The organism is Leptospira harrisiae, from assembly GCF_002811945.1.
Classification (GTDB): Bacteria; Spirochaetota; Leptospiria; order Leptospirales; family Leptospiraceae; genus Leptospira_A; species Leptospira_A harrisiae.
In genome coordinates this window covers 1,867,004-1,982,346 of sequence record NZ_NPDX01000001.1, presented here as the reverse complement: position 1 = coordinate 1,982,346, position 115,343 = coordinate 1,867,004, and the positions used below count along the sequence as shown (strand labels likewise).

The following is a 115,343-nucleotide window of genomic DNA, read 5'->3' as shown; positions in this document are numbered from 1 at the left end:
TTCCCTCTATGAAATCTTTCATAAAATGATTGAGAGTCCTGACTATTTGCCCGAAATAAAAGCTAAGGTCAGACAGGAAATCTACCAGTTCGTAGAGATGGTAGATGCTTTTAAGAAGAAATTTGCGATGTCACCGAAATTGGCACCAGTGCTTCGGGAAATGATCACCCAAATTGGATTCGAGAGGGAAATCTCCATGGAAGAAACCGAGGAGAAGGTAGTCAAAGCCCGGATCTACAATTTGAGTGAACTTGTAAACATGTTGTCCTTTTTTGAAGAGGAAGAGGGCAGAGAAGGAAAAGCCACTATTTTCGACTTCTTACAGAGACTTGTCCTCCTGATGGAAGACGAACCCAAAGAGGACGAGGAAGACCGCAGGGTGCAACTTCTGACGATGCACCAGTCCAAAGGTCTGGAATACGATTTAGTTTTTTTAGTGGGCCTAGAAGAGGGAATTTTACCGAACTCACGTGTTATAGAAGAAGAAGGGGAAGTTGTTGATGAAGAAAGACGCCTTCTCTACGTGGGTATGACTCGCCCAAGGCGAAAATTGTACTTGACTTCGGCTCGTACAAGACGCAAATTTGGGGAGCAAATCGAGAGTGCCCCCTCTCGGTTTTTAAATGAGCTGTCTCAGGACGCTGTTCTTTTTTTCCCTATGGAAACGAAGGATAGAGACACAGAAACTAAGAATTTCTTAGAGGAATTAGACAAACTAAAGGTAGGCTAATGAAATCGATTCTCCCACTAACCCTCATTTTGGCGTTGGTTGTGGTATTTGAAAATTGTGCATCAAATCAAGGAAACCAGAAAACAGGAGTTTCCAAAGTAAATACCGGGTCCCATATGGCCCAAATCGAATCCATCGATGCTGATCTCAAATCCTCTACTCTTTCTGACGAATCCCGAGACAAACTAGTCATCCGCAAAGGAAAACTACTACTCGATCTTGGCAAATATGATGAAACAATTTCTACCCTCAACCAAGTAAACCAGGCCAAGTCCAACCCGGTCCAACTTTCTGAGTGGAATCTCACAATGGGAAAAGCCTATGTGGGGAAAAACGAATATTCCAAAGCCATTCAATTCTTAAACCAATCCGAACGATTGGACAAAAATACGAACCTGATGGAACGTAAAAAACTCGTAGTGCAATCACTTGTTGCTGAACGGGAATACTATCCGGCCCTGGCAACCCTTACGAAAACATACACCAAAGGGAATCAGAAAAAAGACGAATTTTATTTTGAAACTGCTGCCAAAACGTATTTAAAAATGGGTTTTGAGTATAAGAATACAGGTTTTTACCAAAAAGGTTTGCAAGTTGCCAATTTAGGATTGGAAGAATTCCCGAACAACGAAACTCTGAAGTCCATTCAGAAGGAATGTTTGGAAGTGTTGCAGCCGGAGGGCAAACTCTAAGTTCTTTTGGAACGGATCTTTTCTTTCCAGCGCCTATTTGCTTATAGGCAATCATTGGTTTACCTACTCAATAGAATCCGCGAAAACAAGCGGGTTCTATTTTCGTTTTTAGCACTTGGGTTTATCTTTTTTTGTTTTATTCTCTGTTATTACGGTCTTGAATTTTACCTCCGCAATTACCGCATTCCCTTAGTGCAACTCAGGAAGGTTGTCTCTTATACCATCAACAAAGAACTTGGCAAAGCGGTAGACATTGGAGTTCTCGATTTTTCTCTCAGAGAAGGCCTTATCATTGAAGACCTTGTGGTTTCTAATGAAGAGGACTTTTCATTCAACGATCATATGTTGAAGGTTAAAAAAGTAACCTTTAAGCTTTCTAGTTATTTTAAAGAATCTCCCACTGTAGAACAAATTGATTTTTATAGTCCTCATTTGGTTTTAAATGAAAACATTAGTTTAAGAAACCAACTGATTGAATATGCACAAAAGAGTAAACTGAAAGACATTCGGTTTCATGATGCACGACTTACTGTCAAACAAAATGATTCCACTTTAGTTGATTGGAAAGAAGGTTGGGATATTGTTTTAAAAAGGAAAAACAAAAAACTTTTTCTTTCTTACAACAATGGTTGGTTTTGGATTCCTAACACAACCCGGATCAAAGGTGAGGGGGAATTTAGCGAATCTAGTTTGGATGAATTTCAATTCGAATTTAAATGGAAAAACTATCCTTCGGAAGAAGCCATTATCCTAACTAATTATTTATTTGGATCCAGTGTACATTCGGCTGTTCTTTCTGGTGAAGGCAAAGTCAGTCGGGATTCCGTTTCTGGATTTGTTGCGAGAGGGGACGTTGAATTTGAAAATTCTTTTATCCCTCTACCTTTCTTTGAAAATTATATTTTGGATGGCTTCCGTTTTCGTGAAGTTTTTTTATTCACGCCAAACAAAGAAGAAAGAGAATTTTTTGGAACTGATTTTCGAATTAAAACTTCCGTCAAGTCAGAGACTGTAAAGGAAACACTGCTAGAAAGAAATTTTGAATTTCAAATTGAATCTTTGGAAGACATTGCAGAAAGGATTTCTGATCTTTCTGGGAATTTTACATTACCCTTATCTGGATCTTTAAAGGGTAATGTTGACCTTACGGAAACGGGTGATAAAAATAAATGGTTTTTACTTCGAGGAGAACTTATTGGATCTGACCTTCAGTGGGACTCTCAGTTATTGCAGTTAGAAAAAGGAAACTTGTCTTTGAAACTAACGGAAGGAAATGAATGGGCTTTGAATTTTGATTCTCTATTTTTTGGTAAACCAACCCATCTTTCTGGTGGAGGAAATTCCTCTTGGGGACGGTCTAAAAAAACAGATGGTACTTTTTATTATCCACTCCAGTCCAAAACAAAACTCAATTTTCAAACTCCAGACCTAACCGCCAACGATTGGAAACCATTGTATGAAGATTGGAAACAGGAAACCTTAGAGGAAATCAGAGAGAGACAAGAGAAATTAATTCCTGAAGAATACTTTTACCAAACAAAGATTTATAAATATTTTTTAGAAATGATGAATTTGGATCTTACCATTCAAATTGCTAATTATTATCCTTATAGTGGGTCCAAATCATTGGGAGAATCAAAGGGAAATTTCCAAGTGAAAGAAGGAAGGATGAATTTAGTGATGAATCTAGGAAATTCGAATTCAAAACTTACCTCTATTTCCTATTTCGCAAGTAAAACGCCTAACTTCGGTTTGAATTTAGTGTTAAATGAATACCCATGGTCAGATCCTTGGATGAATGTCTGTGGTGCCGAACTAAAACCTACTCATGTCAGTTTGGATTATAGTTTCAATAGCATTGGAAGTGATTATTATAGCCTTCATAAAGATGCTCGAACATCATATTCACTTAAACTATTTGGTGTGGATTTTAAAGAAGCTGATTTGGTTTCGAAATTAGATATGGATCTCAGTCCTTTTAAAAAACCCTTTCAAATTGAATTTGATTTGAGTCGATATTCAGATATGGATTATATTTCTAATTTAGTGGTCTCTAGTGAAATTATAGATTTGAAAGGTTATGGAAATAACAAAAACGGGAACTATGCCTTTACTGCTTACGGTCTTGTCGGGGAGTCGAGAGGAACCTTTAGTTTTACTGAAGAGGAAAATAAATGCGTCATCAAATAGTTACTTTTGGATTCATATTCTTTATTATACTTTCTTTCTCTTGCAAGGAAACCAAAAATCCTGCAGACATTGCCCCAGACGTTTCCAAGTTACCTGCGTTTGGTGGGGAATGGATTCTGGAATGGGAAAACGGAACCCATTTATTACAAATTTTGCCTGAGGAAAATAAAGTAATCTGGAATGGCTCCGAAACTTTTAATTTGGAGTTAGATTCTGTTGGAATTCGTTTAAGACCAAATGACGAAGAAACCATCAAAGGATACTTTTTGTATTCTGATTTAAAACCCAAGTCTTGGATTGGCACTTGGGAAAACCGAGTAGTTCGTCTAATTCGAAAAAGATCGAAGGAGTGACTGGACTTCCTTTGCTGCCTTTTTGGAAGCATTGGTGGTTCCTAATTCTCTCTCTTTGGCATCTCTCAAAATTCCTTTGATTTTGTTTCGAAGTTTTGTGTTAGAAAGAATTTTCCATGCTTCCTCAAAGATATATTTTGGTTGGCATTCGTTTTGAGTGATTTCTCGACAAACTTCTTCCCCCGAAAGTATATTTGCAAGACCTATGAATTTGGACCGCATGAGTAGTGAACCCAAAAGATATGTAAACAAACTTACTTTATAAAGAATTACCATCGGTGTTTCAAAATAAAGTCCTTCTAATGTAGCAGTCCCTGAAGCGATGAGGAGGAGGTCACTAGTTTCCATCACTCTAAGCGAAGCATTCCACAAATAATGTATTTGAATGTCCGGGTGAATTTGTTTTAAGGATTCAATTTTTTCTAAGATAAAGGTTTCTTCTTTTGCATTGATATTCGGAAGAAGGAATACAATTTTCTTTTTTTCTAGTTTGCAGTGTTCGTGGAGGAGGGCAGCGGTACCAAGGATGGGATCAATTAACCTTCGGATTTCACCTTTTCTGGAGCCAGGCAATAGTCCCACTGTATACCCATGGTGGGAATCCGGAAGTTTTTCTGTGATCACTGGTTCCTTTTTTAATTTTTCAGGAATTCGTTTGGTAATGGGATGGCCCACAAATTTGGCATTCACACCATATTCTGTATAAATCTCTTCCTCAAATCGAAATAGAGTCAACATCAGTGCAATCTGTTCTTTGATAAAATAGATTCGATTGAATTTCCAAGCCCATATTTGCGGAGAAACATAAAATACTGTTGGGATTCCTCGCAGTTTCAGCTCTTTGGCCAAACGTAAGTTAAATCCAGGATAGTCGATTAAAATGGCAAGTTTGGTTGGCCTATGAGTGGTCTCTTCTAAAACACGATAAAATATCTTTTTTAAAAAACTATATTTTTTTATAGCTTCGGAAAATCCGATGACACTGAGTTGTTCTAACTCTTCCATGGAGTCAAGGCCATGAGAAATCATTCCTTCTCCTCCAATTCCATAGAACTTATACTCAGGTTCTAGGATAGACAATTCTTGCAACAAATCTGCCCCAAGTAGATCACCAGAATGTTCGCCGGCAATCACTAAGATGTTTTTATCCGAATGGGGATTATGGGATTTTTTTTTGGTTACCATTGAGAACCTTACTTCCACTTTTTCCTATGACACAAAAATTTAATTTGTGTTTGGTGGCAAATTCAATTGCATTTTTCGGATCCACAACCAATGTTTCACCTTCTCGAATGCAGAGCGTTTTACAACCACTTTCGAGCATCATTTGGAAGGTATGAATGCCAATGGTGGGTAAGTCAAACCGGTCGTCTTGTTTGGCTTTCGGACTTTTACAAACAACCGCATCACCTTTCTTTTTGGTATACAAACCACCTCGTTTGATGGTTTCATCGGTTCCTTCCACAGCTTCCACTGCAATCACCGATTCATCGCAAACCACTACCATTTGCCCAATGTCTAAATCGGCCATCTTTTCGGCGTAAAACATGCCAAAGTCGATGTCTTTTAATTCTTGGGTTTTGAACTTTTTTGGGGTGTACCTACCTTCGCGTAGGAGTAGGGATTGCAAATAGATCTTTTGGGAGATGACTTTGACTCCCATCGCTTCAAATTCATCTGCGATGGCAAGAAAGATAGGATAGTCATTGCGGTTGATGGTTTTGGCAAGGATGGCCAAAGCTTTTAAATCAAATTTAAGATTTTGAAAGAGCAGATCTTTTCTGACCTTTCCCAACATCAAAATTCTCGTGATTTTTTCTTTTTGGATGGTTTTGAGAATTTTCCCAACCTGGGTGATATGCACTGGAATCGTACGTGCACTGTGTTCGCGTGGGGAAAAATCAGATTCAATTAGCCCAAGAAATAAGGGGTCTTCACCTGCAGCCAGGGCTTCTGACATTCCGATATGGGGTAGTTCTCCACCACCAGCGATAATGGCTAATCTGCCTTTGGGTGCCAAAGCGGATCCTTACGTGGTTCCTGAACCTGTGCTGCCAGAGGTAGGAGTGGAATTGTCTTTTTTATAATCGGTGACGTAAAACCCAGTACCTTTGAAGATAATTCCAGCACTGGCTGAAATTCGACGTTCCACTGATCCTTTTTTCTCACAGAGACATTCCGTAAGTGCATCATCTTTCATCGACTGCACGTGTTCAAAGTCCTTTCCACATGTATTACAATGGTAATCGTAGGTAGCCATAATCTCCTCCTTTAATGGATTCCTGTTCGGATATCAAAAAGTAACACTCGTTCTCGGTTTGGTTCTTTTGCCAGTGGTAGACAAATTTCCCAAGAGTATCGACCTGATTGCAGGACGGATTCATCTAGAGGTAGGGAACGTATTGACTGGATGAGTCCAGTGTTTCGCCTCCAAAGGCTTGCGTTCCATTTGTCCCCTTCACGAGATCCAATGTGTAAGGACAGGTTTTCTCTCCTTTTTTCTCCGTCGAGGACATATCGATTTTTATTTACCCAAATCGATTCTTGGTCCAGGGAAATTGAATAAGCAAGGTGCTCCCGGTTGTCGTAGTTTAAATGGAGTTCTAAAAAAGGGATGGGAACTTCGGAATCTGTAGGATGGAAAGAAAACTCAAAGTAGTTTTTATCCCCTGAGAGTTTTTTACAAATTCTCTGCCATTGTTTTCCACCTTTGGATTGGCCAAAAATCGGAAAACCTGTTTCACCTGAAATACGCACAGAATCTCTTGGAATGTAATCTCCGAAAAAAGTTGTTGGGATTTGGTTTCCATTCCAACCTTCAAAATCAATACGAATCTCGTTTTCTACTGACTTAAACCGTTTTTCAAATTCGGCGATGAAACTTGGATTGGGAGGAACTTCAGTTAAAAATCCTGAAAAGATCCAAGCCGATCTTTGAAGATTTGGAAAATAACAACGTTTCCAGTGCCCATTGGTACCTGCAATGGATTCTGTCGCTGGATCTTCTTCTAAACAAAATGTGAATTCAGGTTCGCTTATTTTTCCCAATTCTGTATTTTCCCGACCAGGGCCACTGCGGAGGTTTACATTTTTTCCTCGTACGGTTGCTGTTTGGTGGAAGAGACTCGTGTTTGAAGTATTCGCTAAAAAATGGAGCGTTTGTAATAAAAACTCCGATTCTATTTCTCCTATGGGTTCTATTGGAAAACTAAGGAGGTTTGTCATTGCACGACTAAAACTTTCTTCCATACCTCGGGGGTCTTCCAGAATGAGTTGGAGGAGAAGTTGGGAAACTTCTTGTTTGGGGATTGGTTTGGATAAACTACTTATTTTTGTAAGGAGAGCTCTTTTGTATCCATCTCCATGTTTTTTTAAATGAGAAAGGTAAGGATCCTCGATATGATAATAGGTTCCTCGTATCGTTTCCCATTCTATAAGTTTTGTTCCTTTTCTAATTTGAAACAACGAGAGTAGGTCTTTAGAGGGTTCCTTACCATTTAATTTTTTTTCTAATTGGGATATGGTTTGGGAAAGAATGGTAAGTTCTAATTCACTTGTTGGGATTTCAGTTTCAGAATAAAGGCTTAGAACTTTGAGATAGGATTCTGATTGATAAAGATCATAAGCCTTGTCCTCCCTATCACGGAAGTCAACGAAAGCATATGTAACAAGAATCAGAAATAGAAAAATAGAACCAAGAACAAGAAATACACGGGAGCGTATCAAAAGGATCCTCCCGTTTGTGAACTAAAGATTTTCAGGTAGGAGTTTGGATCTATCCACTCCGTATTCTTCGAACAAAGCATTTTTTGCAACATAGTATCTATGTAAATTGATGTTATAATCTACTTTTGCACGAACTAGTGACAATTGGTCTTGCACCAAAGTATCTAAAGCATTTTTAACAGCTAAGGCATTGAATCTACCTTGTTGAAAAGAACGTAAAACACCGTTGTAGTATTTTTTGGATTCTTCTTCTGTTCGTTTTGCATTTTCCATTACTTGAAATGAAGCTTTTAAAATATCAATTCTTGTTTTGACATCGTCAGAAACTGCTTTGACTAGATCTGCTTCTTCCAATGAAACTTGGCGTTTTTGAATTTCTGCATCACGAATTCCCGCTTTCACTCCCTTGTCCATAATTGGATAAGAAAGATCAAGGGAACCTTGCATCACAGGATATTGGTAAGAAAAAACACCAGAACGACTGTCTGTATAGTTGTTTTGGGGACTAATCAAATTCTGCGCTTGGTATCCATAGGTTCCAGAAGCTTTTAACGCAGGAAGAGCTTCATTTTTAGCAGTTTTCATGGAAAGTTCTGCATTTTCTTTTTTACGAAGAATGGCTCTAAAATCAGCTCTATGTTTGTAAGCATAATCAATGTCTGCTTGGTAATCCAATTTTGAAGGAAGAGTTTCCGAAAGAGGAGTTGTTTTTTGGAACACTGTTTCTTCAGGAAGATTTAAGGAACGAATGAGTTTTCGCCTTGCTTCTTCTTTTTCTGCAGCGGCCTGTGCCATCTGTCCTTCCACTTGAGAGAGGAGGGCATTCCATTGGTTTACTTCAAAACTCTCTGAAAGTCCAAGGCCTTGTTTTCGAATGGTTAAGTCTCTGACATTCTTAGTATTTTTTAATAGTTGTTCGAAAGTTTGGTATCCTGAATCTTTCACAGAAAAATTCCAATAGTCAACGAGAGTGGCGACGACTTTGCTTGCCACTTGGTCTTCCATTTGTTCTCGCATAATCTCCGTTTGGTTTTCGAGGATTTTTTCCGAATTCCTCTCATTGGCACCAAAGGCATTTTTTAACAAATCTTGAGCAATGGTAACCGACAGGGTATCTGTATATAATGGAGGAAGGCCAAGAGCGCCAAATCCAGATGGAGTTTTATTCGGATCTTCAAATGCGTTCGAGTCAAATCGTTGCGATTTAGCTTCTATTTTAAAATAAGTTCCCGTAGTGAAGAGTTTTTCTAAACCAGCACTATAAGTATTGGTTTGGGTTTTTGTTCCCGTAAAGATATTGTTTTGGTTAAACGGAAATTGTTTTTGATCCAATTCTGCTTTGGAAAGTGCACGCCAAGAATACTTTCCTTCAAACTTCATTAGGTTTGAATCAGCTTTGGCTAATTCCAAACGGGCCTGCATGACCTCGCGGTTGTTTTCAATGGCATACTTGACTGCGTCTTGTAAACTAAGTGTAAATCCCTTATCTCCAGATTCCGCAGCCAATAGGCTTACGGAAACGAGGAGAATCAATGTACTTGAAACCCATGAACGTTGTTCCATACTGTTAATTCAGACTCCTCATTCCCCTTGAATAGCTGTTTTTTTTATCCAAAAGCCCTTATTTTTTAAGGGCTGCCTTCATTTTATCGCCAACTTCGCCAATGTGCGCACAGATGCTGACACCAGCGTCTTGCATCGCAGCTATTTTAGAAGTGGCAGTTCCCATTCCACCAGAAATGATCGCACCGGCATGGCCCATACGTTTTCCTGGAGGTGCCGTTTGGCCTGCAATAAAACCAACCACTGGTTTTTTCACATGCGCTTTGATGTAAGCGGCAGCTTCTTCTTCCGAAGTTCCACCAATCTCACCGATCATTACGATTCCTTCAGTATCTGGATCTTCGTTTAAGAGGCGAACCGCTTCTACGTGGTTCATCCCAGGAACTGGGTCTCCCCCGATACCGATACAAGTGGATTGGCCAAGGCCTGCCGCTGTTAAGGAAGCAACGGATTCATAAGTCAAAGTTCCAGAACGAGAAACAATCCCGATCTTCCCTGGAGTGTGGATGAAACCTGGCATAATTCCCATTTTTACTTTGTGGAAAGGATTGATGACCCCAGGACAGTTTGGTCCTACCAGTTTGGTTTTGGAATTACGAAGAACACTATATACTTTGAGCATATCGTGAGTAGGGATTCCTTCTGTGATACACACTACGAGTGGGATCTCAGCAAAGATTCCTTCCAAAATCGCATCTGCTGCGAATGGAGGTGGAACGAAGATAATCGCAGCATTCGCACCGTCTTGGATCATTGCTTCTTTGATGGTATTACGAACAGGAGCAGTTTTTCCAGTTTCAGAAGTCCAAGTTTGTCCACCTTTACCAGGAGTTACACCAGCAACTACTTTTGTACCATATTCTAACATTTGAGTCGCATGAAAGGATCCTTCCTTACCGGTGATCCCTTGGACGACTACTCTTGTGTTTGCGTCAACTAATACAGTCATGTTTTATAGTTCCTATTTTTTGATTAGGGAGACGATTTTGTCTGCCGCGTCACGGAGTCCTTCCACTCCCACAATGTTCATACCGGATTCGTTCAGGATTTTTTTTCCTTCTTCCGCATTGGTTCCTTTCAATCGAACCACTACTGGAACCGATACGTTTACCTTTTTCGTAGCTTCGATAATTCCGACAGCCACACGGTCACAACGAACGATACCACCGAATACGTTTACAAAGATTCCTTTTACGTTTGGATCAGAAAGGATGAGTCTAAAACCGTTTTCTACCGTAGTAGGGTTTGCTCCGCCTCCGACGTCCAAAAAGTTTGCAGGTTCTGCACCAGCTAACTTCACGATATCCATAGTTGCCATCGCAAGACCGGCACCATTCACCATACAACCAATGTTACCATCTAACTTTACGTAGTTGAGGTTGTATTCTTTTGCTTTTACTTCATACGGATCTTCTTCAGAGATATCTCGAAGAGCTTCGTTTTCAGGGTGGCGATAGAGTGCGTTTTCATCCAAGTCCATCTTGCAGTCACCTGCAACGATTTCATTTTGTTTTGTTAGGATGAGAGGGTTGATTTCCAATAGTGCTGCATCTTCTTTGATGTATGCGTTGTAAACAGAGTTTACAAGTGCAGTGAAGGACTTTTGCGCCTCCGCTGGGATTCCTAGAGCAAATGCGAGTTCCCGAATTTGCGAACCTTGGATTCCAATACCTGGATCAATTTGGATTTTGATGATTTTTTCTGGATGAGTTTCTGCAACTTCTTCGATTTCCATTCCACCTTCGGTAGAAGCCATAATGATGGTTTTGCGGAAAGCACGATCAAGTAGGATGGAAAGGTAGTATTCCTTTGCGATTTCAAGACCTTGTTCCAAATAGATTTTTAGAACTTTTTTTCCTTCTTCACCGGTTTGAGGGGTGATGAGTTGCATCCCGAGAATTCTCTCAGCAGCAGCTTTGGCGTCTTCTTTGGTTTTGGCAACCTTGACACCGCCACCTTTTCCTCGTCCACCAGCGTGGATTTGGGCTTTCACCACCACTACGGGTGATTTTTGGACAACTTCGCTGTATGCCTTTTCGAAATCACCGACTGTGTCGATGACCTTTCCGAAGGGAACGTTGGCATTGTGTCTACGTAGGATTTCTTTGGCCTGGTATTCGTGGACTTTCATGGATTTCCTTATGTCATTGGTACGTCCGAGGGTCTTGCCGACGGATCACTAGGGTAAGGCTCGTGTGTCGGGTGAGATTGTCAAGACAGAATGCTAGGTTCTATTGATACAAACTTTAGTTTGAAGGAAGTTTCCTAGTTGTTTAGAGATTCAGCAGTTCCAATTAAATATGGATGGCTTTGTTTGGATTCTCTGGGATTGACACGGTGAACGTAGACCCTTTTCCTTCCTCACTCTCTACGGATATGGTTCCTCCAAGAACTTCTACTTGGGATTTGGTGATAAAAAGTCCTATTCCACGAGCATCTTCATTTTTATGGAAGGTCTTAAACATACCAAAAATCTTATTTCCGTGTTTTTCTAAATTGATTCCAAGCCCATTGTCTTCCACTCGCAGATGTACCTGTCCATCTATCTTTTTTGCATAAATGCGAATGAAAGCACCGTCTTTTAATCTTACATACTTAATTGCATTGGAGACCAAATTGAGGAGAATACTTTCTAAATACGCAGGAATGATCGTTAGTTCTAAATTTTCTTCGATTTCCACAGATATTTGAATGTTTCTAGATTCGATTGAACCCTTGAGTATATTCAATGTTTTTTGAACTTCCTCTTCAATCGTACATGTTTCCATGGGTTTATTTAACATCTGATTGATGGATATGATATCATTTAAATGTGTAATTGTTTCGTTTAGTTTTTCTGAAGATGCGTGCAACATGTTCACAATGTTTTTTCTTTCTTCTTCGCTTGGGTTTTCTTCGAGGAGATCAATTAGGGATGTAAAGTTAGAAGAGTGTTGTCGGATATTATGGGAAACTATATATGCAAAATTTTGGAGACGACTGTTTTGGATTCCAGTAAAATGAAGCATCCTGTTGGTGTTTTCTAAGGCTTCCACTTCTTCAGTGATATCAAATCGAATGGATAAAAAGGATTCTATTTTTTCATTGGAATCATAAAGCGGATGGATGTACGTTTGTAACCAGAAAAAATTTCCGTGTTTAGATTGGTTTCGAATGATTCCTTCCCAAGGTTGGCCTGACAGAATGTCCTTCCACATTTTTTCCCAAAAATCTTTTGGATGAAATTTTGAATTGAGTTTCCTGTGGTCAGAACCTAACAATTCTTTTTCGGAGTATCCGGAAATTTTGATAAACTTTTGGTTTGCCCTAAGGATGACACCTTTGGTATCAGCAATACTCACTATAGCGGATCGCTCGATGGCATCGAGAATCGCTTTTAATTTTTTGTTTTTTAATTCAATTGTGTTTTGGGTGTTTTTTAGCTCAGTAATGTCAAGAAAACTTGCAGTCGCACCTTCTAGTTTACCTTCTGCATCATAAATTGGAGTTGCATTGATGTTTAACCATTTGATGGTTTCTCCTTCGGCAATAATCCCATGTTCTTGATGATAAACGGTTTTTTGTCTTTTTAAGGCAATGGATAATGGTAGTTCCTCTTCTGGAAAGGGAGTTCCATCTGCACGGATTTGTTTCCATTCTTTTGAGGCAAAGTATTTGTTTTGAATTTGGTCAATTTCTAAAGAGAGAATTTTGGCAGCACTATCGTTTGCATAAATAATTTGCCCTTGCACGTTTACCACAACGACACCATTGATCATTGTTTTGATTACGTGTTTTAGTTGAGATTCCTTTTGATGAATCGATATACCATTTATCTTTTGTTTTGTGGTGTCTTCTAAAAGAATATAAAACATATGGTTCGAAATTTGTTGTGCTCGCAAGGAGTATATCTTTTGAGATTTTGAAGTTTCGTTTTTCGGATTCTCTGCATCCAAATAAATAGAATTGGATTTCTCCTGTTGTAAGGATAAAAGAGTTTCTGCCAAAAAAATATCGTTCCCGAATGGAAAAAAAATTTCCTTTAGGTTAGGCGGTCCGCTTGCCTCTGTTTCCCAATGTAAAAGAGTTTTTGCCTGCGGATTTGCATAAAGCAATTTACTTTCTAATGATAATAGTTCTGTCGGAGATTCGAATAGAAATACTCCCAAAGGTAAACTGTCAGCAAACAGAACAAAGGAGGTGGGATCAGTTTGGTTGAATGGTTCCATCGTTTGTTCTTATGGCTTCGATACAGAAGACCGTAGAACATCAGACGAAAAGAAGACGGAAATCCTTGGTTCTTAGCTTCTTATAATTTGTTCCAGTATGGGGAAAGCCTTAGGGAATTGCAGAACTTTCCTATGGAATTGGTAAAGATCACATCAAAACGATTGGCTCCATGAGGTGCTAAATAAATTTCTCCATTGGGCCCAATAGCTCCCCCGCGGTAGGATGATCCAGGTTTTGGAAAGAGTGTAGAGATTGTATGGTCCAGGGTGTTGATGGAGATAAAGTTTGAATAATTGTCACTAGGGACAGGGTAGATTTTTCCGTTGGGAGCAAGCACTGCTCCATTAAACAAATTGGATCCTGACGCTCCAGGAATATTGGAAACAGTGACAATTTTCCCAGAGTCTGTTTCCAAATATATGAGGGGGATTGTATTATAGGGAATCATATAAATTCTTCCATTGGGAGTTAAGACGCCAGAAATATAAGCATTACTTCCCGGAAACACATAAGGGTGGGGGGTTACAGAATCATTCTGAATATCTAAAATGTACATGGTGGTTGAGGTAAAAGGGATAAAATAAATTTTTCCTTCGGGCGTAAGAACCGCAGAAGAAAATCCTCCCGAGGTTGGTGTTGCCACCGATCCAATTTTGCCAGTATTTGTATCGTAATAACGAATGATTGTTTCTGAACTCGGAACATAGTAGATCTTTCCATTCGGCGCATAGATAGCTCCGTTATATGCAGCACTAACCATGGTTTGGTTACCAATCGTCATCTTTAGGTTGTTATTTGTCGTATCTAATGAAAGAAAAGAACTGGAAACATGGGGAGCTAAATAAATTTTTCCGGATGGTCCGAGAGATCCCCCTATAAACTCCACACCACCGGCTGATGTTCCCGCATTCGTATAAGTTTTAGAAAACGGATTGATTGATAAAAACATATTAGAATCATATGGGAGAAAGTAAACCTCTCCATTGGGAGCATTGAGTGCACCTTGAAACGCAGTCGTACCATTTCCAGTAACAAACGCTACTGTTTCTGGTCTATATTGGAATAGGGTTTCTGGGCCAAAGGAACCAAGGGAAAATTGAGTTTCCATCTCCGCTTTGACTTGAGGCCAATTTTCTGCTAGATGGGTTTCTTCGTATTCCAATTGGCATGCAGGTAGTTTGGGAAACACTCTATAACCACACTGGTTACTTTTGTCTTTTACGATCAGCCTGTAGAGAATATTCGGTAGAAAAAAGTTATCGTCTGCATCGCAAAGATTGTCTGCCTTTGGTTCGGCACATGCGAAAAGAAAGGAAAGGGCAAGAAACGGCAGAAAGGAACGGTTCATAAATTGTTTCTCAGAACATACTATTGTAACTCTGCTTTATCGAGCAAGTCAGAAAGGTCTAACTGCATTAAGGAGGAATCCCAAGGTAAGCTAGATGAATCCAAGATCAGTCCATTTTTGATTGGGTTAAAATCTGTTTGCGAGAGAGGATTTTTTTTCCGGTAGAAGTTAGGTTCGGAAAAAAATTGGGGTCTCGGTTGGGGTCAGTAAGCAGTAGTTTTACATCACGAATTTTTTCGTAACATTCTTTCATAAAAAGTTGATGGCCACAACCGAGTAAATGGTATCCTTCATGGATGAGAGTGGATTTGGGACTAGTAAATAACAACTGTATGGTGGAAATGTATTTTGCTTTGATATAACCTCTCGTATTGGATTGGCCTTCCACTGCACCTTGAACTTCTAATTTCAATCCTACTCCTACAAAAATTCCCAAAGTCAAAACTTCAAAAGTAATGTCACCCCAAGTCCTTCCTTTTAAATAGAGGAGCCTGTCACAATCGTTTGTTAGTTGGCGTTCCATTAAATAACCCAGAATGTCTGTGCCCCAAAAGCCTGGTCTCTCCATCACTTCTAATTCCACAGGTAAGGCTTTGAGTTGATACAATGAAAGTTCTTCATTCCAAGCTGTAAATAAATTGGAGATTTCTTCTTTGGTGATGTCTGGTTCTGTAATGAGGCAAACTCTGAACTGGCTTTCTTCGCCAAAGTTCATACCTTCCCTGATTTTTTTTTCATGAAAACCAATGGTGGTACATTCTAAGAGAAAAACTAAAAGGAGGATAGAATAGGGAAATCGAAGCAACATTTGTAATTATAAATTCTACTTTTCAATTTTGGATTTATTTCGCCAAACCTTAAAAATCCGAAACACAACGAGTGCGATTGGTGGTATTGTTTGATTTGGCACCTGGACCACCGCTGGAAGTTCCAAATTCGACAACATATGCATTTGTTTTTGGTGATGAAGGTAGCGGACCGGTAGTTGATGTCCAGTAGCTTGAGGAAGCAGTATTTGGAAAGTAGGTCAAATCAAAACCAGGTACACCATTATTTGTATAAAAATCGAGAAGACTTCTTAGCTCCGTTACATTGGGAAGGCGCCAAATTTTTCCGGCTAGATTTAGGCTTTGGCAATAATTAATGGAACCTATCCAATCAGTGATTAGGTCTGTTCCTCCGGTACAAGTGGTTAGGTTTGTTTGTCCCGCTGTACACTTTTGCCATACAAGTGATGTGTCGAGGTCAAGAACTGTTCCATCATTGTTGTTTTGAAGTCGTTTGTTCTTGGGTGGAATGTAATTGGAAACACAACGTAAATGATGTGCATCTGTATAATTCCCCGCACCGATGGATGACTCAATAAATGTTGGGTAAAATGCGCTTGAGCCACTGGAATAGTTTGTATTGGTTTTGAAGTTAAAACTATCAGTTGCAGGAAAATAAACCTGGTCAATGGAAGGATTTGCTAATGTGTAATCAAAGGTACTAAGGTATTCATCTATTTCGGGAACTCTCCAATCTGTTCGATTCGCATAGCCAGAACCTATATTGAGATTAGCGCATTCTGTTTGGGCTGATGTAAGATCAAAGGTAGTTGCACTAACGCTAGGACAGCCTGCACCCGCTTTTCCGATTTGGCAACTGGTCCATACAAGGCCTGTGCTAAAGTCGATTGTGATTTGATCCGTCGCGATAAAACTTGGGCCTACAAAGTTTTTAACTAAACCTTTTTGGAATTGCCCATCTTGACCTGGAATGGCAGTGCAGGTGGGATCGATATTACCGGAACCGTCATAACAGGTTGTAACGTTGGTTTTTGATGGGAGTTTTCCCATCCAAGCTGGGTTGTATGTACAACTTGCACTCCCTTTGGGATTGGTTGCAGTGATGGTGAAGGATTGTCTATTTGCTTTCCATCCTGAATAAATTCCTTGGAGAGAATTTGAAAATAAGGAAAAAGAAATTCCATTGGGCAAGGCGGGGTTTGATGAAAAACTCAAACGATTTCCATCAGTTTCAAAGCTTTCTAAAAAGAAACTGCCATTTGGTTTGGGGATGAGTGCTGGACAAACCAAATAGGTGGGTGGAAGGACTTTTAAAACGACCCCACAATGGGGAGTTTCATCAAAATTGATAAAACGAATGACAAGACTATCCAAATAACCTTTGGATTTTGGATCGCAGACATTTTCGAAGTCTGTATTCTGGCACGAAAATGACATAGAAATAGAAATGAAAAAACATAAATTTCGTAACTGGTTATGATACATGAATTCGTTTTACGAATGAGATGACTGACCCTCTAACATCGATTTAATTTAATCAACAATTTTCTGCCGAAAACCCTCAATTTCCATTCTCAAACTTTCTACTCTTTTGGAGTCAGCAGTAAGGAATGTAGTGAGGCCTAATGTTTTTTCGGCCTTGGGCAAGTTGCCTACCAAAAGGTAAAGTTGGACGAGCCGTAAAAGATTCGATAGATGGCCAGGGTTACGTAATCGAATCCTTTCTCCCATATCAATAGCCTTACCATATTCTTTCGTTTGTTTGTAAGTAAACGATGCTAAATATATTAGATCAGTGTCTCCTGGATATTCCTCGATATAGGAATTACATTTTTCTGCAGCTAGTTTGTATTCTTTCATTCGAACCAAAAGGCGAATGAGTGCTCTTGTGATTTCTTGGTTTTCTGGATTGATTTTGTTTGCTTCTATTAAATTTTCTTTTGCTTGGTCCAATTGGTTTTCTTTGATATGGGCCCTTGCTTTGCGCATCAGATCATAAGATTCTTTCCTAATAGATCTTGGGGGAAGGGTTTGGTGTTCTTTAAAAGATATTCGCATTAAACTTAAGTCATCAGTCAGTTCCCCCATTTCTAAAATGGATTGGTAAATCGGTTTTAAGTTTCCATTTCCTTTTTCTACGTGATGCAAAAAAAGTTCTTCGTCATGGTTGATTTTTCTAAATTCTGCCTGGGTATCAAATTCGATATCATCCCGACCGTCAGAACCTAGAATCATAACATCACCAGGTTGCAGTTGTAAGGTGGATATTTCTAATGAGTTTTCTTTGACCGGAGTTCCCAGTTTTCTAAGTTCTGAGTTGTTTTTTATAAATTCCGCCTTTTGATTACGAAATAACACTGACCAAGGATGTTCAGCGTTCAGATAATAAACTAGTCCTGTTTCATCGTCTATTAGACCCATCACCATAGAAACTAACATCGAACAATCGAAACTTTCAAATATATGGTGGAGTTCTTGGTAAGCATTTTTAATCCATCGCTCTGCATAAAGTGTTTTGACTGATTGGACGGCCAAGGACCTTTCTAAAATGGATTGGACTGCAGCACCGAGAACAAGGACTCCGCCGGCTCCCTGCAAAGATTTTCCCATGGCATCCGCATTCAGAAAAAATGTATAATCTTTCCCTCGTAAGGGAACGGTTCTTGTGATACAAATGTCACCACCGATTTCGTTTTCTCGCCCATGGAAAGTGAAGGTTTTCTTTTGTTTGATTAAAAAATCAGTTTTGACATTGGAACCAAGAGTTTTGTTTAAACTGAGTGGTTTGATAAGTAGGGAAGTAAGGAAATAATCTCCATCTTGTTGTTTTTTTAAAGTTTCAACAGTTTCTAAACTGTTGCGAAGTTCAGATGTTTTTGCTTCGACTAATTCCGTTAAGTTTTCTCGTATCCTTCCTACTTCTCTAGTGGCTTTTTCAAAGTTCTCCGCAAATCGGATGAATTCTTTGTCTATGGAAAGGATGGGTAGTGCCCCCCTTCCACCACTTGCCAAACTATTTGCCGATTCGTTGATTTGTTCCAAAGTTAAGTTGATGGATTGGAAAAACATAAAGATAAGAATCACAGCTTCAAAAAAAGTCATGGTAATGAAGGCTGAAATTTTGATTAAACTTGCATTTTCAAAAGATATAAAAACCGCAAGTATAGTTAACGAAAGTAAAATAAGGATGAGTAAAAAAATAAACTTTCCTTTTAAACTCATGATCCCATGATTTTTGTGAATAGTGATATCTCGATAAGAAAGTATTTTTTTAATCTCCACTCGTTTTGCACCGGTAAAATAATCGGAGATGATATAAGAAAATCCACCGTAAACAAAAACGGCAGCAAGCCAACCAATCAAAATCAGAGCCAATTCATAGAGTGGATAATGGTAGAGAACATATGTGATGGATACAGAGATAAAAACAAAAGATGCATAACGCAAAGCCGCATACATATTTTCTTTTGGAAAATCTATAATAGAATTTAAAAGATTCTCCAATTCTAAAATATCTTTATGCCGAATGGTTTCGTTAGGTTTTAGATTTGCATTGAGTTTTTTAGTATCCGAACGAAGACCCAAATAACCTATAGGGGACAAGATTCCAAACTCGATACTATGTCCTACAGCAGCGAGAGCAGTGGTGACGAGAAATACCAAAACGACCTCAGGATGATTTTCGGCAGTGAATTCGGGGATAAGGGCTGATCCAAAAAAATAGGCGTAAAAGGCTCCGAAAAAGGCACCTTGGAGAGAAAAAAAGACAATGGCAAAGCTATAGGAAATATATTTATAGAAGAATTTGAAAATACGATCAAAAATGCTGCTCATATGGATTCCTCAGGGAAACAAAGACTAAGGTTCAAAAAAACACAGTAAAGATATTTTATGGAATGGTTCCAAAAAAAGTTAGATGTCTTATTAAAAAGAACTTTATTCAAAATCTCTTTGATTTAGGTTTCGCACATGGAACTAAAAAACAAAAGAATTGTGATTACCGGCGCAGGTTCCGGAATCGGAAAAGAGACCATGTTGCAAGTGTTAAAGTATGAAGGGGTTAAGGTTCTTGCCTGCGACTTAAATGAAAAGAACATTCTCATCCATCCAAACGTAATTCCTTATAAATGCGACGTATCCAAAAAAGAAAATTTGGATAAATTAGTGAAAGACGCAGATAAAAAACTTGGTGGGATCGATATTTTTTATGCAAATGCTGGTTTTGCTTACTACGAAGTGATCCCTAATCCTGATTGGGATCGAATTGACAGGATCTATTCTACAAATGTGTTTTCGCCTTTGTATTGTTTAATCACACTTAATCATACAAGAAAAGAACCATTTTTGTTCATTGTCACTGCATCGGCTATGAGCCATTTGGCATTGCCAGGTTATGCTCTTTATTCCTCCACAAAAGCTGCGGTTCGTTCGTTTATCGATGCGTTCCGATTTGAATTGAAACCAGGAAACCGAGTGATGGTGGTGTATCCGATTGCAACAAGAACGCAGTTCTTTGATGCAGCGGGGAAAAAAGTACCAGTTCCTTTCCCAAGCCAGTCACCTGAGACTGTTGCAAAGAAAGTAGTGAGAGGGATTGAATCCAATGCAAAAGAGGTTTATCCATCTCTTCTTTTTCGATTCATCCAGGTTTTGGACCGGTTTTTGTTTTTCATTCTGCCAATTTACCAAAAAATCGAAGCCTCTAAATTGGATTCTTTAAAAAAATAAGTCTATTGGGAAGTGGATTCTACGATTGGAAAGGGAGACGCAAAGGAAATAGGGAAACCGGTAGAACGTAGTCTTTCTGCTGATGAAAAGTTTGTCGAAGCTGAACTTTTGACAACCATAATGAATGTCAGTTCCACAGCGATGATGGTACTCAATCCATTGGGACAGATTCGGTATGCAAACCCTGCATCCGAGTCTGTTCTTGGAATCAAACTCAATGATATTTTAGCCAGAACCTATGATGCCCCCGAATGGAAAAATTCTTCTTTGGATGGTGGACCTTGGCGAGAAGAAGACCAACCTTTCACCATTCTTTTAAATACTAAAAAACCAGTCACAGACATTCGACATTCAATTGAGGATACTTTTGGAAACAAAAAATATCTTTCGATCAATGGTTCTCCCGTTTTCGATAAAAATGGGGAACTTACTTTCCTAGTATTTCTCATTACAGACATCACAGAAAATGTTCTAAAACAAAAAGCTTTAGAATACAATGAAATCAAATATCGAACTATCACCGAACTTTCGTTAAGTATGGTTTATGATTTGGATATCAAAACAGGAGAAAATCATTGGGGAGGCGCGATTCAAGAAATCACTGGTTATTCAACAGAAGAATACCAAAAAGTAGGTTATGAAGAATGGGCAGATGCGATCCATCCGGATGATCGAGAAGAGACTCTCCAAGCATTTGAGGATTCGTTGACGAACCGTCAAAAATTTACAATAGAATACAGATACCGAGTCAAATCTGGCGTTTATATTTACATTGAAGATAATGGTATTTTCCTTTATAATCGAGAAGGAGAAGCCTATCGAATGTTTGGTGCAATGATTAACAGAACCAAACAAAAGGAAGCAAACATTGCTCTTAAGGAATCGGAATCTCGGTTGGTGATGGCTCTTGATGCAGCAAAAATGGGAATCTGGAGTTGGGATATTGAGGCAAGGACGATTTATTGGTCTCCGCAAACCTACAGTATTTATGGATTTCCTGGTGAAAACTTTGACGTAACTGTTGAAAAATTTTTAGAACTTACATTCAAGGATGACTTAGAGTTATTATCAAAAGAAACAACACTCTTAATGGAAGACCAAAATCGTTCTGCATACCGAATCCGGAACCGAATCAATCATCCTGATGGAAAAATTCATTGGATTGAAGCGATAGGCAAACTAACTCGAAATAAAGAAGGTAAAGCTACCATTTTACAAGGAACAGTTTTAGATATTACGGAGATTAAACTCAGTGAAGAAGCCCTTCGTAAATCGGATGAAAGGTTTGAAACGTTTTATCAATTTTCAACAGAAGCATTTTTGATTTTTGATGAAAATGGATTGAATGTAAAAGATTCTAATTCTGCATTTCAACGTTTGTTTGGGTTTGACCTAGCGGAAGTTCCCTATTTGAAGGTGCGAAACCTTTTAACAACTGAATCACTTAGAAAAATTCGAAATACAATTTCCACCAACAAATCAGACCCTTTAGAAATTATATGCAAAAAAAGTAATGGAGATTTATTTCCTGCATTAGTTTCGGTAAAACGTTTTTCATATAAAGAAACAAACTCAATAGCTTATAGTATTTTTGATTTAAGTCCGTTGAAAGAAGTAGAAGAATTACGCCTTATCAATTCTGAGATAAGAGATAAAAACAAACTGATCGAAAAACAGAAGTTAGAGTTGGAATTGGCCCTTGAAAATCTAAAACGGACACAGGACCAATTGATCCAATCAGAAAAGTTAGCAGCCCTCGGCCAATTAATTGCAGGGATAGCTCACGAAATCAATAATCCCATTGGAGCTGTCAAAGCTTCGAACCAGAATATGTTGGATTGGCAAAAACGGTATGGATTGGCTTCACAACTATTTCGTGAAGCTATACTTTCTGTACCGATACCGGAGCAAAAAATAGTTAAAACAATCTTAGCAAACTTAGACCAACCAATCGAATTTTATACTGGGAAAGAAGAACGACTAAGAAAAAAGAAAAACAAAGAAGTGTTTTTGGCTTATGGATTTGATTTAGGTTGTGCAGAAGAATTTGCCGAAGTTTGGGTGGAATTAGGTATTGGTGAAATTGATCCAAGTTATTTGCCTTTATTCAAATCTCATTATATCAAAGTTTTTATAGATTATTTATCATTAGAAATCCAATTCCGAAGGAACACTCGTTCCATCCAATTGGCTGTTGACAGAATTTCTAAAATTATGTATGCCCTTAAGAATTTTTCTAGGTTTGATGTGAATGGTAAAAAAAATAAAGCATCCATCCCTGAAACGATAGAAACTGTTCTTACGATTTACCAAAATCAATTAAAACGTGGGATCAACTTAAAAAAAGATTATGAGTCAGTGGCACCAATCGAGTGTTATCCTGATGATTTATTGCATGTTTGGACAAATTTAATTTATAACTCACTACAAGCTATGTCTTTTGTTGGAAATTTGGAGATCTCAGTCAAAGATCATGGAGAAGATATTTTGGTTTCCTTAAAGGATTCGGGTCCGGGTATTCCAAAGGAGATCCAAGGAAAAATTTTTGAACCATTTTTTACTACCAAAGCACCGGGAGAAGGGAGTGGACTTGGGCTTGATATAGTCAATAAAATTGTCAACAGGCATGGAGGACGAATCGATCTTTCATCTGTTCCCGGCGAAACAATATTTAATATTTATCTTCCAAAACAAAGTCAGTCATGAATGGCTTGTGAGATTGTGGAGATGAGTTCTTCTTCATCCCAAGGTTTTTTCAAACAAGCAATGGGTCCAATTTCCGAATTTAAATTATCAACAGATTTTTGATCAGCAAATCCAGTAATGATAACTTTTTCTATATTGGGATAGGATTTATGTACTTTTCTTAAAAATTCATCTCCATTCATTCCTGGCATGGACCAATCAGTAATGATTACAGAAACAGACTTTCCTTCTTCTTCTAATTCTTGAAGCAAATCCCAAGCTTCTATTGCACTGTCGGCAGTTAGGTATTTAAATTGTTCACCAAAATGTTGTTTCACTTGTGATTTCATACTCATTAATATTATAGATTCATCATCTACAAAAAGAATGGCACTTTTTGTATTTTTATTCTCAGTCACAATTTCCACAGGTGATTGTTATACCTGTTCTTAATTGAATTGCAAGTAAATCTTGCCAAAATCTCTCATTTTCTATTTTTGTAGCTTATGACATCTTATCCCAATCTTTTGTCCCCCTTGTCTCTTGGATTCACCACATTACGAAATAGAACCATTATGGGTTCCATGCACACCGGTCTTGAGGAAGCGCCGAATGGATATGAACGGATGGCCGCATTTTACGGTGAACGTGCGAAGGGTGGAGTGGCCCTGATCGTCACAGGAGGAATTGCTCCCAACGAAGCAGGACGTGTATCCCGTGGTGGCGGTGTGATGGACACAGAAGAAGAAGCCAAACACCATCGTGTGGTGACCGAAGCAGTGCACAAAGAAGGTGGAAAAATTGCCATGCAAATCCTTCATACCGGTCGTTATGGATACCATGACAAAATTGTAGGTGCTTCCAACCTTAGAGCTCCAATCAATATGTTCAAACCTCATCCTCTAACAGAAGAGGAAATTTATCAGACCATTGAGGACTTTGCACGTTGTTCGGAACTCGCGAAGTTAGCAGGTTATGATGGAGTCGAAATTATGGGTAGTGAAGGTTATCTCATTAACCAGTTCATTGCCAAACGTACAAACAACAGAACCGATGCCTGGGGTGGAAGTTTTGAAAACCGAATTAAATTTCCAATAGAAATCATTAAGGCAGTACGCAAACGAGTGGGAGCTGATTTTATTATCATCTATCGTTTGTCTATGTTGGATCTTGTAGAAGATGGCGGAAATATTGATGAAGTATTGATTCTTGCAAAAGAAATTGAAAAGGCTGGGGCCACTATCATTAACACAGGGATTGGTTGGCACGAAGCAAGAATTCCAACGATTGCTATGATGGTTCCAAGAGCAGCATTCACTTGGGTCACAGCAAAGGTCAAAGGGCATGTAAACATTCCTCTTGTGACATCGAACCGAATTAATACTCCTGACATTGCTGAGTCTGTTCTTGCAGCTGGAGATGCTGATTTGGTTTCTATGGCGCGGCCTTTCCTTGCGGATTCTTTTTTTGTAAACAAAGCAGCTGCGGGAAAAGCTGCGGAAATCAATACTTGTATTGCTTGTAACCAGGCATGTCTTGATCATATCTTTCAGGGAAAAATATGCAGTTGTTTGGTGAACCCAAGAGCTTGCCATGAAACAGAACTAATCATTGAAAAAACATCCAAACCAAAAAAGGTAGCAGTGGTGGGAGCAGGTCCCGGTGGGATGGCTTGTTCAACAGCGCTTGCCGAAAGAGGACATTCTGTTACTTTGTTTGATGCTCACGGAGAACTAGGTGGACAATTAAACATTGCTCGTCGGATCCCTGGAAAAGAAGAGTTTAAAGAAACCATTCGTTATTTTGGTGAAATGGTGAAAAAACATGGTGTTAATTTAAAGTTAAATACATTTGTTTCTGCTGATGATCTCATTAAACAAGGGTTTGATGAAGTTGTGCTTGCAACTGGAGTCACTCCAAGAATACCGGAAATTCCAGGCATTCATGGACCAAATGTTCTTAGTTATGTGGATGTGGTTCTTAAGGGAAAACCTGTTGGAAAACGTGCTGTTGTCATGGGGGCAGGTGGAATTGGATTTGATGTAAGTTTGATGTTAACTGATGCAGGGCATGAATTTTCTCGGGAAAACTATCTAAAAGAATGGGGAATCAATCAAAACATCACAAAGGATGGTGGTTTGAGCACAAAAGACACACCTCATTCTGGTCGAGAAGTTACGATGTTAAAACGTTCCAATAGCAAATTTGGAGCCACACTTGGTAAAACTACTGGTTGGATTCATAAAACATCTTTAGAAGATAGAAAGGTAACACAAATTTCTGGGGTAACTTATAAATCTATTGAACCCGATGGAGTTGTCATCGAGGTAAAAGGGGAAACAAAAAAGATTCCTTGTGATACTGTTGTTGTTTGTGCGGGACAGGATTCCAATCGTTCTTTACTTGAACCTTTACAAAATGCAAAGATTTCTGTTCACTTGATTGGTGGAGCCGATTTAGCATCGGAGCTTGACGCCAAACGTGCGATTGACCAAGGAACAAGGCTTGCCGTAACCATTTAGGTTTTATGCAAAATGGTAGGCCTCTCAAAATTTCTGTTAGGAATGCAGAATTTCAAATTCTTTTGGCTCTTAGGACCAATCGTTCCAAAAGGAGCCAAGAGAAAGAAGTTTTTGTTGAGGGAACCGAGTGCATCAAACAACTAATTGGTGCTCATTGGGAAATCACTCGAATTCTATTTAGGGAAGGAGTGAAATTGTCCCAGTGGGCAGATTCTGTTTTAGAAAATTACCCGAAGGCGAAACAATTTGCGGTCACAGCCGATCTTTATTCAGAACTTTCTGAAAAAGAAAATCCATCAGAGCTCATTGTCACAGCCAAAATTCGTAGCACTAATCTCCAAAACTTAACCGTGGTCAATCATCCTTTTTATCTTCTATTTGATCGGCCAAGTGACTTGGGAAATTTTGGATCAATCCTTCGCTCTGCCGATGCATTCTCTGTGGATGTTGTTTTTGTTTTAGGACACTCGATTGATGTATATGATCCCAAAGTCATCAGAGCAAGTCTTGGTAGTATCTTTTATACCAAGTTGGTATTTTTAGAATCCGTTGTTTCGTTGGAAAAGTTTTTAGAAAAAGAGAAAAATCGAACTGGAGGAATTCTTCAAGTCATTGGTTCCGATTCTCTTGGAACCGAACCATTGGAAAAAGCCAATTTAAATAGCCCTGTGTTTTTAATTTTAGGAAATGAAGCCAAAGGGATGAGTGTTCATTTACAATCCCTTTGTGATTTGATTGTGAGTATACCAATGAGTGGGGTTGTCAATTCACTGAATGTAGCCTGCGCCGGTTCTATTTTACTTTGGGAAGTGACCAAAAATAGAACCAAACACAAAACTTAGATTTTTAGTTTAACGGCAAGTGGCAATGGTTCCATTTGGGTTGTATTTTACACTCGCTCCAGAAGTAAACTGAATGTATTTTACTCCATCTACACAGACTTCATCATATCCAAAATACTTCGCACAGCCGCGTGAGATGGTTCCACAACCTACAAAAAGGAAACTAAATAACAATACGATTCGAATTGGTTTAAGTGATTTCATTTGTGACTCCTTGGTTCGTAAAAATCCCATTCCACAGATCTTCGATATGGTTTAGGTGGGCAGTGAGTTGGTTTCTGTGATACATTACGATATTTGATTTTTTTAAATTGTGAATCGATTTGGGAATATGATAAAGAATTTCTCTTGTGTGGATAGTTTCTTCTTCCCAGTCAATAAATTTAAATGTTTTTAATTTTGTAAAAATTGATTCCAGTTGGTTCTGAATTGTTTCCTTTTTTAGTTCGGATGCAATTGTGATTTCAGGGAATTTATCTTCTATTTGTTTTTTAAGTTTTAGAATTAGTTCTAACAACTGGTGTTTTTTGATATTGGTTTCTTTGCCGAATTTCAGAAGGATGAATGACGTTAGGTTTCCTATTGTCACTGTATAGTTTTTTCCGAGTTTTTCTGCGACTAGTTTCACAACTTGGTCTGCAGATAGATCTTTCTGGATTTCAAATGGTTTTCCGTATTTTATATACAATTTAGTTTTTTGATAAGAAAGGTGGTCATAGGTAAGTGTGAAACTGTTAAAATGAAGTTTATCAATTTTAGATTTGATGTAGTATGCGCCGCGTTTGACTTGATTTAAAAAACCATCATGACTATAGGTTCCTTCTGGAAACATAAAAAGGTTTCTTCCCTTTTTGATATGAGCCACTAGGTCTGTCCATTCACTGTCAACTTTGTCTCGAAGTTCCCCAGACTTTATCAGTGCCCGCGCATTGTCACGGAACGGACGTTTGATGGGAGCAGCTCCAATATACCGTAACAAAATGGGGATGATTTGGATTGCATCTATGAATTGAAAAATCCATTTTAAGATTCCCTTCGAACGAAATTCTTTTTGTAAAAACCCAGGTTGTAAGATATCCTCCCTTGCCGGAATGATCATTTTGATTTTGGGTTTTAGTCTTGGATAAACCATGGAAAGTGAAACAACGTCGGCTTCAGAAACATGATTGCATAATAACGCTGTGGGATAAGGTGATTCTAAATGTTCTTCTGCGCCTGAAAAGTTTTCTTCTATGGAATGGAAAACTGTGCCTTTTGCCAAACTCACTAATTTGATTAGGAAATCATATACAAGGGTGCGTTTTTTGGGTTTCATTCAGATAGGTATCGTGAGCAAATCAATAAAAGTCAATTGGAATCTGGATGGTTTTGGAAACTGATTCTGTTGGTTTATACGGATCATAAAGTTGCTTTCAAACAAATTGGTTGGTTGGGCCTTGCAGAACAAATAAAATTGTTCCTTTTTTAAATTCCGTAGCATTTGGTTTTGTTTTTTCTTGGTCCAGGTTTGTAATTTTTGTTCAGTTCCCGTTTGGTAACACTTTGTCTTTTTAATGATATTTACTTTCACACTCGAATGAGAAAATTCGTCTCTGTATCAAAACTATCCCTGTTTGTTTACGAATCGACATTCGGATTCTGGACAAAAAACATCCATTAAATCTAAAATATAGAAGTATGCGGTTCTATTTTGTGGCTCAAAGCCATCTACCGGATTTTCGCAGAAATCCGATGATTCCCGTTCATAGAATGAACATTTTTACTTGACCTTGTTCAAAAGCTGAACACATTTTGTTAAAATATGGGACTCAGGGGGCGAAGCTATGCCTGTAGTTCGCTAAAATTCCATTCACTGGTCCTAAATTCTTTAGGATCAATTATAGCTTAGGGAATGAAATCAATGAAAGACGAGTCACAATACAGCGATTATCATTTAAAATTATTGCAATTGTTAGCTGAGAATCCTCATCTTTCGCAGAGAGATGCCTCTGATGTGTTGGGACTTAGCTTGGGTAAGGTTAATTATATTCTGAAAGCATTTCTTGATAAAGGCCTTATTAAAATGAATAATTTTAGAAACAATAAAAACAAGATGGCCTACACATATTTACTTACTCCAAGTGGAATCGAAGAAAAAGCAAAACTTACGTTACATTTTTATGAAATAAAGAAAAGAGAATATGAAGCCTTAAAAGCAGAAATAGAAAAGTTAGGTTATTCTCATGCTACCAATGGAATTTATTAAGTTTTATATAATTAAAAATTTAAATGGAGTATTCACTTGAAGAAAGATGCAAAAATCTACATTGCAGGCCATAAAGGATTAGTTGGTTCTGCTTTAGTTAAAGTTTTGAAAGAGGCTGGATTTACGAATGTAATCGGAAAGTCACATGCCGAACTTGACCTAACAAACCAAGATGCAGTCATAGATTATTTTGAAGCAGAAAAACCGGAGTATGTTTTTTTAGCTGCTGCTAAAGTCGGTGGAATTCATGCTAACAATACCTATCCGGCAGAATTTATATTCTCAAATTTGCAAATTCAAAATAACATAATTGATGCAGCATATCGATTTGGAGCCAAAAAGATGTGTTTTCTTGGTTCCTCTTGTATTTATCCTAAGTTTGCTAAACAACCAATGGATGAAGGTCAGTTACTCGACGGTAAGTTGGAACCTACAAATGAGCCGTATTCGGTGGCAAAAATTGCAGGAATTGTAATGTGCCAAAGTTATAACCGTCAATATGGCACAAACTTCATCTCAGTAATGCCAACCAATCTGTATGGACCTGGTGACAATTATCATCCTGAAAATTCTCATGTTTTGCCTGCACTCATTAGAAGAATACATGAAGCAAAAGTTCAGAATTCTCCCGAAGTTGTTATCTGGGGAACAGGAAAACCTCTTCGTGAATTTTTGTACTCAGAGGACATGGCAAGAGCCTGTTTGTTTTTGATGGAAAATTATGATGTTTCGAGTGATCCAAAAGGTGGGGAACATGTAAATATTGGATCTGGAATCGAAGTGAGCATTCGTGAATTGGCAGAAACAATCCAAGAAGTGATTGGTTATGCTGGAAAATTAAACTTTGATTTAACGAAACCTGATGGCACACCTAGAAAATTGTTAGATGTTTCTAAACTACATCGGATGGGCTGGAAACATGAGGTTGAACTCAAAGAAGGAATCAAACGTGCTTATGAAGATTTCGTAAAGCAACATAGAGGATAAGTATCAAGTGGCTAATGTTTTTGTCTCTACGTATCCCTTTTGTCGTTCCGATAAACAAGCAATTGAGCACCTACTTTCTAATGGGCATCATGTAGTGATCAATCCTTTGGAAAGAAAAATGAAACCAAGTGAGGTTTTAGAAAATGCTGAAAACTTTGATGCTCTCATTGCTGGCACAGAAGACCTAACACCTCTTGTAGAAAAAACTTCCAAATTACAATTGATTTCTCGTGTTGGTGTTGGGCTCGATAGTGTTCCCTTGGATTTATGCAGGAAAAAATCTATATCAGTGGCATACACTCCGGACGCAGTATCACCAGCTGTTTCTGAACTAACAATTGGCCTGATGGTCGATTTAATGAGGCAAGTTTCTTTTGCCGATCGTGAAATTCGAAGAGGCTTATGGACAAGGCCTTATGGAAATCGCCTTGGTGGCTCTAGTATTGGTATTTTGGGATTTGGTCGAATCGGGAAACGTGTCGCTTCTCATTTAATTGGATTTCTTCCCAAGGAAATCCTTGTTTGCGATTTAGTTGATAAAAGCAAAGATATTGAAGAATTACAAAAATTGGCTGATGAATTATATAAGCTAAATTCCAAACTTGGCAAAAACTGGGGCAAGGTAACCTTTAAACAAGTAGAGCTTTCCGATCTTGTTCAAAGTTCAGATATTCTTACAATCCATGTTCCTCTTTTAGAAAGTACAAAGAATATGTTTCAATTAGAGGTCCTAAACCGAATGAAATCTTCTGCATTTTTAATTAACACAGCTAGGGGAGGAATTGTTAATGAAGGGGATTTATACCAAGTTTTAAAATCAAAGCGATTAGCTGGAGCTTCGTTAGATGTTTTTGATGAAGAGCCATATTTTGGTGCTTTGAAAGAATTTGAAAATGTTATTTTAACACAACACATGGGTTCATGTTCTAATGATTGTAGGGCAGATATGGAAAGAGAAGCAGCAGAAGAGGTGGTTCGTTTTTTTAATGGAGAGCCTTTGGTTTCAAGGGTAATATAAAGCGATTGATGAAAGAAATAGAAATAACAAACGAATCGAAGTGGTATAAAATCGATATAGTCGGTATATATGAATACCGAGATCTTTTATGGCTTTTGGTAAAAAGGGATTTCGTTGCTTTTTATAAGCAGACAATTCTTGGGCCACTCTGGTATATCATTCAACCTATTTTTACTTCTTTAACAATGACTGTAATTTTTAGCAATATTGCTAATATTTCAACAGATGGGATTCACCCATTTTTATTTTATTTGTCTGCGTCTACTTTGTGGAGTTTTTTTTCCGAAGCGCTGAATAAAACTTCAAATACTTTCTTAAATAATTCTGGTTTATTTGGGAAAGTATTTTTTCCAAGAATGATCGTTCCCATTTCAACCGTATTGATTACTTACTTAAAACTCTTTTTACAAGTGGCACTACTCGGAGTCTTTTATTTCGCGTTAGGTGGATATACTTATCTAAGTTGGAATTCTATTTTTAACTTTTTTGTTCTTATTCCACTCGTTTTTTTACAGGTCGGTTTATTTGCCCTTGGATTTGGAATTTTTTTGTCCTCTTACACAACAAAATATCGAGATTTAGTTTTTGCATTGAGTTTTGGAATTTCGCTAATGATGTATGCGTCTCCGGTAATTTATCCCGTATCAATGGTTCCGATAAAATATTTGGATTTGTATATGTTGAATCCAATTAGTTCCAATATTGAAGTGTTTCGATATTCTTTATTCGGTGTTTTATCCATCCAGTGGTACCACTGGGGTACAGGCTGGTTGGTTACATTCCTATTTTTATTTCTAGGAATGATAACTTTCAATAAAGTCGAAAAGAATTTTATGGATACGATATGAGCCAGTTTGCTATTTCAGTTGAAGGTTTAAGTAAAACTTACCAACTTGGGTCTATAAATCATGGCACTCTCTTTCAGGATATACAGTCGGCATGGGCAAGGTGGAGAGGATACGATGATCCAAATGCAAAGGTTGGTCAAAAAAACGATCGTCTGGTTGGAAATAATTTTCATGCTCTCTCTGATATTAATCTGGAATTTCAAAAAGGAGAACGAGTCGGAATCATCGGACGCAATGGTGCAGGTAAATCGACACTCTTAAAGATATTATCTAGAATCACAAGTCCAAGTGAAGGACGAATTCGGATCAACGGTCGAATTGCTAGTTTACTTGAAGTTGGTACAGGTTTCCATCCTGAATTGACAGGTAGAGAAAATGTATTTCTAAACGGTGCCATTCTAGGAATGCGAAAGGATGAGATTTTAAGGAAATTTGATGAAATCGTAGATTTTTCTGGTGTTGAAGAGTTTATTGATACACCAGTGAAACGTTATTCTAGTGGAATGTATGTTCGTTTGGCATTTGCTGTCGCGGCTCATTTGGAACCAGATATCATGGTTGTTGATGAAGTGCTTGCTGTTGGAGATGCCGTTTTTCAGAAAAAATGTTTAGGTAAGATGGATAGTGTCAGTAAAGACCAGGGTCGTCTTGTTATATTTGTGAGTCATAGTATGGACGCAATTAGTACACTTTGTACTCGTTCTATTTTGTTAGATGATGGTAGAGTCAAATTTGACGGCGATACTTCCTCTGCTATTTCTTTGTATCTAGAAGATCTAAAATCAGAAATGATGCAAAATGCGACTAGAGAATCAAACATCACTTTTCCAATTGAAAAAGACATCAATCATCAAATATTAACTTTTGGAATTGTTACCTTAGACAAAGAAAATTTTCAGCCCTTTGATAAACCTTTTCAATTTAATATAACCTATAAAGTTACCGGGCGGATTTCAAATTTAGTTGTTGATTTAAGGATTTTAAAAGATGGGGAGACTGTTTTGTTTAGTTGCATTGGTGATCGCAATGAAGATTTCCGAGACCAACACGAACCTGGAGTGTATTCCGCAAGTGTTACAATTCCCGGAATCTTCTTGCCTGTAGGTAGTTACATTGCTCAGGTTACAATGCATGTTCCGCAAATGCATCCACACGGTATTTATAATCCAGGAAAGGGAATTCATTTTCAAATTCATCAAGAAGGGATGAATCTGGTGAGTTCTTCTTATATTCCTGGTTGGTCAGGACGAGTGTTGTTGTCAGAACCTTGGAAAGTAAATAGGATCAATTCATGAAAAAAATTCTTATCACTGGGGCCGATGGTTTTATCGGTTCTCATTTAACCGAAGCACTTGTAAGAGCTGGTTATGAAACAAAAGCCTTTGTTCTTTACAATTCTTTTAACTCATGGGGTTGGTTGGATTCCTGCGCAAGTGATGTAAAAGGAAAATTTGAAGTTTTTTCTGGAGACATTCGTGATCCATACGGAGTGAGAACGGCCATGAAAGACTGCGATGCAGTGTTACATTTGGCTGCTCTTATTGCAATTCCATATTCATATCATTCGCCAGATACCTATGTAGACACAAATATTAAAGGCACTTTGAATGTCGTACAAGCAGCAAAAGATTTAGGAATTAAAAAAGTGATCCATACATCCACTTCGGAAGTTTATGGGACAGCACGTTTTGTCCCCATTACCGAAGATCATCCATTACAAGGCCAATCTCCTTACTCAGCGAGCAAAATTGGCGCAGATCAAATTGCAATGTCATTTTATAATTCATTTGATACTCCTGTTGCAACCATTCGTCCGTTCAATACCTACGGCCCTAGGCAATCTGCTCGCGCAGTCATTCCTACGATTATTACACAAATTGCAAAAGGAAATCATAAAATAAAGTTAGGTGCGATTCATCCTACTAGAGATTTTAATTTTGTAAAAGATACGGTATCTGGATTTTTAGCGGCCCTAAAATCAGATAAAGGTATTGGACAGGTAATTAATTTAGGCAGTAATTATGAAATTTCAGTCGGTGATACAGTAAAGACCATCGCTGAATTGATGAAGGTTGAAGTTGAAATTGAATCAGAAGACCAGCGTCTTCGGCCAGAAAAAAGTGAAGTAGAGAGGCTGTGGGCATCGAATGAGAAAGCGAAAGAACTTCTCAATTGGAAACCGGAATATGCGGGAATTGAAGGTTTAAGAAAAGGTTTGTTGGAAACAATACATTGGTTTCTGGACGAAAATAATTTAAATTCCTATAAAGTTGGAATCTATAATATTTAATCTATGTTAAGTGATTTTGAAGTAGCTAATTCTGTTACAGATGCAATCAAAGCCGTTGTCGGAAATTTTCCGGTAATTTTGCATGAACCAAAGTTTTCTGGCAATGAGTGGAATTACCTGAAGGAATGTTTGGACACGGGTTTTGTGTCTTCAGTTGGAAAGTTTGTTGATCGCTTTGAGTCTGAATTGGCAACCTATACCAATTCAAAATATGCCGTTGCTGTCGTTAATGGAACAGCTGCTCTTCACATTGCATTAAAGCTTTCCGGTGTAAAGCCTGGAGACGAAGTTCTAATCCCAACTTTGTCATTTGTTGCCACTGCAAATGCTGTTACTTATTGTGGAGCCATTCCACATTTTGTCGAGAGTGAGCCAAACCATTTGGGATTAGATCCATATGCGATTCGCGATTATTTAAACATAATTTCAGAAGAGCGCAATGGGCAATTGATGAATCGATCTACGGGAAGGGTGATTCGTGCCATAGTTCCAATGCACACATTTGGTCACCCTGTTCTTCTCGACGAGATTTTGAAATTGGCCAAAGATTTTCGAATGGCCTTAGTGGAAGATGCTGCAGAATCTTTGGGTAGTTATTATTTCGGAAAACACACTGGAACTTTCGGAAAGTTTGGTGTTTTGAGTTTTAACGGAAATAAAACAATTACCACCGGAGGTGGTGGGGCAATTCTCACGCAGGATGAAACACTCGCAAAACATGCGAAACATATCACTACAACAGCAAAATTGCCACATCGTTGGGAATACATTCATGATGAGATTGGTTTTAATTATAGAATGCCAAATATTAATGCAGCTTTAGGTTGCGCACAGTTAGAACAGTTACAGAGTTTTTTAGATTCAAAAAGAACTTTATTTTCTAATTATAAGGATTCACTGAAATCAGTGTCTCAGGTGTCGCTAATAGAAGAGCCAGAACATTGTAAAAGTAATTATTGGCTGCAAACATTACGTTTGTCTGAAGAATACAAGTCAGCCAGAGATTCTGTCTTACAAGTTACAAATGATAACGGCATTATGACAAGACCTTGTTGGCGTTTGTTGCATACGTTAGCTCCCTTTAAAGATTCTCCAAAGATGGAAATGCCAGTTGCGGTATCATTAGAACAAAGATTAATCAATATACCAAGTAGTCCTTCATTAGTTGGTAAATCAATTTGATTCAAGAACCTTTATTATTAGTAGGTGCAGGTGGACATACCAAGTCTTGTATCGAAGTAATTGAAACAGAGAATCGTTATGAAATCATTGGATTAATCGGCTCAGAGTCTGAAATGGGTAAAGATATTCTCGGATATAAAGTCATCGGTTCTGACAACGATCTGAAAGAACTAAAATCGATTACAAAAAATGTATTAATTACAGTTGGGCAAATAAAAACTTACGAACCTAGGAAACGTATATTCCATTTGCTAAAGGAGCTTGGTTTTCATTTTGTTTCTGTCGTATCGCCATTTGCACGGGTTGCTAAATCTGCCAAAATTGGGGCAGGGACGGTTGTTTTTCATAATGTTGTGTTGAATAGCGATGTAATCGTTGGAGAAAATTGTATTATCAATACGGGTGCCATTTTGGAACATGAAGTAACAATCGGCGATCATTCACACGTGTCTACAGGGTGCATTTTAAACGGTGGAGTACGTGTAGGTGATTGCAGTTTTATTGGTAGCGGAACAGTTGTTAAAGAAAATCTTTTGATCGGTTCGAAAGTGATTGTTGGGATGTCCGCAAAAGTATTAAAGAACGTTCCCGATTCTATTGTATTTGTATGAATGAAAAATTTGGAAATAAAACTCTGGTCATCGCTGAAGCAGGCGTAAACCACAATGGTGATTTGAAACTTGCCCACAAACTAATTGATATTGCCTCCGAGGCTGGAGTAGATGTGGTTAAGTTTCAAACATTTACTGCAGCATCTCTTGTTACGGAATCAGCAGTAAAAGCGGATTACCAATCTGCATCAACTGATCCAAACGAATCGCAGTTTTCTATGTTAAAAAAACTGGAAATCTCTCCTTCCTCGCATTGGGAACTAATTGAACATTGTCGTGCGAAGGATATTGAATTTTTATCAACTGCTTTTGATTTAGAAAGTTTAGATTTTTTGTCTCAGTTAGATTTAAAACGTTATAAAATTCCGTCAGGAGAAATTACGAATTTACCTTATTTAGAGGCAATTGGTCGATTGGGTAAACCAATTATTCTTTCGACTGGAATGTCTACTTTAGGTGAAATAGAGGATGCAATTCGAACTATTGAGCGAAGTGGTTTGAGTAGAAATCTTTTGACAGTCTTACATTGTAATACGGAATACCCAACTCCTGTGACGGATGTGAATTTATTAGCAATGTCATCATTAAAGGCAGCTTTCGGGGTTTCTGTTGGTTATTCTGATCATACATCGGGCATTGAGATTGCTTTGGCGGCTGTTGCATTGGGTGCCACTGTCATAGAAAAACATTTTACGATTGATAAGAATCTTCCAGGACCAGACCACAAAGCGAGCCTTGATCCAAGAGAACTAAAGATTATGGTGGATGGAATAAGAAATATTGAGCAGGCATTAGGTGATGGAGTTAAACGACCAACAGTTAGTGAAATTAAAAACATTCCAATAGCAAGAAAATCAATCGTTGCAAAATCTCCTATTAAACTTGGAGAATTTTTATCTAAAAGTAATTTAACAACAAAAAGACCTGGAACCGGTATTTCACCTATGCGTTTGGAAGAGGTGATCGGTAGAAAAGCAAAACGAGATTTTCAAAAAGACGAGTTAATCGAAATATGAAAAAGAAAATCTGTGTAGTCACTGGAACGCGTGCTGAGTATGGGCTTTTATCTCACTTAATGAAAGAGATAAAAAGACAGCCAGAGTTTCAGTTGCAAGTTGTTGTGACAGGCATGCACCTATCGCCAGAGTTTGGACTAACATATAAGGAAATTCTAAAAGATGGATTTGAAATAGATCAAAAGCTTGAAATTTTATTAAGTGCAGATACTGCATCTTCGGTTACCAAATCGATTGGACTTGGATTTCTTGGTTTTGCGGATACTTTCGATAAGTTGAAACCTGATCTTTTAATTGTGCTTGGTGACCGCTACGAGATTCTAGCTGCGGCCTCTAGTGCACTTATTTTTAATATACCAATTTGCCATATCCACGGCGGCGAACTTACCTACGGGGCCTATGACGATGCCATACGACATTCCATAACAAAAATGGCTAAAATTCATTTTACCGCAACTAAAGAATACCGGAACCGAGTGGTTCAAATGGGAGAAGATGCGAATTTCGTTTTTGAAGTCGGCGGCCTTGGTGTAGATTCAATTTCAAAACTGCCAGCGATCTCTAAAGAAAAACTTGAAGAAGAACTCGGGTTTTCGTTTGGAAAAAAAAATTTATTAGTAACTTATCATCCGGAAACTCTTTCAACACATACACCAACAAAACAATTTGAAGAATTACTTGCTGCTTTGGATCAATTAGAAGAGACAAATTTGATTTTTACACACCCAAATTCTGACAATGGTGGTAGAGAAATTATTTCGCTAATTGAATCTTATGTTAAAAGTCACAACAACGCTAAATCCTTTTCTTCTTTGGGGCAGGTACGTTATTTCTCGTGTATTCGGTATGTTGATGGGGTTGTTGGAAATTCTTCAAGTGGTTTGCTTGAAGTGCCAACTTTCCAAAAGGGAACTATAAATATTGGTAATAGACAAAGTGGGCGACTAAAAGCAGAAAGTATCATTGATGTTACCACTTCCAAAAACTCAATATTAGATGGAATTAGGCAATTGTATTCGAATGATTTTCAAAATAGGTTAAAGTTCGTTGTTAATCCTTATGGAGACGGTCAAGCAACAGAAAAAATGATCCAGATACTTAAAAAAATAAAATTCGATTCATTGGTAGAAAAAAAATTCTATGACCTTCCGGTGACAGAAAGCATATGACAAATCACTGGCAGACAACAATTCTAACGTTAAACTCTACCATTCAAGATGTGATCAAAAACTTGGATGATAGTGGGCTTCAAATTACACTGATTGTATCATCTGATGGAAAGTTTTTAGGAACTATCACTGATGGAGATATTCGGAGAGGGCTTTTGCGTGGTTTGAATTTAAATAGCCCAGTTGATTCAATTATATTTCGAAATTCGCTCGTTGTGACACCACAAATGAGCCGGGATATGGTTTTACAACTGATGCAAACCAATCGTATCCATCAATTACCAATTGTGGATGAAGCAAGAGAGGTAGTTGGTCTCTACTTATTAGATGAAATTTTAGCACCATCGCTTAGAGATAATATCTTTCTGATTATGGCAGGTGGACGAGGGAAACGACTCATGCCACATACAGAGAATTGTCCGAAACCACTATTGAATGTGGCAGGCAAACCAATGTTAGAGCATATTATTGAGCGGGCAAAAGTGGAAGGATTTCATCGATTTCTAATCGCTGTCCATTATCTCGGTTATATGATTGAAGATTATTTTGGTGATGGTTCAAAGCTGGGCGTAAAAATTGAATATATACACGAGGAGGAGGCTCTTGGTACAGCTGGAGCATTGAGTTTAATCCAAGATCTTCCAACTATTCCTTTTATAGTGACCAATGGAGATGTTCTTTCTGACATTCATTACGGAGAATTTTTAGATTTTCATATAAGGCATGGTGCTACTGCTTCTATGGCTGTTCGTTTGCACGAATGGCAACATCCGTTTGGTGTCGTTAGGACAAAGGGAGTTGAAATTGTAGGTTTCGAGGAGAAACCAATTTATCGCAGTCATGTCAATGCTGGCATTTACACTTTAAATCCAGAAGCATTAACTCGATTAAAAGCTAAATCACACTGTGATATGCCAACTTTGTTTACAAGGTTATCAGACGAAGGTTTGAGAACGATTGTTTATCCAATGCATGAACCATGGATTGATGTTGGTAGGCCAGATGATTTGCAAAGAGTGAATTTACAAGAGGGGAACATTTAGAATCAATATGGAAAAACGAGATTTAATTAAATTATACAATCTTCCAGCAGAGGTGAAGTTTTGTAAAAAATGTACGGTATCTAATCAAAGACCACGAATTACTTTTGATGAACATGGAGTTTGTTCCGCCTGTAATTTTGCAGAATATAAACGAACGAAAATTGATTGGAAGCAGAGGGAACAAGAGTTAGTTGAACTTTGTAATCGGTTTAGAAAAAATAACGGTGAATATGATGTGATTGTGCCTTGTAGCGGTGGTAAGGATGGCGGATTCGTTGCTCATCAGTTGAAATATAAATATGGGATGAATCCTCTCACTGTAACTTGGGCACCTTTAAAAGCCACTGAAATTGGAAGAAAAAATTTAGATGCATTCATCGCATCAGGGTTTGATAATATTCTTGGGACTCCAAATGGAAAGGTAACACGTCAACTTACGCACCTTTCATTTAAATTTTTAGGTGATCCTTTCCAGCCTTTTATTTACGGGCAAACAAATTTTCCAATGCATATGGCGATTAAATACAATGTATCGTTAATTATGTATGGAGAAAATGGTGAGGTTGAATATGGCGGAGATATGAAGAATGCCTTTCGACCGAATCGAGACATACAAGATCATGACAAACATTATTTTTCCGGATTACCTCCTGAATTTTGGACAGAACACGGTGTAAGTGCAAATGATTTGAAACCCTTTATGGCTCCTAAGTACGAAGAAATACTTAAAAATAAAACAGAAATTCATTTTCTTGGTTATTATAAGTTTTGGGATCCACAAGAAAATTTCTATTACTGTCAAGAAAATACAGGATTTACTCCTAATTCGGAACGTTCAGAAGGAACATATTCTAAGTATGCCAGTTTAGATGATCGAATAGATGGGTATCATTATTATCTCGCCTATATTAAGTTTGGAATTGGTCGCACAACGTCGGATACAGCACATGAAATTCGAGATCATAAAATAACTAGAGAAGAAGGTGCGGCTCTAGTTAAACGTTATGATGGTGAATTTCCAAAAAAACATTACCAAGAATTTTTGGAATATTGTTCTATCACCGATGAAGAATTTACTGCTGTTATCGATAGTTGGCGTTCTGACCATTTGTGGCAAAAAAATGGTGGTGAATGGGAACTGAAATATAAGGTTTGGGAAACTTAAAATTTAGATTTTATGAGAAAAATTCGCCTTATCGCAAGGTTAGATATCAAAGGCACAAACTTAATTAAGGGTGTGCATTTGGAAGGATTAAGAGTCATCGGATCACCGGCGGAGTATGCGCATAAATACTATCAACAAGGTGCAGACGAACTCATCTATATAGATTGCGTCGCAAGTTTATATGGTCGCAATAATTTGAGCGAAATTGTAGAAGACTCAGCAAAAGATATATTTGTACCCCTAACGGTTGGTGGCGGAATACGATCCGTTGAAGATGCGACACGTTTGCTTCGAAGTGGTGCAGATAAGGTGGCGATCAATACTGCCGCCGTAGCCAATCCCAACTTGATCTCCGATATTTCTAGAAAATTTGGAAGCCAATGTATGGTCTTATCGATACAAGCAAAACAAATCGATGTTAAAAAATGGGAAGTTTTCACAGATAACGGCAGAGAAAAAACTGGGTTGGATGTTGTCGACTGGGTAAAAAAGGCAGTGGAACTTGGAGCCGGCGAAATTCTTTTAACCTCGATTGATCGAGAAGGAACGAGAAAGGGGTATGACATCGATTTAGTAAAAGCAGTCACAAAACAAGTATCTGTTCCTGTAATTGCAAGTGGTGGAATGGGCATTCCTGAACATCTCGTCGATGTTATACGAGACGGTGAAGCAGATGCTGTGGCAATGGCCGATATTTTACATTATGGCCGTTCTTCCATCGGTGAGTTGCGAGAGACTGCAACGAAAGCTGGAATTGAGGTAAGAAAATTTGTCACAGCCTGATGTATTGATTATTGATTATGGAGTAGGGAACTTACTTAGCGTTCAAAGAGGATTTGAGTATTGCGGAGCAAAAGTAGATATTTCAGCGGACCCGGATCAAATTTTAAAAGCATCTCATGTTATCTTACCCGGTGTTGGGGCCTTTGCCAATGCAATGGACGCACTCAATCAAAGAAATTTAGTAGAAGTGATTCATGAAGTAGTTAAAAAAGGAAATCCTCTTTTGGCGATCTGTTTGGGAATGCAGATGTTATTGGATGAAAGTGAAGAGTTTGGTATTACTAAAGGGTTGGGATTAATTCCTGGTCGAGTTGTTCCTATTCCTTCATCGACTTCCCAAGGCCAACCACAAAAGATTCCACATATTGGTTGGAGTGAACTACATCCCTCAAATGAAACCAAAGAATGGAAATTGTCCATTTTAGATGGTCTGAGCGATGGAGATTCTGTTTATTTTGTACATTCGTTTATGGCTTTACCTGATAACGATGAATATCGGCTGGCAGATACCTTTTACGGTGGGAATCGTATATCGGCCGTTATTGGTCGCGAGAATGTTTTTGGATGTCAATTTCATCCGGAAAAGAGCGGTTCAGTCGGTCTTAAGATACTCAGTCAGTTTATAAAGTTATGAGAATTCTAACTCTTATTCCAGCAAGAGGAGGCTCTAAAAGGTTACCTGGAAAAAATATAAAACTCCTCGGTGGAAAACCGTTAATCGCTTGGAGTATCGATGTAGCAAAAGGTATTCCCGAAATTTGTGATATATTAGTTTCAACGGACTCTTTAGAGATAGCGGAAATTGCGAAAAAATGTGGAGGTTATGTTCCTTGGTTGCGACCTGAGAATTTATCTACCGATACTTCCTCATCTGTCGATATGGCGATCCATGCGTTACAGTGGTATGAAGAAACACATGGAAAAGTGGATGGACTGATGCTGTTGCAACCTACATCCCCATTTCGAAGTTTAAAAACGATTCAATTAGGTATTGAATTGTTTCGGAAAACAAACAATGCCGTTGTGGCAGTATCCAAAACACATACGCACCCAAGTTGGTCTTTTAAAATTGAAAATGATATTTTAGTTCCTTTTTTTGATAACAATGGAACTAAACAAAGGTCTCAAGATTTGGAGGCTACCTATAATGTTAATGGATCATTTTATTTAACGACTCCATCTCATTTAATTTCTACATTATCTTTTTTTGAACCAAAAGTTACTCCGCTAATTATTGACAATCAGTTCGAATCGGTGGATATAGATACTTTCTTGGATTTTCAATTTGCCGAGTTTTTACTTTCAAAAAATATAATCAACTAAATAATGAAAGCTGATGTTCCGAATCAACCAGTTACTATTTATTTAATTGCGGATCGACCTCTTGATAAAAGATTTTGGGCCTATTGGATTTTCGATTTGTTGGATGAAATTCCAATACAGTTTGAAGTGTTGCAGTTAACTTATGTCCATGATTTTTTGAAAGAAATAAAAGAGGATATATCTTCTACCGATACTCGCATTCATATAACAAAATTTTTAGATGAAACTTCCTTGTTGGCTTTTTTGGATAAAAATGCTATGAAACGATCGTTAGTTTTCTTTTATACGTGGGTTTCACCAAATGCATACATGAAGGTAATATCTTTTGTAGATAAGAATTTCGAAAATTATTATTATTTAATGCATGGAGTAGGTGATAATTCCTGCGATTCTCCTATAAGTCCAAATGTATGGGAAAGTCTGCGAAATTTTTATAAAAAAATTAGATTTATTATAGGGATGATGCGCAGGTTTAAAGGTGCAAAGTATTGGTTCGATTCGACTAGAATGCGTATCAAGGCGCAATACCCTTATTTTGGGCCGTTTGGCTATCGGACTAAGTTTATTGTGACAGGAAACCATTTTCAAGAAAGGTTCCTGAAGGCTAAAGAGATCCAAAAAATAGAACTGTTTTCCAAAAATAAAAAAACAGCTTTGTGGTTAGATCAAAATCTACCTAACGTTTTTCAGTTTGGGTACAAAATTGAAGTTGATCCAGAAAAATATTACGCTGGGCTAAGTATACTTTTTAGACATTTGAATGATATAGGTTATGATGTTTATCTGACCCTACATCCGGATGTACAAGAAAATGACAAAATGATTCTAGAGAATCAATATTTAAAAAATACTGCAAAAATCTTGGATATTCCTTCTGAAGTTGCCTCTATAAACGTTGATCTAATTTTGACACATGATAGCACTGCCTCTTATTTTGGAGTTTTAGCCAACAAACCCATTGTTAGTTTAATGTATCGACATTTAAAAGATGAGCATATGATTGATTCGATAAAGGGCTTAAGTCAGTTACTAAATACACCGCTAATTCATTTTGACGAAAATGAATTTGATCTTATTGATTTTGATCATGTCTCCGTTGATGAGAAAAGCTACCATAAGTTTGCGAGAAATTTCATTTTGGGTGATCAAAAAGGTTCGCCTTACAAGTTTATGAAATCATTAATAAAAAAAGAAATTGAGTCTATAAAATAGAATAATGTTGGTTCTGGAAAGTAAATGTTAACCAATAAAGCCCTGTTTTTGGATCGAGACGGAGTGATCAACGAAGATTTAGATTATGTATATCGGACTCAGGATTTTCAATTTAAGCCTGAAATTTTTGAACTTTGTCGCATTGCAAATGCAAATGATTATTTGATTTTTGTTATCACCAATCAAGCTGGAATTGCTCGGGGATATTACTCGGAGAGAGATTTTTATAAACTAACAAAATGGATGTTAGGTGAATTTAAGAAACAAAATTGTAATGTTGCAAAAGTCTATTATTGTCCCTATCACCCTGATTTTGGAAACGAAAAATACAAACGGTCTTCCAACTTCAGAAAACCGAATCCTGGGATGATCTTAAAGGCAGCAAAGAGATTTTCTATAAACTTAGAAAAATCACTTTTAGTGGGTGATCAAGTTACGGATTTGGAAGCTGGCTTTAACTCTGGTATTCAAAAAAATTTCCTACTATTGAATCCTAATAAAAAAAAACAAACTCCTCATCCGCAAGCGACTGTAATAGAAAATCTGAAAGAGGTAATTCCTTTTTTAGTATGATTCAATTTTTTTAAAAAAGAAGGTTTTGATGGAGATACCAATTTTTATTTTAGCGGGTGGACGAGGTACAAGGTTAGCTTCTGTTGTAAACGATGTGCCGAAACCTTTGGCGCCAGTTAATGGGAAACCTTTTCTTCTCTATCTATTGGAAAATTATCTCAATCAAGGATTTAAAAAGTTTTACTTTTTACTACACCATAAATCGTCCCTAATCATTGATTGTATTGAAACTTTAAGGGAAACAGTTTTGAGGGATTGCGAAATTTATTATTCAGTGGAACCTTCATTATTGGGTACAGGCGGTTCTGTTGCATATACGATTCAATCTCTTCAATTCCAAGGCGAATTTTTGATTGTTAATGCTGATACTTGGGTTGATGCGGAATCTATGAATTTGCTTGCAACTTCGGTTTCTCCGTCCATTGGTGTCATTCGAATTTCTGATGTTTCACGATATGGCAAGGTATCAATCGAAGGAGAAATCATCCAGAAATTTGAGGAGAAAATGGAAAATGCAGGTGAAGGTTGGATAAATGCTGGTCTTTACAAATTGCATTCGGATCATTTTATCGGAAGGGCAGGTGAATTTTCTATGGAAAAAGATGTATTCCCAGATTTGGTTTTGCAAAAGAAATTAAGGGCAGTACCTTTGAAAACTGAATTTATAGACATAGGAATCCCAGAAGATTATGAGCGATTCCAAAATTGGATTTTATCTGGTCGGGAGCATACACTTTGAATTTTGATGTTTTTTTAGTAACAATCAATAGTTCGATTGAACAAACTTTAGCGAGGATTGAGACAAACCACCTTGGTTTTGCATTAGTTAAAAATGACATGAACCAAGTAGTCGGCCTAGTGACCGATGGTGATATTCGAAGAAATTTGTTAAATGGAAAAAATTTAAATTCACCAATCTCGGAGAGTATGAATCGAGAGTTTACTTGGGCATCAAGTCAATCACCTCGAGAGCAACTTCTGAAAATGTTAGATTCAAGGATTCGTTTTATTCCTATTCTTGATGATAACAAGACTTTGGTGGGAATTGTTACCAAGGATGAATTACCACATTTAGAAGAACGTAAAATTTATGCTAGAGCACGATCTCCCGTTCGTATCAGTTTCGGTGGTGGAGGTTCAGACCTTACTCATTTTTTTAGTAATGAAAAAGGTGCCGTAATCAACTCAACTGTTTCCTTATACACTCACGCAACACTCCGAATCAGAGAAGATTATAAAATTTTCCTCCATTCGAGAGATTTAAAAACTTCAATTGAGTTTTCAGATTATGAGGAATTAACAAAAAGGGAAACTAGTTTCAAATTATTCCAATCAATTATAAAAGTTGCAAGGCCAAGTTTTGGATTCGATTTATTTGTTTATTCTGATTATCCGATGAACTCAGGTCTTGGCGGATCGGCGGTTGTTGCATCGGCTATTCTTGGTTGTTTTAACCAATTCAGAAAGGATAAATGGGACAACCATGAACTAGCAGAGTTGGCGTTTCAGGCAGAACGTTTGGACTTGGGAATCGCAGGTGGATGGCAAGATCAGTATGCAACTGTTTTCGGCGGATTTAATTTTATGGAATTTGCTATGGATCAGAATATCGTACATCCTTTGCGTCTTTCAAAAGACACCATGATTGAGTTAGAGGAAAGTTTGATTCTTTGTGATACTGCGACCACGCATGATTCAGGAAATATTCATGATGATCAGCGTGAATCTATGAAACAAACTGATGTGAAGCAGAAGGTTCAATCGAACGTGGAACTCACTTACGAAATGAGAAACCATTTACTTCGGGGTAGGTTATTACAGTTTGGTTTGTGTTTGCATAAAGCATGGGAAATCAAAAGAGGTTTGAGTTCCAAAATTTCAAATCAATTTCTTGACAAAATTTATGAAGACGCAATTGCACATGGTGCCATTGGTGGAAAATTATTAGGAGCTGGCGGTGGAGGATTCTTTTTGTTCTATGTACCACCGTTTTTAAAACATGAGCTCTTGAATTGGATGGAATCCGTTGGTTTAAACTATCGGCCATTCCGTTTCGATTCAGAAGGATTACAAGCATGGACTGTTCGAGAAGAACTACATAAAGAGGAAATTACGTTATTATGATAAAAATTGGAAATTTTGAAATTGGATTTGGTCGAACCTTCGTTATTGCTGAAATAGGAAATAACCACAATGGTGATTTAAACAAAGCATTTGAACTGGTTGATCTTGCTGTGTCGGTTGGAGCCGATTGTGCGAAATTCCAAATGCGCCATCTGGAAGAAGTATATAGAAGCAAAAGTTTGAATAAATCAGGAGAAGATTTGGGAACTGAGTATATCTTAGACCTTCTTGAAAAATTTGAATTAGATAAAGAATTTCATCGCAAACTCAATGAATATTCCAAAGAAAAAGGAATTTTGTATTTGTGTACTCCTTGGGACAACAAAAGCGTCGATGTCCTTGAATCCTTTCCTGTACCTGCTTACAAAGTAGCTTCTGCTGATTTAACAAATCTAACCCTTTTGGACAGATTGATAGAAACTAAAAAACCTCTAATCCTTTCAACAGGAATGAGTAAAACAGAAGAAATTCTTTTTACACGTGATTATTTAAATAAGGCAAAGGTAGAGTTTGTTTTTTTACATTGTAATAGTACATATCCAGCTCCACTTCATGATATTAATCTAAAGTGGATGACACAATTAAAGGAATTCCATAGTTACACTGGTTATTCTGGGCATGAAAGGGGAATAAATGTTACCTTGGCTTCGGTAGCTCTTGGAGCAATGGTAGTTGAACGTCACTTAACACTTGATAGGAATATGGAAGGACCAGACCACGCAGCAAGTTTGGAAGCTAATGAATTCAGTAAATTGGTGCAAGGAATTCGCGAAATTGAGCAGGCTATAGGATCAACTCAATACGAGCGTAAACTTAGCCAGGGTGAAATGATCAATCGAGAAAATCTTTCAAAAAGTTGTGTGGCTGCTCAAACAATTCCTAAAGGAACTGTCATCACTCGAGAGATGATAAAAGTATTAAGCCCAGGCCAAGGTCTTTCTCCGCAAAAAATGTATGATTTAATTGGTAAAAAAATTCAACGTGATTTGATAGAAGAAGATTATTTTTTCCCTTCAGATTTAACGGAAAAAAGGATTGAACCTAAACAGTATCAATTCACTCACCCTTGGGGTGTTCCAGTTCGTTACCATGATTTTCAAGAATATTACAATAGAGTAAAACCAGATTTATTTGAATTTCACTTATCTTATTCCGATATGGAATTGGATCCTGGCAAATATCTTACTGGAACCTATGATTGTGATTTTGTTGTTCATGCTCCAGAATTGTTTGAAGGCAGCCATTTAATGGATTTAGCTACTCCAGACGATGAGTATCGCAAAATTTCATTAAAGGAAACTCAGAGAGTCATTGATATCACTCGCTCCTTGAAGAAATTTTTCCCAAAAACAAAACGACCGTACATCGTTGCTAATATTGGTGGAATTTCTATGGATGGAAATCTTCCAAAAGATGTTTTACCTGCGTATTACAAACGTTTTGGTGAAAGTCTTCAATTGTTAAATATGGAAGGCGTAGAATTGATTCCACAAACGATGGCACCTTTTCCTTGGCATTTTGGTGGTCAAAGATATCAGAATATTTTTGTACATATTTCGGAAATTGAGGAATGGTGTAAAAAGTTAAATTTACGTATGTGTTATGATGTTTCTCACACAATGCTAACCTGTAATCATTTCGGTTACGACTTTTATGATTTTTCAACTAGGATCGCACCGTTTACTGCTCATATTCATATGGGTGATGCGAAAGGTCTCAATGGAGAAGGTTTACAAGTTGGAGAGGGAGAAATTGATTTTAAAAGGTTGGGAAAAATTTTTGCTGAATTAGCACCTAATGCTTGGTTCATTCCTGAAATTTGGCAAGGCCATAAAAATGGTGGTGAAGGCTTTTGGATCGCACTTGAAAAATTGGAAGGGATTCTTTAATGTCACTTGAGAAAATCCAAGCTGTGATTCAATCATCGATTGACGTTAAAAAAAATATAATTAAATCGGAATCCATCTTAAAGCAAATTGATACTTTAGCTAACTTGTGTTTACAATCACTAAAATCAGAAGGAAAAATAATTTTTGCAGGTAATGGGGGAAGTTTTGCTGACTCACAACATTTGGCTGCTGAGTTTATTTCAAGACTACAGTTTGATAGAGCCCCACTTGCATCCGTTGCTCTCGGTACCAATAGTTCTTCAACAACTGCTATTGGGAATGATTATGGGTATGACCAAATTTTTGTTAGAGAATTAAAAGCGATTGCTCGTGCAGGTGATGTTTATATTCCAATTTCGACAAGTGGTAATAGTCAGAATATTCTAGCAACCATTGAAACTGCCAAGTCCTTAAAGCTCCATGTTGTTGGTTTAACAGGAGAATCCGGGGGTAAGTTAAAAGATTTAGTTGAATGTATTTGTGTTCCTTCCGGTCGGACTGAGCGAATTCAGGAATCTCATATTATGATTGGGCATATTATTTGTGGTCTAGTTGAGGATAATTATTTCTTAAAATGAATATAAACACCTGTTATCTTTGTAATACAAATTCTTTTCAGAATCGGCCTGGTAAAGTTCGAGATAATGATCAGCTTATTGTAAAAGAATGTCTATCTTGTGGTTTGGTTTTTTTATCTTCTTTTGACCACATTCATGAGGCACATTATCAAGAATCGGGTATGCATGGAAATTCCTTACCTGAAATAGCTGAATGGTTAAATGAAACCGAAAAAGACGATGATCGCAGATTCCAATTTTTGAAAGAAAAAATATCCAATCGCAGTGTCCTCGACTTTGGCTGTGGTGTTGGCGGATTTTTAATTAAGGCAAAAGATGTCGCCAAAGTGGCAGATGGAGTGGAATTAGAAACTCGTTTGCAAAGCCATTTTAACAATAACCAAATTTCAGTTTTTACCAGTTTAGATGAAATTTCAAAAACTGCAAAAAAGTATGATTTAATTACTGCTTTTCATGTGGTAGAACATTTATCTGATCCAGTTGCTATTATCAATGAACTTTCGAAGTTCCTAACTAATACGGGTGAGCTAATTATCGAAGTTCCAAGTTCAAATGATGCTCTGTTAACACTCTATGAAAACAAGGCTTTCTCTGAGTTTACTTATTGGAGCCAACATTTGTTTTTGTTTAATGCCCAAACCTTTAGTTCCCTTGTTAAAAAAACTCACTTACAACTAAATTGGATTAAATTTATTCAACGTTATCCGCTATCCAATCATCTCTATTGGTTGGCTAAGGGAAAACCAGGTGGCCATAAAATTTGGAACCATTTGAATTCTGATATTTTGGATCAAACTTACGAATCAGTGTTAGCAGCAAATGGACTTACCGATACCATCATTGCTTCTGTCTCGAGGAAGAAGGACATATAGTTATGAAGAATTTATTAGGTGTAATGCAAGGTAGATTACTTCCAAAATTTAAAAACAGATATCAGGCTCATCCCCTTGGTTATTGGCAAGAAGAGTTCCCAATCGCAAAGTCTTTGGGTTTAGATTGTATTGAGTTCATACTTGACTATAATGATTACGAAAAGAATCCTTTGTTAACTGATTCTGGTATCAGTGAAATCCAAGATACTATTCAAAAAACTGGAGTTAAAGTTGTATCTGTTTGTGCTGATTATTTTATGGAAGCACCGTTCCATTCAGCAGATTCGGGTATTGTTGAAACAAGCAAAAATGTTCTTTCTTTATTACTAAAGAATGGGAAGAAACTGGGAGTGAAAGACATTGTAGTTCCTTGTGTTGACCAATCCTCCTTAAAATCTGATTCCGACAAAAAAGTATTCTTTGAAAATTTGTCTCCACTCGTAAAAGAAGCAGAGATATTGGGTATAAATTTATCGTTAGAGACGGATTTGGAGCCTAAACAATTTTTAGATGTAATAAAGATTTTTAACTCAAAGGCTGTAACTGTAAATTATGATATTGGTAATAGCGCATCCTTAGGATTTAACCCAATTGAGGAATTTGAGATTTATGGACTTCATATAACGGACATTCATATTAAAGATAGAAAATTAAATTCAGGTTCAGTTGAGTTAGGTACTGGTGATGCCAAATTTGAGAAGGTCCTTAAAAAGATAAGAGAGTTAAATTATTCCGGACCTTTTATAATGCAAGCTTATCGCGATGATGAAGGACTTGAAATATTTAAACGTCAATTAGATTGGGTTCGTAGGAATTTTTTAATAGAATAAAAGTATGAATAAAGCAATTGCAATTATCCCAGCTCGCAGTGGGTCAAAAAGTATAAAAGATAAAAATCTAGCAATGTTGAGCGGGCACCCATTGATAGCCTACAGCATTGCAGCTGGAGTAATGTCAAAAGCAGTAAGTCGCACAATAGTATCGACTGACTCTGAAGAGTATGCTGCAATCGCAAGAAGATATGGGGCCGAAATTCCCTTTCTCAGACCTTCTGAATTTTCGACTGATACATCCACTGATAGAGATTTTATGTTACACGCTATGCAGTGGGTGAAAGATCATGAACAAAATGTTCCTGAGTTTTGGGTTCACTTACGGCCAACAACGCCACTAAGAGATCCTAAACACATTGATCAAGCTGTTGAGATATTAGAATTAGATAAAGAGGCAACTGCATTAAGATCTGCCCACCTTTGTTCAGAATCCCCATTCAAGTGGTTTCGAAAAAACAATCAAGGTTATTTAACTGCTTTAACTTCAGAGGAGACATCTTTAGATCGTTTTAATTTACCGAGACAATCTTACCCAGATGTTTATATTCCTGATGGCTATGTTGATGTTGTAAAAAGTTCTTTTATATTAAATACGGAGTTGTTTCACGGAAATAGAGTTATCGGGTACGTCTCCCCAGCATGTACTGAGGTAGACTCGCCTGAAGAATTAGATATACTCGAGTTCCAAATAAAAAAGTATGGTTCGCCTTTATTAGAATATTTGAATCAAATGGAGAAAAAGTAAATGGCAGGTCACGGATTTAGTCATATTCCACAAAACGTTGAAAAGATTAATTCAAAATATAGAGTTATTCAGACACAAATTCCTGTTCCGGAAAGTGTTTCTCTTTTAGAGAGAATGTATGAAGCAGAATCACGTTCTATGCATGGCCAAATGCCTATTATTTGGGACAAAGCAGAGGGATTCCAAGTTTCGGATAAATGGGGGAATACTTGGATCGATTTCAGTAGCACCATTTTTGTAACAAATGCCGGACATGGAAATAAACGAATTGTTGAGGCTTTAAGAAAAGTTCTCGATAAACCATTGTTACATACTTATACCTATGGAAATTTGGAGAGAATTGAATATTTAGAATACCTAATTGCAAATACCCCTAAACAATTTGAAAAGGCATTTTTACTATCTGCAGGTACCGAAGCAACTGAGTGCGCATTAAAACTCATGAGGCTTCACGGTCAAAAGAAAGGAAAAAGAAAAGGTGGAATTATCTGTTTTGAAGGAAATTGGCATGGAAGAACGTTAGGTGCCCAAATGATGGGTTGGAATCCTACCCAGAAGGAGTGGATAGGATATTTAGATCCAAATATTTTCCATCTACCTTTTCCTTATCCTTGGAGAGAGGAAGCAGTAAAAGATCCAGTTCTTTTCTTTACAAAGGGATTGGAAACACTCTGCAAAGAAAAAAACATCGACCCGAAAACAGATATATCTGGTTTTATGTTGGAAACCTTTCAAGGTTGGGGTGCTGTTTTTTATCCTAAGGAATTTGTGCAAGCTTTGGTTGAATTTGCTCATAAAAACAACATCCTTGTTGCTTTTGATGAAATGCAGGCAGGATTTGGAAGAACAGGAAAGTTATTTGGTTATATGCACTACGGTGTGGAACCGGATATACTATGTTGCGGTAAGGGTGCTGCATCAAGTTTACCATTGTCTCTAGTTCTTGGTTCTACTGAAGTAATGGATCTTCCTGATATTGGATCGATGAGTTCAACGCACTCCGCAAGTCCAATGATTTGCGCTGCGGGTAAAGCAAATTTAGAATCGCTTCTTGAGGATGGTTTTATTAAGAACTCTGAAGAGCTTGGTAAAAAATTTCATAACGAATTGCAGAAAATCAAATCCAAATACTCAGATTACATAAGCTCCATCCAAGGTGTTGGGTTATTGGCAGCAGTAATATTTAATGATAAAAATGGTAAACCTCTGGCATCTCTCTGTGACTTAATTTCAGAATATTGTCTGCAACGCGGACTTATTGTTGTCCATACAGGGAGAGAATCGATTAAATTAGCTCCACCACTTTGTATCAACGAAGAGGCAATGTTAGAAGGTCTTAATGTTTTTTCCGGAGCAATTGAGGACGCAATCAAGAAAGCGGTATGATTAAAAAAATAAGACATACTGGATTAGTTGTACGCAACCTATCGAAAGCAATGGCATTTTACGAGGCATTGGGTTTTGTATTATGGAAACGCGAAATTGAAGAGGGCGACTTTATTGATACTGTTGTGGGTATTCAATCAGTTAAGTTGGAGACTGCGAAGATGCATGCAAAGGATGGGGCAATGATTGAGCTTCTTGAATATCATTCCCACCCATCCCAAAAAGATATGGTAAACTCTCCTTCCAATACTCTAGGTTGTTCCCACATTGCCTTTACCGTCGGCGATATAGAAGAAACTTGTAAATTAGTATTACAATTAGGTGGCAATGTTGTAAATCAACCTGCAATATCTCCGTCAGGAAAAGTAAAAGTAGCATATTGTCATGATGTTGATGGGATACTACTTGAATTGGTTGAGGAGATTGTATGACAGATTATTTAAAGGTTGTATATGATGAAGGTTCTCATCCATATACGGATTATCCGAGTAAACTAGTATCTTACCTTTACCAATCTTTTGACTTAAAGCCAGGAATGAAGATTCTTGAACCTGGATGTGGGCGTGGTGAGTTTTTGTTGAACTTCAAAAAATTGGGGTTAGATTGCACAGGTGTTGATCTTTCCAAAGAGGCAAAGAATTATTTGGCAACACAACAAATCCCAGTTCAAATATGTAACGCCGATCAAGATAAATTACCATTCAAAGATAACACTTTTGATGTAATTTATAACAAAAGTTTTTTGGAGCACCTTCGCAATCCGGATTTTTTTCTCAAAGAAGCAAGAAGGGTGTTAAAACCAGGTGGTATTATTATTTGTTTGGTACCTGATTGGGAATCAAACTATAAAATCTATTTTGACGATTTTACACATCGGACACCATTCACAAAAATTTCATTATTAGATATTTTTAAAATTTGCGATTTTTCGAAAATCAATGTCTATATTTTTCGACAACTTCCGATTGTTTGGAAATATCCATTTTTAAATTATTTTTGTGCATTGATCAGTCCCTTTATTCCGGTTAGAACTCAAAATAAATTTCTACGGTGGTCGCGGGAATTGATGTTAGTTGGGTCAGCTTATAAAGATACTAATTAGAATGGCATTCATTTGAACTTAAATCTTAAGGATAAACGTGTTTTTGTTTCTGGTGGGACTAGGGGAATTGGCCTTGCTATTGTTAAAGGGTTTTTATCAGAGGGTGCTCATGTAGCATTTAGTTCCAGAAATGAGGATACAATAAAACAAATCGCAAAAGAATTAGAAAAAGAATTCTCTGACTCTACCTTTTTGTATTTTGTTTCAGATGCAACAGATCCTGAAAGTACAAGAGATGTTTTTGAGACAATCGTATCTAAATGGAATGGATTGGATATAGTGGTTTCCAATGTTGGTGACGGAAGGAGTACGCAAGAACCACTTCAATCTTCTGAACAATTTGGGAATACATTACGTATCAATTTAACATCAGCAGAGATCATTGCTAGAGAGTTTCTAAAAAGAAATGAAACAGGCAAAGGATCTCTGCTTTTTATATCTTCTATTACTGGTCTTGAGGCATTTGGTGCACCGACTGATTATTCAGTGGCTAAGGCTGCCATAATTGCACTTTCAAAGAATTTAGCACGAAAGTTAGCCCCAGGTATTCGAGTAAATTGTATTGCTCCGGGAAATGTTTATTCACCTGGAGGAAGTTGGGACGAAAAAATACAAAAGGATCCAGAACGGATCAATAAAATAATAGAATCAACTGTTCCGATGAAGCGGTTTGGATCTCCGGAAGAAATTGCAGATATGGTTTTGTTTTTATCTTCGGATAGGGCGTCATTTGTTACGGGATCTTGTATTGTAGTTGATGGCGGACAAACCGTTGGATTTCATTAAATAGGTATTATGGATCGATTATTTTCATTAAAAGATAAAGTTGTTATTATAACTGGTGCTACAGGTTTACTCGGTAGCCAACATGCTGAAGTTGTTGCTGAAGCCGGTGGTATTCCGGTTCTCTTAGATTTGGATCAAGAAAGATGCAACCAATTGGCTAAAGATCTAAATGAAAAATATTCAGTCGAGGCCATTGGTTATAAAGTAGATATTACAAACGAAAATGAAATAATCAAAAATATAGCCGAGATTAAAAATAAATTTAAGACTATTCATGCACTAATCAATAATGCTGCGAATAATCCAAAGGTAGAGGATTCTTCGGAAAAGGCATTCTCTCGATTGGAAAACTTTCCTGTATCCGTCTGGAACTCTGATTTGGCTGTCGGTCTTACTGGTTCTTTTCTCTGCGCAAAACATTACGGTTTTCTTATTTCGCAGAATCCGGAGGGTGGTACGATCTTAAATATATCATCCGATTTAGGGCTGATAGCTCCTGATCAAAGATTATATAGAAAGACAGGGCTGCCAGATGAATTACAACCCGTAAAACCTGTGACGTACTCGGTAGTGAAAGCTGGTTTGATTGGCCTTACTCGTTATCTTGCGACTTATTGGGCTGATAAAAATGTTCGTTGCAATGCAATCTGTCCGGGTGGAGTTGAGAACAACCAAAATGTCGATTTTTTAAAAGAAGTTACTTCGCGAATTCCATTGGGACGGATGGCGAAAAAAGATGAATATAAGGGGCTCGTATTGTTTTTGTTAAGTGACAGTGCAAGTTATTTGAACGGCTCCATAGTTTCTGCCGATGGCGGCAGAAGTGTTTGGTAAACTTCATTTGAATAATTATATTAATTCATTCCTTTGAGTAAAATAAATTGAACACCCCCAGATCATTACAAAAAGATTTTGTTGCTTTTCAAAATACGGAAGTTTGGTTATCGGAGTCACTAAATTTTTTTTCTAAAACTATAAAAGCGGAATTCAGTTTTTCACCTGATGATCCACTTCATATCATCTTGTCTGGAGGGAACACTCCACTGCCGTTTTATCGTAAACTTTCTGAATTAAACTTACCTTGGAATAAAATTCATTTTTGGCTAGCGGATGAACGTTGTGTTCTTAGGAGTAATCCAGAGCGGTCTGAAGTTGAAATCAAAAGGGCCATTGGGGATAAAATCTTAAGTCTCGCGACATTCCACTCAATTCCAGAAGGTGATCCTGGTTCTGTTGCAGAACAAATGGAAGGTGAATTGAAAAAAGTTACTCATTTTGTTTTTTCGATCTTAGGCATAGGTGCGGATGGACATACCGCAAGTTTATTTCCCGGGTTTGATATTGGAAGTGATTTAACCGCTCCCAATATGATTGCAGTATATAACTCTCCAAAACCTCCGGCAAACCGAGTTAGTTTGTCGTTACATTGTATCAATCGATCTGCTCATGTTTTGTTTTTAACAAAGGGTCAAGATAAAAAGAAAATTATTGAAGCTGTTTTGTTAGGTGCAGACCTTCCTGCAACAAAAGTGCAAGGTAATAAAAGTTCACAAATCTATTTTTGTATGGAATAAGATGAAAATTTTAGTATTCGGTGGTTCAGGCTTTTTAGGTTCTCATGTTTGTGATGCTTTAAGTGAAGCAGGTCATGAAGTCACAATATTCGATAGAAATCCTTCCGTATGGTTGCGTCCAAATCAGAGAATGATAATCGGCGATCTTTTGGATGAGAGTTTTGTGAGTTCTAGTGTTAATGGCTTTGATATTGTTTATAATTTTGCTGCACTAGCTGATCTTAACCAAGCACTAGATAAACCAATAGATTCAATTCGGATTAATGTATTAGGTAATTCATATATATTAGAAGCTTGCCGTAAGCATAATGTGAAGAGGTTTGTTTATGCAAGTACCGTCTATGTATTTAGTCGTGAAGGTGGATTTTATCGATGTAGTAAACAAGCATCGGAAGCTTATATTGAAGAATACAATAAGTCTTTTAACCTTGAATATACAATTTTAAGATATGGTTCGCTTTATGGACCAAGATCAGACGAAGCAAATGGATTGTACCGAATTGTTAAAACCGCTTTAGAAACAGGAAAGATAACTTATGAGGGTAGCGCCGATAGTTTGCGAGAATATATTCATGTAGAAGATGCTGCACGTGCAAGTGTTGTTGCCATGGGTGAGGAATTTAAAAACCAAAGTGTTGTTTTGACTGGGCAAGAGCCAATGAAAGTAATTGAGTTAATGAAGATGCTTGCGGAAATTTTGGGACGGCCTGATTCAGTTTCTTTTTTAGAGGGAGACCAAGTTGGACATTACGTAAGAACTCCTTATGCCTATCAGCCGAAACTGGGAAGGAAATATATTCCCCCAATGCATGTGGATCTGGGTCAAGGTTTGTTGCAATTGATTGAAGAAGTAAAAAGCAAGAAGTTAACATAATGAAATTTCTTAGATTTCAGCATAAGAATGAAATTTTCCACGGGAGAATTGAAGGTGAAACGATTGTAGCGATTGATCGTGCTCCCTGGTTTGGGGATACGAAGGATTTATTTACAGTAGCTGAGCATGAGATTCAATTGTTAAACCCTTGTACGCCAAATAAAATAGTTGGAGTTGCATTGAATTATCCTGGCGTTGCAAAAGGTGAGGAAAACACGGAGCCTTTAGTATTTTTAAAATCAAATTCTAAAATTGTCGAACATAAGGGAACAATCAATAATCCATTGGTGAATACAAAAGTTTGGGGTGAGTGCGAATTGGCCATTGTTATTGGCGCTGAATCCTATCAGTTAAATTCAACTAATGCTAAAGATAAAATTTTTGGATATACAATTGGAAATGATGTTACTGCAGAGAACTTCGGGAATCGAGACCACCATTTGGCGAAATCAAAAGCAGTAGACAGTTTTTGTGCACTCGGACCCTATATTGATACAGAATTTAGGCCAAGTGAACAAATAATAAAAGGATTTCATAATGGCGTATTACTTCGAGAAGGTAAACTATCAGAGAGACTTTGGTTGGAGACTGAACTCTTAGTTTGGCTAACATCATGGATGACTTTATCGCCTGGAGATGTTGTGCTTACGGGTGCACCAAATAGAGTAAGAGACCGTATTTATCTGGAGGACGGTGATGAATTTATTAGTTACATCTCTGGACTCGGCGAATTAACAGTTTCATTTCGGAATCTGCATGTTTGATAAGCTTTATGTTTTTGATTTCGATGGCGTTGTTTGTGATAGTACAGATGAGTGTATGATTACATCGTGGAATACTTGGCAAAGATGGAATCGCCGAGATTTAAAAAGAAGATCCGTAGCTGAATTTTCGTTTGAAGAGAAATCTGAATTTAGAAAGCTACGCCCAAGAGTCCGAGGAGCCGGCGAATATTTCATTCTAAATGTTATTCTCGAAAACAAAATAAAAATTGAAAATCAAGAGGACTATGAGATCCAACTAGGCTTACATAAGGAAGATATTCCAAAATTTAAGAAATTATTTCTGGCCGAAAGGCAGGATTTTCGGAAAGATCATCCAAAAGATTGGGTTCTTCTTCATTCAGTATATCAAGAAGTTATTGATATTTTAAGAGAGATAAGTGTAGAAAAAAAACTATATATCGCAACATTAAAAGATTTTTTATCGATTCGAATGATTCTTGATTTCTACAATGTTGATCTACCGGACGAGAGGATCTTTGATGAATCAAAAATTCTTAATAAATTTGATGCCTTAAAACAAATTATGAAAATTTCAAATTTTCAGAAAAAGGATTTAGTTTTTTTTGATGATAATGTAACCCATCTGTATGAGTCTTACGCAGACGGGTTTAATGTATATTTGACCGCTTGGTCAAATCCAATTCCAGAATATTTAGAAGAAGCTATAATTAAGAATATTCCGATCATTAAAGATTTTAAGCAATTAGATTTAATTATAAACAAAGGATAATAAAATGTACGATTTTTACTACGGATCAAAAGAAGAGATATTAAAAAATCCAGCAAATTTTATATTATTTTGCAAGCGATTGTTGCCAAGATGGCTAAATGGAACACCTGATAGTGAATGTTTGGCGATATGGAATATATTATCTGAATCCAAAAATAAACCAAAGGTTTTGGTCGAAACAGGTTCCGGTGCCTCGTCGTTGGTTTTTTTCATTTATTGTGCATTAAATGATGCACGTTTGTTTAGTTGGGATACAAATGGGAGTAAAGGTGCGTATTTACGTAGTATTATTTCCGATGCTATTTGTAAACCTTTAGGGATTGATATTCATAAGGTTTGGACATTTATACCTTTTAATAGCACTGATAAACATATCGGAATTGAAAGTTTAAGTGAACTTGGTTTAAAAGCTGATTTTGGTTTCTTTGATAGTTGGCATACATGGGATCATCTCCATGGTGAAATTCAAGCCTTCGTTACTGTGGCGAATAGTGAGTTTATTGTGGCATTGGATGATGCTTATTATGATAAAAAAAGCTATAATTATTCGTTTGTCAATATGCTGCGAAAGAAAATGGGTTTAGTCGCAATCTCTGAACCAGCAGATAACAAGTGTTTGCCATTTTATTCGGAAACAGAAAATTTCTTAAGCGCAAATTTTAAGACAGTTAAAAAAATTGAAGATAGTTATAAGACGAGTTATAGTTCCGATGTGTTCTTTGATTATTTTGAATATGATCGAATTGCGATGAATAAACTTGGTTTAGAAGAGAAACATAACTTAGACCATCGATTTGATGCATGGCGTGTGACTAGGTAATAAAATGAAAATAGTAGTTGGTATCCCTGCTCGGATGGGTTCTTCAAGATTTCCTGGAAAACCTTTAGCAAATATATTGGGTAAAACAATGCTTGAACATTGTTACCGTAGATGTGCCTTAAGCAAATATACAACAGATCTTTTTGTAGCTGCTTGTGATGAAGAAATTAAAACTGAAGTTTTGAGATTTAATGGAAGGGTCATCATGACCGACCGGAATATTCAGCGACCAGGACTTCGAGTCGCAACCGCAGCAGAAGAATTGAATTTAGACGACGAAGATATTGTTGTAGTCGTTCAAGGTGATGAGCCCCTGGTACATCCCGAAATGATTGACCTTGCTATTAAACCTTTGATTGAAGAGAAGGATGTTTATGTGTCTAATCTTTGTGCAAAGATTGGTAAAGATGAGTGGCTTGATCCGGGCGAAATTAAGGTAGTAACTGATTTATCAATGAATGCACTTTTTATGTCTCGGGCACCAATTCCTTCTGTCAATCATGAAGAAGTAAGGACTGACTGGTGGAAACAAGTATGTATCATGCCTTTTAAGTGGCATTTTATGAAATCCTTTAATCACAAGTTGTCACCTACACCTCTTGAGCTGCAAGAGTCAATAGAAATGAATCGGGCGATTCAGCATGGATACAAAGTAAGAATGATTCCATCGCCGTTTATATCTAAATCTGTTGATACAAACGAGGATCGATTAAAGGTAGAAGAATTAATGAAATCGGATCCAATATTTCCTTTATATTCAGGTAAATAGAATGAGTTTTAATATTTTAGAAAAACTAAAAAGAGGAAAGGAAGTTTTTGGTACTTGGTGTATGATTCCTTCCTCCTTTACTGTAGATGTGATCGCAAGAACAGGATTAGATTTTATCGTAATTGATTTGGAGCATGGTTCTATTTCCTGGGAGACCTGTGAAGAAATGGTGAAGAGTTCCATACTTCATAACTGTCATCCAATTGTTCGCGTTGGTGATGATCAAGAAAACACAATCCTACATGCTTTAGAAACAGGCTGTGAAGGTGTTCTTGTGCCACACGTTTCAAAAGTTGAAAAGGCGAAAGCTATTGTCGAAGCAGCAAGATATTTTCCCTACGGAAAAAGAGGATTGAGCCCTTACACTCGTTGCCATGGATACACGCATGTTGATTTAGCTGAATCTATGAAAAGACATGGTGAATCAACATTTGTCGGTATTCTCGTCGAAGGCCAGGAAGGTATCAATAATTTGCCTGAAATTGCGAAAGTGGAAGGGATTGATTGTATTTATTTAGGAATGTATGATATATCACAGTCCGTTGGATTGCCGGGACAATTGGAACATCCTGATGTAATAAACCAATTAGAAAAATGTTTAAAAATTATTTTAACATCAGGCAAAACAGCAGGCACTTTTGTAAGAGATATTCAAACTGCAAAATTATATAGATCTATGGGGTTTAAATTTTTAGCCTTTGTAGCTGATAGTTATTCGATGACTACATTTTATAAAAATTCTGTAGCTGAATTTCATTCGAAATGAGATTGATAAGAGTTTTTCTTTTTTTTATTCGATATTCAAAGAACATATTTCTCGAATTCTCTTATAAATTAAGAAGATATTTGGCAAATTTCGGAATTTCTTTTATTGCTAATGATAATAGATATTATCGATTAAAAAATCGATATAAAGGTGCAGAATGTTTTATTGTTGGCAATGGCCCAAGTCTTAGGGCAGAAGATTTAAATTGGATTGCTGAAAAAAAAATCCTATCGTTCGGTGTAAATAAAATTCATTTAATATACCCGCAAACTCAATGGAGACCCAACTTTTATGTATGCGAAGATATCCCCGTTTTAGAAACAATAAAAGAAATCGTTAACGAGGAAAATGATATCACTAAGTTTCTTATGAAAATTCCAGGAATAAATTTGGATAAAAATACCATTTATATAAATAGGATTGCTTCTGAATTTACGGATATGGATTTTTTTTTAGAACCGGTACCGTTTTTATTTTGCGGACAAACAGTAATTTATATTTGCCTACAGCTTGCTCTATTTATGGGGTTTAAGAAGATATACTTGTTAGGAATTGACTTTAGCTGGAATTTTGATGATGCTGATCCTGATGATGAAGGTTTTTCTATTTTAAAATCTGATTCTCCTCATTTTGTACCAAATTATTTTCAGAAAGGGGAGAAACAGTATCTCGTGACTCGCGAACATTTTGAATACATGGTTCGCATTCTCCATTTTGCAAAAGAGATTCTAAATGATCTGGGGGTCGAGGTGTTTAATGCAACGAGAGGAGGTAAGTTGGAAGTATTCCCTCGAGTTTCTATTGATACACTAAAGACCGGTCGCTGATTTTTTTTCAGTTCGTTTTCTCTCATTCCATTACGTTTTATGCAAAGATTATTCTTAAACCCAAAGCAGTTTGAAAAATCAGACGCTGAATTGAAAAATAATCTCTTTATTTTTCCTTCTGCATTTTTAGATAGAGATGATATTTTATTTAAAGATTTGGTTAAAGATTCTTTACTTAATCGGCACCTCACCGTTGCGGAGTTTGATAAAGAGTTTATATACCTGAATCATTTAATATATAAAATTTTTGAATATTTACCTGATCTTTTTAACGAATATTATTCGGTTAATAAATCAAAAAAATTTTGGACTACCTTATTGCTGCCTGATTTGCGGGATGTTTTAGATCTTGTTTATTTAAGATATCTGCAATTGAAATTGATCGCTGACAAGGTCGAGGTTGAAGTAATCCAAAATAGTAGGCAGTTTCTCAAGTTTGATTCGGGTAGATTGTTTGTTCTTAACGTAAATTTCATTTCAAATGTTGATTGGGCGTTGTCATCTTTTATACTTATGTATTCTGACTTGCGCAATAAAACGGATCTATCATTTGTAAAAATCGACAAACCCGATATACCTCGGTTTAAAAATGATAGAGAATACTATGATCTTGTCGTAAACATCGAAAAAAAGAGAGTATTATCCAATAGAGGTAGTTTCCTTCCTTATTATGTTTCCTTTCCCTCAAATTTAGGTTCAATCTTTTTGGGGACAGGTATATCTGATGAAAATTTACAAGCGGTTTTAAATTCGAGACTAAAGATTTTTTCAGCATATTATAATGGACTTCCAGCATTTCCGTATTTGAAAAAAAAGAATTTTTTTTCAACATTGAAACAAAATTTTACTTTTACTCCAAATGATTCTTTTGAGGATTTTTTTATTCATAATATCGATACCTTTTTTCCCGAACAATTTTTTAAAATGAGAATTCCTGCATCTAGTAATATTAAGGTATTCAATATAGGTTTACCTGGGGCAACAATACTAGATGCCGAAAGTAGGGAAAATGGCGGGTTAAGTTATGGTATTCAACATGGGACTGCTTACGGAATGTACACCCACTGTACACAGGAGTGGAGCGAGCGAAATGTTAGTGATGGTTTCATCACTTGGGGCTGGTCTGATTTCAATGATAAGCTACCAGCAATTCCGTTACCGAGCCCACATTTGTCTAATTTGTTATCAAATCAGGAACCGAATGAGAGTCACCTCTATGATAACTTTGAGATTGGAATTATTTTTAACACAACATACAACCGATTGGGAAAATTTCTTCGTGTGGCAATGCCGTTTTTTTTGCTCGAAAATGTATCTTTATTAAATAGAATTCTGAAAATTGCGAGTGAAAAGGGTAAAAAGAAAGTTGTTGTTTCCGAATACTCGTATGAACAGGGATATGATCTAAAATTCCAGTTAAGTCCTGAGTTATTACTTTCGCCTGATATTACTTTTGAAGGTATGGCGGGTGACCGCTTGATGAGACATTCTGCCTTGTTAATTTCAAATTCTTTTGGAACTTCATTTTTTGAAAGATTAGTAGTAAATAAACCCATTATTATTTTTAATGATTTTTTTGAATTTGAAAATTATAATTCGTTATGGTCGGAACTGACGAATCACCTAATTGCCGTTGGTATCTATGAACTTGAAGAATCATCTTTTCGAACAAAAATGAAAATGAATCAAAAAGAGATTTTTGATTGGTGGAATTCAGAGAAGGTTCAGGAAGTTCGTTTAATGGTTTTAAAAAAATATGCATGGGCGGATCGCCAATGGGTAGATTTATTTAACTCTTTTATTTCAAAGCAAGTAGGTATTTTTGCTTCGAACTCAGATAAAATAAATGTACCTTTTTTTGTAAAACTATACTCTCGAATTTTTTTTCGACTTAAGAGCTTTTTTCTTTAACTCTTTTGTCTGTTTATTTAGCTTTTGTCGTAATGCTATTGTTAGTTTGTGGAAATTTATAAAATAAAGGTGAGTAATTAATTGGATAGTTCACATAAAGTAAAATACTTACTGACTGGAGCAACGGGTTTTGTTGGTTCATTTTTTCGATCTAAATTAGATTCCAAAAATAGCGTATTTACATCTAGATCGGGTGGGGAGGGAATACAATCGTTAGATTTAACAAATTTAAATGATCTAACATCTTTTTTTGCTCAATATAAACCAGCTATTTTGTTTCATATAGCTGGTAATAAAGACGTGAATTTTTGCGAAAAATATCCGGAAGAAGCTCGAAAGGTTAATGTATTAGCTACTTCTTATCTAGTAGAATTATGTAAACAATATGAAACTAAGTTTGTATATTTATCAACTGATTACGTTTTTGACGGACATAAAGGAAATTACAAAGAGACGGATTTGCCAAACCCTTCGTCTGAATACGGGAAAATGAAACTTGAGTCAGAAAAGATAATTGAGTCCTCTGGTATTGAACATATTATTATTCGATCAGGTGCTTTATATGGTAAGAATGGAAAATTCTATCAGTGGGCAGTTTCTTCATTAAGAGAAGGCGTTGAAATAGAAGCACTCACTGATTCTTTTTTTACGCCTACTCTTCTAGATGATCTTTTTGAAATAACATTAAAACTTTTATCGAGTAACTTTAACGGCATTGTTCATATTGTGGGTAAGAATAAAGTATCGAGATTGCAGATGATTTCCAAAATTGCGGATTCTTTAGGGATTTCTAATCCAAAATTAAAACCTATAAGTATTGCTGAATCGGGTCTTTTTTTTCTTCCAGATTTATCGTTATGCCCCGACAAGTTGAATCAAGAGTTGAATATTTATACACATAGTCTGGAGGAGGGTTTAGATTATCTTGCGAAGGGTTCCAAAGGTTAAACCTATGATAAGTTATATTATTACAACTTTTAATAGAGGTGAAAAAGTTTTAAAAACAATTCATTCGATTTTAAAACAAGTTTCCGAATCAGACGAAATTGAAGTTATCGTAGTTGATGGTGGTTCAAAAGATAATACCTGCGAACTAGTGCAAGAATTAGCAAATAAAGTTCCTTGGGTTCGTTTGATAATCGAAAAAGCCCCTGGTGTGATGCCATCAAGACATGCTGGTGCCATAGAGGCGAAAGGTGAAATTCTTGTATACATTGAGGATGACGTTCAAGTATTTGAGACTCACCTAGAAACAATAAAAGAAATTTTTTCTAACCCTAAAAATCAAATTGCGACAGGCCCTTGCGAACCGGATTATCTATCCAATGATTTCCCGATTTGGTATCAAACCATGTGGTCAACAGTCTCATCCATTCCCAATTCCAAAGTTAATGGTTGGTTTAGCCTTATGAATTTGGGAGATAAGGTTTTAGATATTGATGCATCCTATGTTTGGGCATTGAATTATGCGATAAGAAAAACTTTGCTCTTTGAATTGGGTGGTTTCCATCCAGATTTATCTCCACCTAAATGGAAGGCATTTCAAGGAGATGGGGAATCTGGATTATCCTCGAAAGCTAGCGAAAAAAATATCTCAGCAATCTACCATCCTGGTTTGAGAGTTTTGCATGAAATTCAAGCTGATCGATTTAACTTAAATTATGTAGAAAGACGTTTCTTTTTTCAGGGAATCTCGGATTCTTTTACTTTGTTACGCAAAACCCGGAATGCATCTTCGTTAGTTCGATATTACGCAACCCTTGTTTTATTGTCTTTACGAGTGTTTAAACAGAAAACTCAAGGAAAAGAACTGCGAATTGATTTACTTTGTGAAAAAGCTAGGTTAAAGGGATTTATTTTTCATCAGCGATCTTTTCGAGATGATTTAAAAGTAAAAAACTGGGTTCTTGAGGAAAATTATATTAATAAGGTAGTTCCCGACCCGACCCCAATTCGACTTTTTGATAAATTCTTTTTGATGGTATAAAAATATGTTAGAGCAACTACAACACGATGGAAAACTTCTTGCGATGATACTTCGCACCAGTTTTAAAAAGGATGGAATCGAATTTTTTACTCCACCAGAATTTTCACAACAATTGGCTTATATGAACCGTCCGAAGGATTATCTAATCCAACCGCACGTTCACAATCCTGTATCAAGAAGTGTTGAATACACCAAGGAAGTGTTGTTTATTAAATCTGGAAAAGTAAGAATTGATTTTTTTACGGATGATCAAGAATACGTTGAGAGTAGAATACTGGAGCAGGGTGATGTAGTTCTACTAGCTTATGGTGGGCATGGCTTTTGTATGTTGGAAGATACTGAAATGATTGAAGTCAAACAAGGTCCATATGCTGGTGAAGACGATAAAACAAGATTCAATGCAAAGCCTTTTGAACCGAGAGTGAAATAGTGGAAAACTTTATTCCTGTCTGCGAACCATCACTTCTTGGTAATGAAAAAAAATATATTTTAGACGCGGTCGAAACCGGTTGGATTTCCTCTGCTGGAAAATATGTTACTGAATTTGAATCACAATTTGCTAAGTATTGCGGGGTTGATCATGGTATCGGCGTTTGCAACGGAACAGTCGCAATTCATCTTGCTCTCGTCGCCTTAGGAATAGGCAAAGGCGATGAAGTGATTATCCCGAATTTTACGATGATTGCAACTGCTTTTGCTGTATGTTATACCGGAGCGACGCCAGTGTTTGTAGATGCTGATCGAAATACATGGAATATTGATATAACGAAAATTGAGGAAAAAATTACATCAAATACGAAAGCCATTATTCCAGTACATATTATGGGACTAGTTTGTGACATGGATGCTATCAATAACATTGCAAAGAAACATAAGCTATTTGTGATTGAAGATGCCGCTGAGGCACATGGTGCAGAATATAAAGGAAAAAAAGCTGGGTCGATGAGTGATATCGCAACATTCAGCTTTTTTGCAAATAAAAATCTTACAACCGGAGAGGGTGGTATGGTTGTAACAAACGATAAAGAGCTTTCGTCAAAATCGCGTTATTATAAGAACTTATGTTTCCCTTTAGAGGGTGGTCGTGAATACAAACATTCTGATATTGGTTTTAATTATCGTTTGTCTAACTTACATGCCGCCATTGGCTTAGCGCAGTTGGAGAATGTTGAAATGTATACTGAAATGAGGATTAATAATTTCAATGAATATAATGTTAGTCTGAGCCAAATAGAAGGTATATCTACTCAGATATGGGATCGAATGAAGTATAAACATGTTCATTGGATGAATGCTGTAGTGGTTAACCCTCGTAAATATGGAAGAAGTCGTGATGAACTTATGGTTCTTTTGAGAGATAAGGGAATTGATTCAAGGAAACTTTTCACCGGAATGCATTCTCAAAAAGCACTTAAAGATTATGGCTGTCAGAGCGAAGGTAATTACTCGGTGACAGAAGATTTAAGTGAGAATGGAATGTATCTCCCTTCTTCAAGCACGCTATCTAAAACGCAGATATCATATGTTTGTGATACGATCGCAAGTTTCCGAAAATAATTTTTTTTTCTAACATTTCTTTTTAACTTAGGAGTTAGTTTGAATAAATGGTCGTATTAATATTTACTGCTTACCCTTGGTTGAACATATCGACACCATTAATTGAGACTGTAAATTTTTTCTTAAAGAAAAAATGGAGAGTGATTCACTTGGGCATTATTCATCCTGGAGTGGATCAACATGGGCATAAAAGTCTAGATATTAAGGATGAAAATTACCAGTTTATTTCTCTGGGTGACACAAGAACTTTTCTCAGCAATATAAAAAAAATCTTATTTAGTTTTGTTTTTTATTGGAAATATAGGTCTATAGTCCCAAAATCCAATGTTTCAATTTCTTTTGATCCAGGTGGATTGTATTTAAGTTTTGCTTGGTTACTTTTTGGTAATCGTAAAAATAGAATATACCATTCTTTAGAAATTTCAGATCACAAAAACAAATCTTTTCTTTTAGAAAAAACAATCGTTCGTTTTACGGATATTATACTTTCTCAGGATCAATCACGGGGGCGAATCTTAAAAGTAATTTTAGATTATAAGAAGAAGGTTAGTTTCATCCCAAATTCTACATCGGGAACTATAATTCGCAATCGTAAGCAGTTTTTTCATAAAGTATTAGATATTCCAATGAACAAAAAAATTCTTTTGATGACTGGAACTATTGAAACCTTTATGGGTTCCGATTCTTTTTTAGACTTGTTACCCTATTTACCTGAAAACTGGGTTGCGGTGATTCATGGCTGGATACCAACATCGGCGACTAAAGGGAAAGTTGAAAAAGCAAAATTAGATTTCCCTGAGAAACTATATCTGAGTCATGAACTAGTAGATAATAAAGATAAATTTAATATTTTTAGTTCCGTTGATCTCTGTTATGTAAATTTTAAACCAGATGATCTCAATTTAAAATATGGACTTTATTCTGCGGGCAAACTATACGACTCTGCAAAAGTTGGTGTTCCAGTTTTGATAAATGAACTTCCTGGATCAAAGGAATTTATTAAAAAATATCAAAATGGTTTTCTTTTGAAAAAAAGGGAAGAATTACCGGATATTTTAGCGAAACTAAAGGATGAAAATACTTTGGATGCTTCCTACCATTTTTATCTTGAAAATGAATTTGAGAAAAACTATGAAAACTTTTTGCAAGCATACTGTGTTCTTTAATTTAAAAGTGAATTAAATCATGAAAAAAAAACTATCGGTAAATTTGGGTTGCGGATCACGTTTTCATCAAGACTGGCTGAATTTTGATTTTGTTTCAAAATCAAAAGATGTGATAGCAGCTGATCTTAGAAACGGAATTCCTGTTGCTGACGCTACAGTCAACGTTGTTTATTCCTCGCATGTATTGGAACATTTTTCAAGAAGTAAAGTTACCCACTTTTTGAAAGATATTTATCGCATTTTGGAACCAGGTGGAATATTACGGATCGTGGTGCCAGATTTGGAACAAATTGTTCGAGCATATATAGAACAATTAGATAAAGCAAAAATTGGAAATAATTCCGGTCTTGTTAGATCTGATTGGTTGGTTCATGAGCTGTTGGATCAAATACAAAGAAATACTTCTGGTGGTGAAACCATCCAATGGTGGAACCAAGATCCAATTCCGGAAGCAGATTACATTTATGAAAGATTAGGTGATGAGTTTCTTAATTACGTTAGATCAAAGAAACAAACAAATTTCCAAATTTCCTTTTTAACGCATTGCAAAATTTTCATACGATCCGTTATGAGAAACATTTTGGACCTATTTTTAAAAATACTTGGATATTCATTAGAAATGGCTGAGATCGGGAAGTTTCGTCTAGGAGGCGAGGTTCATTATTGGATGTACGATTCAGTATCTTTGGGAGAACTCTTAAGACAAAATGGTTTTGTAAATATCAGAGTATGTCGTTCAAATGAATCTTCAATTCCGAATTTTAATTCATATTGTTTGGATATCGATGAAAACGGAAAAACAAGAAAACCTGATTCTTTATTTATCGAAGCATCTAAAAAATCTTGAATTTCCCGATTTATGAAAGTTACCTTAATTGGCACTAATGATAAAGCAGGTGGCGCTGCTAGGGCAATGTTTCGTTTGCACCAAGCTTTATTATCCAAAGGAATAGAATCTAGAATTTTATGTTTGAATCAATTCGCGAAAGGTACTGACAGTATAAATGTATTCAAGTATCTTCCTAATCTTTGGGCCAGTCGGCGATATCCTTTTTTATCTGATTTAATTGAATCACAAAGAACATCATTATCTAATACCCTATTTTCTTATTCTGATATTCAGACTAATTTAATCAATCATCCATTAATTCACGATGCTGATGTAATTAATTTGCATTGGATAAACTATTTTGTCTCTCCTTTTGATATCGGGAAACTTTTAAAGCTCAGAAAAAGAATTGTTTGGACTTTGCATGATGAGTGGCCCTTTACAGGAGGTTGTCATTATACATCAGGCTGCAATAAGTATATTACTGGATGTTTAGATTGTGTTCAGGTTAATTCTGAAATTTTCAGTTTACCAAAATTGCATTATGCAGAAAAGGAAAATCATTTTTCATCAGCAATTGAACTGGTAGCACCTAGCAAATGGTTAGTGGAAAAGGCCGTTCGCAGTCCATTTTTTTTAAATTCTAGAGTGAAAGTAATATCTAATTCAATTGAACCCAGTTGGTTTGCTAATGGCGATCGTGCTGAGATTAGAAGAAAATTTGGATATGATGAAAACTGCTTTTTGATAGGCTTTGGTGCGGATTCGGTTTATGAAAAACGGAAAGGTCTTAACTATCTAATAGAGGCATTAACAATTCTTTTAAAAAATCAGAAGTGGAATACTGCTTTTACTTCGAAGAAAATAAAGGTTTTATTCTTTGGAAATTATACCAAAAGAGATCTTTATTTAGATAAATATGCAGACTATCTTGGTTCTTTTTCCAATGATAATGAAATATCTGAAATTTATCAGATGTTAGATCTCTTTGTAATTCCATCCCTTGAGGACAATCTGCCTAATACTATGTTAGAATCCATGGCCTCCGGTACGCCAGTATTAGGTTTTCCCGTTGGTGGCTTAGCCGAAACTATCCAAAATAAGCTTAATGGATTTTTAACCGAATTAATATCTGGCGATAGTTTAGCAAAAGAGATTTTTAATCTTTGGAGTGATCCTAATTTATTAAAGGAAGTTGGAAGAGCGGCAGCAAAATTTGCGTTTGAGAATTTCAGTATGTCTAAGCAGGCCGAAGAATACATTAAATTTTTTTCAATGAAACCTGTTTTAAAAAATGAAAAAAATACTTTCAAAATAAAACTGAAAGAAAGATTTGAATTCGATCAGACTTATAGTGCTTATCTAAAAAAAGCTTCCTTCCGAAAGAAAATTCTGAATTTTCTTTTTAAAAGTGTTAGGGTTCATGATTTTATTTTAAGTATTTCGGAGAAAAAACGATCTACGTAGCAGTTTTTCGTAATAGGGATTTGCCGTAATTTTTTGTATTAATATGGAAAAGATCATGTTATGATATTTAGTTCTTTATTTTTTATCTTTGTTTTTTTTCCTTTGGTATTTTTTTTATTTACTGCTGCAAGCCAGCGATATCGTTTTTTTGTTCTACTCTTAGCTAGTCTTCTCTTCTATTTTTGGGGTGAACAAGAATTTATTTTAGTAATCTTTGTATCAATTTTAGTAAATTACTCTTTTGGTTTATTGATTGAGGGTTCAGTATATAGGAAATTGTATCTATGGATTGGTATAATTGTAAATTTAATCTTAATTCTCTATTTTAAATATACAAGTTTTCTCCTTTCAATTCTATTCAATAAACAATTCGATAATGTAGATATTCATTTACCATTGGGAATTTCATTTTTTACATTTCAAGGGATTTCATATTTAATTGATATTTATCGAAAGGATATTTTTGCAGATCGAAGTTTATTGCGTTTTTCTTTTTATATTTCCTTTTTTCCTCAGTTAATTGCTGGTCCGATTGTAAGATATAGTGATGTTTTTCATTCCTTAACAAAGCTAAGAAGTAATCACAAAGAAATTATAGATGGTTTCTGCTTATTCTCTTTAGGTTTAGGAAAAAAGGTTCTCATTGCGAATACTTTGGGAATTTATGCTGATGAAGTGTTTTCAACTGATTTTGATTTGTTTGGTTCCGGTGTTGCTTGGCTTGCGATTCTATCTTACAGTTTTCAAATCTACTTTGACTTCTCGGGTTATTCGGATATGGCTATCGGTTTAGGTCGTATTTTCGGATTAAGATTTCCTCTAAATTTTAATTTTCCTTATTCTTCGTTAAGCATTCAAGAATTTTGGAGAAGATGGCACATTTCTCTATCTACTTGGTTTCGAGATTATTTATATATTCCTCTAGGCGGTAATCGTGTTGGAAGGGCTAGACAATATTTTAATTTAATATTAGTTTTTTTATGTTGCGGTTTTTGGCACGGTGCAAGTTGGAATTTTTTATTCTGGGGGATGTATCATGGTTTCTTTCTGGTAATTGAAAGAACTAGTTACCAACGGGTCATTATTTCATTACCTAGCTTTCTTAAGTTTATTCTAAATTTCACGTTGATCAATATTGGTTGGGTTTTTTTCCGGGCAGAAAATCTCGGAGATTCTGTTTCTTTTATCAAAATTTTATTCGGAGCAAATGGATTGGGTATTCCTCAAGTAATTTCTCTATTTGATTTTCGCTGGCTAATTGGAATATTTTTTTCCACCCTCTTTGCGTTCGAGTGGAGTTACATAAGTAAAATTTCAGCTAAAATATATCTTACTAGAGTCTTTGCGTTTGTTGTATTTATTTTGTCTGTTTTTTTTCTAGTGGCAAACAATTATAATCCATTTATCTATTTCAGGTTTTAATGTATCGAACTGTAATCAACACTATAAGCCTTCTACTTTTATTTCCGCTAATTAATTTTGTTTTCAGATTTGTGGAAGATATACCTTCTACAGAGAAGAAACGGGAAATTTCTTTCAACCTATTGTTAGAATCAAATTTGAAGGAAAAATTTAACATAATCGAAGAAGCATTTGAAAGAAAGTTTCCTGCAAGAAATTTGATGATTCAAAAGTATAATTACTTTTTATGGTTTGTTTTGAATTCTTCCCCAAAACGCACAGTTCTCAAGGGACAAAATGATTGGTTATTTATCTTTCTTGGTCAAGGTGCGAATGGCCGAGATTATTCTTTTAATGAATCGGATTTTTTAGCATACAGCCATGGAATTAAAAAATTAGAAAATCTATGTAATTCAAACAACATAAAATTCTATTCAGCCATAGTTCCTGAGAAATTTAACATTTATCCTGAAGAGTTGAAAGCAACTGATCTTTCAACTATTAAAAAGGATAAGTATTTTCGAATTTATAACGAACTTTCCAAATCTGCGAATAAAACTGTTTTTTTTCACGAGGAGTTGATTTCTAGAAAACACAAGGATGATGTTTATTATAAAACAGATACCCATTGGAATTCTGTGGCAGCATTCATTGCCGCACAAAAATTATTTTCCAAGATGAATGGCAATGATCGAAAGGTGGACCTTCTCTCAGAAGAAGATTTTAACTTGGTTCATATGAGATCGTCTGGTCGAGACATTGCCGAATATTTATCACTTTCCAAATTTTTTCTTGATGATGAGTATATTTTCTTGCCGAAGCAGATTTTAGAAAAAAGACAAAAAAAATTAAAGATTTTAGTGATTCATGATTCTTATTTTTATCCTATGGTAGAATTTTTTCGCTTTCAGTTTAACGAAGTGGATACATGGAATTTTGTTCAAAACGAGAAATCAATCAATTATGGCGAATTATTTAACTCTAAGCCCGATATTGTTTTGTTTATTTTGTTGGAAAGACATATAGGCAATTATGATAAAAGAGTGTTTGGTCACTTGTAGAATATGAGTTATCTATATACTTTGGATTTGTGTTGCATCTTGCATTTAGTCGGTTCTCATGTTAAAAAAATTTAAAAAACATATTTGGGTTATATTTGGTCTTGGGCTCGTATTTTTACTTTTTATGCTAACGAGACCTATGGGTACGCATGATTCGTTTTGGATAATTCCGACCTGCTTGAGTATTTTGACTGAATTTAATGTAAATTTAGATGAATTTATCACTTATGGTTTGAAAGACTCATATGCTGCGATTAAAATTAATGGGCATTATTATAATTACTTTCCTTATGGTATTACTTTTTTAGTGCTTCCTATCATTGGCGCTATTAAGCCATTTTTAAGTGAATTTTTATTTTTTCGCTATCATAAGCATATTGAATTACTTTGTGCATCCGTTTTGGTTATAGTTGCACTTTATTTCTTGTATATTTTGTTTTGCTTTTTCGTTTCCCGTCGCTGGGCAGCGCTTCTAACTATATCAATGGGGTTATGCACTCCTTTGTTTACATCTGCAAGTCGTGCTTTGTGGCAACATTCAGGAAGTATACTTTTAATATCGCTTTCTTTATTTTTGTTGGTTTATTCTTTACGTAGGAATAAACGTATTCTTCCACTGTTGGGAATTGTTTTGGTTTTTGCCTATGCAGTGCGACCAACAAATATAATTTCTCTTTTTTTGATTTCTTTATTCGTATTATTTAATTTTCGAAAAGAGAGATTAAATTACGGTTTAGCTGTTATTCTTGCCATGGCATCATTTTTCTTGTTCAATTATTGGGTTTTTGGTGACTTTGTGCATCCTTACTATCGTACTGCTAGATTGTCTGTAAATTTTAACCTTTTGAAAACTGCAGTCATTGGAAATCTTTTTAGTCCCAATAGAGGATTTTTTATTTGGTCTCCCTTTCTTTTGTTTGCCTTCCTTGCATTTTTTTTTGTTAAACGGCGAAATGATTCGTTGATTTTTCTTGCGGTCTCCATTATTTGTTCGCATATATTTGTGATTTCAACATTTCCACATTGGTGGGCAGGTCATTCTGTCGGTCCTAGATTTATGACAGATGTTGTGCCTTTTTTTGGACTACTGCTATGTTTCACTATTAAGAGATTTAACCATTCTTACATATTTAAAGTAAGTTTCTTGTTTCTAATAATTATATCGTTTTTGGTACAATTCTCTGCGGCTGTCTCAAAGAATACCCAATTGTGGAATATCAGAGGTGGTGATATTAATGATACCCCTGAAAGAATCTGGGATTGGCATAAACCACAATTTTATCCTTTTGATTGAAACTAAAATCGTATGAAAGAAATTGAAGCATCTAAAATCATCTCCATTGTCACTCCTTCTTATAACCAAGGTGAGTTTATTGAGCGGACACTAAATTCTATAGTAACACAGTTTGGAACATTTTATATTGACTTAGTCGTGATGGACGGGGGATCGAAAGATAACTCGGTTAGTATCATACAAAAATATGCAAATTTGATTCAAGCAGGTGAATTGAGTGGCAGGTATGGTGAGCTATCGTTTCGAACGGTAAAAAATCATGGTAATCAAAATACAAACTGTCTTGGCATCAGCTATCGTTGGGTATCCGAAAAGGACAATGGGCAAACACATGCCATAAACAAAGGGTGGAAACTTGCAGTTGGCTCTGTCATCGCTTGGTTAAATTCTGATGATATTTATCTTCCGAACGCACTGAGTAAAGCATACAAGTCTTTGAGTGAAAGAGAGGAAATTGGCCTATTTGGAATTGGATTGCACATTGATAAAGAAGACAAACTCATAGAAGTTTACCCTATTGAACCATTTTCCTTGGAACGTTTGATAGATTATTGTATCATTTGCCAACCTACAGTTTTTTTAAAAAAAGAAGTTTTGTCTTCTGTTGGTTTTTTGAATGAATCTCTTGGATTCTGTATGGACTACGAATATTGGTTACGAATCGCCAAAAATAATTCATTCTATTTTTTGCCTGAAGTTTTGGCATGTACAAGAATTCATGAAAATACAAAAACCAGCCAAAACTTAAAAGTACATAGTGAGATCATTCAAATGCAGAAGAGGGTGGTTGGAAAAACATCCAAACACTGGTTATTTCATTACGCAAATTATCGGTTAGCGGACCGATTTCCTACAATTCGAGGTAATGTTGTTTTTAAAATACTAATTAGGTTTTATAGTTTTTTACTTGGAATTGTGTATCGTTAAATATGAGTGATCAGTTAAGTTATATAAAAAAATATGTATGGTTGCCTTATGGCGAAAGAATGATTCAGATTTTTTCGTTAGAGCAGGGTAAAATCAAAAAAATAATTTGTTTTAATGAACATGTAAAAAAAAGTTTTGTTATAACAGATCTTGTAGAAATGGAATACCTTTTTAGTGAATTAGACATTCCTTCAAACCAAAAAGAGTTTTTAGAATTTGAAGCTTATCTTTGATGTATCCGTTCTTGCTTGGTCTGTGCGTAGCAATAAGGCCAAAACTGGAATTTTTCGCGTTATTGAGAATTTGTTATTCCAGTTTATAAACGATCCGGAGATTGACTTATACCTAACTTCGATTCACGGAAATATTACGGATCTCAAAGTTTATTTAAAAAATCAAAACATAAACTTACCCAAAAATCAACTTCTGATTCCTGATTCGTCCAACAAATCAAAAGATAAATTGTTCCAAATTTATCTTTTGATTTACAAACAGTTGGATCTAAAAAAATTTCCAAAACTTTCATCAATCCTGCTTCTTTTCTACAAACTTTTTAGCTATCCTTTTCTTCTGTTGTTTGGTCTATCTAGTTATCTTTATCCAATTCCTAATGATTTTCTTTCCAATCAGTTTGTTTTCCATAGCACCTTTCTTCCAATTCCCAAATACATTCAGAATTCAAAAATTTCGAAAGTCATAACCATCTATGATTTAATTTCTATTAAATATCCTGAATTCTTTATCGGAAATAAAGATGATGTTGTTTGGAAATTGATTCGGGATTTAACCCGGGATACAAATATCATTACAATTTCAGAACATAGTAAAGTTGATCTTTTGGAATCTGATTTGGGTTTGAGTGATAAGCAGATTACTGTTACTCCTCTTGCTGCTTCTCATTTTTTTTACCAAATTGAATCTCGGGATCTTTTGGTGAAAGAATTAAAGCAGTATAATTTAAGTGATGGTGATTACGTTCTGAGTGTGGCAACTTTGGAACCTAGAAAGAATTTAAAATCAATTATACGGGCTTTTTTAAGTTTACCTAGTCTAAAGACAAATCCAAATTTAAAATTAGTTTTGTTAGGTGGAAAAGGTTGGGGTGAGAATTTGGAGGAAATTTCTAAGGAGTTTCCCAATTCATTTCAAGAGAAAGTTGTTTTTCTCGGATTTGTTCCGGATGAAAAATTATCATTCATTTATTCTGGAGCAAAATTTTTCGTTTACCTTTCCTTTTATGAAGGTTTTGGGTTGCCGCCGCTTGAAGCAATGCAGTGCGGTTTACCTATCCTTGTTTCTAATGTATCGTCCTTACCAGAAGTAGTAGGTGATGCTGGGCTGTATACAGATCCATATAATCTGAATTCGATAGTGACAAACATGGAGAAAATGCTTGGCGATAGTGAACTTAGGAAAGCATTATCTTTAAAAGCGCTTAGTCGGTCCAAAACATTTTCTTGGAAACATACTGCAAGTTTAACTAAAACAGCGTATCAAAAGTTTAATGAAAGTATTGTTTGATCATCAAATTTTTTTCCAAAATAGATTTGGCGGAATTTCTAAAATTTTTTTAGAAACAATACGCAGATTGAAGGAACTTAATATCAATTTTGATACTTCTGTTTCTGTAGAAGATTATGCAAAGGGAATTTTAAGAGATCCTATTTCCAGAAACCAGGTAAATTTGCCTGGCTTTTTCTCCATTTTTACAATCTATCGGTGGATTTGTTTTGTATTTGTTTTTTTTCGCCAGCCGATTCCCGAATTTTTTACTAAAAGAGAAAGTGGAATTTTGAAACGAAGTCTTCGGAATCAAATTGAAAATCTAAATTCGAATGTGAATGAATCTTTAGTAAACAATAAGTATTCTGTATTTCATCCGACATACTTTCAGAGTTATTATTTGCCTAGTTTAGAAGCCAGTCGAACGAAGATGGTAATTACTGTTTATGATTGTGTACATGAACTTTTTCCTGAATACTATGGGTCTTCGAATTTTATACTTAAAAATAGAAAGGATTTATGTGAGGCAGCAGCACATATCATATGTATTTCAGAAACCACTAAAAAAGACTTATTGAAGTTATATCAAAATATTCCAGAAAAAAAAGTTTCTGTGGTTTATTTAGCAGGAGATCTTTCTCGGGAACAAAGAACGTCCAGGTCTCTTCCATTTGAGGACTATATATTGTTTGTTGGGAACCGTGCCGATTATAAAAATTTTAAATTACTTTTGGATGCATTTTATCAGTTATCCAAGTCTAGAAAAATTCATTTGGTTTGTGCTGGTGGAGGTAAGTTTTCTTCTTCTGAAAAAAAATGGATACAAAAATATAAACTAAATGAATGGGTTCACCAAGTTTCTTTTACTTCCGAATCTTCACTAGCAAATTTTTATGAAAATGCAAAGTTATTTGTTTATCCTTCTTTGTATGAAGGATTTGGAATCCCATTACTAGAGGCAATGTCTGTGGGTTGCCCTGTTCTTTGCAGTGGGATTGATGTATTCCATGAGGTTACAGGAGATGCAGCCGCTTTCTTTGATCCTCAGGACATATTTGATTTAGAATCCAAATTGTTGGAACTTATAGATTCTGGAAAAACTCGTAATGAATTGGTTCAAAAAGGATACAAACAAGTGAAGAAATTTTCTTGGGATCAATGTGCTGATGAACATATTCGCATATACCAAATGTTAAGTGAAGGTCTATGATATCTAAAAAACCTTTAGTGACAATCATCACCGTAGTTCGTAATGCGGAAGATACGATTTTAAGAACCATCCATTCTGCTTTGTCCCAAAAAAACGTTAATTTTGAAGTTCTCGTTTGGGATGGATTGAGTACAGATCGAACTGTGGAACGACTAGAAGCGGTTAAAAGCCAGATTAGTTTTTACTCAGGAAGTGATTCTGGTGTTTATGATGCGATGAACCGAACTCTTCCTTTGGCCAAGGGTGAATGGATTCTTTTTCTCAATGCAGACGATTATTTTTTAGATGAATATGCATTAGAAAAATTGGTAAAATCTACCGTAGATGAAAAATGCGATTATGTTTGTGGTTCAGCCAGTATGTTATTTGGTTTGAAAGTTTGGAGACCAAAAACATTAACTGATTTCGATTATTTTGTTGGAAATCCTTCCAATCATCAGGCTTATCTTTGCAAAAAATCCATTTATACGAAATTAGGTGGATTTAATATTCAATACAAATATTCAGCGGATGTCGATTTTATGTTTCGTGTTATACAAAAAGGATATTTTGGTCGCCAGTTGAAGGAGTCGGTGGTTCATTATTCACTTGGTGGTCTGTCGACTAAAAATGTGGGTAGGGGCGTTGCCGAGCTTGAACAAATTATGGCCAAATTTTTAGATACAGATATTGAATTCGCAAGAGAATGTCGTTTGGTGTTTCATGAAGGAAAAATGTACTCCAATCGTTTTATTGAAAAATTAATTTCTATTTCTTGGACTGAGTCTCAGTGGAAACATATTGTTCTGTATTTAGGCTCCAAATGTAGTTTAGAATCTACTTCTAGTTTCCTTAAGCTAATTTCGTTTATTAATGTGAAACTTCGTTTTTTATTAAAGGCTCTTATCTTCCAATTTTTAAGAATATTACCAAATCGAGTTTTATGAAAAAAATATTAATTGTTGGTGCTGGGTTTTCTGGTGCCGTCATTGCCAATACACTTGCCAAAACTGGAAATTATACAATCGATGTGATCGATGAGAGAAACCATATTGGTGGAAATTGTCATACGGAAAGGGATACTGAAACCAATGTGATGGTGCATCGTTATGGACCGCATATCTTTCATACCAGTAATGAAAAAGTTTGGAACTATGTTAATACATTTGGAACATTCCGACCATTTGTCAATCGGGTGAAGTCGGTTTATTTGGGTCAGGTCTATTCCATGCCGATTAATTTACATACGATCAATCAATTTTTCGGAAAGGCATTTGGTCCAGAAGAAGCAAAAAATTGGATAAAGTCCAAAGGTGATTCTTCGATTGAAGATCCAAAAACGTTTGAAGACCAAGCAAAGAAGTTTGTTGGTGAGGAATTGTATAAGGCATTTTTTTACGGTTATACCAAAAAACAATGGGGGACAGAACCGCGGAATCTACCTGCATCAATTTTAAAAAGATTACCTGTTCGATTTAATTATGATGATAACTATTATAACGATGTATTTCAAGGAATTCCTGTAGATGGTTATACTTCTGTCATCCAAAATATGTTTAACCATCCAAATATAAAAATCCAGTTAGGGAAACGTTTTTTTGGCGAGTCTGATTCCACTTTGGGTTATGATCATATATTTTATACAGGCCCCATTGATGCTTATTTTTCTTTTCGGCATGGGAGGTTGGGTTACCGAACGGTCTATTTTAAAGAACATCGTGCTGAGGGAGACTACCAAGGCAATCCAGTTATGAACTATGCTGATGAAAAAGTACCTTTTACTCGGGTTCATGAACATAAACATTTTACTCCATGGGAAACACACGAAAAAACCATCTATTTTGAAGAGTACAGTAAGGAAACGGAAGAGAGGGACATCCCATATTACCCGAAACGTCTGGATTCTGATATGAAAATATTGAAAGAATATGAGTTAGAAGTAACTCGTTTATCTAATGTTACATTCCTTGGGCGCCTTGCAACCTATCGATATTTAGATATGCACAATATCATTGAAGAAGCTCTCGATTGTGCAGAAAAATTTATTAACAAACAATCTGCGCAGTAATTCTGACTTTTCTTTTTCTTTAGTTTTATTAGTCTGGGTTTTTAAGTTCTAATTATGCCAAAAGTTTCAGTTATCATGCCCGCCTATAACGCAGTTTCTTATTTAGAGGATTCTGTAAAATCTTTGTTAAATCAAAGTTTTCAGGACTGGGAACTTCTACTCGTTGATGATTGTTCCAAAGATCAAACTCCAGTTCTAGCTCAAAAAATTGCAAAGTCAGATTCACGAATTCGTTTTATTCAAAAGGAAAAAAATTCTGGATCAGCTGATACCCGTAATACGGGTATTAAATTAGCAACAGGAGAATACATCGCTTTTTTAGATGCAGATGATCTTTGGGAACCAGATTTTTTAGAAAAAATGATCCCTTTTATGGAAAAGAATCATTCGCCTTTTTCTTTTGCTTCTTATCGAATTATTGATGAAAACGGATTTGAATTTTGTGAGCCATTTTTAGTGAAATCCAAATCATACACATACGCTAATTTGTTACATTACAATCGAGTCGGTTTACTTACTGCAATCTATCATGTACCAAGTGTTGGGAAAAAATACTTCGATCCTTCCTTAAAAAGCCTTCGAGATGATTATGCGCTTTGGTTAGATATTCTGAGGGAAGGGAAACTTGCCTTTGCCAATTCTGAGATTTTAGCACAGTACCGGGTTCGTCGTGGCGCAGCAACATCTAACAAGAAAAAAGTGATGTTGGCTCATTTTCGAATGTTAAAAAACCGGGAAAAACTGTCTTTTCTTTACGCACTGATTCTTACTGCAATTCACGGTTTACTTGGTTTACGAAAATATAAAACTAAGTGACATTTGCTCAATTTCTACCGACCTTTACCCACCACCTTAATTCCTGTTATCAGGTGGTTGTTTTTTGTATTTAAGATGCGAAAGACTTTCGCCATCCTTCGTCGACAATTTACCTTGTCTGCACCAGCAAGGGTCGGCATAATCAAATCTTTGTTTTGTTACCCTTTTTATTAGCTTCCCTATAGGCTGGCTTAGATTTTAGAATCTTTGTATTTTGGGCTATGATCCATTCCCCTCCAATTTGCGTTAGGTTTTCAGAAAAACGAATTCATTGTGGTTGGCCCACTCTCTTCTCAAATTTTAATCAGCCCATTTTTTGAATATTCGCTTGCCCTGCGGATACGATATGGTCTTATATCCGCATGGCACTTCCGAAGGCAAAAAAGAAAGCAACCGGCACACCAAAATTACTTATTTCCCTCATCATTCCGATCTACAACGAAGCCTCTCACCTAGAAGAGTTTTTAGCACGTATTGATAAACTCATTCTCCCTTCTGAAAAGGAGCTTGTGTTTGTCGATGATTGTTCGAAAGACCATTCATTTTCAATTCTTGAGAATTTCTCCTTCCAAACTCGACATGTAAAAATACTACAGCAAACTGAAAATCAAGGAAAAGGTGCGGCTCTTCGCAGAGGTATCCATGAAGCAAGTGGAGATATCATTCTTGTGCAAGATGCCGATTTCGAATACGACATGGATGAGATAGCTATGTTAGTAAATCCTATTTTGATAAACAAGGCTGATGTAGTTTTTGGGTCTAGATTCAAAAAAGATGGAAGACAAGTCCATCGAACATTTCACTATCTAGTGAATCGCTTTCTGACGATTTTATCTAATTTTCTAAGCGGTCTTTATTTGACCGATATGGAAACTTGTTACAAAGTGTTCCGATCAGATATCATACAAAACATTAATCTGGAATCCAACCGTTTTGGTTTTGAGCCTGAAATTACCGCAAAGCTAGCTAGGTTGAAAATTCGCGTTCAAGAATTTCCAATTTCCTATTATCCTAGAAATTACTTAGAAGGAAAAAAAATAACATGGAAGGATGGGATTGCTGCTCTAAGGCATATATTTTATTTTAATTTGTTTGCGTCTAAGATTAATTTCTTTAAGAAAACAATGCCTGAAGCATATATACCTAAATCCGCAAACTGGTTGTAATATTTTATTCTAAAATGTGGAAACGGTTATTTTCATTATTTGAAGGTAGACATTATCGGTATCTATTGGTTGGCGTCCTTGTTTTCTGGATCAATGCTTGGATGGCTCGATGGATATTTACATATATATTTTTTAGTGAAGGGTTTTGGCAAAAAAATCTTGGGAATCTTTTTGCACTAGAATTAGCTCTGCTATTTTCATATCCTCTGCATAAATTTATTACCTGGTTGGAGGGGTGGGAAGATTTTTTCCCGAAACTTATTCAATTCCATATTGTCTCATTTTGGAGTATTTTGATACGCATTATAATTTTTGCGATTATGATATTTGTTGGTTTCGGATGGTTGTCTTCATCTTTTGTTAGCATCGGATTCGTAATTTTGATCAACTTTGTCACCTATGATCAATTTGTTTTTTTAAGAAAACAAGATTCTTTTGTTTCAAATGACTTTAGTTATTCGCTTGAAGGCGAAGGAATTGAGACTCTTGAAACGATAGAAGAAGCAGAAACTTACAATCGTTGGATTACAAGTAAAATTTTAGATTATTTGGGTCAGAGAAATCTAGAGATTGGCGCCGGAACCGGAACAATCGCATCAATCGTATCTGAGAATTTTCCTGTTGAGGTGTATGACTTATCAAAGGAAAATTATTCAATTTTAAAAAAGCGCTTCAAATCGAATTTAAATATTCAGAAGGTTGGCCAAAACATTTTCTCTGTAAAAAATTGGAATCAGTATGATTGTATATACTCATCAAACGTAATGGAACATATACCCGATGATACAGCTGTTTTAAATCATTCTTTAAAATTATTGAAGAAGGGTGGTTTTTTCGTATCAGTGGTTCCTGCACTTCCAATACTATATTCATCCTTTGATAAAAAAATTGGTCACTTCCGACGGTATTCACGAAAAGATATAAAGAGATGGGAAAATTCATTAGAAAAAGGTTTTAGAGTGAAATGGTTAGAAAAATCATATTTCAATCCAATTGGAGCGATAGGTTGGCTCGTTAAAATGAAGCTTTTGAATCAAAAGGCAATCAAAAAACAAGATGCTCTAATTATGAATAGTCTCATTCCGTTTATTGCATGGTTGGATTATTTGCCATTGCCATTTGGTCAAAGTATGATTCTTGTATTAAAAAAGATTTAGATTGTGTGATTTAGTTATATATGGAAAAGCCAGTAGTTACAATTGTTATACCTTGTTTAAATGAACGAAAAACCTTACCCTTTGTTCTTGAAAAATGTAAATCTGTAAAAGAAGAACTCAAAGACAAACTTGAATTAGAAATTTTGGTATCAGATAACGGGAGTGACGATGGCTCTCAGGAATTTGCAAAGAGTTTGGGAGCCAGAGTAGAAAGTTGTCCCGTAAAAGGGTATGGTGCCGCTCTAGATTCAGGAATCCGTAATGCAAAAGGTGAAATTATTGTATTTGCCGATGCGGATGACACTTATGATTTTTTAGAATCGCCAAAGTTAATTTTAAAGTTAATTTCAAGCGGTGCGGATATGGTAATAGGGTCTCGATTAGATGGCACTATTCATAAAGGTGCTATGCCACTTCTACATAGGTATCTCGGCACACCAGTAATTAATTGGATTATTAATCGCTTATATGCTAAGGAATTTAAAATTCGTGATAGTAATTCCGGATTTCGCTGCTTCAAAAAGAGTAGTTATCTGAGTTGGGATGTTCGCAGTAAAGGGATGGAGTTTGCCTCTGAAATGTTGATCAAAGCATTGAGACAAGGTGCTAAGATGGAACATGAACCTGTTTCTCTCTATCCTGATAAACCAGGGAGAACACCTCATTTAAAAACATGGCGAGATGGGATGAGGCATTTACTTAGAATTCTATTTTATGCACCTTATTTTTTTCAGAAGACAGGCTTTATCGTATTGCTTTTGGCTTTTAGTCAATTAGTTTGCGGATTGTTTATTGGCGGTATATGGGAGTTTTACGGCTTCAGAATATATGGAATACATTCTCTTGTTTTACTTTCTTTTGCAGCAATCATTGGGATTAGCATTTGGAACATTGGTCTTCAGATTGCAACTAAACAAAGTATGGTGGAGGGAGTTTACTCTAGAATACTAAATTGGAGCGAGGATAGACTTTTTTTTGTTTTAGTATCTGGGTTTGCCTTAGTGGCAGCTATGTTCATTTATTTGTTGTGGAAGTGGAGTGCCGGTAAGTTTCAATTTTTAAATTTTGAGAGGGAGCTAATTGTAATTTCTACTTCGGGTCTTGTCGTTTTTTTATTTGGAATCAATGCACTTGCAGCTCACATCTTAAAAAGAGATTAACTGTTTATTAGAATGAGAATTCGCCTTCAAGTAAGTATTTTATTCATAGTTTTTTTTCTTTTAGCTATGATTCCTGTATATTATAAATACAGGTGGAATCAACCTAACGTGGCAATCGGTAGCGATCCACAAATCAAATACTACCAAACTTTTGCTTTTTATAAAGAAGGTTTTTCGCAATATTCCCTTCAATGCTTTTTTCCCGCCGGAACAAAGGGCTTTCTTCCGGAAAGCATCCCGTTAGGTTACCCCTGGGCTTTTTTTACATCAAACAATACATGTTTTTTTCAATATCCAATTTTAATGCCAGTTCTTCATGCAATTCTGGCAAAAGTTACCTCGTTTTCTTTTGTTACTTATTTCCCTATATGTTTTTTCTTAATGAATGTCGTTTTTCTTTTCTTGTTATTTAAAAATCTAGGTTTATCGGTTAGCCAAAGTGGATGTGCGACTTTATTTATTCACTTTTTCACTCCAGTATTTTTATCTTCATTAGATTATTCCGAACTTACATTAACAAACGCTTTATTGATTTTATCGCTATTATTTTACAGACGATGTTTCGCTGCTGACAATTTCAGTTTATACTTTTTTGTTTTTTTATCGGGTGTTTGCCTGTCGCTTAATTTTCAATTAAGACCTGAATCTACTTTGGCCTTACTTATATTATTCTTTATAAATTTTATAAAGAATATAAAATCTGGTAAAAATTTTAGAATATTGTTTAGTATTGGCGTTGTTTCTTTCTTGAGTACGTTAGCCTTTTCTTATTGGAATATGAGCATATATGGTCATATCATGGGCATGAGAGGTTGGAATACACTTCAAGATACGGCTATTTTAAAGCTTTCTGGTTATCTAAATAATTGGGTTGCAGATCTCTGGGGGTCTGAATATAAAATAGGTCTTTTCAAAGCTTATCCATTTGCTTTCTTATTTGTTAGTCCTTTTGTATTTTATTATTTTCTAAAATCGAAAAGTGAGAAGTTAAATGAATATTTGATCGCAGGATATTTTTTTATACTTTTGCTTCCATTTATTTCACCTTATCGAGCTGGCGTTGATATTCTAGGATTGCGTTATTATGAAAGTGGTGTGTATTTGATATCTATAGGTTTTTTCCTCTGGATTTTTAAAAACTATAACGCAGAGAAGTCTTTTTTAAATTCGAAAATAGCGAGTTTGACATTTGTTTTTTTGGGTCTTACTGTTCTGTATTTTAGTTACAAATCCAATCTGCGCGCAATTAAACATTGGAGTGGAGCTGCAAAAATATCTCAGGAATACTCGAATGCAATTTCTCAAATTAATCCGGATTTGATAGTTCATCGAGGGCTTTCTACATCTTATCTGATGGGAATTACTTATTTAGAGTATCCCCAGATCACCATTTATTCACAAAAAGATTGGGAGCAAGTTGAACAAATAGTTTTAGAAAGCCGATTTAAGAGAATATTGTATCTTTACTGGCAGGATAATAAACTTGTAAATTACGAATTTCCGCAAGAGATTTGGGAAAAGAAATTTAATATTAATTTTGATTTACGTTTAAACAGCAATTGGAATAGGGAAAGAAGGAAAATTACCCATTTTGATTCCCTTATACTACAACGAAAATGAATTTTGTAATAAAGAATCTTTTTGTTCTTATTCTTTTTTTAGTTTTTGGAAGAACTTTAATCTTTGTTTCGCAAACGCAGTTACATATTAAAACATTTTATCAAACAATTTTTAACCTCTCGATTTTATCGATATCTATCAAACTAGTTTTTAATCGGAAAATTGATATTGAAAGATATGATATTAGATTGTTGGGCTGGCTTGCTTATTGGATAGGGGTTGCTTCCTTTTTTAATTCCCTAGCTGTTAATTATTATAAATTAGGGCGTTATTATTGGGATCCGGATATATTTAGATTTATCCCCTTTTTAATTCCGTGTTTTTTCTTTCTTCTACTAAAGAACTATCGCTCATCAAAGTTTATTTTACAATTTCATATTCTTTGTATATTTTGTTTAACTGGAATCTCATATTCGTTCCTTTTTTCAGAGTTTCCTGAGTTAGCATTTTTATTATTATATCCCTTGGTGATCGCACGAATTTCACCTGAATTTAACAAATCATCAAAGAAAATTCATCGTTCTGTTTATGCTATTTTCATTTTGTTTTTTCTATCAGTAGTTTTTGGTTTCAATTCCCAAGGGTATTTAGTTTACTTTGGTCTATTTTTATTGGTATATCTTCTGTTATCATTTTCGGTTGAGCTAAATTTAAATCTACTTTTAGTTATATTTGCTTTTAACATACTTCAAGTTATTTCTCGGCATTATTATGCGAATGAGACCGTATTAATGTTTACCAAGGATAGTTCCAGTATCATGAACTCTAATAGGGTGGCCGCATATTTAGGAATACACATCGCTTATCTTTTGTTTGGGTTTAAGAGAGCAAAAAATAACAATGAGTCACTATTTTATGCATTTTGTCTCGGTTTATTATTTTTTACTTCTTTAAATCAAATTTCGCGGGCAAGCATAATCGCTAGTGTCGTGATAATTTTTACCTATTTTGCAGTAAGGTTTTTCAGATATTCATATTTGAAATATTTTCTTTTTCTTTTGTTTCTTCTGTTATTCTTCATTCATTTTCTTCCCCTTCATTTTCTTTTTTTTGAAAATATAATCGGATTCGACTGGTCCATGTTAGATACTCTTTCTTCCGGTCGATTAGAGTTATGGAAGGCTTTTTTTAAGATATTTATCAGTTTGGAACCTATTCGTTGGTTCTTTGGTTTGGGCTTTGGAGAACACAATTTTCTATTAGCTTATTTGCCCCAAAAAATAGGAATTGTTTTGGAAACCTTCGCAACTAAAGCAGATGGAGCTTATTTACATACTCATAATTTACCAACGACAATTTTGTTTTATGGAGGTTTTTTGGGATTTGGTCTTTATCTCTTTTTTCTTTTTTTGTTTGTTAGGTCATGTTTTTTAGTAATAAAAGAAAAGAGTGAGTTCCAACTTGCACATTTCGCAATTTTATATTTTTTGATTCATAATTCTTTTGATATGCTTTTGGATGTATATCCCGTTTGTTTGTTGCTTGCTTTGTCTTTCAATCCCTTGTTGATCAATAAAGAAGAAGAACATAATATTGTAAGTCACAAAAAGTTAAAATTATTTTTTTTCCCAATTTTGATTATCTTCTCTATTTTTCTTATATCAAGATTGATTTATAAATATGAGTTTTTCTATAACCAAACTGTTATTAATAGATACTATGATAAAAACCATAAATGTAACTTAGTTAGATTTCCTCAGGAAAATGTAATTGAGAAGCCAAAAATTCTTAATCTATCATCTTTTTCAATTCTTCCTCCTGATTTTCCTTCATATCGCTATTCACAGGAGAAGTTTTTATTCCACTATTCTCAATTACATAGTAGTTCACAAACTCCTTTAAAAAATTATGATCAAATTTTGGGATACTGCGAAAAACATCATTTTCGACCAATCTTATGTGAGATTAATCTCAAACATTGGAGAGGCGAAGATGTTGAAGCACTTTGGATCGGAAAAAGAGTCGAAGATTGTTTGTTGGATTTTGTTCGCTAATGAAAAATAAGATAGTTTTATTCACAGCTGTAGTCGCAATTTTCTTAGTCAATTTTTACTACCGCTCATTCACTTTTAATTACTCAACTATTGACTGGGATGAACTAACTTATTTTATAATGGGTAATTCTATCTTAAATGGATCTTTGCCATATCGTGATTTTTGGGACTTGAAACCACTCGGTATATATTTGATCCATACTTTTACACTACTTTTCTTTGATTATTCAATTTTAACAATGAGGTTGAGTGCTTACTTTTTTTCTAGCATCTTGGGAGTTATTCTTTTTATTTCTAACTATAGAAAACGATTTTGGGAGTCGTTATTGATTTCTTTTGTTTTTTTATATAGTTTAATTTATTATTCATCAGGTTTAGCTTCTAATACTGAAATTTATTTTCTTTTTTTTGAATCGATTTCGTTTTATATGCTTTTTGTTGCAAGGGAGACGGGTGTAAAAAGAAAACGAATCGCTTTCTTCGTATTAGGTACTGCATTTATTGTAAAATACATTGTTGTTTTTGATGTAATTTTTTTCTTTTTAGTCTCTTTTGTATTTTCATTGCGTGACGAAAAAACAAAAAAGATAAGTTCAAAACACGAAATACTTAATAAAATCTTTTTCGAGTATTTTCTTCATGCATTTACCTTTTTAGCTCCATTTATGATTACTGCAGCTGTATATTTCTATTTAGGTTCTTTTGATTTATATTGGAATTCCATTTTAGCAGTAGGGAAAAGTCATGTTCGACTTTCGACAATGTTTGAAAAAATTCAATTTATCTTAACTTTGAAATATTTTTACTTGGCATCGCTTGTGTTTGTTGGTTACCATTTTTCTTCGATTAAGAAACCTGTTTTGGATCGAAAATCTTGCGTTGCTTTAGGATGGTTTTTGACGTCTTCTCTGGGGGCAGTTTGGACGGGCTTTTTATATCAGCATTATTTGTTGGCGGTAGTTTTCCCAATTTTGCTTTTTATATCTTTTGTAGTCTTTGATTTTGAAAAAGTTTTCGGTAAAGGAAAAATTACTCGGCTCGTTTTACTTCTCTGTATTATCGGCTTTTCCATTTTTTCCATACGCAAGAGAAATCATATTGCTAAAACATTAAATTCTATACCTGATCAAGGTTTGTTTATGGCTGATGCAATCCGTCAGATATCATTGAATCAGTTTTCAGGGGATGCACATTTCTTTGTCGCAGCAGGGAGCCATGCACCATATGTTATATTGAATCAACTGCCACCAGTTAAATACATTCAACCAAATAACTATTTGGAAAAAACATTTGCCGTTAATCTTTCCATTTCGGGAAAAGCGGTAATTTCGGATATTATTAAACAGAACGTAAATATTGTAACATGGTGTAACGCAAAGACCATTGATGAAATATTGCGATTAGCGGGAGATGATAGCGATTACTCCATAGAGTTTGTTACAGCATTACAGACTTTTCTAAGAGATTATAGTTTTAAATCCGTTAAAATTGAAAAAGATACCACCTGCACCCTTTATTATAAAGGAGTCTAATTTTAAGTTAAATAGCCGCTTTAAATATAGCTTTAGTTAGTCGGTTTTTGTCTATATTGGTATATTTCAAGTTCTGATAACATAAAGACTGCATATGGTGTTGTTTTGTTTATTCGAATTTCTAAATGAGTGGAGTTACAATTGTTAATTTCAAAAAACATAAACTGATTTGAAATCGGTCTGGAAAGGAAGTTTTCAATATCTATTTTTGGTAAGTTATATTTTTTTGTAACATTTCCACAGGAAATATCTAATCCATAAGGCAGACGCTCTAAAAATGGACCGGAATTTAATTTTACAATGAATGATTCTTTAGAGGCAGAGTTCACTCGGATTTTAATGAAATCTGAATTTGTTTGGAACCCTGATGAAAAACTTTGCCAATAGGTTTTCATCTTCTTGTCATTAAGAAATTCTTGTTTCTTTGAAACGGAGGTTTCTTCGATTACGTATTCGACCGGCTCGATCTCTTTTCCATTATTACTGCTAAATTTATTCGTCGTTTCGATTTGTTTCGAAATTTTGAATAGATATAAATGATTGGCATTGTCGTAGCTCAACAATTCTAAAGATCCCGGAATTTTAAAATCGAGGTTAGAGATTTTATTACCAGGGGTAGATTTTGGATACGAAATGGCTATATGAGAAATCCCTAATTCTGCCAAGTATTGGACTAGATCATCTGTAAGAAAATTATTGTATAATAAATTTATTAGATAATATTGGAAAGGTAAGGTCAGTCCAGAATAACCATTCGGTGTTCTATATGTTGTATTCAAAAGATACCATTCAGGAAACCCATCATCATTTAATGTATAGCTTCCTTTTTTTTTCTTTATGAAAATAATATTAGAGGTTGTTGGTAATTCCAGTTTCAGAGCATTGATTTGTTCTGGGAGTTTACTAGTTTCTTTGATCGTAGTTAAAAAGAAAAATTCTGCGAATACTATCAAGAATACTATAATTTGTAGTTTGAAGTTTTTTTGCATTGAGACAGTTTTTGCAAACGTAAGCAAAAACATTGAGATAAAAAACCAACTAATAACAAAAATCCGAGAGGGAACTCTTAGGTTTTTGAAACCAGGGAGAATATGGTATAGAATTGTATATGGACCAGGGATTTCAACGTTGTATATAGATATGATCGGCCCTAGGCTAAATAAGAAAAAAAGAAAAGATAGGCCAATGAAAATCCAACCAGTTTTTGATTGGATTTTTGGAGTTAATAAAAAGACTAAAACGGCGACTAATGGCAAGAATCCTAAATGTGCACTATTATGAGTTTCTCCATTTAAAATGATGTCAGGGAAGTTCGAAATTAAATGAGGAATACGTAAGATAGAAAGAGCGGTGTTTGAATAGTATTGGTTTTCGAGCAATAAACGTTTGGGATATAATTCAAAATTATGAATCATAAACCACCCATAGAATATAAAAATTGTAAAAATAAAAAGTAATGCTGGCGTTATTAAAATTAGAGCTAATTTTATCTTTGCTTTATTAAAAATTATTTCGCTAATGTTTTTTATATTTTTTATTCTCAATGAATCGGTAATAAAAAATGCCAGAAAAGAGAAGTATAAACCATATAACCCGAAATAATTGCAGGAGAAAAATTGTAAGGTAAGTACTAAATAGATTAGAAATAGAAATTTTTTTTTGTTTGTATCACTATACCGAATGGCAAAGGCAAAAATAAGAGGGAAGCCGAATGCGAATTGGTTTTGTAGGTGTATGTATTGAATTGCAAAGAAGTGACCGCTACTATAGATTATGGAAACTAAAATGGATGATGCTACATCGTTTCTTAAAAGCCGGGATAGATAGTAAAAACTAAGAAAATTAAAGGTATATGCAGTAATGAAAAGCGAGTTAAATGCAATGATTTTGCTCCCTGTCAGTATTTTTAGTAGGTAATATAATATTGTGGGAAAATATAGAGGCTCCGTGAATAGGTTTGTTTCTGTATATGGATACAAGCCGTTACTTGAGTAGATTGCCAAGAAGTCTTGGCCGTTCAAAACGTTCGAAAAATTAATCAAATTTCGCTCTAATATGGTTAAAACAAGAACATTATCCACTCCATCTCCAACAAGTTGAGAGTTTGTAAAAGCAAAATGAAGTTTTAGTAGCGGAAGAATAAAGCACAACAGAAATAAGACGACGGGAGTGACCATTTTCATAAGACGATTGCTTTGATTTTCTCTGCGTTGCATGTTCCCATCGATTTATGGCAAAAACTCAGATAAGATTTTATCCTTATTTTTCTTTGTCGATTAGAAAATGAAAGTTTCCAAAAAAGAGTTTGTTTATAGTAAGGATACTCGGTTTAAAGATTGATTTTGAAAATAGAGTGAGAAATCTTTTGTTGTCCCATTTAACTAGAATTTGTTATTTTAATTGTTCCTTTCTTGATACTCTATTGATGCCAACTTACTTTTGATTTCTTTTTTGTTTTTTACAAATTTATATGATGTCCTTAGTATGTAAAAAACAAAGGTTAAGACTTAATTCTTGAAATCATTATTTTGGATTAAATCTGCAGTCTCAATTCGATTGAGGTTCGTGTTAATTCCGCATAGCGGGAAGTCGTTAACTGTTGAGGAAAAATGACAAATCGATATCTTTCTTTGCTTTGGAAAATTCGGATAGAAGTTGGTATCGCTGTTTCAATTCTTCTAGGGATTTTCCTACGTCTTTTCAAAATAGATAGGCAAAGTCTTTGGGGAGACGAATTTTTCTCTGTTTATGCCTCCTCGTTGACTGAATGGTCTGACTTTTGGTCTTATATAGATAATGATCCACATCCTCCTCTATTTCAGATTTTACTTTCCCTTTGGATAAAATTTTTACCTAGTTTTACCGAAATTGGTGTAAAAATATTTCCTGTTATTATTTCAATACTGAATTTAATTCTAATTTTCCTTTTAACAAAACATTGGGAAAGTTTGAAACGATTTTTATTTATCTTTTTTCTCTCTCTTTCCCCTGGTGCTATCTATTATTCTCAAGAGGTGAGATCATATTCATTGTTGTTATGTTTGACATCGGTGATCGTTGTGCTCATTCACAATCTGGAATATAACAAGGCGAAAGTTAGCAATTGGGTTTTTATTGGATTACTTTCTGTTTTAACCTCTTATGTTCATTTGTTCGGATTTATTTTCGTAAGTAGTTTATTTTTTGTTTATTGGCTATTATCATTTAGAAATCGAGATCAGTATGCTGTTCGTTTTTTTACACTAGGAATTTTGACTTCCATTACGTTTTTACCATTTATATTCCATTTGGCTCAAAGTGCAAAAATTGAAACAGCCTCCTGGATTGATTCACCTAACTTAGTCCTTTTTTTGACTTATTATACTTTGTTTTACGCAACGTCAAAGAAAATCTTTATTTTTACAATGGTTATTCCTATCTCGGTTTTTACTTATTGGGTAATCAAAGTTATTCGAAATCTGCGAGAAAGAACGGAACATTTTTTTTTCTCGAATTCTACTAATTTTCTTTTAGTTGCCGCCTTTATTATTTTTTCTACTTTGTTGTTTTCCTTCTATAAGCCGATAGTGACAAATCGAAATTGGATTGTAACATTACCGTTGTTGTATTTGTTTGCTGCAGATCAAATGAAGGGAAAATTTGAGAACAAATATCTGGTGATCTTATTTTTTTTGATTAGCCTGTTATCATTATTTGAATTTAAGAAGAATTTTTATACTTCCTTTAAGGAAGATTGGCGAGGAACGGCTAAGTATATTTCTTCAAATTGTGCTAAGCCTATTGTTCTGACAGATTCTTTTCCCGAATTTCTATCAGTTTATTTACGCTGGAATCATTCAGAAGGGTTCCAGCCATTAATTTTGAGAGAATCCGTAACGATTTCACAATCAAATATTTGTGTGGTAAATCGACAAATAGGTGGCAATGGTTTGCACTTTTCTTCTAATCCCAATTTTGTTAAAGTTAAAGATACAATTTTGTATGGTTTTACGATTGAAGAATATGAAAAAAATAAATAGAATTTTACTGATAAATCTTAGCATTACTACTATTTTTAGAATTTTATCCTACAAGATTCGGAAGCTAAATGCCTTATGAAATATTTTTTAGAAATTAGAAAAAATCCTAATTTGCTTTCTATCATTATTCCATGTTATAATGAAGAATCAGTTCTTCCTTATTTAAAAGATCGACTTAATCTTTTTTTAAAAACACTGCCAGCGAAAGCCGAAGTAATTTTTGTGAATGATGGTAGTGATGATCATACTATTTTTCAATTAGTTGAATGGTCAAAAGAAGATCCGCGCATTCAAGTAGTAAGTCTTTCTCGTAATTTTGGTCATCAAATAGCGGTCACTGCCGGGATGGATTACGCCAAGGGTGATGCAATCGTCATCATGGATGCGGACTTACAAGATCCCCCGGAAGTTATTTTGGAGATGTTAGCTAAATATAGAGACGGATATGATGTTGTCTATGGTCAAAGACTAGCTAGGTCGGGGGAGTCCTTCTTTAAAAAAGTGACGGCTTGGGCCTTCTATCGGATTATGAAAGTATTGGTTCATAAAGATCTTCCATTAGATTCTGGTGATTTTCGACTCATTTCTAGAAGGTGTTTAGATGCTTTAAATGGCTTACGTGAAAACCATAGATTCCTGCGTGGAATGAATGCTTGGATTGGTTTTCCGCAAACACCAGTTTTTTACAATCGAGATCCTCGCGTAGCAGGTGAAACAAAATACCCGTTGCGAAAGATGTTAAAACTTGCGATGAATGCTGCAGTGTCTTTTTCCCCTTTACCATTGAGGTTTAGTTTGGGTCTTGGTATCATTGTTGCCATCATAGGTTTTGCTGTAGGTGCATATGCCTTGTTCCGAGCTTTTCAGCATTTTATTTTACAGATGCCTATTGTATATAATCCGGGATGGGCGACAATTGTAACGCTCATTTGTCTGATTGGCGGATCTATTCTTATATCTATCGGAATATTGGGTGAATATATTGCTCGTATCTTTGAGGAATCTAAGGGCCGACCTCTATATGTCGTAGAGTTTGTTAAGGGAAAAACAATAAAATCAAAAAAGAAATGATCTATTGTTGATAAGTTCGATTAAATTTTCCCTGATTTTCGATTTCTTAGCCTTTCGATTTAAGAGTTCCAATCCAAATGCGATATGTCTGTCGATCCAGAATATGGAAATCTTCGGTTATGATTCGCATTTGATCTTCTAATCGATTTATATCCCAATCAGAAATGGGATAACCAGACTTTCGTTTATCTTCGTTTATTGCGTCTTTTATTTCTTTCGAAAATAGATCAGGATTCCAGGCAACAAACGCAACTTTTTGATTTGGGTATAATGGTGCGATTCTCTTAAGTAAGTTGGTATTTGAATCAGTTGTATATGAAACAATTACTGTGTGACTGAAATAGTAAGTTCCGCTTGTGTATAAGTTTAGATAATCCTGGAATACTAGAATATCGGGTTTTATTTCCTCTAAAATTGGAGAGAACTTTTTTACTAAGTTTGTTTTTGTTTTTTGTATTTTGGCCCCTATGATACCCATGGAAAAAGAGAAAAGACCAAAGCTAATCAAAAAGGCAAAAAACACCTTTTTCTTTTTTTTATAAAAATATGGAACCAATGGTTTCAGCAGGTATATATAAGGAAAAATTAATATAGTATAGAATCGAGGTCCCCAGTTGTTAAATCCGTCGTTTGGCGCAATCCAGGGAATTATCAGTAAAGTTCCCGTCATTGCCACTAACAGTGACTTTTTTGAATCAGCAATTTTGTTAAATCTGAGCCAATAAAAAAATATAAGAAATAGTGCAAAGGGAATATATCCGAAGAAGCCAATTTTTAAATTGGAAAAAAACAATAAACTCTGAAACCACTGTAATCTTTCTGAGAATGCAACCGCAAATCCTTCACTATTTGCCAAGAAGCGTGTTCCTAGAAAATGTCCATATAACAATTGATTTATGGTCATCTGAACTAATAGAAACATAAACATTGATGTAAAAAAGTAAAAATAGATTTGGAAATAAGTTATGAATTGATGGACTCCTCTTCTTTTTACAAAAAAGAAAGCATGTGTTAAAAAAAATAATCCCAAAAAAGGCAAAGTGTCCAATCGAACAGTGATTACCCAGGCTAATGCCAAACCAGCTAAACCATTGTGAAACCTTGACTTATTTTTTCTTAAAAAAGGACTGAGGCCATAGATAGAAAAGGCAAAAACTGCAGGAAATTCTGAATATTCCCAACTTAACGGCCATAGGAAAGTAGTGAAATAGGTTAGTATAAGCAAAAACAAAGAAAAGTTATAATGCTTGTTTAGTATGAAAAAACCAAGAGCTAAGAACACAAACGAAGTATATGGTAAGAATTCTATCCGTAAAAATGATAAAAACGGAGCCATGAGGAATGCAAATTGTAAAGGGAAAGCGCTCACTAGTTTTTCTTTATATTGGATGCGTAAATTTTTTGCTAAGTGAAAGAATTCAAGAGAGGGATCAAACGTTTTTGCAGGGTAATACAAATCCTCTCCTAAAAAATGGTTTTTCCAAATAGAGAGTGTTTGTACTGCTTTATCGTGACTGTCTTGAAAAAGGGAGAAGCGCGGTTGAGTATATTCAATCGAATAAAAAACTGCCAGAGTAAATGATATCCAAAAGATCCAGTTTTTAATTTTGCCTTCTTTCATTTAAATGAAAATTCCTTTTGTCCAATTTTTAATTCAAAAGCTATGATATGAATTATCGATTGCATTCCTATGATTTATCAAGACATAGTGCCAATATCGTACCAATATGAAAGAATATTTTATTGAAATTTTTAAGAAAAACAAAAAGGAAATTAATGAGTTGTACGGAATTCGTGCCCTCAGTTGTTATTTTGTAATTTTATTTCACTGTTTTGCGTTCTCTTTGGAGTCTTTTCCCGGTCATTATGCACCATATTTATCCAATGCCCAAAATGTTGAATTTTTAATGAGTTTGTTTTTTGTGATCAGTTCCTTTTTAGTTTCAACTTCCTTTTCAAGAGAACTAGAGAGAGCAAGTTTTTTAGAAAGTTGGAAGAACTTTGTGATCAAACGCTCGTTAAGGATCTTTCCTGCCTTTTATTTGATTCTTTCTATTACGATTCTAATAATGGCCGGAATTTTGAAGAAAAGCCAAGGAATGGATGGTGTTAGTTCATTTGCGGAAGGACTTGTTGGTTTAAAATTAAAACTATCTTATTGGTGGACTGATCTTACTTATATTTCCAATTATTTTCCTAACCGAATTTTGGTACATGGTTGGTCGCTTTCCATGGAAGAACAGTTTTATTTGGCAATGCCGATTGTTTTTTTGTTTTATACGAAGTTCTTACGGAATCGAAATCAAAAGGTTAGTTTTTTGATTTTTCTTTTACTTCTCCCCAATTTCATTCGTTATTACTATTTTCTGAATGTGCCAATGGAATCGTTTGAAGTGTATGTTCAGACTTTATTTCATCCAATACATACTCATTTTGAACCATTTGTTTATGGGATATTGCTGATGGAACTCTGGCGGGCAGGAAAAGTTTCTGCTAACCTGCCAGGTGCAAAAATAAGTTTTTTTATTTTATTTTTTGTTTTGTTTTCACTTTTCTGCTATATTTGTACATTAGAATTTTCTGAATCTAGACAGTTTTTTATCATCTATCGAATTAGTTTTTATTCTTTTTTTGCTTTTGTTATTGTTTTTGGTGCCGTGGGTGGATTTTTTTCCAAAGTGTCTTGGTTTTTGGCAAACCCCTTATTAGTGTTTGTGGGTAAGTTGAGTTATGGGATTTATTTGGTACATATGTTGGTAAATACAACAGTTATGTTGTCTGTTTTGGATCATAAAGTCACAGCAAATAATGATTTAAGTCGATTGTTAAAAGCGTCAGTAATTAGTTTGATGGTATCCACAATAATTGCACTCATTAGTTACCTTATCGTGGAGAAACCATTCTTAAAAATCCGTGAGTGGACTCAGGCAAGGTTCGATATTTCTACAAATAGTTTTTATTATGTAAAGGGGAATGTGAAAGAAAGAATTTTGGTATCTTTCTTTTTAACTCTTCTTTCCTTTTTTCCATATTTTGTGATCAAACAAATGATAGCTGTCGACTTTATCCCAGGAGGGCAGACATCTAATTTTTTCTTATGGACGGCAATGTTCATTCCTATTGCAATCAACATAGTAAGTCTGGTTTTGAAAAAGAAATTGTTTTTTTACTTTTATCTCAGCCGATTCCAAGACTAACTTGGAATATTTCTTTTTCTGAATTTATCAATGATCCAGTGTTTTGTGATTAAGTTTGGAAGGCTGCAATAAGACCTTCCTTTACTTTTTGTTTTGTACCTTCTGCTTTTTTTGGTAAAGTCAATTCGTCGATTAATTTCAACAAAAATCCTTCATCCACAAGTTTTCCTTCCAATACTTTCCCAATCATTCCCGCCACAATTGTTAGAATCTGTTCTGGATTTAAGTATCCTTCTGATTCTAATATCATTGCCATTCCCATCGCACCCTCAGTTCCGTAAAACGCTTGTTCCTTTGTGAAAAGTGCGTCGTACATTCCTGTTGGCAATGCTTCCTTTACTTTTTCACGCATTTCTACTTCATTTGGTCCATGATTTGTTTTGTTGATGAGGCTGAGTGAAACTGGATTTACGGTTCCATGAATTCTATGAATTTCTTCAGCCAGAAGCCGGATTTTTTTGGCTGAATCTCTGGTGATGGCATCGCGACCAAGAAAGTTTAGTTTGTATAAATACTCTTCCAATTCATCTCCACCCAGTTTGCCCATACAAATGATTTGGTAAAGAGTAAAGATCATATAATCAGATTCTGTATTGTCACCAAGAAGAATTTCTTTTGCTTCAGTGGGAAGATACACTCTGTCATAGAGAAGGATAGAAAGTTTGTAAGACATTTGGTCAAATAAACTCTGATAGGAAGCTCCTAAGAATTTTTTAGTCCGTGACCAAGCGGGCTTAAATCCATTTTGCAAAAATTCGATTGGGTTGAAGATCGTTCCGAGAACTTTATCAAAAACACCTTTGATGGTTCCTTCTAAATATTTTAAATGTAAGGATTCAATTTGGATATTGTCCTTAGCAATTGTCGCAAGCATCGTGCGGCGAAAGAAGTGGGGGCTTGCTGAGATAAAAGCAAGAGGAGCGTTTGTCAGAGAGGTTCTGAGTTCCCGATACAATTCTGGCATACCAGGTAGCGCCTGTTTTTGGTTAGGTGTTTCGAACACTGCCGTGAACTTCCCTTTTCCCGAATGAATGTCTGTGGCAAGGTAGGTTTGGTCGATGTCCGAAGTCACCACCATTCCTTTGTAGTCTTCGGCAAGGATCCTAAGTTTTCCTTTCCCCACAATGGTTGTTTTTCCTAAAATAGAATCTTCCGTATTGTTTAGGTGAGCTAAGTCTTTGGAGTATTGACGAAAACTATCTAGACCTTCCAGGATGACTTGAAAGTCATGAAACCCAACAGGGAGTTTGTCTCGGATTTCGCAGGAAAAAAATCCATCTTCATCCGCTTTGATTTTGCCTGAGGTGTAAATTTTGGTACCACTCGCATCGTATACTTCTAATTTTAAAACAGGTTTTCTTACAGGAGCCAAAGAGAAATCTAAGAAGGGTGTGATTTTTGTTTCTTCTCCAATAAAAAGACCTGTCATCAGATCCCAAAGGCCTTCTGCCTTCATAAGATCTGTAATCCCAACATCAACCACTTGGCCTCGCACATACGAGCGCCTCTCTCTTCCTAAAGATCCTCCGCAGACAGCAATTCTTTTGATATCGGTAATGATTGGTTGTGTGGTATTTGGTTCTTGGGACATAGAATTTATGCCCTTAAGAGTTTAAGAAAACGAGGAGCCGTCCATTCCTTTTTATGGTTTCACTACGATCTACCAATGATTTTGTCCGACTTTTGCAAACAGAGGGAGAACTCCATGTGATTTCTGATCTCGTGGACCCCCATCTGGAACTGGCAGAAATCCAGAGACGAGTTGTAGCAAAAAAAGGCCCAGCCCTTCTTTTTACCAATGTCAAAGGGACCAAGTTTCCTGTGGCCACCAATCTTTACGGATCTGAAAAACGAATCCATTTGGCCTTTGGGCCAAAACCTGTGGCGACCATCCAAAGACTGGCCAAACTCGCAAAAGAGATATTTCCCCCGAGGTTTTCTAAACTTTGGAAAGAACGGTCCCTAGGACTTTTGCCTTTCCAAGTAGGTTTAAAACAGGTGAGAAGGGCCCCAGTTCTCTCTGGTAGCGTTTTATCCACACAAGAGTTGCCCCAAGTGGTTTCTTGGCCAAAGGATGGAGGAGCCTTTGTCACTCTACCTCTGGTATATACACAACATCCAGAGTCGGGGAATGGAAATTTAGGCATGTACCGTGTGCAGCTTTTCAAAGATAAAACTGTAGGAATGCACATCCAAATCCACCGCGGTGGAGGATTTCATTATTATGAAGCAGAAAAAAAAGGAGAGTCTCTGCCGGCTCATGTCTACATTGGTGGACCGCCAGCCTTAACCATCGCCGCTGTGGCACCACTTCCTGAAGAGATTCCAGAACTTGTTTTTGCCTCCTTTCTTATGGGTGAAAAACTCCGGATGAAAAAAGACAAAACAATTTCTCCCTATCCCATTGTGGCAGATGCCGATTTTGCTCTTATAGGTTCCATCCCACCGTACGCAAGAAAACCAGAAGGTCCCTTTGGTGACCACTATGGATACTATTCTTTGTTACACGATTATCCTTATTTAGACCTAACCCATGTCTTACATAGAAAGGATGCCATCTGGGCGGCTACTGTAGTGGGAAGGCCTCCCCAAGAAGACCATTACATCGCTGAATTTTTGCAGGATTTATTATCTCCTATGTTCCCGCTGGTGATGCCGCAGGTACTTGGTGTTTGGGCCTACGAAGAATCGGGAGTCCATTCCCTTGCTGCCGCAGTGGTGAAGGAAAGGTATTTTCGCGAAGCCTTTATGGGGGCACTTCGCATTTTAGGAGAAGGGCAACTATCACTCACAAAATGTTTACTTGTCACAAACGAACGAGTGAATTTAAAAAACTTTTCAGAAACTTTCAAAGTCATCACAGAACGATCAGATCCAAAAACTGACTTTTTTATTTTTAGTCATATCAGCCAAGACACTTTAGATTATACAAGTGGAACCGTGAACAAAGGTAGCAAACTTTTATGGATGGGAATTGGAGACACAAATGCACCTGTAAAATTTCCAAATCTTCCGCGAGAGTTTACTGGAAATTTCAAAGACAAACGTTTCACCAAACCAAAAGTTTTTTTACCAGGAGTCCTTGTGGTGGAAGGTTCACTTCATTCTAAAAATGACCAATTGGCAATTGCCTTATTAGAGGAAGACCTCGGTCGTTTCCATTATGTATTTCTTGTGGATGATTCCGAAGATGCTGTGCGAACAGATTCAGATTTTATATGGACGATGTTTACAAGGATGGAACCTGCATCCGATGTTTATGCTAGAACAGAAACCAAACAGAATCATATCGCATACCAAGTCCCGATTGTATTTGATTGCCGAATGAAACCCTGGATACCAGAAGTCCTTCTTCCTCTTCCAGAAACGGTAAAACAAGTAGATACAAAATTTGGAAAAATCGTCGATTCGATAGGAAAGTAATCATTTGATTTTCCTAGATCTGCAAAAAAGTTAATAGTAAGAAAGTTTGGATAGAAAAAACTAAAAAGAAACCAATGGCAAAAAAACTAACACTCGTCACTGGAGGCGCAGGCCTCATCGGATCACAAATCATTGAAGATCTAAATCATAATGGGAAAACTGATATCTTGGTTGTTGACCATCTGGGAACATCAGAAAAATGGAAAAACCTTCAAAGAAATTTTTTTCTAGATTATTACGAAAAAGATAAATTCGAAGCGATGTTCGATTCGGGAAATTCAATCTTAAACGAAATATCTGAAATTTACCATTTAGGTGCTTGTTCTGCTACTACAGAAAAAGATGCCACCTACCTAATGCAAAATAACTTTCATTATACGAAAAAATTGGCAGAATATGCTGTAGGCAAAAACATTCCTTTCCTTTATGCTTCCAGTGCTGCCACTTATGGTGAAGGAGAATTCGGTTACAACGACAAAGCCGCTATCGAAAATTTAAAACCGCTAAATATGTATGGATATTCCAAACAGTTATTTGATCTTTATGCCAAAAAAGTGGGGATCGCAGACAGACTTGTGGGACTTAAATATTTTAATGTGTTTGGCTACGGGGAAGCGCACAAAGGGGAAATGCGAAGCCTTGTTTTGAAAGGATATGAACAAATCCGTGATACCGGAAAATTAAAATTATTCAAATCCTATAAACCCGAATACAAAGATGGGGAACAAAAACGGGATTTTTTATACGTAAAAGATGCTAGTAAAATCAGTATTTACCTTCTTTCTGAACGAAAGTACGGATTGTACAATGTTGGTAGGGGGATTGCTGAAACTTGGAACGACTTAGCGAACGCTTTGTTCGCATCCATGGAGAAACCGGTCAATATCGAATATGTGGAAATGCCAGATTCATTAAAAGGCAAATACCAATATTATACCTGTGCTGAAATGGAGAAGATAAGTCAGACTGGATATCCCTTTGGTTATACAAACCTCAGGGACGCAGTCGCAGAATACGTTCGGTTCTTATTAGAAGAAAGGAACTGATGTTTACTTTTTATACACTTTGACAATCGTTTGGATTAAGTCTTTGAATTTAGGGTCCTTTAAACTATAAAATACCTGGTTTGAGGACTTACGTGATTCTAAGATTCCATTGTTTTTCATCTTACTTAAGTGTTGGGAAGCCGCAGACTGGCTGGTTCCTAACAGTTCGACAAGTTGGCCGACTGTTTTTTCTTCTTTGGCAAGGGTGTATAGAATCAGTAAACGAATAGGGTGAGCAATACCTTGTATTCCTTTAATGGCTAGTTCCAATTGTTGTTTCGAGAGTTCTGTTTTTATTTTCATCACTAAAGATTCCGTTATATCCTTATGACGAATGTATACTGATTTTACCTACGAAATTTTTTTCGTTTGAAAAAAAAATGACAAAACTTGCTTACCATGATGTACCCTCAAGTAGACCTGAGGGTATATTCGTTAATCAAAGTTAGATTCGAACACCACCTGAAATTTCTAATACCACTCCCGTAACTAAATCGTTAAAGATAATAAACTCTGCAGTGGACGCTATCTCATCTGGTTCACCAAGTCTCCCTACTGGAATGATTGACTTCCATTTTTCTAATGCTTCCGGATTCATATCTTTTAGAACCATTTCAGTTCCGATAAATCCTGGAGCTATTCCTGCCACTCTGATTCCAAACTTAGCAAGTTCTTTTGACCAAGTCACAGTCATTGCAGCAACTCCCGCCTTGGCAGCACTATAATTTGTTTGTCCTGAATTTCCATGCATAGCAATGGACGCAATGGGAATGATCACTCCCTTCTTTTGTTCCACCATCTTTGCTGCCGCTTCGCGTGCGGTAAGAAACACACCGGTTAAGTTCACATCAATGACCGATTGCCATTGGTCGATTCCCATTTTGCCTTTAACTTTTCCCGTTTCTTTGTCCACTCGGATGAGTAGTCCATCACGCAAAATTCCTGCGTTCAGAATGGCCACATCAAGGCTACCCTGGAATGCACTCGCTTCTTCAATAAGACGAATGCTGTCTTCTTCTTTAGCGACATTGGCCACAATGCCAGTTGTTTTAATTCCCTCTTTTTGAAACAGAGCTACGGTTTCGTCCAATTTGTCTTTTTGGATGTCTGAGAGAATGATGTTGGCACCTGCCTTACCCAAGCGGTAAGCCATTGCTTTTCCGAGTCCACCGGCCGAACCAGTGACGAGAATGTTTGCACCTTTTAATTCCATGTCCACCAGTTTCAAAAAAGGCGGACACGAGGTCGATACAAATCTAAAGGTAAGGGTAATAGGAAAAAAGATTTAAATTTCTGCTAGTTCTGCACTGCGAAATGACACATAATTGTCGTTAAATGGGATTTCTACCCGAGCAACCGTACGGTCTGCATGGGTTATGATTCGAAATAGGTTAGGGTCAACCCCTTCATTTTTGAGGAGGATCATGATGAGGGCAATCCCAAGTCCGGCACCTTCTGTATTATCCATATTGTCCATATAGAATTCAGCAATATCATTATAACCCATTGACTTTTTCATTTTCTCACGCATCCGGGCTTCTTCGGTTTTAATTACCGGAGTGTTGTTTGTGACTTCCACAAGCAGTCCATCCAAGCAGTAGTGAAATTTAATTTGGACATAGACACCTCGGGCGAGACAACGTTTGCCGTATTCATCAGCCATCTTCTCTGAAAACTTTTTGGAATATTCTTTGATCCCTTGAAGGTAATCACTTTCATCAGTGATGTCTAGACCTTCGTCTTCAAAAAACACACGTTTTTGATTGGCTTTGATTCCGTTGATGGTCAGTTCTTTGGAGATTGTATAAAGCATCTCAACGAATTGTGATTGTCCTACTTCAGAAAGGATGTTGGTGATGAGGCCTAAAACATATTGTTCTAGTTGGCGATTCATCCGAGAAGACCTTACGACAATTTTGGATTTTGCCTTTACTAAATCGGGAATTTGTGTTTCTAATTCTACAAATGGTTTCGCCACGAATCATTCCTTAAAGTGGGGGACTTATCCCACATGGTTCTATTATCGAACCGGGAAATCCACAACTAAAATCTCAAGGGAAATTCGCTGTTTTTCCTGTTTTTTTACCATTTCCAGGAAATAAACTCATTTTCCATTGACCAAAGAGCCTCATTTAAAATAGTGTAAAAAACCTAGCCTCGCTTGGATACCCGCGCTTGGGTGGGAAACGTTTGCCCTCTTAGCTCAGTGGTAGAGCACTTCCATGGTAAGGAAGGGGTCACCAGTTCAAGCCTGGTAGAGGGCTTGTTTAGGGCTGTAGTTTAATGGTAGAACTAGGATCTCCAAAGTCCTTGGTGGGAGTTCGATTCTCTCCAGCCCTGCCAGACTGCAGAATATATAGAATTAGAGAACAGGACAAGGATCAATGAAAGCTACGAGTTTCATTCAGGAATGTAAAGCAGAACTTGAAAAAGTGCATTGGCCAACGCGCCAAGAGGTAGTCAGTTCTACCGTTGTAGTCCTAGTTACAGTATTTATCTTTTCCCTATTTTTATCAGCTTCGGACTTTGTATTTCTGAAACTGTTAAAGTGGTTCTGGGCATTAGGAACATAGGTAGGGAAGTGGGCGATTCTTTAGATAAAAAATGGTATGTGCTTCAAACTTATTCCGGTCACGAGAATAAGGTGAAGACAAACATTGAAAAGATGGTCCAACAACAAAAGCTGGAAGACCAAATTTTCGCGGTAAAAATTCCTTCGATGGAAGTTGCCGAAATGAAAAACGGCAAGAAGAAGGTCACAAAGAAAAAACTCATGCCGGGTTACGTTCTCGTTGAGATGAACATGACCGATGACCTTCGATTTAAAATCCAGAACTTACCTTCTGTGTCTACCTTTGTAGGCGGAAAAGGAAAAGGTCCGGAGCCACTTTCACTCGATGAGATTAAAAACCTCTTTAGTGACGTGGGAAGTGTGGAATCGGAAGAAGTTTCGAGACCTCGTTTCCTATTCAAAGTGGGCGAAACATTGAAAATTATAGATGGTCCGTTTGCTAATTTCACAGGTCTTGTGGATGAAATCTTTCCTGATAAAGGAAGACTCCGCGTTCGTGTTGAAATTTTCGGAAGATCCACTCCAGTTGAGTTGGATTATCTCCAAGTAAAATCGGAACAATAGAACTGATAGATTGATTTTTAGTAAGGAACTTGAAACGAGATGGCTGCAAAGAAAGTAGTAAAACAAATTAAACTCCAAGTGGAGGCAGGGAAAGCAAACCCAGCTCCTCCAGTAGGTCCGGCACTTGGTCAGGCTGGACTCAATATTATGGAATTTTGTAAACAGTTCAATGAAAGATCAAAAAACCAAATGGGACTCAAACTCCCGGTGGTCATCACTGTTTATTCCGATAGAAGTTTTACATTCGTAACAAAATCCCCTCCAGCTGCTCTTCTTGTGATGAAGGCGCTTGGTGTGCCAGGCGGATCTGCCACACCTCACACTGTAAAAGTGGGAACAATCAAACGTGCTCAACTAGAAGAAATTGCAAAAACTAAGATGGAAGACCTAAATGCGAACGATATGGAAGCAGCAATCAAGATCATTGCTGGGACTTGTCGTTCCATGGGTGTAAACGTCGAGTAATCATTAGGAAACGGGAACCGAAGTCATGAAACGCGGCAAAAAATATATCCAACTCAAAGAGAAAGTCGATCGCACTAAGGTTTATACCCTTGGTGAAGCAGTCGGTTTGGCAAAAGCTACTAGTTTTTCCAAATTTGATGGAACTTTAGAGATTTCGACTAAAATCAATTATAAATCTCTTCAAAACGTAAGAGGGACAATCTCTCTTCCACACGGAACTGGAAAAACAATCAAGGTTTTGGTTTTCTGTAAAGGAGACAAACAAAACGAAGCGAAGGAAGCTGGTGCTGATTTCGTAGGTGATATGGATCTGATTGAAAAAGTTTCTGGTGGATGGACTGATTTTGATGCTTGTGTGGCAACACCTGACATGATGAAGGAAGTTGGTAAACTTGGTCCGGTTCTTGGTCGTAAAGGTCTTATGCCAAAACCAAAAGCAGGAACAGTAACCACTGATGTATCCAAAGCAGTGAAAGAACTGAAAGCGGGTCGAATTGAATACCGCCCTGACAAAGGGGGAGTGGTTCACTTAGGAGTGGGAAAATGTTCCTTCTCTGATGACAAACTTTCTGATAACATCAATGCTGTTGTTGCAGCTCTTATGAAAGACAAACCTTCCGATGCGAAGGGTGATTACCTAAAGTCTTTCTCAGTAGCAGCAACTATGGGAATCGGCGTAAAAGTCGATGTGAAAGAACTAGTAAACGCGAACATATAACGAGTAAGAATCATGGCAAATCCATCTAAAATCGAAGCAGTAGCAGAACTTAAAACTCGTTTGGAAAAACGACCTAACTTTATTTTAGCATCTTACAGCGGTTTAACTGTTGAAGATATGTCCAACCTTCGTGCGAAACTTCGCAAAGAAGGATCGGAGATGAAGGTAATTAAAAATAACCTTTTTCTCCGTGCTTTAAAAGAGTCTTCTGAACATAAAAACAACTCCATTGACTTTGGGGATGTTTACAAAGGCCCACTTGCAGCTATTTTCTCTCTGGATGCACTTCCAGCAGTAGCAAAAGTTTGTAAGGACTTTGCAAAAGATAAGAAGGAACTCGAAATCAGAACCGGCTATATGGACGGGGAAGTTTTGGGTAAATCTGGAGTAGAGGCGATTGCTGGACTTCCGTCCAAACAAGAACTTCTTGCGCAAGTGGCTCGTGGGATCAATGCTCCTGCAACGCAAATTGCTTCTGGAATCAATCAAATCATGGCATCATTGGCACGCGCCATCAATGCTGTAGCCGAGAAAAACGGCAATTAGTAATCATAGTGATTAGTAGGATAAGGAGAATATAGGATGTCTGTTGACGCGCTATTAGAACAAATTGGAAGTCTTACACTGGTTCAGGCAGCTGATCTAGTGAAAAAGATGGAGGACAAATTCGGGATTTCTGCTGCTGCACCGGTTGCGGTAGCGGCTGTTGCGGGTGCAGGTGGTGGCGCAGCTGCTGCTGAAGAGCCTGCAACTTTCAATGTAATCTTGAAAGCACACGGTGACAAAAAGATCGACGTTATTAAACTCGTTCGCGAAATCACTGGTCTTGGATTGGCAGATGCGAAAACGCTTGTAGAAGCTGGTGGAAAATCAGTGAAAGAAGGCGTTTCTAAAGACGAAGCTGCTGATATTAAGAAAAAACTCGAAGGTGTTGGGGCTCAAGTAGAAGTTGCTGCTGCCGGTTAATCGGTTGCCAATTTTTAAACCCAGTCTTCAAAAACTTAGAGGCAGGGAGGCCGTAGGCGTCCCCACCTCTATTTTTTCGTTTATCATACCATCTACTATTTTCATGTCTCTAGGGAGAGTATTCCATGCATACCCGAATGCAAATTAGAAACCGGGTAAATTTCGGTAAAATTACCGACCTCAATTTACTTCCTAATCTTATCTACGTACAGAAAAAATCCTTTGATTGGTTTCTCCAGTCGGAAGTGAAAGATCCGACGAAACGTTTGAACCAAGGGTTGGAAGCGGTATTTCGCGAATCCTTTCCAATCGAATCGCCAAACAACGATATGGTCATGGAATATGGCCATTATATCTTGGGAGAGCCGAAACGCGATCCACAAGAGTGCAAAGACACTGATTCTTCCTTTGCTGTTCCCCTAAAAGCAGTCATTCGACTCATCATCAAAGATACCGGAGAGATTCGGGAACAAGTTGTCTACATGGGAGACCTTCCTGTAATGACAGACCACGGAACTTTCATCATCAATGGTGCGGAAAGGGTAGTGGTAAGCCAGCTCCATAGATCTCCTGGTATTTTCTTTTCTTACGACCAAGCGCGTGATACTTTCTCAGCTCGTGTGATTCCATACAGAGGTTCTTGGTTGGAATTCGAAATGGACAACAAAGGAATCCTTGTTGCCAAAATCGACCGTAAGAAAAAATTCCCAGCAACCCTTCTTGTCAAAGCAATGGGTATGGGAACCAACGAAGAAGTTCTTCGTCTCTTCTACGGATCTTCTAAGATGAAGATTGCTGGTGCCAATCCAAAAGACCTAAAACGTCTCATTGGTCGCCGAACCATCGCCGATATCATCAACATGGAAACGGGAGAGGTAATGCTCGACGCCGGATCCAAAATCAATGAGGACAATATCTCCATCCTTCGTGAAATGAAGGTAAAAGATGTGGATGTCATTGAATTTCCAAAAGGAAAAGACAACCCAGTTCTTATCAACTGCCTTGAAAAAGATGGTGTGAACGACTACGAAGATGCAGTGAAAAAGTTCCATACCATTATGCGTCCCGGCGAACCTTCTACGATTGAAAACGCTGAAGCAGAACTGAAACGCCTCTTTTTCTCTCCTAAAACTTTTGATTTGGGAATCGTTGGTCGTTACAAAATCAATAGTAAATTTGAATTTAACAATCCGAAAGAATTTGCAAAAGCAGAAGACAGAGTTTTAAGAAAACAAGACATCATAGAAACAGTTCGTTATCTTGTGATGCTCATGTCAGAAGCGGAAAACTACTATCCGGATGATATTGACCATTTAGGAAACAGAAGGATTCGTTCTGTTGGTGAGCTCATTGCAAACCAATTGAAACTTGGATTCTCTCGGGTAGAACGAGTGATCAAAGAAAGGATGACAGTACAAGAGCCGGAACAACAAACTCCGCAGCTTCTGATTTCCATCAAACCAATCACTGCTGTGATCAATGAGTTTTTTGGATCTTCGCAACTTTCTCAGTTTATGGACCAAACCAATCCTTTGGCAGAACTTACTCACAAACGTAGGTTAAACGCACTTGGGCCTGGGGGACTTTCTCGTGATAGAGCCGGTTTCGAAGTTCGTGACGTTCATTATTCTCACTATGGTCGTATGTGCCCGATTGAAACACCGGAAGGTCCAAACATTGGTCTCATTCTTTCCATGTCTAGTTTTGCAAGGGTGAACGATTATGGGTTCATTGAAACTCCATACCGCCTTGTAAAAAACGGAAAAGTCCAAAAACAAGTAGAGTATCTCACTGCAGACAAAGAAGAATACCACTATATGGCGCAGTCAAATTCGACTGTGGATGAGAAGGGAGAATTTACTTCTAAACTCATTTCCACTCGCCATAGAGGGGACTTTCCTTTCCGTAGCCCATCTGAGATCCAATATATGGATTTAGCTCCTTTACAAGTTGTGTCTGTATCCACAGCACTCATTCCATTCCTCGAACATGATGATGCGAACCGCGCACTTATGGGTTCGAACATGCAACGCCAAGCGGTTCCACTTCTCACAGAAGAAGCTCCTTTTGTCGGAACAGGTATGGAAGCTCGTGCGGCATATGACGCAGGAGTTTGTATTGTTGCGAAAAAAGATGGTGTGGTTTCCAAAGTGGATGCCACTGGTGTTTGGATCAAAGAAGACCAATCCAAAGAGATTGTTCATTACCCACTCATTAAATTCAAAAAAACCAACCAAGGAACTTGTTTTAACCAAAAACCAAACGTTTCTATGTTACACACAACGACTGGTGGTAAGGTAAGTAAGGTTTCTAAAGAACGTGTGGAGTTAACCGCTCCTAACGGCGAAAAAGAAACTCACGAACTGTTCCATTCGGAAGAAGTACAATACGTTGCGGTTGTGAAAGAAGGCCAAGACCTAGGAATTGGTGCTCCTGTTGCCGGACAAATCATCAAAGGTGAAAAATACGGTGAGTTTGGACAAATCCTACAAAAAGGAACTGTCCTTGCGAACGGCCCATCCACTGACGCTGGTTATTTGGCACTTGGACGTAACGTTCTTGTAGCATTTATGCCTTGGGAAGGTTACAACTTTGAGGACGCGATCTTAATTTCAGAACGAATCATCAAAGACGACGTTTTCTCTTCGATCCACATTGAAGAATTCGAAATCCAAGCTCGGGAAACCAAACTCGGACAAGAACAAATCACTCGTGACATTCCAAACCTTTCGGACAAAGCGTTCCGTGATTTGGATGAGTCAGGTGTGATCCGTGTGGGTGCCGAAGTGAAACCAGGTGACATCCTGGTTGGTATGGTGACTCCAAAAGGAGAAACCGACCTTACTCCTGAATACAAACTATTACACTCCATTTTTGGAGAGAAGGCAAAAGAAGTAAGAGATTCCTCTCTTCGTATGCCAAACGGTTTTGAAGGAACTGTGATCGATATCAAACGTTATTCCCGTGAAACAGGCGATGAACTCGCTGCTGGCGTGGAAGAAATGGTGAAAGTCTATGTGGCTCGTAAACGTAAACTCCTAGTGGGTGATAAGATGGCGGGTCGTCACGGAAACAAAGGGGTAGTTGCCCGTGTGATGGCACAAGAAGACATGCCATACATGGAAGATGGGACTCCAGTTGATATCGTGCTTAACCCACTCGGGGTTCCTTCTCGTATGAACCTCGGTCAGATTTTTGAAACACAACTTGGGTTTGCTGCCAAAAAACTAGGAATCAATTTTGAAACTCCTGTATTTGATGGGGCAACTGAAGGTGATGTTCATGAATTCTGCAAAAAAGCAGGATTACCGGAAAACAGCAAATTTCAGTTATACGACGGAAGAACGGGAGAAAAATTCATCAACCAAGTCTTCTGCGGATACATTTACATGTTGAAACTGGCTCACTTGGTGGATGACAAAATCCATGCAAGATCCACCGGACCTTACTCACTCGTTACGCAACAACCACTCGGTGGTAAGGCACAGTTCGGGGGACAAAGGTTAGGGGAGATGGAAGTTTGGGCTCTCGAAGCTTATGGTGCATCACACACCTTACAAGAGTTACTTACCATCAAGTCTGATGACATGTTAGGACGTGCAAGAATTTACGAAGCGATTGTGAAAGGAATCCACTCGATCAAACCGGGAATTCCAGAATCATTCAACGTTCTTGTGCAAGAACTCCGAGGACTCGCTCTTGATATCATCATCAAAGACTCCGAAGGATTGGAAGTGGATATCTCTGATTACGAAGATGAATTCTCGAAAAACAAAAAGAAAATCAAATTCGAGACCATTGAAAACGTTTAGGGAAGGGAAAAAGTATGAGAAATTACAATAGTTTTGAATCGATTACGATCCGTTTGGCATCACCCGAGCGGATCAAAGAGTGGTCGTTTGGGGAAGTCAAAAAACCTGAAACGATCAACTACCGTACCCTAAAGCCGGAACGAGATGGTCTTTTCTGTGAAAAAATCTTCGGAACCACTAAGGATTGGGAATGTTACTGCGGTAAATTCAAATCCATTCGTTATAAGGGAGTGGTTTGCGACAAATGCGGGGTTGAGGTAACTCACTCCAAAGTGCGTCGTGAAAGAATGGGTCATATTGAACTTGCGGCTCCTGTTTCGCATATTTGGTATTACCGATCGGTTCCATCACGTATGGGACTCCTTCTTGATATGACCATCAACCAACTCAAAAGTGTTCTTTACTTTGAGAAGTATGTGATCATTGACCCAGCTGATTCCGGAAGGAACAGAGGGGAACTCATCGATGAAGATGAATACCATAATTATTTAGATGAATACGGTGATAAATTTATCGCTGGTATCGGTGGGGACGCCATCAAAGAACTTCTCGCACGTATTGATGTGGATGCAGAAGCTCGTGTGATCCGCCAAAAAATCCAAGATAAAAACAAAATCTCCGACAAACGTATTTTTAAACGCCTAGAAGTTTTGGAAGCTTTCCGGGATTCCGGAAACCGTCCTGAGTGGATGGTTCTGGATGTAGTTCCTGTGATTCCACCAGAACTTCGCCCGATGGTACAACTAGAGGGGGGACGTTTTGCAACGTCCGACCTTAATGATTTGTATCGCCGTGTGATCAACCGTAACAACCGACTCAAACGTCTTCTTGCTTTGAAAGCTCCTGAGATCATTGTTCGTAACGAAAAACGTATGTTACAAGAAGCAGTAGATGCTCTTTTTGATAACAGCCGTCGCAAACGAACTGTCAAAGGAAAAGGAAATCGACCACTGAAATCGATCTCCGATATGCTCAAAGGAAAACAAGGTCGGTTCCGCCAAAACCTACTCGGGAAACGGGTAGATTATTCTGGTCGTTCCGTAATTGTAGTTGGTCCTGAACTCAAATACCACCAAATGGGTCTTCCTAAGAAAATGGCTTTGGAACTTTTCAAACCATTCATTATGAAACGCCTTGTGGATTTGGAATTAGCACCAAACATCAAATCTGCGAAGAAAAAAATCGAAGCAGAAGACAAAGAAGTTTTTGATGTATTGGAAACTGTGGTGAAAGAACACCCAGTATTACTAAACCGTGCTCCAACACTTCACAGACTTGGGATCCAAGCATTTTTACCAGTCCTTGTAGAAGGAAAAGCAATCAAACTCCACCCACTCGTATGTCACGCGTTTAACGCCGACTTCGACGGGGACCAAATGGCAATTCACGTTCCGCTGGCTCCAAAAGCACAGTTGGAAACATGGATGCTTATGTTATCACCGCATAACATTTTGAATCCTGCGAACGGACAGCCAATATGTGGACCTACACAAGATATCGTTCTTGGAATTTATTACCTCACTTCTGAAGTGAAAGACGCGAAAGGAGAAGGTAAATTCTTCACGGGTCTCGAAGAAGTGATGTATGCGATTGAAACAAAAACAGTTGAAATTCGCTCTAAAATTTCCGTTTTACATGAAGGGAAAATCATCGAAACAACACCTGGAAGGCTTATCTTCAACCAAGTGATGCCAAAAGGTTATGTGTATATCAACAGAACCCTCGGTGATAAAGAAACGAACAAAATCATTGCAGACGTATACGAGAAGTTTGGACCAGGGATGACCGTTGTGATGCTTGATGAAATCAAACGACTTGGTTACCGTTACGCAACTGTATTTGCTCCTACGATCTCTATTGATGATATCCGAGTTTCTCCTCAAAAAGAGGGACTAGTCAATGATGCCAACAAAGAAGTTGAAAAAGCGGATATGGAGTATCGTAAAGGTATCATCACGAACGAAGAACGTCGTAAAAAAGTAATCGAGATATGGACGAAAACCAATGACCGGATTACAGACGGGATGTTTAAGGAATTGGAAAAAGACCAAGGTGGATTCAATCCCGTATTCGTCATGGCAGCATCCGGAGCTCGTGGTTCCAAACAACAGATCCGTCAGCTCGCTGGGATGCGGGGTCTTATGGCGAAACCGTCTGGGGAAATCATTGAGCTTGCGATTCGTTCCAACTTCCGGGAAGGTCTCGGGGTATTAGAATTTTTTATCTCTACACATGGTGCGAGAAAGGGTCTTGCGGACACGGCGTTAAAAACTGCCGATGCCGGTTACCTCACTCGTCGTTTAGTGGATATTTCACAAGACGTGATTGTTTCCGAAGATGATTGCGGAACAAAAGCAAACATCACTCTCGGAATCGTAAAAGAAGGGGAGAACGTAATTGTTTCTCTCGCGGACAGAGTGTTCGGTCGTTATACGGCTGAAGATTTAGTGGATCCAGTTTCTGAGAAAGTGGTTTTCCCGAAAGACACTCTCATCACAAGAGCTCTTGGACAACAAATTGAAAACCTTGGTTACGATAAAATCAAAGTAAGATCACCTCTTACTTGTAGGTCTCGCCACGGAATTTGTACAAAATGTTACGGTATGGACATGGCGCGCCTAGTTCCTGCTGAGATTGGGGAAGCAGTGGGAACCATTGCGGCTCAGTCCATCGGACAACCGGGAACACAGCTAACGATGAGAACCTTCCACGTGGGTGGTGCGGCATCTGCTACCATTTCAGAAAGAGAACATAAAGTTCCTTATCGCTCTATCGTAAAATCAATCAATGGTCGTCTAGTGACTAACGCAAATTCTGCAAAAGTATTTGCTCGTCGCGGAACCATCATCGTAAACAGGCTGATCCAAGAATTCAATACTGATTCACTTTCCAGTGTTCGTGTTGTGGATGGACAAAGATTAGAAAAAGGGGAAGTATTTGCGACCCAAGTTGGAGAATCGACAGAACAACGAATCACTTCAGACCAAGCGGGAACTGTTTCTCTTGTAGGAACCACTCTTCGAATCTTGGGTGATGACTTTGTGATTCCAGTAAAAATCGGAACCATCCTTCGTGCGGAAGAAGGTCAGATCGTAGAAGAAAACAAAGCACTCGCTGAGTTTGACCCTTTTAACGAAGTGGCAGTATCAGAAACCGCAGGAACCATCCAATGGGAAGATTTAGAAATTGGTAAAAACGTTCGTCGTGACGTGGATCCAAAAACTTCCAATATCATTTTGAAAGTTGTAGAACAAAAGAAAGACCGTCTTGTTCCGAAAGTCATTGTTGGATCTGATGGATACTCTGTCCCTGTGGACGCACTCCTCCAATTCCAAAATGGAGACAAGGTGAGAGAAGGGGATATCATTTTCAAAATCCCATCTATTGCAGAAAAAACTCGTGATATCACGGGTGGTCTTCCACGGGTAGATGAACTTTTCGAAGCTCGTCGTCCGAAAGATGCCTGCACACTGGCAGAAATTGACGGAAAGATCGAAGACAAAGGGGAAATCGTAAAAGAAAAACGAATTCTCTATATCATCCCAGAAACTGCAGAACAAGAAAAAGTAAAAGTAGCCATCCCTGTCGGAAAACAAATCCGTGTGCGCCAAGGTGACTTTGTGAAACGAGGTGACCAGTTGGATGAAGGAAACTTTGACCCGCATGATATCCTTGCAATCAAAGGACCAAATGCCCTTCACGAATATTTGGTTTCAGAGGTTCAGGAAGTTTACCGTCTGCAAGGGGTTCATATCAATGATAAACACATCGAAGTTGTGGTTCGCTCCATGCTTCGTAAGGTAATCATCACTGATAGTGGGGACACTTCGTTTGTGAACCAACAACAAGTGGATAAATTCCTCTTTGATGAAGAAAATGACCGAGTGGAAAAAGAAGGGGGATCTCCTGCACAAGGAACTCCAGTTCTATTGGGATTAACAAAAGCATCCCTCAACACAGAGTCTTATTTCTCTGCAGCTTCCTTCCAAGAAACTACTAAGGTTTTAACAGATGCGGCAATCAAAGGAAAAACAGACAACCTAATGGGTCTGAAAGAAAACGTAATCATTGGTCATATGATTCCTGCGGGAACAGGTATGAAAAAATACCGTGACATTGAAGTTTTCAAAGACCTTCCAGGAGATTTGGATTGGGATCTTGAAACCGAAGAAGAGGAAGAAGAAGTTTCGGAACTTTCCGAAGCGGCTCCTGTTTCTACTGCCACACTTTCCAGACTTGTTGCCGAAGAGGACGAGGATGAAGATGAGTTGGAAGAAGAAGCGGACGACTCCGATGATGAGGACGACGAGGATTAATCCAAAAGAACTTTGTCTCTAGTTACTTTTAAGAAGTTTCTAGGGACAAAATCATGTTTTCGTTTACA

At 36.7% G+C, this 115,343-nt stretch carries 103 protein-coding genes and 2 tRNA genes (1 of these 105 cut by a window edge); 84 read left to right on the top strand and 21 right to left on the bottom strand.

Going from position 1 to position 115,343, the window contains the following annotated elements:
- The 4 genes in view from CH364_RS09290 to CH364_RS09275 are tightly spaced (at most 6 nt apart) and all read left to right on the top strand, a layout consistent with a single transcriptional unit that may run on beyond the window.
- Positions 1 to 730, top strand: partial view of an ATP-dependent helicase gene (locus CH364_RS09290; RefSeq protein ID WP_207762250.1) — the final stretch only. 1,286 nt of this gene lie to the left of the window's left edge; the window shows 730 of its 2,016 coding nt (coding positions 1,287–2,016); the start codon falls outside the window, past its left edge; its stop codon occupies positions 728 to 730.
- Positions 730 to 1,422 carry a tetratricopeptide repeat protein gene (locus CH364_RS09285; protein ID WP_100743224.1) on the top strand — a complete coding sequence of 231 codons (693 nt, stop codon included), beginning with the start codon at positions 730 to 732 and terminating at the stop codon, positions 1,420 to 1,422. Before CH364_RS09290 ends, CH364_RS09285 begins: the two co-directional genes overlap by 1 nt.
- A gap of 6 nt (positions 1,423 to 1,428) precedes the next feature.
- Positions 1,429 to 3,612 (top strand): LIC_12586 family protein, encoded by a 2,184-nt coding sequence (locus tag CH364_RS09280; RefSeq protein ID WP_207762222.1) that lies wholly within the window; start codon positions 1,429 to 1,431, stop codon positions 3,610 to 3,612.
- Positions 3,597 to 3,965, top strand: a complete 369-nt coding sequence (locus CH364_RS09275; RefSeq protein ID WP_100743223.1) for a hypothetical protein — start codon at positions 3,597 to 3,599, stop codon at positions 3,963 to 3,965. Before CH364_RS09280 ends, CH364_RS09275 begins: the two co-directional genes overlap by 16 nt.
- Here the strand turns inward: CH364_RS09275 and lpxB are convergent.
- The 12 genes from lpxB to CH364_RS09215 form a co-directional block, all read right to left on the bottom strand.
- The gene (lpxB, locus tag CH364_RS09270; protein ID WP_100743222.1) at positions 3,939 to 5,150 is read right to left on the bottom strand and encodes a lipid-A-disaccharide synthase; all 1,212 of its coding nucleotides are present in this window, start codon (positions 5,148 to 5,150) and stop codon (positions 3,939 to 3,941) included. The genes CH364_RS09275 and lpxB overlap by 27 nt on opposite strands.
- Positions 5,125 to 5,985 (bottom strand): LpxI family protein, encoded by an 861-nt coding sequence (locus CH364_RS09265; protein ID WP_100743221.1) that lies wholly within the window; start codon positions 5,983 to 5,985, stop codon positions 5,125 to 5,127. The genes lpxB and CH364_RS09265 overlap by 26 nt, the downstream gene beginning before the upstream one ends.
- 9 nt (positions 5,986 to 5,994) lie before the next feature.
- Positions 5,995 to 6,225, bottom strand: coding sequence for an FmdB family zinc ribbon protein (locus CH364_RS09260; RefSeq protein WP_100743220.1), 231 nt, complete (start codon positions 6,223 to 6,225; stop codon positions 5,995 to 5,997).
- 11 nt (positions 6,226 to 6,236) lie between these two features.
- Positions 6,237 to 7,691: an SH3 domain-containing protein gene (locus CH364_RS09255; RefSeq protein ID WP_100743219.1), complete on the bottom strand. Its 1,455-nt coding sequence runs from the start codon at positions 7,689 to 7,691 to the stop codon at positions 6,237 to 6,239.
- A gap of 21 nt (positions 7,692 to 7,712) precedes the next feature.
- Positions 7,713 to 9,254, bottom strand: coding sequence for a TolC family protein (locus CH364_RS09250; protein WP_100743218.1), 1,542 nt, complete (start codon positions 9,252 to 9,254; stop codon positions 7,713 to 7,715).
- A gap of 58 nt (positions 9,255 to 9,312) precedes the next feature.
- On the bottom strand, positions 9,313 to 10,203 hold the full coding sequence (sucD, locus tag CH364_RS09245; protein WP_100743217.1) for a succinate--CoA ligase subunit alpha: 891 nt from the start codon (positions 10,201 to 10,203) through the stop codon (positions 9,313 to 9,315).
- A 12-nt stretch (positions 10,204 to 10,215) separates the two neighbouring features.
- Positions 10,216 to 11,385 carry an ADP-forming succinate--CoA ligase subunit beta gene (gene sucC / locus CH364_RS09240; RefSeq protein WP_100743216.1) on the bottom strand — a complete coding sequence of 390 codons (1,170 nt, stop codon included), beginning with the start codon at positions 11,383 to 11,385 and terminating at the stop codon, positions 10,216 to 10,218.
- Between the two features lie 163 nt (positions 11,386 to 11,548).
- The gene (locus CH364_RS09235; RefSeq protein ID WP_100743215.1) at positions 11,549 to 13,462 is read right to left on the bottom strand and encodes a PAS domain-containing sensor histidine kinase; all 1,914 of its coding nucleotides are present in this window, start codon (positions 13,460 to 13,462) and stop codon (positions 11,549 to 11,551) included.
- Between the two features lie 80 nt (positions 13,463 to 13,542).
- Positions 13,543 to 14,811 (bottom strand): NHL repeat-containing protein, encoded by a 1,269-nt coding sequence (locus tag CH364_RS09230; protein ID WP_100743214.1) that lies wholly within the window; start codon positions 14,809 to 14,811, stop codon positions 13,543 to 13,545.
- A 106-nt stretch (positions 14,812 to 14,917) separates the two neighbouring features.
- A complete protein-coding gene (locus CH364_RS09225) occupies positions 14,918 to 15,619 on the bottom strand; it encodes a hypothetical protein (protein ID WP_100743213.1) in 702 nt (233 codons plus the stop codon).
- Positions 15,620 to 15,668: 49 nt separating this feature from the next.
- Entirely contained in the window at positions 15,669 to 17,084 is a 1,416-nt protein-coding gene (locus CH364_RS09220; RefSeq protein ID WP_243401300.1) for an Lcl C-terminal domain-containing protein, read from the bottom strand.
- Between the two features lie 48 nt (positions 17,085 to 17,132).
- Positions 17,133 to 19,433, bottom strand: coding sequence for a SpoIIE family protein phosphatase (locus CH364_RS09215; RefSeq protein WP_100787847.1), 2,301 nt, complete (start codon positions 19,431 to 19,433; stop codon positions 17,133 to 17,135).
- Between the two features lie 135 nt (positions 19,434 to 19,568).
- Between CH364_RS09215 and CH364_RS09210 the strand changes: the two genes are divergently transcribed.
- Together CH364_RS09210 and CH364_RS09205 are read left to right on the top strand one after the other, a co-directional pair.
- A complete protein-coding gene (locus CH364_RS09210) occupies positions 19,569 to 20,327 on the top strand; it encodes an SDR family NAD(P)-dependent oxidoreductase (RefSeq protein WP_100743210.1) in 759 nt (252 codons plus the stop codon).
- A gap of 12 nt (positions 20,328 to 20,339) precedes the next feature.
- Positions 20,340 to 23,033, top strand: a complete 2,694-nt coding sequence (locus CH364_RS09205; protein WP_207762221.1) for a PAS domain S-box protein — start codon at positions 20,340 to 20,342, stop codon at positions 23,031 to 23,033.
- Here the strand turns inward: CH364_RS09205 and CH364_RS09200 are convergent.
- Positions 23,024 to 23,440, bottom strand: a complete 417-nt coding sequence (locus CH364_RS09200) for a response regulator (protein WP_100743209.1) — start codon at positions 23,438 to 23,440, stop codon at positions 23,024 to 23,026. The genes CH364_RS09205 and CH364_RS09200 overlap by 10 nt on opposite strands.
- Positions 23,441 to 23,518: 78 nt before the next feature.
- Here CH364_RS09200 and CH364_RS09195 point away from each other — a divergent pair, with 78 nt between their 5' ends.
- Entirely contained in the window at positions 23,519 to 25,534 is a 2,016-nt protein-coding gene (locus tag CH364_RS09195; protein WP_100743208.1) for an NADPH-dependent 2,4-dienoyl-CoA reductase, read from the top strand.
- Between the two features lie 5 nt (positions 25,535 to 25,539).
- Positions 25,540 to 26,376 (top strand): TrmH family RNA methyltransferase, encoded by an 837-nt coding sequence (locus tag CH364_RS09190; RefSeq protein ID WP_100743207.1) that lies wholly within the window; start codon positions 25,540 to 25,542, stop codon positions 26,374 to 26,376.
- Between the two features lie 9 nt (positions 26,377 to 26,385).
- Here the strand turns inward: CH364_RS09190 and CH364_RS09185 are convergent, their stop codons facing one another.
- Entirely contained in the window at positions 26,386 to 26,580 is a 195-nt protein-coding gene (locus CH364_RS09185; RefSeq protein ID WP_100743206.1) for a hypothetical protein, read from the bottom strand.
- Positions 26,567 to 27,691 carry a lysophospholipid acyltransferase family protein gene (locus CH364_RS09180; protein WP_100743205.1) on the bottom strand — a complete coding sequence of 375 codons (1,125 nt, stop codon included), beginning with the start codon at positions 27,689 to 27,691 and terminating at the stop codon, positions 26,567 to 26,569. Before CH364_RS09180 ends, CH364_RS09185 begins: the two co-directional genes overlap by 14 nt.
- A gap of 585 nt (positions 27,692 to 28,276) precedes the next feature.
- Here CH364_RS09180 and CH364_RS09170 point away from each other — a divergent pair.
- From CH364_RS09170 to CH364_RS08870, 61 genes are all read left to right on the top strand, one after another.
- A complete protein-coding gene (locus CH364_RS09170) occupies positions 28,277 to 28,621 on the top strand; it encodes a MarR family EPS-associated transcriptional regulator (protein WP_100743203.1) in 345 nt (114 codons plus the stop codon).
- Between the two features lie 36 nt (positions 28,622 to 28,657).
- The gene (locus tag CH364_RS09165; protein ID WP_100743202.1) at positions 28,658 to 29,608 is read left to right on the top strand and encodes a GDP-L-fucose synthase family protein; all 951 of its coding nucleotides are present in this window, start codon (positions 28,658 to 28,660) and stop codon (positions 29,606 to 29,608) included.
- Positions 29,609 to 29,615: 7 nt separating this feature from the next.
- Positions 29,616 to 30,626 (top strand): phosphoglycerate dehydrogenase, encoded by a 1,011-nt coding sequence (locus CH364_RS09160; RefSeq protein ID WP_100743201.1) that lies wholly within the window; start codon positions 29,616 to 29,618, stop codon positions 30,624 to 30,626.
- 8 nt (positions 30,627 to 30,634) lie between these two features.
- Positions 30,635 to 31,474, top strand: coding sequence for an ABC transporter permease (locus CH364_RS09155; RefSeq protein ID WP_100743200.1), 840 nt, complete (start codon positions 30,635 to 30,637; stop codon positions 31,472 to 31,474).
- Entirely contained in the window at positions 31,471 to 32,769 is a 1,299-nt protein-coding gene (locus CH364_RS09150; protein WP_100743199.1) for an ABC transporter ATP-binding protein, read from the top strand. Before CH364_RS09155 ends, CH364_RS09150 begins: the two co-directional genes overlap by 4 nt.
- The gene (locus tag CH364_RS09145) at positions 32,766 to 33,764 is read left to right on the top strand and encodes an NAD-dependent 4,6-dehydratase LegB (RefSeq protein ID WP_100743198.1); all 999 of its coding nucleotides are present in this window, start codon (positions 32,766 to 32,768) and stop codon (positions 33,762 to 33,764) included. The genes CH364_RS09150 and CH364_RS09145 overlap by 4 nt, the downstream gene beginning before the upstream one ends.
- A 3-nt stretch (positions 33,765 to 33,767) precedes the next feature.
- Positions 33,768 to 34,946, top strand: coding sequence for a LegC family aminotransferase (locus CH364_RS09140; RefSeq protein ID WP_100743197.1), 1,179 nt, complete (start codon positions 33,768 to 33,770; stop codon positions 34,944 to 34,946).
- Positions 34,943 to 35,557, top strand: coding sequence for an acetyltransferase (locus tag CH364_RS09135; protein ID WP_243401299.1), 615 nt, complete (start codon positions 34,943 to 34,945; stop codon positions 35,555 to 35,557). The genes CH364_RS09140 and CH364_RS09135 overlap by 4 nt, the downstream gene beginning before the upstream one ends.
- Positions 35,554 to 36,573, top strand: a complete 1,020-nt coding sequence (neuB, locus tag CH364_RS09130; RefSeq protein ID WP_100743196.1) for an N-acetylneuraminate synthase — start codon at positions 35,554 to 35,556, stop codon at positions 36,571 to 36,573. Before CH364_RS09135 ends, neuB begins: the two co-directional genes overlap by 4 nt.
- A complete protein-coding gene (neuC, locus tag CH364_RS09125; RefSeq protein WP_100743195.1) occupies positions 36,570 to 37,742 on the top strand; it encodes a UDP-N-acetylglucosamine 2-epimerase in 1,173 nt (390 codons plus the stop codon). The genes neuB and neuC overlap by 4 nt, the downstream gene beginning before the upstream one ends.
- The gene (locus CH364_RS09120) at positions 37,739 to 38,785 is read left to right on the top strand and encodes a nucleotidyltransferase family protein (RefSeq protein WP_100743194.1); all 1,047 of its coding nucleotides are present in this window, start codon (positions 37,739 to 37,741) and stop codon (positions 38,783 to 38,785) included. Before neuC ends, CH364_RS09120 begins: the two co-directional genes overlap by 4 nt.
- 7 nt (positions 38,786 to 38,792) lie before the next feature.
- Complete coding sequence (locus tag CH364_RS09115; RefSeq protein WP_100743193.1) at positions 38,793 to 39,950, top strand: N-acetyl sugar amidotransferase; 1,158 nt, start codon at positions 38,793 to 38,795, stop codon at positions 39,948 to 39,950.
- A gap of 12 nt (positions 39,951 to 39,962) precedes the next feature.
- Positions 39,963 to 40,733 (top strand): imidazole glycerol phosphate synthase subunit HisF, encoded by a 771-nt coding sequence (hisF, locus tag CH364_RS09110; RefSeq protein ID WP_100743192.1) that lies wholly within the window; start codon positions 39,963 to 39,965, stop codon positions 40,731 to 40,733.
- Entirely contained in the window at positions 40,720 to 41,367 is a 648-nt protein-coding gene (gene hisH / locus CH364_RS09105; RefSeq protein ID WP_100743191.1) for an imidazole glycerol phosphate synthase subunit HisH, read from the top strand. Before hisF ends, hisH begins: the two co-directional genes overlap by 14 nt.
- Positions 41,364 to 42,056 (top strand): acylneuraminate cytidylyltransferase family protein, encoded by a 693-nt coding sequence (locus CH364_RS09100; protein ID WP_100743190.1) that lies wholly within the window; start codon positions 41,364 to 41,366, stop codon positions 42,054 to 42,056. Before hisH ends, CH364_RS09100 begins: the two co-directional genes overlap by 4 nt.
- A gap of 3 nt (positions 42,057 to 42,059) precedes the next feature.
- Entirely contained in the window at positions 42,060 to 43,268 is a 1,209-nt protein-coding gene (locus CH364_RS09095; protein WP_100743189.1) for a hypothetical protein, read from the top strand.
- A gap of 24 nt (positions 43,269 to 43,292) precedes the next feature.
- Positions 43,293 to 43,841: a D-glycero-alpha-D-manno-heptose-1,7-bisphosphate 7-phosphatase gene (locus tag CH364_RS09090; protein WP_100743188.1), complete on the top strand. Its 549-nt coding sequence runs from the start codon at positions 43,293 to 43,295 to the stop codon at positions 43,839 to 43,841.
- Positions 43,842 to 43,869: 28 nt separating this feature from the next.
- The gene (locus CH364_RS09085; protein ID WP_100743187.1) at positions 43,870 to 44,580 is read left to right on the top strand and encodes a sugar phosphate nucleotidyltransferase; all 711 of its coding nucleotides are present in this window, start codon (positions 43,870 to 43,872) and stop codon (positions 44,578 to 44,580) included.
- The gene (locus CH364_RS09080) at positions 44,577 to 45,965 is read left to right on the top strand and encodes a GHMP family kinase ATP-binding protein (RefSeq protein ID WP_100743186.1); all 1,389 of its coding nucleotides are present in this window, start codon (positions 44,577 to 44,579) and stop codon (positions 45,963 to 45,965) included. Before CH364_RS09085 ends, CH364_RS09080 begins: the two co-directional genes overlap by 4 nt.
- Positions 45,962 to 47,854 carry an N-acetylneuraminate synthase family protein gene (locus CH364_RS09075; RefSeq protein WP_165779492.1) on the top strand — a complete coding sequence of 631 codons (1,893 nt, stop codon included), beginning with the start codon at positions 45,962 to 45,964 and terminating at the stop codon, positions 47,852 to 47,854. Before CH364_RS09080 ends, CH364_RS09075 begins: the two co-directional genes overlap by 4 nt.
- The gene (locus CH364_RS09070; protein WP_100743185.1) at positions 47,854 to 48,432 is read left to right on the top strand and encodes a D-sedoheptulose-7-phosphate isomerase; all 579 of its coding nucleotides are present in this window, start codon (positions 47,854 to 47,856) and stop codon (positions 48,430 to 48,432) included. The genes CH364_RS09075 and CH364_RS09070 overlap by 1 nt, the downstream gene beginning before the upstream one ends.
- Positions 48,429 to 49,304: a class I SAM-dependent methyltransferase gene (locus CH364_RS09065; protein ID WP_100743184.1), complete on the top strand. Its 876-nt coding sequence runs from the start codon at positions 48,429 to 48,431 to the stop codon at positions 49,302 to 49,304. The genes CH364_RS09070 and CH364_RS09065 overlap by 4 nt, the downstream gene beginning before the upstream one ends.
- A gap of 2 nt (positions 49,305 to 49,306) precedes the next feature.
- On the top strand, positions 49,307 to 50,134 hold the full coding sequence (locus CH364_RS09060) for a sugar phosphate isomerase/epimerase family protein (RefSeq protein WP_100743183.1): 828 nt from the start codon (positions 49,307 to 49,309) through the stop codon (positions 50,132 to 50,134).
- A 4-nt stretch (positions 50,135 to 50,138) separates the two neighbouring features.
- Entirely contained in the window at positions 50,139 to 50,882 is a 744-nt protein-coding gene (locus tag CH364_RS09055) for an acylneuraminate cytidylyltransferase family protein (protein ID WP_100743182.1), read from the top strand.
- A complete protein-coding gene (locus CH364_RS09050) occupies positions 50,883 to 52,268 on the top strand; it encodes an aspartate aminotransferase family protein (protein WP_100743181.1) in 1,386 nt (461 codons plus the stop codon).
- The gene (locus CH364_RS09045; protein ID WP_100743180.1) at positions 52,265 to 52,699 is read left to right on the top strand and encodes a VOC family protein; all 435 of its coding nucleotides are present in this window, start codon (positions 52,265 to 52,267) and stop codon (positions 52,697 to 52,699) included. The genes CH364_RS09050 and CH364_RS09045 overlap by 4 nt, the downstream gene beginning before the upstream one ends.
- Positions 52,696 to 53,370: a class I SAM-dependent methyltransferase gene (locus CH364_RS09040; protein WP_100743179.1), complete on the top strand. Its 675-nt coding sequence runs from the start codon at positions 52,696 to 52,698 to the stop codon at positions 53,368 to 53,370. Before CH364_RS09045 ends, CH364_RS09040 begins: the two co-directional genes overlap by 4 nt.
- Before the next feature lie 12 nt (positions 53,371 to 53,382).
- Entirely contained in the window at positions 53,383 to 54,156 is a 774-nt protein-coding gene (locus CH364_RS09035; protein WP_100743178.1) for an SDR family NAD(P)-dependent oxidoreductase, read from the top strand.
- Between the two features lie 9 nt (positions 54,157 to 54,165).
- The gene (locus CH364_RS09030) at positions 54,166 to 54,990 is read left to right on the top strand and encodes an SDR family oxidoreductase (protein ID WP_100743177.1); all 825 of its coding nucleotides are present in this window, start codon (positions 54,166 to 54,168) and stop codon (positions 54,988 to 54,990) included.
- A 47-nt stretch (positions 54,991 to 55,037) separates the two neighbouring features.
- The gene (gene pgl, locus CH364_RS09025) at positions 55,038 to 55,730 is read left to right on the top strand and encodes a 6-phosphogluconolactonase (protein WP_100743176.1); all 693 of its coding nucleotides are present in this window, start codon (positions 55,038 to 55,040) and stop codon (positions 55,728 to 55,730) included.
- Between the two features lies 1 nt (position 55,731).
- Positions 55,732 to 56,604: an NAD-dependent epimerase/dehydratase family protein gene (locus CH364_RS09020; RefSeq protein ID WP_100743175.1), complete on the top strand. Its 873-nt coding sequence runs from the start codon at positions 55,732 to 55,734 to the stop codon at positions 56,602 to 56,604.
- Positions 56,604 to 57,368 carry a fumarylacetoacetate hydrolase family protein gene (locus CH364_RS09015; protein WP_100743174.1) on the top strand — a complete coding sequence of 255 codons (765 nt, stop codon included), beginning with the start codon at positions 56,604 to 56,606 and terminating at the stop codon, positions 57,366 to 57,368. Before CH364_RS09020 ends, CH364_RS09015 begins: the two co-directional genes overlap by 1 nt.
- Positions 57,361 to 58,119, top strand: coding sequence for a hypothetical protein (locus tag CH364_RS09010; protein ID WP_100743173.1), 759 nt, complete (start codon positions 57,361 to 57,363; stop codon positions 58,117 to 58,119). Before CH364_RS09015 ends, CH364_RS09010 begins: the two co-directional genes overlap by 8 nt.
- A 4-nt stretch (positions 58,120 to 58,123) precedes the next feature.
- Positions 58,124 to 58,939, top strand: coding sequence for a hypothetical protein (locus CH364_RS09005; protein WP_100743172.1), 816 nt, complete (start codon positions 58,124 to 58,126; stop codon positions 58,937 to 58,939).
- Between the two features lie 4 nt (positions 58,940 to 58,943).
- Positions 58,944 to 59,708, top strand: a complete 765-nt coding sequence (locus CH364_RS09000; protein ID WP_100743171.1) for a 3-deoxy-manno-octulosonate cytidylyltransferase — start codon at positions 58,944 to 58,946, stop codon at positions 59,706 to 59,708.
- A 1-nt stretch (position 59,709) separates the two neighbouring features.
- A complete protein-coding gene (locus CH364_RS08995; protein ID WP_100743170.1) occupies positions 59,710 to 60,474 on the top strand; it encodes an HpcH/HpaI aldolase family protein in 765 nt (254 codons plus the stop codon).
- 80 nt (positions 60,475 to 60,554) lie between these two features.
- Positions 60,555 to 61,301, top strand: coding sequence for a 6-hydroxymethylpterin diphosphokinase MptE-like protein (locus CH364_RS08990; protein WP_165779491.1), 747 nt, complete (start codon positions 60,555 to 60,557; stop codon positions 61,299 to 61,301).
- A 39-nt stretch (positions 61,302 to 61,340) separates the two neighbouring features.
- Positions 61,341 to 63,212 (top strand): hypothetical protein, encoded by a 1,872-nt coding sequence (locus CH364_RS08985; protein WP_125178673.1) that lies wholly within the window; start codon positions 61,341 to 61,343, stop codon positions 63,210 to 63,212.
- Positions 63,213 to 63,293: 81 nt separating this feature from the next.
- Entirely contained in the window at positions 63,294 to 64,160 is an 867-nt protein-coding gene (locus CH364_RS08980; RefSeq protein ID WP_100743167.1) for an SDR family oxidoreductase, read from the top strand.
- 4 nt (positions 64,161 to 64,164) lie between these two features.
- Positions 64,165 to 65,199: a glycosyltransferase family 2 protein gene (locus CH364_RS08975; protein ID WP_100743166.1), complete on the top strand. Its 1,035-nt coding sequence runs from the start codon at positions 64,165 to 64,167 to the stop codon at positions 65,197 to 65,199.
- Positions 65,200 to 65,203: 4 nt separating this feature from the next.
- Positions 65,204 to 65,629 carry a cupin domain-containing protein gene (locus CH364_RS08970; protein ID WP_100743165.1) on the top strand — a complete coding sequence of 142 codons (426 nt, stop codon included), beginning with the start codon at positions 65,204 to 65,206 and terminating at the stop codon, positions 65,627 to 65,629.
- A complete protein-coding gene (locus tag CH364_RS08965) occupies positions 65,629 to 66,756 on the top strand; it encodes a DegT/DnrJ/EryC1/StrS family aminotransferase (RefSeq protein ID WP_100743164.1) in 1,128 nt (375 codons plus the stop codon). The genes CH364_RS08970 and CH364_RS08965 overlap by 1 nt, the downstream gene beginning before the upstream one ends.
- A 47-nt stretch (positions 66,757 to 66,803) precedes the next feature.
- The gene (locus tag CH364_RS08960) at positions 66,804 to 67,922 is read left to right on the top strand and encodes a glycosyltransferase family protein (RefSeq protein WP_100743163.1); all 1,119 of its coding nucleotides are present in this window, start codon (positions 66,804 to 66,806) and stop codon (positions 67,920 to 67,922) included.
- Between the two features lie 19 nt (positions 67,923 to 67,941).
- Positions 67,942 to 68,769, top strand: a complete 828-nt coding sequence (locus CH364_RS08955) for a class I SAM-dependent methyltransferase (protein ID WP_100743162.1) — start codon at positions 67,942 to 67,944, stop codon at positions 68,767 to 68,769.
- Positions 68,770 to 68,781: 12 nt separating this feature from the next.
- Positions 68,782 to 70,218 carry a glycosyltransferase gene (locus CH364_RS08950; RefSeq protein WP_100743161.1) on the top strand — a complete coding sequence of 479 codons (1,437 nt, stop codon included), beginning with the start codon at positions 68,782 to 68,784 and terminating at the stop codon, positions 70,216 to 70,218.
- Positions 70,219 to 70,320: 102 nt separating this feature from the next.
- On the top strand, positions 70,321 to 71,640 hold the full coding sequence (locus tag CH364_RS08945) for an MBOAT family O-acyltransferase (protein WP_165782916.1): 1,320 nt from the start codon (positions 70,321 to 70,323) through the stop codon (positions 71,638 to 71,640).
- Between the two features lie 137 nt (positions 71,641 to 71,777).
- On the top strand, positions 71,778 to 72,680 hold the full coding sequence (locus tag CH364_RS08940; RefSeq protein ID WP_244280403.1) for an alginate O-acetyltransferase AlgX-related protein: 903 nt from the start codon (positions 71,778 to 71,780) through the stop codon (positions 72,678 to 72,680).
- 58 nt (positions 72,681 to 72,738) lie between these two features.
- Positions 72,739 to 73,974, top strand: a complete 1,236-nt coding sequence (locus CH364_RS08935) for a glycosyltransferase family 39 protein (RefSeq protein WP_125178670.1) — start codon at positions 72,739 to 72,741, stop codon at positions 73,972 to 73,974.
- A 12-nt stretch (positions 73,975 to 73,986) separates the two neighbouring features.
- Positions 73,987 to 74,901, top strand: a complete 915-nt coding sequence (locus CH364_RS08930) for a glycosyltransferase family 2 protein (protein WP_100743157.1) — start codon at positions 73,987 to 73,989, stop codon at positions 74,899 to 74,901.
- A 2-nt stretch (positions 74,902 to 74,903) separates the two neighbouring features.
- Positions 74,904 to 75,134, top strand: coding sequence for a hypothetical protein (locus tag CH364_RS08925; RefSeq protein WP_100743156.1), 231 nt, complete (start codon positions 74,904 to 74,906; stop codon positions 75,132 to 75,134).
- On the top strand, positions 75,118 to 76,422 hold the full coding sequence (locus tag CH364_RS08920; RefSeq protein WP_100743155.1) for a glycosyltransferase family 4 protein: 1,305 nt from the start codon (positions 75,118 to 75,120) through the stop codon (positions 76,420 to 76,422). Before CH364_RS08925 ends, CH364_RS08920 begins: the two co-directional genes overlap by 17 nt.
- The gene (locus tag CH364_RS08915) at positions 76,406 to 77,614 is read left to right on the top strand and encodes a glycosyltransferase family 4 protein (protein ID WP_100743154.1); all 1,209 of its coding nucleotides are present in this window, start codon (positions 76,406 to 76,408) and stop codon (positions 77,612 to 77,614) included. The genes CH364_RS08920 and CH364_RS08915 overlap by 17 nt, the downstream gene beginning before the upstream one ends.
- On the top strand, positions 77,611 to 78,540 hold the full coding sequence (locus CH364_RS08910; RefSeq protein ID WP_100743153.1) for a glycosyltransferase family 2 protein: 930 nt from the start codon (positions 77,611 to 77,613) through the stop codon (positions 78,538 to 78,540). The genes CH364_RS08915 and CH364_RS08910 overlap by 4 nt, the downstream gene beginning before the upstream one ends.
- Entirely contained in the window at positions 78,537 to 79,661 is a 1,125-nt protein-coding gene (gene glf, locus CH364_RS08905) for a UDP-galactopyranose mutase (RefSeq protein WP_100743152.1), read from the top strand. The genes CH364_RS08910 and glf overlap by 4 nt, the downstream gene beginning before the upstream one ends.
- A gap of 54 nt (positions 79,662 to 79,715) precedes the next feature.
- The gene (locus tag CH364_RS08900) at positions 79,716 to 80,477 is read left to right on the top strand and encodes a glycosyltransferase family 2 protein (RefSeq protein WP_100743151.1); all 762 of its coding nucleotides are present in this window, start codon (positions 79,716 to 79,718) and stop codon (positions 80,475 to 80,477) included.
- Positions 80,478 to 80,839: 362 nt separating this feature from the next.
- Entirely contained in the window at positions 80,840 to 81,643 is an 804-nt protein-coding gene (locus tag CH364_RS08895) for a glycosyltransferase family 2 protein (RefSeq protein ID WP_100743150.1), read from the top strand.
- A gap of 14 nt (positions 81,644 to 81,657) precedes the next feature.
- Positions 81,658 to 82,800 (top strand): class I SAM-dependent methyltransferase, encoded by a 1,143-nt coding sequence (locus tag CH364_RS08890; RefSeq protein ID WP_100743149.1) that lies wholly within the window; start codon positions 81,658 to 81,660, stop codon positions 82,798 to 82,800.
- Positions 82,801 to 82,820: 20 nt separating this feature from the next.
- The gene (locus tag CH364_RS08885; protein WP_100743148.1) at positions 82,821 to 83,960 is read left to right on the top strand and encodes a glycosyltransferase family 2 protein; all 1,140 of its coding nucleotides are present in this window, start codon (positions 82,821 to 82,823) and stop codon (positions 83,958 to 83,960) included.
- Positions 83,961 to 83,972: 12 nt separating this feature from the next.
- The gene (locus CH364_RS08880; RefSeq protein ID WP_100743147.1) at positions 83,973 to 85,580 is read left to right on the top strand and encodes an LA_3751/LA_3752 family putative glycosyltransferase; all 1,608 of its coding nucleotides are present in this window, start codon (positions 83,973 to 83,975) and stop codon (positions 85,578 to 85,580) included.
- The gene (locus CH364_RS18905; RefSeq protein ID WP_100787845.1) at positions 85,577 to 87,574 is read left to right on the top strand and encodes an O-antigen ligase family protein; all 1,998 of its coding nucleotides are present in this window, start codon (positions 85,577 to 85,579) and stop codon (positions 87,572 to 87,574) included. Before CH364_RS08880 ends, CH364_RS18905 begins: the two co-directional genes overlap by 4 nt.
- Positions 87,574 to 89,106: a hypothetical protein gene (locus CH364_RS08870; RefSeq protein WP_125178667.1), complete on the top strand. Its 1,533-nt coding sequence runs from the start codon at positions 87,574 to 87,576 to the stop codon at positions 89,104 to 89,106. The genes CH364_RS18905 and CH364_RS08870 overlap by 1 nt, the downstream gene beginning before the upstream one ends.
- Before the next feature lie 32 nt (positions 89,107 to 89,138).
- On the opposite strand, the gene CH364_RS18635 is transcribed toward CH364_RS08870, so the two are convergent.
- The gene (locus CH364_RS18635; RefSeq protein WP_125178665.1) at positions 89,139 to 90,521 is read right to left on the bottom strand and encodes a hypothetical protein; all 1,383 of its coding nucleotides are present in this window, start codon (positions 90,519 to 90,521) and stop codon (positions 89,139 to 89,141) included.
- Positions 90,522 to 91,715: 1,194 nt separating this feature from the next.
- Here CH364_RS18635 and CH364_RS08860 point away from each other — a divergent pair.
- Both CH364_RS08860 and CH364_RS08855 read left to right on the top strand, forming a co-directional pair.
- Entirely contained in the window at positions 91,716 to 93,125 is a 1,410-nt protein-coding gene (locus tag CH364_RS08860) for a glycosyltransferase family 39 protein (RefSeq protein WP_100743143.1), read from the top strand.
- A 75-nt stretch (positions 93,126 to 93,200) separates the two neighbouring features.
- Complete coding sequence (locus CH364_RS08855; RefSeq protein ID WP_100743142.1) at positions 93,201 to 94,196, top strand: glycosyltransferase family 2 protein; 996 nt, start codon at positions 93,201 to 93,203, stop codon at positions 94,194 to 94,196.
- Positions 94,197 to 94,242: 46 nt separating this feature from the next.
- On the opposite strand, the gene CH364_RS08850 is transcribed toward CH364_RS08855, so the two are convergent.
- The gene (locus tag CH364_RS08850) at positions 94,243 to 95,817 is read right to left on the bottom strand and encodes an LA_3751/LA_3752 family putative glycosyltransferase (protein WP_100743141.1); all 1,575 of its coding nucleotides are present in this window, start codon (positions 95,815 to 95,817) and stop codon (positions 94,243 to 94,245) included.
- A 106-nt stretch (positions 95,818 to 95,923) separates the two neighbouring features.
- Here CH364_RS08850 and CH364_RS08845 point away from each other — a divergent pair, with 106 nt between their 5' ends.
- A complete protein-coding gene (locus tag CH364_RS08845; RefSeq protein ID WP_100743140.1) occupies positions 95,924 to 97,393 on the top strand; it encodes an acyltransferase family protein in 1,470 nt (489 codons plus the stop codon).
- Positions 97,394 to 97,442: 49 nt separating this feature from the next.
- Here the strand turns inward: CH364_RS08845 and CH364_RS08840 are convergent, their stop codons facing one another.
- Positions 97,443 to 98,993, bottom strand: a complete 1,551-nt coding sequence (locus CH364_RS08840; protein WP_423790172.1) for a phosphatase domain-containing protein — start codon at positions 98,991 to 98,993, stop codon at positions 97,443 to 97,445.
- A gap of 44 nt (positions 98,994 to 99,037) precedes the next feature.
- Here CH364_RS08840 and CH364_RS08835 point away from each other — a divergent pair, with 44 nt between their 5' ends.
- Positions 99,038 to 100,816 (top strand): UbiD family decarboxylase, encoded by a 1,779-nt coding sequence (locus CH364_RS08835; RefSeq protein ID WP_100743138.1) that lies wholly within the window; start codon positions 99,038 to 99,040, stop codon positions 100,814 to 100,816.
- Positions 100,817 to 100,890: 74 nt separating this feature from the next.
- On the top strand, positions 100,891 to 101,862 hold the full coding sequence (rfaD, locus tag CH364_RS08830; protein WP_100743137.1) for an ADP-glyceromanno-heptose 6-epimerase: 972 nt from the start codon (positions 100,891 to 100,893) through the stop codon (positions 101,860 to 101,862).
- 3 nt (positions 101,863 to 101,865) lie between these two features.
- Here rfaD and CH364_RS08825 read toward each other — a convergent pair whose 3' ends face one another.
- The 3 genes from CH364_RS08825 to CH364_RS08815 all read right to left on the bottom strand — a co-directional run bounded on the left by CH364_RS08825 (position 101,866) and on the right by CH364_RS08815 (position 103,840).
- A complete protein-coding gene (locus CH364_RS08825; protein WP_100743136.1) occupies positions 101,866 to 102,165 on the bottom strand; it encodes an ArsR/SmtB family transcription factor in 300 nt (99 codons plus the stop codon).
- Positions 102,166 to 102,307: 142 nt separating this feature from the next.
- A complete protein-coding gene (locus CH364_RS08820; RefSeq protein WP_100743135.1) occupies positions 102,308 to 103,075 on the bottom strand; it encodes an SDR family NAD(P)-dependent oxidoreductase in 768 nt (255 codons plus the stop codon).
- A gap of 72 nt (positions 103,076 to 103,147) precedes the next feature.
- On the bottom strand, positions 103,148 to 103,840 hold the full coding sequence (locus CH364_RS08815) for a histidine kinase (RefSeq protein WP_100743134.1): 693 nt from the start codon (positions 103,838 to 103,840) through the stop codon (positions 103,148 to 103,150).
- A 214-nt stretch (positions 103,841 to 104,054) separates the two neighbouring features.
- On the opposite strand from CH364_RS08815, the gene CH364_RS08810 reads away from it, so the two are divergent.
- The 10 genes from CH364_RS08810 to rpoC all read left to right on the top strand — a co-directional run bounded on the left by CH364_RS08810 (position 104,055) and on the right by rpoC (position 115,275).
- Positions 104,055 to 104,126, top strand: a tRNA-Thr gene (locus tag CH364_RS08810).
- Between the two features lie 5 nt (positions 104,127 to 104,131).
- Positions 104,132 to 104,205, top strand: a tRNA-Trp gene (locus CH364_RS08805).
- A 41-nt stretch (positions 104,206 to 104,246) separates the two neighbouring features.
- Entirely contained in the window at positions 104,247 to 104,435 is a 189-nt protein-coding gene (gene secE, locus CH364_RS08800) for a preprotein translocase subunit SecE (RefSeq protein WP_002973751.1), read from the top strand.
- 8 nt (positions 104,436 to 104,443) lie between these two features.
- Complete coding sequence (nusG, locus tag CH364_RS08795; RefSeq protein ID WP_002973653.1) at positions 104,444 to 104,998, top strand: transcription termination/antitermination protein NusG; 555 nt, start codon at positions 104,444 to 104,446, stop codon at positions 104,996 to 104,998.
- Between the two features lie 39 nt (positions 104,999 to 105,037).
- Complete coding sequence (rplK, locus tag CH364_RS08790) at positions 105,038 to 105,463, top strand: 50S ribosomal protein L11 (protein ID WP_100743133.1); 426 nt, start codon at positions 105,038 to 105,040, stop codon at positions 105,461 to 105,463.
- Between the two features lie 25 nt (positions 105,464 to 105,488).
- Positions 105,489 to 106,181, top strand: coding sequence for a 50S ribosomal protein L1 (rplA, locus tag CH364_RS08785; RefSeq protein WP_100743132.1), 693 nt, complete (start codon positions 105,489 to 105,491; stop codon positions 106,179 to 106,181).
- A 12-nt stretch (positions 106,182 to 106,193) separates the two neighbouring features.
- The gene (rplJ, locus tag CH364_RS08780; protein ID WP_100743131.1) at positions 106,194 to 106,727 is read left to right on the top strand and encodes a 50S ribosomal protein L10; all 534 of its coding nucleotides are present in this window, start codon (positions 106,194 to 106,196) and stop codon (positions 106,725 to 106,727) included.
- A gap of 36 nt (positions 106,728 to 106,763) precedes the next feature.
- Positions 106,764 to 107,147 (top strand): 50S ribosomal protein L7/L12, encoded by a 384-nt coding sequence (rplL, locus tag CH364_RS08775; protein WP_004783509.1) that lies wholly within the window; start codon positions 106,764 to 106,766, stop codon positions 107,145 to 107,147.
- A gap of 125 nt (positions 107,148 to 107,272) precedes the next feature.
- On the top strand, positions 107,273 to 110,959 hold the full coding sequence (gene rpoB / locus CH364_RS08770) for a DNA-directed RNA polymerase subunit beta (RefSeq protein ID WP_100743130.1): 3,687 nt from the start codon (positions 107,273 to 107,275) through the stop codon (positions 110,957 to 110,959).
- Between the two features lie 14 nt (positions 110,960 to 110,973).
- A complete protein-coding gene (gene rpoC / locus CH364_RS08765; protein ID WP_100743129.1) occupies positions 110,974 to 115,275 on the top strand; it encodes a DNA-directed RNA polymerase subunit beta' in 4,302 nt (1,433 codons plus the stop codon).
- The last annotated feature ends 68 nt before the right edge of the window (positions 115,276 to 115,343 follow it).

Bases quoted from the DNA above. Each gene is read 5' to 3' on its own strand.
- CH364_RS09285 (WP_100743224.1), top strand. From the start codon at position 730: ATGAAATCGATTCTCCCACTAACCCTCATTTTGGCGTTGGTTGTGGTA.
- CH364_RS09275 (WP_100743223.1), top strand. From the start codon at position 3,597: ATGCGTCATCAAATAGTTACTTTTGGATTCATATTCTTTATTATACTT.
- lpxB (WP_100743222.1), bottom strand. From the start codon at position 5,150: ATGGTAACCAAAAAAAAATCCCATAATCCCCATTCGGATAAAAACATC.
- CH364_RS09260 (WP_100743220.1), bottom strand. From the start codon at position 6,225: ATGGCTACCTACGATTACCATTGTAATACATGTGGAAAGGACTTTGAA.
- CH364_RS09250 (WP_100743218.1), bottom strand. From the start codon at position 9,254: ATGGAACAACGTTCATGGGTTTCAAGTACATTGATTCTCCTCGTTTCC.
- sucD (WP_100743217.1), bottom strand. From the start codon at position 10,203: ATGACTGTATTAGTTGACGCAAACACAAGAGTAGTCGTCCAAGGGATC.
- sucC (WP_100743216.1), bottom strand. From the start codon at position 11,385: ATGAAAGTCCACGAATACCAGGCCAAAGAAATCCTACGTAGACACAAT.
- CH364_RS09235 (WP_100743215.1), bottom strand. From the start codon at position 13,462: ATGGAACCATTCAACCAAACTGATCCCACCTCCTTTGTTCTGTTTGCT.
- CH364_RS09230 (WP_100743214.1), bottom strand. From the start codon at position 14,811: ATGAACCGTTCCTTTCTGCCGTTTCTTGCCCTTTCCTTTCTTTTCGCA.
- CH364_RS09225 (WP_100743213.1), bottom strand. From the start codon at position 15,619: ATGTTGCTTCGATTTCCCTATTCTATCCTCCTTTTAGTTTTTCTCTTA.
- CH364_RS09220 (WP_243401300.1), bottom strand. From the start codon at position 17,084: ATGTATCATAACCAGTTACGAAATTTATGTTTTTTCATTTCTATTTCT.
- CH364_RS09215 (WP_100787847.1), bottom strand. From the start codon at position 19,433: ATGAGCAGCATTTTTGATCGTATTTTCAAATTCTTCTATAAATATATT.
- CH364_RS09210 (WP_100743210.1), top strand. From the start codon at position 19,569: ATGGAACTAAAAAACAAAAGAATTGTGATTACCGGCGCAGGTTCCGGA.
- CH364_RS09195 (WP_100743208.1), top strand. From the start codon at position 23,519: ATGACATCTTATCCCAATCTTTTGTCCCCCTTGTCTCTTGGATTCACC.
- CH364_RS09190 (WP_100743207.1), top strand. From the start codon at position 25,540: ATGCAAAATGGTAGGCCTCTCAAAATTTCTGTTAGGAATGCAGAATTT.
- CH364_RS09185 (WP_100743206.1), bottom strand. From the start codon at position 26,580: ATGAAATCACTTAAACCAATTCGAATCGTATTGTTATTTAGTTTCCTT.
- CH364_RS09180 (WP_100743205.1), bottom strand. From the start codon at position 27,691: ATGAAACCCAAAAAACGCACCCTTGTATATGATTTCCTAATCAAATTA.
- CH364_RS09170 (WP_100743203.1), top strand. From the start codon at position 28,277: ATGAAAGACGAGTCACAATACAGCGATTATCATTTAAAATTATTGCAA.
- CH364_RS09155 (WP_100743200.1), top strand. From the start codon at position 30,635: ATGAAAGAAATAGAAATAACAAACGAATCGAAGTGGTATAAAATCGAT.
- CH364_RS09150 (WP_100743199.1), top strand. From the start codon at position 31,471: ATGAGCCAGTTTGCTATTTCAGTTGAAGGTTTAAGTAAAACTTACCAA.
- CH364_RS09145 (WP_100743198.1), top strand. From the start codon at position 32,766: ATGAAAAAAATTCTTATCACTGGGGCCGATGGTTTTATCGGTTCTCAT.
- CH364_RS09140 (WP_100743197.1), top strand. From the start codon at position 33,768: ATGTTAAGTGATTTTGAAGTAGCTAATTCTGTTACAGATGCAATCAAA.
- neuB (WP_100743196.1), top strand. From the start codon at position 35,554: ATGAATGAAAAATTTGGAAATAAAACTCTGGTCATCGCTGAAGCAGGC.
- neuC (WP_100743195.1), top strand. From the start codon at position 36,570: ATGAAAAAGAAAATCTGTGTAGTCACTGGAACGCGTGCTGAGTATGGG.
- CH364_RS09120 (WP_100743194.1), top strand. From the start codon at position 37,739: ATGACAAATCACTGGCAGACAACAATTCTAACGTTAAACTCTACCATT.
- CH364_RS09115 (WP_100743193.1), top strand. From the start codon at position 38,793: ATGGAAAAACGAGATTTAATTAAATTATACAATCTTCCAGCAGAGGTG.
- hisF (WP_100743192.1), top strand. From the start codon at position 39,963: ATGAGAAAAATTCGCCTTATCGCAAGGTTAGATATCAAAGGCACAAAC.
- CH364_RS09100 (WP_100743190.1), top strand. From the start codon at position 41,364: ATGAGAATTCTAACTCTTATTCCAGCAAGAGGAGGCTCTAAAAGGTTA.
- CH364_RS09095 (WP_100743189.1), top strand. From the start codon at position 42,060: ATGAAAGCTGATGTTCCGAATCAACCAGTTACTATTTATTTAATTGCG.
- CH364_RS09090 (WP_100743188.1), top strand. From the start codon at position 43,293: ATGTTAACCAATAAAGCCCTGTTTTTGGATCGAGACGGAGTGATCAAC.
- CH364_RS09085 (WP_100743187.1), top strand. From the start codon at position 43,870: ATGGAGATACCAATTTTTATTTTAGCGGGTGGACGAGGTACAAGGTTA.
- CH364_RS09075 (WP_165779492.1), top strand. From the start codon at position 45,962: ATGATAAAAATTGGAAATTTTGAAATTGGATTTGGTCGAACCTTCGTT.
- CH364_RS09070 (WP_100743185.1), top strand. From the start codon at position 47,854: ATGTCACTTGAGAAAATCCAAGCTGTGATTCAATCATCGATTGACGTT.
- CH364_RS09065 (WP_100743184.1), top strand. From the start codon at position 48,429: ATGAATATAAACACCTGTTATCTTTGTAATACAAATTCTTTTCAGAAT.
- CH364_RS09060 (WP_100743183.1), top strand. From the start codon at position 49,307: ATGAAGAATTTATTAGGTGTAATGCAAGGTAGATTACTTCCAAAATTT.
- CH364_RS09055 (WP_100743182.1), top strand. From the start codon at position 50,139: ATGAATAAAGCAATTGCAATTATCCCAGCTCGCAGTGGGTCAAAAAGT.
- CH364_RS09050 (WP_100743181.1), top strand. From the start codon at position 50,883: ATGGCAGGTCACGGATTTAGTCATATTCCACAAAACGTTGAAAAGATT.
- CH364_RS09045 (WP_100743180.1), top strand. From the start codon at position 52,265: ATGATTAAAAAAATAAGACATACTGGATTAGTTGTACGCAACCTATCG.
- CH364_RS09040 (WP_100743179.1), top strand. From the start codon at position 52,696: ATGACAGATTATTTAAAGGTTGTATATGATGAAGGTTCTCATCCATAT.
- CH364_RS09030 (WP_100743177.1), top strand. From the start codon at position 54,166: ATGGATCGATTATTTTCATTAAAAGATAAAGTTGTTATTATAACTGGT.
- CH364_RS09020 (WP_100743175.1), top strand. From the start codon at position 55,732: ATGAAAATTTTAGTATTCGGTGGTTCAGGCTTTTTAGGTTCTCATGTT.
- CH364_RS09015 (WP_100743174.1), top strand. From the start codon at position 56,604: ATGAAATTTCTTAGATTTCAGCATAAGAATGAAATTTTCCACGGGAGA.
- CH364_RS09010 (WP_100743173.1), top strand. From the start codon at position 57,361: ATGTTTGATAAGCTTTATGTTTTTGATTTCGATGGCGTTGTTTGTGAT.
- CH364_RS09005 (WP_100743172.1), top strand. From the start codon at position 58,124: ATGTACGATTTTTACTACGGATCAAAAGAAGAGATATTAAAAAATCCA.
- CH364_RS09000 (WP_100743171.1), top strand. From the start codon at position 58,944: ATGAAAATAGTAGTTGGTATCCCTGCTCGGATGGGTTCTTCAAGATTT.
- CH364_RS08995 (WP_100743170.1), top strand. From the start codon at position 59,710: ATGAGTTTTAATATTTTAGAAAAACTAAAAAGAGGAAAGGAAGTTTTT.
- CH364_RS08985 (WP_125178673.1), top strand. From the start codon at position 61,341: ATGCAAAGATTATTCTTAAACCCAAAGCAGTTTGAAAAATCAGACGCT.
- CH364_RS08975 (WP_100743166.1), top strand. From the start codon at position 64,165: ATGATAAGTTATATTATTACAACTTTTAATAGAGGTGAAAAAGTTTTA.
- CH364_RS08970 (WP_100743165.1), top strand. From the start codon at position 65,204: ATGTTAGAGCAACTACAACACGATGGAAAACTTCTTGCGATGATACTT.
- CH364_RS08960 (WP_100743163.1), top strand. From the start codon at position 66,804: ATGGTCGTATTAATATTTACTGCTTACCCTTGGTTGAACATATCGACA.
- CH364_RS08955 (WP_100743162.1), top strand. From the start codon at position 67,942: ATGAAAAAAAAACTATCGGTAAATTTGGGTTGCGGATCACGTTTTCAT.
- CH364_RS08950 (WP_100743161.1), top strand. From the start codon at position 68,782: ATGAAAGTTACCTTAATTGGCACTAATGATAAAGCAGGTGGCGCTGCT.
- CH364_RS08935 (WP_125178670.1), top strand. From the start codon at position 72,739: ATGTTAAAAAAATTTAAAAAACATATTTGGGTTATATTTGGTCTTGGG.
- CH364_RS08930 (WP_100743157.1), top strand. From the start codon at position 73,987: ATGAAAGAAATTGAAGCATCTAAAATCATCTCCATTGTCACTCCTTCT.
- CH364_RS08925 (WP_100743156.1), top strand. From the start codon at position 74,904: ATGAGTGATCAGTTAAGTTATATAAAAAAATATGTATGGTTGCCTTAT.
- CH364_RS08915 (WP_100743154.1), top strand. From the start codon at position 76,406: ATGAAAGTATTGTTTGATCATCAAATTTTTTTCCAAAATAGATTTGGC.
- CH364_RS08910 (WP_100743153.1), top strand. From the start codon at position 77,611: ATGATATCTAAAAAACCTTTAGTGACAATCATCACCGTAGTTCGTAAT.
- glf (WP_100743152.1), top strand. From the start codon at position 78,537: ATGAAAAAAATATTAATTGTTGGTGCTGGGTTTTCTGGTGCCGTCATT.
- CH364_RS08900 (WP_100743151.1), top strand. From the start codon at position 79,716: ATGCCAAAAGTTTCAGTTATCATGCCCGCCTATAACGCAGTTTCTTAT.
- CH364_RS08895 (WP_100743150.1), top strand. From the start codon at position 80,840: ATGGCACTTCCGAAGGCAAAAAAGAAAGCAACCGGCACACCAAAATTA.
- CH364_RS08890 (WP_100743149.1), top strand. From the start codon at position 81,658: ATGTGGAAACGGTTATTTTCATTATTTGAAGGTAGACATTATCGGTAT.
- CH364_RS08885 (WP_100743148.1), top strand. From the start codon at position 82,821: ATGGAAAAGCCAGTAGTTACAATTGTTATACCTTGTTTAAATGAACGA.
- CH364_RS08880 (WP_100743147.1), top strand. From the start codon at position 83,973: ATGAGAATTCGCCTTCAAGTAAGTATTTTATTCATAGTTTTTTTTCTT.
- CH364_RS18905 (WP_100787845.1), top strand. From the start codon at position 85,577: ATGAATTTTGTAATAAAGAATCTTTTTGTTCTTATTCTTTTTTTAGTT.
- CH364_RS08870 (WP_125178667.1), top strand. From the start codon at position 87,574: ATGAAAAATAAGATAGTTTTATTCACAGCTGTAGTCGCAATTTTCTTA.
- CH364_RS18635 (WP_125178665.1), bottom strand. From the start codon at position 90,521: ATGATTCATAATTTTGAATTATATCCCAAACGTTTATTGCTCGAAAAC.
- CH364_RS08860 (WP_100743143.1), top strand. From the start codon at position 91,716: ATGACAAATCGATATCTTTCTTTGCTTTGGAAAATTCGGATAGAAGTT.
- CH364_RS08855 (WP_100743142.1), top strand. From the start codon at position 93,201: ATGAAATATTTTTTAGAAATTAGAAAAAATCCTAATTTGCTTTCTATC.
- CH364_RS08850 (WP_100743141.1), bottom strand. From the start codon at position 95,817: ATGAAAGAAGGCAAAATTAAAAACTGGATCTTTTGGATATCATTTACT.
- CH364_RS08845 (WP_100743140.1), top strand. From the start codon at position 95,924: ATGAAAGAATATTTTATTGAAATTTTTAAGAAAAACAAAAAGGAAATT.
- CH364_RS08835 (WP_100743138.1), top strand. From the start codon at position 99,038: ATGGTTTCACTACGATCTACCAATGATTTTGTCCGACTTTTGCAAACA.
- rfaD (WP_100743137.1), top strand. From the start codon at position 100,891: ATGGCAAAAAAACTAACACTCGTCACTGGAGGCGCAGGCCTCATCGGA.
- CH364_RS08825 (WP_100743136.1), bottom strand. From the start codon at position 102,165: ATGAAAATAAAAACAGAACTCTCGAAACAACAATTGGAACTAGCCATT.
- CH364_RS08820 (WP_100743135.1), bottom strand. From the start codon at position 103,075: ATGGAATTAAAAGGTGCAAACATTCTCGTCACTGGTTCGGCCGGTGGA.
- secE (WP_002973751.1), top strand. From the start codon at position 104,247: ATGAAAGCTACGAGTTTCATTCAGGAATGTAAAGCAGAACTTGAAAAA.
- rplK (WP_100743133.1), top strand. From the start codon at position 105,038: ATGGCTGCAAAGAAAGTAGTAAAACAAATTAAACTCCAAGTGGAGGCA.
- rplA (WP_100743132.1), top strand. From the start codon at position 105,489: ATGAAACGCGGCAAAAAATATATCCAACTCAAAGAGAAAGTCGATCGC.
- rplJ (WP_100743131.1), top strand. From the start codon at position 106,194: ATGGCAAATCCATCTAAAATCGAAGCAGTAGCAGAACTTAAAACTCGT.
- rplL (WP_004783509.1), top strand. From the start codon at position 106,764: ATGTCTGTTGACGCGCTATTAGAACAAATTGGAAGTCTTACACTGGTT.
- rpoB (WP_100743130.1), top strand. From the start codon at position 107,273: ATGCATACCCGAATGCAAATTAGAAACCGGGTAAATTTCGGTAAAATT.
- rpoC (WP_100743129.1), top strand. From the start codon at position 110,974: ATGAGAAATTACAATAGTTTTGAATCGATTACGATCCGTTTGGCATCA.